Annotated in this window: 112 protein-coding genes and 1 other RNA gene (1 of these 113 running past the window's edge); 53 read left to right on the forward strand and 60 right to left on the reverse strand. The window is 50.2% G+C overall.

All coding sequences use genetic code 11. The features are described 5' to 3' along the window. Positions 1-415: 415 nt before the first annotated feature. Complete coding sequence (locus CSR04_RS19045; protein WP_102797923.1) at positions 416-1,423, forward strand: alpha/beta hydrolase family protein; 1,008 nt, start codon at positions 416-418, stop codon at positions 1,421-1,423. Between the two features lie 197 nt (positions 1,424-1,620). Then, positions 1,621-1,950: a hypothetical protein gene (locus CSR04_RS19050; RefSeq protein WP_102797924.1), complete on the forward strand. Its 330-nt coding sequence runs from the start codon at positions 1,621-1,623 to the stop codon at positions 1,948-1,950. Between the two features lie 28 nt (positions 1,951-1,978). On the opposite strand, the gene CSR04_RS19055 is transcribed toward CSR04_RS19050, so the two are convergent. Continuing rightward, positions 1,979-2,560 carry a TetR/AcrR family transcriptional regulator gene (locus tag CSR04_RS19055; protein ID WP_102797925.1) on the reverse strand — a complete coding sequence of 194 codons (582 nt, stop codon included), beginning with the start codon at positions 2,558-2,560 and terminating at the stop codon, positions 1,979-1,981. Positions 2,561-2,685: 125 nt separating this feature from the next. On the opposite strand from CSR04_RS19055, the gene CSR04_RS19060 reads away from it, so the two are divergent. Both CSR04_RS19060 and CSR04_RS19065 read left to right on the forward strand, forming a co-directional pair. Further along, complete coding sequence (locus CSR04_RS19060; RefSeq protein WP_102797926.1) at positions 2,686-3,729, forward strand: alkene reductase; 1,044 nt, start codon at positions 2,686-2,688, stop codon at positions 3,727-3,729. Between the two features lie 114 nt (positions 3,730-3,843). Continuing rightward, the gene (locus CSR04_RS19065; protein ID WP_102797927.1) at positions 3,844-4,329 is read left to right on the forward strand and encodes a TlpA family protein disulfide reductase; all 486 of its coding nucleotides are present in this window, start codon (positions 3,844-3,846) and stop codon (positions 4,327-4,329) included. Positions 4,330-4,956: 627 nt separating this feature from the next. Here the strand turns inward: CSR04_RS19065 and CSR04_RS25440 are convergent. Then, positions 4,957-5,082, reverse strand: a complete 126-nt coding sequence (locus CSR04_RS25440; protein WP_281259802.1) for a hypothetical protein — start codon at positions 5,080-5,082, stop codon at positions 4,957-4,959. A gap of 512 nt (positions 5,083-5,594) precedes the next feature. On the opposite strand from CSR04_RS25440, the gene CSR04_RS19070 reads away from it, so the two are divergent. The 3 genes from CSR04_RS19070 (at position 5,595) to CSR04_RS19080 (ending at position 7,297) form a co-directional block, all read left to right on the forward strand. Further along, positions 5,595-6,278 carry a hypothetical protein gene (locus CSR04_RS19070; RefSeq protein ID WP_102797928.1) on the forward strand — a complete coding sequence of 228 codons (684 nt, stop codon included), beginning with the start codon at positions 5,595-5,597 and terminating at the stop codon, positions 6,276-6,278. Continuing rightward, positions 6,279-6,707, forward strand: a complete 429-nt coding sequence (locus CSR04_RS19075) for a hypothetical protein (protein WP_102797929.1) — start codon at positions 6,279-6,281, stop codon at positions 6,705-6,707. It begins immediately after the preceding gene. Between the two features lie 131 nt (positions 6,708-6,838). Continuing rightward, positions 6,839-7,297: a hypothetical protein gene (locus tag CSR04_RS19080; RefSeq protein WP_146027207.1), complete on the forward strand. Its 459-nt coding sequence runs from the start codon at positions 6,839-6,841 to the stop codon at positions 7,295-7,297. 686 nt (positions 7,298-7,983) lie between these two features. Here CSR04_RS19080 and CSR04_RS19085 read toward each other — a convergent pair. Continuing rightward, on the reverse strand, positions 7,984-8,739 hold the full coding sequence (locus CSR04_RS19085) for a DUF4097 family beta strand repeat-containing protein (RefSeq protein WP_102797931.1): 756 nt from the start codon (positions 8,737-8,739) through the stop codon (positions 7,984-7,986). A gap of 88 nt (positions 8,740-8,827) precedes the next feature. Then, positions 8,828-9,325: a DUF1203 domain-containing protein gene (locus tag CSR04_RS19090; protein ID WP_102797932.1), complete on the reverse strand. Its 498-nt coding sequence runs from the start codon at positions 9,323-9,325 to the stop codon at positions 8,828-8,830. A 415-nt stretch (positions 9,326-9,740) separates the two neighbouring features. On the opposite strand from CSR04_RS19090, the gene CSR04_RS19095 reads away from it, so the two are divergent. Beyond that, a complete protein-coding gene (locus CSR04_RS19095; RefSeq protein WP_102797933.1) occupies positions 9,741-10,592 on the forward strand; it encodes a methylated-DNA--[protein]-cysteine S-methyltransferase in 852 nt (283 codons plus the stop codon). After that, a complete protein-coding gene (locus CSR04_RS19100) occupies positions 10,582-11,292 on the forward strand; it encodes a 2OG-Fe(II) oxygenase (RefSeq protein WP_216362597.1) in 711 nt (236 codons plus the stop codon). Before CSR04_RS19095 ends, CSR04_RS19100 begins: the two co-directional genes overlap by 11 nt. 67 nt (positions 11,293-11,359) lie before the next feature. Here CSR04_RS19100 and nspC read toward each other — a convergent pair whose 3' ends face one another. Both nspC and CSR04_RS19110 read right to left on the reverse strand, forming a co-directional pair. Continuing rightward, positions 11,360-12,496, reverse strand: coding sequence for a carboxynorspermidine decarboxylase (nspC, locus tag CSR04_RS19105; RefSeq protein WP_102797934.1), 1,137 nt, complete (start codon positions 12,494-12,496; stop codon positions 11,360-11,362). A 91-nt stretch (positions 12,497-12,587) separates the two neighbouring features. Beyond that, the gene (locus CSR04_RS19110) at positions 12,588-13,787 is read right to left on the reverse strand and encodes a saccharopine dehydrogenase family protein (RefSeq protein ID WP_102797935.1); all 1,200 of its coding nucleotides are present in this window, start codon (positions 13,785-13,787) and stop codon (positions 12,588-12,590) included. A 371-nt stretch (positions 13,788-14,158) separates the two neighbouring features. On the opposite strand from CSR04_RS19110, the gene CSR04_RS19115 reads away from it, so the two are divergent. Next, the gene (locus CSR04_RS19115) at positions 14,159-14,626 is read left to right on the forward strand and encodes a hypothetical protein (RefSeq protein ID WP_102797936.1); all 468 of its coding nucleotides are present in this window, start codon (positions 14,159-14,161) and stop codon (positions 14,624-14,626) included. After that, positions 14,623-15,540: a histone deacetylase family protein gene (locus CSR04_RS19120; RefSeq protein WP_102797937.1), complete on the forward strand. Its 918-nt coding sequence runs from the start codon at positions 14,623-14,625 to the stop codon at positions 15,538-15,540. Before CSR04_RS19115 ends, CSR04_RS19120 begins: the two co-directional genes overlap by 4 nt. Before the next feature lie 76 nt (positions 15,541-15,616). Here the strand turns inward: CSR04_RS19120 and CSR04_RS19125 are convergent, their stop codons facing one another. After that, positions 15,617-16,000 carry a YciI family protein gene (locus tag CSR04_RS19125; RefSeq protein WP_216362598.1) on the reverse strand — a complete coding sequence of 128 codons (384 nt, stop codon included), beginning with the start codon at positions 15,998-16,000 and terminating at the stop codon, positions 15,617-15,619. A gap of 235 nt (positions 16,001-16,235) precedes the next feature. On the opposite strand from CSR04_RS19125, the gene CSR04_RS19130 reads away from it, so the two are divergent. Beyond that, positions 16,236-16,889 carry a LiaF domain-containing protein gene (locus CSR04_RS19130; protein WP_102797939.1) on the forward strand — a complete coding sequence of 218 codons (654 nt, stop codon included), beginning with the start codon at positions 16,236-16,238 and terminating at the stop codon, positions 16,887-16,889. A gap of 93 nt (positions 16,890-16,982) precedes the next feature. On the opposite strand, the gene CSR04_RS19135 is transcribed toward CSR04_RS19130, so the two are convergent. The 3 genes from CSR04_RS19135 to CSR04_RS19145 all read right to left on the reverse strand — a co-directional run bounded on the left by CSR04_RS19135 (position 16,983) and on the right by CSR04_RS19145 (position 19,290). Continuing rightward, positions 16,983-17,219 (reverse strand): helix-turn-helix transcriptional regulator, encoded by a 237-nt coding sequence (locus tag CSR04_RS19135; RefSeq protein ID WP_245921756.1) that lies wholly within the window; start codon positions 17,217-17,219, stop codon positions 16,983-16,985. Continuing rightward, on the reverse strand, positions 17,216-17,689 hold the full coding sequence (locus CSR04_RS19140) for a hypothetical protein (protein WP_146027208.1): 474 nt from the start codon (positions 17,687-17,689) through the stop codon (positions 17,216-17,218). Before CSR04_RS19140 ends, CSR04_RS19135 begins: the two co-directional genes overlap by 4 nt. Before the next feature lie 146 nt (positions 17,690-17,835). Continuing rightward, positions 17,836-19,290, reverse strand: a complete 1,455-nt coding sequence (locus CSR04_RS19145; RefSeq protein ID WP_102797941.1) for a hypothetical protein — start codon at positions 19,288-19,290, stop codon at positions 17,836-17,838. A gap of 176 nt (positions 19,291-19,466) precedes the next feature. On the opposite strand from CSR04_RS19145, the gene rnpB reads away from it, so the two are divergent. Continuing rightward, positions 19,467-19,818, forward strand: an RNA gene (gene rnpB, locus CSR04_RS19150) — RNase P RNA component class A. 126 nt (positions 19,819-19,944) lie between these two features. Here rnpB and CSR04_RS19155 read toward each other — a convergent pair. Further along, complete coding sequence (locus CSR04_RS19155; protein WP_102797942.1) at positions 19,945-20,913, reverse strand: LysR family transcriptional regulator; 969 nt, start codon at positions 20,911-20,913, stop codon at positions 19,945-19,947. A 130-nt stretch (positions 20,914-21,043) separates the two neighbouring features. On the opposite strand from CSR04_RS19155, the gene CSR04_RS19160 reads away from it, so the two are divergent. The 4 genes from CSR04_RS19160 to CSR04_RS19175 all read left to right on the forward strand — a co-directional run bounded on the left by CSR04_RS19160 (position 21,044) and on the right by CSR04_RS19175 (position 23,858). Further along, entirely contained in the window at positions 21,044-22,198 is a 1,155-nt protein-coding gene (locus CSR04_RS19160) for an MFS transporter (RefSeq protein ID WP_102797943.1), read from the forward strand. A gap of 95 nt (positions 22,199-22,293) precedes the next feature. Further along, on the forward strand, positions 22,294-22,863 hold the full coding sequence (locus CSR04_RS19165) for a hypothetical protein (protein ID WP_102797944.1): 570 nt from the start codon (positions 22,294-22,296) through the stop codon (positions 22,861-22,863). Continuing rightward, complete coding sequence (locus CSR04_RS19170; protein ID WP_102797945.1) at positions 22,856-23,257, forward strand: hypothetical protein; 402 nt, start codon at positions 22,856-22,858, stop codon at positions 23,255-23,257. Before CSR04_RS19165 ends, CSR04_RS19170 begins: the two co-directional genes overlap by 8 nt. Continuing rightward, the gene (locus tag CSR04_RS19175) at positions 23,250-23,858 is read left to right on the forward strand and encodes an SCO family protein (protein WP_102797946.1); all 609 of its coding nucleotides are present in this window, start codon (positions 23,250-23,252) and stop codon (positions 23,856-23,858) included. Before CSR04_RS19170 ends, CSR04_RS19175 begins: the two co-directional genes overlap by 8 nt. 29 nt (positions 23,859-23,887) lie before the next feature. On the opposite strand, the gene CSR04_RS19180 is transcribed toward CSR04_RS19175, so the two are convergent. The 4 genes from CSR04_RS19180 to CSR04_RS19195 form a co-directional block, all read right to left on the reverse strand. Then, positions 23,888-25,072: an ABC transporter permease gene (locus CSR04_RS19180; RefSeq protein ID WP_102797947.1), complete on the reverse strand. Its 1,185-nt coding sequence runs from the start codon at positions 25,070-25,072 to the stop codon at positions 23,888-23,890. 1 nt (position 25,073) lies between these two features. Beyond that, positions 25,074-26,231 (reverse strand): ABC transporter permease, encoded by a 1,158-nt coding sequence (locus tag CSR04_RS19185; protein WP_102797948.1) that lies wholly within the window; start codon positions 26,229-26,231, stop codon positions 25,074-25,076. Beyond that, positions 26,228-26,941 carry an ABC transporter ATP-binding protein gene (locus CSR04_RS19190; RefSeq protein ID WP_102797949.1) on the reverse strand — a complete coding sequence of 238 codons (714 nt, stop codon included), beginning with the start codon at positions 26,939-26,941 and terminating at the stop codon, positions 26,228-26,230. The genes CSR04_RS19185 and CSR04_RS19190 overlap by 4 nt, the downstream gene beginning before the upstream one ends. Positions 26,942-27,009: 68 nt before the next feature. After that, positions 27,010-28,029, reverse strand: coding sequence for an efflux RND transporter periplasmic adaptor subunit (locus CSR04_RS19195; protein ID WP_102797950.1), 1,020 nt, complete (start codon positions 28,027-28,029; stop codon positions 27,010-27,012). 269 nt (positions 28,030-28,298) lie between these two features. Between CSR04_RS19195 and CSR04_RS19200 the strand changes: the two genes are divergently transcribed. Next, a complete protein-coding gene (locus CSR04_RS19200) occupies positions 28,299-29,501 on the forward strand; it encodes a M23 family metallopeptidase (protein ID WP_102797951.1) in 1,203 nt (400 codons plus the stop codon). A 32-nt stretch (positions 29,502-29,533) separates the two neighbouring features. Here CSR04_RS19200 and CSR04_RS19205 read toward each other — a convergent pair whose 3' ends face one another. The 4 genes from CSR04_RS19205 to CSR04_RS19220 form a co-directional block, all read right to left on the reverse strand. Further along, positions 29,534-31,597 (reverse strand): S9 family peptidase, encoded by a 2,064-nt coding sequence (locus CSR04_RS19205; protein WP_102798107.1) that lies wholly within the window; start codon positions 31,595-31,597, stop codon positions 29,534-29,536. A 143-nt stretch (positions 31,598-31,740) separates the two neighbouring features. Then, positions 31,741-33,693, reverse strand: coding sequence for a glucans biosynthesis glucosyltransferase MdoH (gene mdoH / locus CSR04_RS19210; protein WP_102797952.1), 1,953 nt, complete (start codon positions 33,691-33,693; stop codon positions 31,741-31,743). After that, positions 33,665-35,266, reverse strand: coding sequence for an OpgD/OpgG family glucan biosynthesis protein (locus CSR04_RS19215; RefSeq protein WP_102797953.1), 1,602 nt, complete (start codon positions 35,264-35,266; stop codon positions 33,665-33,667). Before CSR04_RS19215 ends, mdoH begins: the two co-directional genes overlap by 29 nt. 464 nt (positions 35,267-35,730) lie before the next feature. Further along, complete coding sequence (locus CSR04_RS19220) at positions 35,731-36,675, reverse strand: LysR family transcriptional regulator (RefSeq protein WP_102797954.1); 945 nt, start codon at positions 36,673-36,675, stop codon at positions 35,731-35,733. A 122-nt stretch (positions 36,676-36,797) separates the two neighbouring features. On the opposite strand from CSR04_RS19220, the gene CSR04_RS19225 reads away from it, so the two are divergent. The 3 genes from CSR04_RS19225 to CSR04_RS19235 are packed head-to-tail and all read left to right on the forward strand — an operon-like array spanning position 36,798 to position 41,796. Continuing rightward, on the forward strand, positions 36,798-39,512 hold the full coding sequence (locus CSR04_RS19225; protein ID WP_102797955.1) for a TonB-dependent receptor: 2,715 nt from the start codon (positions 36,798-36,800) through the stop codon (positions 39,510-39,512). A gap of 42 nt (positions 39,513-39,554) precedes the next feature. Next, positions 39,555-40,415, forward strand: coding sequence for an N-formylglutamate amidohydrolase (locus tag CSR04_RS19230; protein ID WP_102797956.1), 861 nt, complete (start codon positions 39,555-39,557; stop codon positions 40,413-40,415). Next, positions 40,408-41,796, forward strand: a complete 1,389-nt coding sequence (locus CSR04_RS19235) for a YfcC family protein (protein WP_102797957.1) — start codon at positions 40,408-40,410, stop codon at positions 41,794-41,796. Before CSR04_RS19230 ends, CSR04_RS19235 begins: the two co-directional genes overlap by 8 nt. A 476-nt stretch (positions 41,797-42,272) precedes the next feature. On the opposite strand, the gene CSR04_RS19240 is transcribed toward CSR04_RS19235, so the two are convergent. Further along, the gene (locus CSR04_RS19240) at positions 42,273-43,058 is read right to left on the reverse strand and encodes an alpha/beta fold hydrolase (RefSeq protein ID WP_172449431.1); all 786 of its coding nucleotides are present in this window, start codon (positions 43,056-43,058) and stop codon (positions 42,273-42,275) included. Between the two features lie 293 nt (positions 43,059-43,351). Here CSR04_RS19240 and CSR04_RS19245 point away from each other — a divergent pair, with 293 nt between their 5' ends. Next, complete coding sequence (locus CSR04_RS19245; protein ID WP_102797959.1) at positions 43,352-43,639, forward strand: hypothetical protein; 288 nt, start codon at positions 43,352-43,354, stop codon at positions 43,637-43,639. Here CSR04_RS19245 and CSR04_RS19250 read toward each other — a convergent pair. After that, entirely contained in the window at positions 43,636-45,750 is a 2,115-nt protein-coding gene (locus tag CSR04_RS19250; RefSeq protein WP_102797960.1) for a sensor histidine kinase, read from the reverse strand. The genes CSR04_RS19245 and CSR04_RS19250 overlap by 4 nt on opposite strands. 236 nt (positions 45,751-45,986) lie before the next feature. Here CSR04_RS19250 and CSR04_RS19255 point away from each other — a divergent pair, with 236 nt between their 5' ends. Then, entirely contained in the window at positions 45,987-46,253 is a 267-nt protein-coding gene (locus tag CSR04_RS19255) for a hypothetical protein (protein WP_102797961.1), read from the forward strand. 93 nt (positions 46,254-46,346) lie between these two features. On the opposite strand, the gene CSR04_RS19260 is transcribed toward CSR04_RS19255, so the two are convergent. Beyond that, positions 46,347-47,132 (reverse strand): DUF748 domain-containing protein, encoded by a 786-nt coding sequence (locus tag CSR04_RS19260; RefSeq protein ID WP_102797962.1) that lies wholly within the window; start codon positions 47,130-47,132, stop codon positions 46,347-46,349. A 100-nt stretch (positions 47,133-47,232) separates the two neighbouring features. Next, the gene (locus CSR04_RS19265) at positions 47,233-48,162 is read right to left on the reverse strand and encodes a 1-aminocyclopropane-1-carboxylate deaminase/D-cysteine desulfhydrase (protein WP_245921758.1); all 930 of its coding nucleotides are present in this window, start codon (positions 48,160-48,162) and stop codon (positions 47,233-47,235) included. Between the two features lie 30 nt (positions 48,163-48,192). Here CSR04_RS19265 and CSR04_RS19270 point away from each other — a divergent pair, with 30 nt between their 5' ends. Next, the gene (locus CSR04_RS19270; protein ID WP_102797963.1) at positions 48,193-48,597 is read left to right on the forward strand and encodes an MAPEG family protein; all 405 of its coding nucleotides are present in this window, start codon (positions 48,193-48,195) and stop codon (positions 48,595-48,597) included. Here CSR04_RS19270 and CSR04_RS19275 read toward each other — a convergent pair. The 3 genes from CSR04_RS19275 to aceK form a co-directional block, all read right to left on the reverse strand. Further along, the gene (locus tag CSR04_RS19275; protein ID WP_172449432.1) at positions 48,594-49,733 is read right to left on the reverse strand and encodes a DUF4785 domain-containing protein; all 1,140 of its coding nucleotides are present in this window, start codon (positions 49,731-49,733) and stop codon (positions 48,594-48,596) included. The genes CSR04_RS19270 and CSR04_RS19275 overlap by 4 nt on opposite strands. A 10-nt stretch (positions 49,734-49,743) precedes the next feature. Beyond that, the gene (locus CSR04_RS19280) at positions 49,744-50,595 is read right to left on the reverse strand and encodes an alpha/beta hydrolase family protein (protein ID WP_102797965.1); all 852 of its coding nucleotides are present in this window, start codon (positions 50,593-50,595) and stop codon (positions 49,744-49,746) included. Positions 50,596-50,780: 185 nt separating this feature from the next. Then, the gene (gene aceK / locus CSR04_RS19285; protein ID WP_102797966.1) at positions 50,781-52,508 is read right to left on the reverse strand and encodes a bifunctional isocitrate dehydrogenase kinase/phosphatase; all 1,728 of its coding nucleotides are present in this window, start codon (positions 52,506-52,508) and stop codon (positions 50,781-50,783) included. A gap of 81 nt (positions 52,509-52,589) precedes the next feature. Between aceK and CSR04_RS19290 the strand changes: the two genes are divergently transcribed. The 5 genes from CSR04_RS19290 (at position 52,590) to ung (ending at position 58,590) form a co-directional block, all read left to right on the forward strand. After that, a complete protein-coding gene (locus CSR04_RS19290) occupies positions 52,590-52,982 on the forward strand; it encodes a response regulator (RefSeq protein WP_102797967.1) in 393 nt (130 codons plus the stop codon). Between the two features lie 253 nt (positions 52,983-53,235). Beyond that, the gene (gene thrA, locus CSR04_RS19295; RefSeq protein ID WP_102797968.1) at positions 53,236-55,695 is read left to right on the forward strand and encodes a bifunctional aspartate kinase/homoserine dehydrogenase I; all 2,460 of its coding nucleotides are present in this window, start codon (positions 53,236-53,238) and stop codon (positions 55,693-55,695) included. Further along, a complete protein-coding gene (gene thrB / locus CSR04_RS19300) occupies positions 55,695-56,651 on the forward strand; it encodes a homoserine kinase (protein WP_102797969.1) in 957 nt (318 codons plus the stop codon). Before thrA ends, thrB begins: the two co-directional genes overlap by 1 nt. A gap of 2 nt (positions 56,652-56,653) precedes the next feature. Continuing rightward, entirely contained in the window at positions 56,654-57,934 is a 1,281-nt protein-coding gene (thrC, locus tag CSR04_RS19305; protein ID WP_102797970.1) for a threonine synthase, read from the forward strand. Beyond that, positions 57,931-58,590, forward strand: a complete 660-nt coding sequence (gene ung, locus CSR04_RS19310; RefSeq protein WP_102797971.1) for a uracil-DNA glycosylase — start codon at positions 57,931-57,933, stop codon at positions 58,588-58,590. The genes thrC and ung overlap by 4 nt, the downstream gene beginning before the upstream one ends. 88 nt (positions 58,591-58,678) lie before the next feature. On the opposite strand, the gene CSR04_RS19315 is transcribed toward ung, so the two are convergent. Further along, positions 58,679-58,855 carry a DUF3545 family protein gene (locus tag CSR04_RS19315; RefSeq protein ID WP_102797972.1) on the reverse strand — a complete coding sequence of 59 codons (177 nt, stop codon included), beginning with the start codon at positions 58,853-58,855 and terminating at the stop codon, positions 58,679-58,681. Between the two features lie 246 nt (positions 58,856-59,101). Here CSR04_RS19315 and CSR04_RS19320 point away from each other — a divergent pair, with 246 nt between their 5' ends. Continuing rightward, the gene (locus CSR04_RS19320; protein ID WP_102797973.1) at positions 59,102-60,472 is read left to right on the forward strand and encodes a sensor histidine kinase; all 1,371 of its coding nucleotides are present in this window, start codon (positions 59,102-59,104) and stop codon (positions 60,470-60,472) included. Between the two features lie 32 nt (positions 60,473-60,504). Here CSR04_RS19320 and CSR04_RS19325 read toward each other — a convergent pair whose 3' ends face one another. From CSR04_RS19325 to CSR04_RS19345, 5 genes are all read right to left on the reverse strand, one after another. Next, a complete protein-coding gene (locus tag CSR04_RS19325; protein WP_102797974.1) occupies positions 60,505-61,272 on the reverse strand; it encodes a ParA family protein in 768 nt (255 codons plus the stop codon). Positions 61,273-61,402: 130 nt separating this feature from the next. Next, positions 61,403-63,049, reverse strand: a complete 1,647-nt coding sequence (gene pgi / locus CSR04_RS19330; protein WP_102797975.1) for a glucose-6-phosphate isomerase — start codon at positions 63,047-63,049, stop codon at positions 61,403-61,405. 99 nt (positions 63,050-63,148) lie between these two features. Next, complete coding sequence (tal, locus tag CSR04_RS19335; protein ID WP_102797976.1) at positions 63,149-64,102, reverse strand: transaldolase; 954 nt, start codon at positions 64,100-64,102, stop codon at positions 63,149-63,151. Positions 64,103-64,350: 248 nt separating this feature from the next. Next, positions 64,351-64,671: a DUF2834 domain-containing protein gene (locus CSR04_RS19340; protein WP_216362599.1), complete on the reverse strand. Its 321-nt coding sequence runs from the start codon at positions 64,669-64,671 to the stop codon at positions 64,351-64,353. A 36-nt stretch (positions 64,672-64,707) separates the two neighbouring features. Next, positions 64,708-65,130, reverse strand: a complete 423-nt coding sequence (locus tag CSR04_RS19345; protein ID WP_245921760.1) for a hypothetical protein — start codon at positions 65,128-65,130, stop codon at positions 64,708-64,710. 501 nt (positions 65,131-65,631) lie between these two features. Between CSR04_RS19345 and yaaA the strand changes: the two genes are divergently transcribed. Both yaaA and CSR04_RS19360 read left to right on the forward strand, forming a co-directional pair. Next, on the forward strand, positions 65,632-66,405 hold the full coding sequence (gene yaaA / locus CSR04_RS19355) for a peroxide stress protein YaaA (protein WP_102797979.1): 774 nt from the start codon (positions 65,632-65,634) through the stop codon (positions 66,403-66,405). Between the two features lie 114 nt (positions 66,406-66,519). Then, positions 66,520-67,257, forward strand: a complete 738-nt coding sequence (locus CSR04_RS19360; protein WP_102797980.1) for a MipA/OmpV family protein — start codon at positions 66,520-66,522, stop codon at positions 67,255-67,257. Positions 67,258-67,320: 63 nt separating this feature from the next. Here CSR04_RS19360 and CSR04_RS19365 read toward each other — a convergent pair whose 3' ends face one another. The 4 genes from CSR04_RS19365 to CSR04_RS19380 form a co-directional block, all read right to left on the reverse strand. Then, the gene (locus CSR04_RS19365) at positions 67,321-67,746 is read right to left on the reverse strand and encodes a DUF4426 domain-containing protein (protein WP_172449433.1); all 426 of its coding nucleotides are present in this window, start codon (positions 67,744-67,746) and stop codon (positions 67,321-67,323) included. A 102-nt stretch (positions 67,747-67,848) separates the two neighbouring features. Then, positions 67,849-68,397, reverse strand: a complete 549-nt coding sequence (locus tag CSR04_RS19370) for a YggT family protein (RefSeq protein ID WP_102797982.1) — start codon at positions 68,395-68,397, stop codon at positions 67,849-67,851. Between the two features lie 21 nt (positions 68,398-68,418). Then, entirely contained in the window at positions 68,419-69,237 is an 819-nt protein-coding gene (gene proC / locus CSR04_RS19375) for a pyrroline-5-carboxylate reductase (RefSeq protein ID WP_102797983.1), read from the reverse strand. Positions 69,238-69,308: 71 nt separating this feature from the next. After that, positions 69,309-70,007, reverse strand: a complete 699-nt coding sequence (locus CSR04_RS19380) for a YggS family pyridoxal phosphate-dependent enzyme (RefSeq protein WP_102797984.1) — start codon at positions 70,005-70,007, stop codon at positions 69,309-69,311. A 118-nt stretch (positions 70,008-70,125) separates the two neighbouring features. On the opposite strand from CSR04_RS19380, the gene CSR04_RS19385 reads away from it, so the two are divergent. The 4 genes from CSR04_RS19385 to CSR04_RS19400 are packed head-to-tail and all read left to right on the forward strand — an operon-like array spanning position 70,126 to position 73,163. Continuing rightward, positions 70,126-71,163 carry a type IV pilus twitching motility protein PilT gene (locus tag CSR04_RS19385; protein ID WP_102797985.1) on the forward strand — a complete coding sequence of 346 codons (1,038 nt, stop codon included), beginning with the start codon at positions 70,126-70,128 and terminating at the stop codon, positions 71,161-71,163. 11 nt (positions 71,164-71,174) lie between these two features. Beyond that, positions 71,175-72,287, forward strand: a complete 1,113-nt coding sequence (locus CSR04_RS19390; RefSeq protein WP_102797986.1) for a PilT/PilU family type 4a pilus ATPase — start codon at positions 71,175-71,177, stop codon at positions 72,285-72,287. 15 nt (positions 72,288-72,302) lie between these two features. Then, the gene (locus tag CSR04_RS19395) at positions 72,303-72,626 is read left to right on the forward strand and encodes a putative signal transducing protein (protein WP_245921763.1); all 324 of its coding nucleotides are present in this window, start codon (positions 72,303-72,305) and stop codon (positions 72,624-72,626) included. Positions 72,627-72,683: 57 nt separating this feature from the next. Continuing rightward, positions 72,684-73,163, forward strand: coding sequence for an aminoacyl-tRNA deacylase (locus CSR04_RS19400; RefSeq protein ID WP_102797987.1), 480 nt, complete (start codon positions 72,684-72,686; stop codon positions 73,161-73,163). 30 nt (positions 73,164-73,193) lie between these two features. Here the strand turns inward: CSR04_RS19400 and CSR04_RS19405 are convergent, their stop codons facing one another. From CSR04_RS19405 to CSR04_RS25025, 6 genes are all read right to left on the reverse strand, one after another. Next, the gene (locus CSR04_RS19405) at positions 73,194-73,934 is read right to left on the reverse strand and encodes a substrate-binding periplasmic protein (protein ID WP_102797988.1); all 741 of its coding nucleotides are present in this window, start codon (positions 73,932-73,934) and stop codon (positions 73,194-73,196) included. Between the two features lie 87 nt (positions 73,935-74,021). Beyond that, positions 74,022-74,441, reverse strand: coding sequence for a Holliday junction resolvase RuvX (ruvX, locus tag CSR04_RS19410; protein WP_245921765.1), 420 nt, complete (start codon positions 74,439-74,441; stop codon positions 74,022-74,024). Between the two features lie 109 nt (positions 74,442-74,550). Next, positions 74,551-75,108, reverse strand: coding sequence for a YqgE/AlgH family protein (locus CSR04_RS19415; RefSeq protein WP_102797990.1), 558 nt, complete (start codon positions 75,106-75,108; stop codon positions 74,551-74,553). Positions 75,109-75,136: 28 nt separating this feature from the next. Next, positions 75,137-76,093 (reverse strand): glutathione synthase, encoded by a 957-nt coding sequence (gene gshB, locus CSR04_RS19420; RefSeq protein WP_102797991.1) that lies wholly within the window; start codon positions 76,091-76,093, stop codon positions 75,137-75,139. A gap of 85 nt (positions 76,094-76,178) precedes the next feature. Continuing rightward, on the reverse strand, positions 76,179-77,141 hold the full coding sequence (locus CSR04_RS19425; protein ID WP_172449434.1) for a tetratricopeptide repeat protein: 963 nt from the start codon (positions 77,139-77,141) through the stop codon (positions 76,179-76,181). Positions 77,142-77,143: 2 nt separating this feature from the next. Next, positions 77,144-77,872 carry a hypothetical protein gene (locus CSR04_RS25025; RefSeq protein WP_172449435.1) on the reverse strand — a complete coding sequence of 243 codons (729 nt, stop codon included), beginning with the start codon at positions 77,870-77,872 and terminating at the stop codon, positions 77,144-77,146. Positions 77,873-78,018: 146 nt separating this feature from the next. Here CSR04_RS25025 and CSR04_RS19430 point away from each other — a divergent pair, with 146 nt between their 5' ends. Together CSR04_RS19430 and CSR04_RS19435 are read left to right on the forward strand one after the other, a co-directional pair. After that, entirely contained in the window at positions 78,019-79,149 is a 1,131-nt protein-coding gene (locus CSR04_RS19430) for a sensor histidine kinase (protein ID WP_102797993.1), read from the forward strand. Further along, positions 79,146-79,784 carry a response regulator transcription factor gene (locus CSR04_RS19435; RefSeq protein WP_102797994.1) on the forward strand — a complete coding sequence of 213 codons (639 nt, stop codon included), beginning with the start codon at positions 79,146-79,148 and terminating at the stop codon, positions 79,782-79,784. The genes CSR04_RS19430 and CSR04_RS19435 overlap by 4 nt, the downstream gene beginning before the upstream one ends. Here CSR04_RS19435 and CSR04_RS19440 read toward each other — a convergent pair. Next, positions 79,781-80,668: a LysR family transcriptional regulator gene (locus CSR04_RS19440; protein ID WP_245921766.1), complete on the reverse strand. Its 888-nt coding sequence runs from the start codon at positions 80,666-80,668 to the stop codon at positions 79,781-79,783. The two genes, CSR04_RS19435 and CSR04_RS19440, sit on opposite strands and share 4 nt — an antisense overlap. A 133-nt stretch (positions 80,669-80,801) precedes the next feature. Between CSR04_RS19440 and CSR04_RS19445 the strand changes: the two genes are divergently transcribed. Continuing rightward, positions 80,802-81,566 carry an SDR family oxidoreductase gene (locus CSR04_RS19445; RefSeq protein WP_102797996.1) on the forward strand — a complete coding sequence of 255 codons (765 nt, stop codon included), beginning with the start codon at positions 80,802-80,804 and terminating at the stop codon, positions 81,564-81,566. 15 nt (positions 81,567-81,581) lie between these two features. Further along, a complete protein-coding gene (locus CSR04_RS19450) occupies positions 81,582-81,974 on the forward strand; it encodes a hypothetical protein (protein WP_102797997.1) in 393 nt (130 codons plus the stop codon). Between the two features lie 11 nt (positions 81,975-81,985). Here the strand turns inward: CSR04_RS19450 and CSR04_RS19455 are convergent, their stop codons facing one another. Both CSR04_RS19455 and CSR04_RS19460 read right to left on the reverse strand, forming a co-directional pair. After that, positions 81,986-83,428: a sensor histidine kinase gene (locus CSR04_RS19455; RefSeq protein WP_172449436.1), complete on the reverse strand. Its 1,443-nt coding sequence runs from the start codon at positions 83,426-83,428 to the stop codon at positions 81,986-81,988. 132 nt (positions 83,429-83,560) lie between these two features. Then, entirely contained in the window at positions 83,561-84,289 is a 729-nt protein-coding gene (locus CSR04_RS19460) for a 16S rRNA (uracil(1498)-N(3))-methyltransferase (protein ID WP_102797999.1), read from the reverse strand. A gap of 139 nt (positions 84,290-84,428) precedes the next feature. On the opposite strand from CSR04_RS19460, the gene CSR04_RS19465 reads away from it, so the two are divergent. Beyond that, entirely contained in the window at positions 84,429-84,797 is a 369-nt protein-coding gene (locus CSR04_RS19465) for a VOC family protein (protein WP_102798000.1), read from the forward strand. A 71-nt stretch (positions 84,798-84,868) separates the two neighbouring features. On the opposite strand, the gene CSR04_RS19470 is transcribed toward CSR04_RS19465, so the two are convergent. Both CSR04_RS19470 and CSR04_RS19475 read right to left on the reverse strand, forming a co-directional pair. Further along, the gene (locus CSR04_RS19470; RefSeq protein ID WP_102798001.1) at positions 84,869-88,660 is read right to left on the reverse strand and encodes a translocation/assembly module TamB domain-containing protein; all 3,792 of its coding nucleotides are present in this window, start codon (positions 88,658-88,660) and stop codon (positions 84,869-84,871) included. After that, positions 88,660-90,438: an autotransporter assembly complex protein TamA gene (locus CSR04_RS19475; protein ID WP_146027210.1), complete on the reverse strand. Its 1,779-nt coding sequence runs from the start codon at positions 90,436-90,438 to the stop codon at positions 88,660-88,662. The genes CSR04_RS19470 and CSR04_RS19475 overlap by 1 nt, the downstream gene beginning before the upstream one ends. Before the next feature lie 252 nt (positions 90,439-90,690). On the opposite strand from CSR04_RS19475, the gene CSR04_RS19480 reads away from it, so the two are divergent. After that, positions 90,691-91,509 carry a mechanosensitive ion channel family protein gene (locus CSR04_RS19480; protein ID WP_102798003.1) on the forward strand — a complete coding sequence of 273 codons (819 nt, stop codon included), beginning with the start codon at positions 90,691-90,693 and terminating at the stop codon, positions 91,507-91,509. A 69-nt stretch (positions 91,510-91,578) separates the two neighbouring features. Here the strand turns inward: CSR04_RS19480 and CSR04_RS19485 are convergent, their stop codons facing one another. Beyond that, positions 91,579-92,379, reverse strand: coding sequence for a M48 family metallopeptidase (locus CSR04_RS19485; RefSeq protein WP_102798004.1), 801 nt, complete (start codon positions 92,377-92,379; stop codon positions 91,579-91,581). A gap of 91 nt (positions 92,380-92,470) precedes the next feature. Here CSR04_RS19485 and CSR04_RS19490 point away from each other — a divergent pair, with 91 nt between their 5' ends. Both CSR04_RS19490 and CSR04_RS19495 read left to right on the forward strand, forming a co-directional pair. Beyond that, positions 92,471-93,076, forward strand: coding sequence for a LysE family translocator (locus CSR04_RS19490; protein WP_102798005.1), 606 nt, complete (start codon positions 92,471-92,473; stop codon positions 93,074-93,076). After that, positions 93,076-94,533, forward strand: coding sequence for an NAD(P)/FAD-dependent oxidoreductase (locus tag CSR04_RS19495; protein ID WP_102798006.1), 1,458 nt, complete (start codon positions 93,076-93,078; stop codon positions 94,531-94,533). The genes CSR04_RS19490 and CSR04_RS19495 overlap by 1 nt, the downstream gene beginning before the upstream one ends. A gap of 47 nt (positions 94,534-94,580) precedes the next feature. Here CSR04_RS19495 and metK read toward each other — a convergent pair whose 3' ends face one another. Then, the gene (metK, locus tag CSR04_RS19500; protein WP_102798007.1) at positions 94,581-95,726 is read right to left on the reverse strand and encodes a methionine adenosyltransferase; all 1,146 of its coding nucleotides are present in this window, start codon (positions 95,724-95,726) and stop codon (positions 94,581-94,583) included. 450 nt (positions 95,727-96,176) lie between these two features. Here metK and tkt point away from each other — a divergent pair, with 450 nt between their 5' ends. The 5 genes from tkt (at position 96,177) to CSR04_RS19525 (ending at position 102,585) form a co-directional block, all read left to right on the forward strand. Then, the gene (tkt, locus tag CSR04_RS19505; RefSeq protein ID WP_102798008.1) at positions 96,177-98,192 is read left to right on the forward strand and encodes a transketolase; all 2,016 of its coding nucleotides are present in this window, start codon (positions 96,177-96,179) and stop codon (positions 98,190-98,192) included. A gap of 120 nt (positions 98,193-98,312) precedes the next feature. After that, positions 98,313-99,332, forward strand: a complete 1,020-nt coding sequence (gene epd / locus CSR04_RS19510; protein ID WP_102798009.1) for an erythrose-4-phosphate dehydrogenase — start codon at positions 98,313-98,315, stop codon at positions 99,330-99,332. A 65-nt stretch (positions 99,333-99,397) separates the two neighbouring features. After that, positions 99,398-100,573, forward strand: coding sequence for a phosphoglycerate kinase (locus tag CSR04_RS19515; protein ID WP_102798010.1), 1,176 nt, complete (start codon positions 99,398-99,400; stop codon positions 100,571-100,573). A gap of 108 nt (positions 100,574-100,681) precedes the next feature. After that, positions 100,682-101,581 (forward strand): fructose bisphosphate aldolase, encoded by a 900-nt coding sequence (locus CSR04_RS19520; protein ID WP_102798011.1) that lies wholly within the window; start codon positions 100,682-100,684, stop codon positions 101,579-101,581. 254 nt (positions 101,582-101,835) lie between these two features. After that, positions 101,836-102,585, forward strand: coding sequence for a DUF481 domain-containing protein (locus tag CSR04_RS19525; RefSeq protein ID WP_425427711.1), 750 nt, complete (start codon positions 101,836-101,838; stop codon positions 102,583-102,585). Positions 102,586-102,949: 364 nt separating this feature from the next. On the opposite strand, the gene CSR04_RS19530 is transcribed toward CSR04_RS19525, so the two are convergent. After that, on the reverse strand, positions 102,950-105,106 hold the full coding sequence (locus CSR04_RS19530) for a M3 family metallopeptidase (protein WP_102798012.1): 2,157 nt from the start codon (positions 105,104-105,106) through the stop codon (positions 102,950-102,952). A gap of 154 nt (positions 105,107-105,260) precedes the next feature. Here CSR04_RS19530 and CSR04_RS19535 point away from each other — a divergent pair, with 154 nt between their 5' ends. Then, complete coding sequence (locus tag CSR04_RS19535) at positions 105,261-105,521, forward strand: hypothetical protein (RefSeq protein ID WP_102798013.1); 261 nt, start codon at positions 105,261-105,263, stop codon at positions 105,519-105,521. Positions 105,522-105,564: 43 nt separating this feature from the next. Here the strand turns inward: CSR04_RS19535 and CSR04_RS19540 are convergent, their stop codons facing one another. Then, positions 105,565-106,731 (reverse strand): MFS transporter, encoded by a 1,167-nt coding sequence (locus CSR04_RS19540; protein ID WP_102798014.1) that lies wholly within the window; start codon positions 106,729-106,731, stop codon positions 105,565-105,567. Next, complete coding sequence (locus CSR04_RS19545) at positions 106,724-107,488, reverse strand: DeoR/GlpR family DNA-binding transcription regulator (RefSeq protein WP_172449437.1); 765 nt, start codon at positions 107,486-107,488, stop codon at positions 106,724-106,726. Before CSR04_RS19545 ends, CSR04_RS19540 begins: the two co-directional genes overlap by 8 nt. Before the next feature lie 180 nt (positions 107,489-107,668). Between CSR04_RS19545 and CSR04_RS19550 the strand changes: the two genes are divergently transcribed. Together CSR04_RS19550 and CSR04_RS19555 are read left to right on the forward strand one after the other, a co-directional pair. Continuing rightward, the gene (locus tag CSR04_RS19550) at positions 107,669-108,433 is read left to right on the forward strand and encodes an SDR family oxidoreductase (protein ID WP_102798016.1); all 765 of its coding nucleotides are present in this window, start codon (positions 107,669-107,671) and stop codon (positions 108,431-108,433) included. A 37-nt stretch (positions 108,434-108,470) separates the two neighbouring features. Next, positions 108,471-109,415, forward strand: coding sequence for a diacylglycerol/lipid kinase family protein (locus tag CSR04_RS19555; RefSeq protein ID WP_102798017.1), 945 nt, complete (start codon positions 108,471-108,473; stop codon positions 109,413-109,415). Here CSR04_RS19555 and CSR04_RS19560 read toward each other — a convergent pair. From CSR04_RS19560 to CSR04_RS19590, 7 genes are all read right to left on the reverse strand, one after another. Continuing rightward, entirely contained in the window at positions 109,412-109,831 is a 420-nt protein-coding gene (locus CSR04_RS19560) for an organic hydroperoxide resistance protein (RefSeq protein ID WP_102798018.1), read from the reverse strand. The genes CSR04_RS19555 and CSR04_RS19560 overlap by 4 nt on opposite strands. 144 nt (positions 109,832-109,975) lie before the next feature. Beyond that, on the reverse strand, positions 109,976-110,428 hold the full coding sequence (locus CSR04_RS19565; protein ID WP_102798019.1) for a MarR family winged helix-turn-helix transcriptional regulator: 453 nt from the start codon (positions 110,426-110,428) through the stop codon (positions 109,976-109,978). An 88-nt stretch (positions 110,429-110,516) separates the two neighbouring features. Next, positions 110,517-110,975: a GyrI-like domain-containing protein gene (locus CSR04_RS19570; protein WP_172449438.1), complete on the reverse strand. Its 459-nt coding sequence runs from the start codon at positions 110,973-110,975 to the stop codon at positions 110,517-110,519. Between the two features lie 277 nt (positions 110,976-111,252). Next, positions 111,253-112,032 carry a CLCA_X family protein gene (locus tag CSR04_RS19575; RefSeq protein ID WP_102798021.1) on the reverse strand — a complete coding sequence of 260 codons (780 nt, stop codon included), beginning with the start codon at positions 112,030-112,032 and terminating at the stop codon, positions 111,253-111,255. Positions 112,033-112,035: 3 nt separating this feature from the next. Then, entirely contained in the window at positions 112,036-112,743 is a 708-nt protein-coding gene (gene folM, locus CSR04_RS19580; RefSeq protein WP_102798022.1) for a dihydromonapterin reductase, read from the reverse strand. Between the two features lie 3 nt (positions 112,744-112,746). Further along, positions 112,747-113,283, reverse strand: coding sequence for a flavodoxin FldB (gene fldB / locus CSR04_RS19585; RefSeq protein ID WP_102798023.1), 537 nt, complete (start codon positions 113,281-113,283; stop codon positions 112,747-112,749). Positions 113,284-113,346: 63 nt separating this feature from the next. Beyond that, entirely contained in the window at positions 113,347-113,835 is a 489-nt protein-coding gene (locus CSR04_RS19590; RefSeq protein ID WP_102798024.1) for an acyl-CoA thioesterase, read from the reverse strand. 179 nt (positions 113,836-114,014) lie between these two features. Here CSR04_RS19590 and xerD point away from each other — a divergent pair, with 179 nt between their 5' ends. Further along, on the forward strand, positions 114,015-114,917 hold the full coding sequence (gene xerD, locus CSR04_RS19595; RefSeq protein ID WP_102798025.1) for a site-specific tyrosine recombinase XerD: 903 nt from the start codon (positions 114,015-114,017) through the stop codon (positions 114,915-114,917). Positions 114,918-114,945: 28 nt separating this feature from the next. On the opposite strand, the gene CSR04_RS19600 is transcribed toward xerD, so the two are convergent. After that, a protein-coding gene (locus CSR04_RS19600; RefSeq protein ID WP_102798026.1) for a hypothetical protein crosses the window boundary here: on the reverse strand, positions 114,946-115,094 show its end. It continues 517 nt past the right edge of the window; the window shows 149 of its 666 coding nt (coding positions 518-666); the start codon falls outside the window, past its right edge; its stop codon occupies positions 114,946-114,948.

Below are 115,094 nucleotides of genomic sequence, written 5' to 3' on the forward strand. Positions count from 1 at the left end.
ACAGCATGATCAGCTCGTCAATTGGTCTGACAAATCAAGTCGAGGTTGCTCAAATAATGTTCGTGATCTCACCCTGAGCGCATTATTGTGTTACCTGAAAAATTATTATTAGAGACACAATAGCCAAGCCTGCATCCCTGTTTTTTATCCGCTCTTGTTATAAGAGCGGGCGACATTATGCTGCGGATTAACCGCTCGTCAATCCAAAGCCATTACATAGATAAAGTGTTTTGTTTAATACTTTGAAATTTATAAGGTTATTTTGGCTTGTGGGGACTTTTAATATTCAATTACAAATTTGCAAAGACTCCAATCTTGCTTTGTTCTGACTAGCTATAGACACTTAAGCATGTGCGACTGAACTGTATTCTGTGCAGTCAATATTGACGCTTGAAAAAAACGAAAGGGAATTAATGTGAATAAATATCTGCTGTCCATCGTATTTGCCTTCTGTTCCAGTATTGTTGACGCATCAGGTTTGATTCCTGACGATAGCGTAAAACATCAGAGCGATTGTTTTAGCGATAAGTTTTCCAGCTATGAATCCTGGCGTGGATTTATAGAACAGAAAAATAAAGCTCAGGGAAAGTCTGAAAAGCTGATAGATAAAGCCATGCAGTCCTTTGACAAAAGATTCAGTAAGACGGATTTTGATTTTTATCGGAACGAATTGATATGTAGCAGTTTTATCTATCAAGTAGACGGAGTTGATGTCTTCGGTTACGTCATTAAACCTCGAAATCATAATGGGAAATTGCCTGTATTAATTTATAACCGGGGAGGCAACGGCAATTTTGGTTCTGTGGTGTTTGCCTCAATGATGCACAATTTGTTTCCTATTGCTAATGAAGGTTTCGTGATTATCGGTAGTCAATATCGCGGCACGTTTAGCGAACAGGACAATGCAGATGAGTTCGGTGGCAAGGATGTTGACGATGTCGTAGCACTGCGGGATTTTATCGGCCAGATACCCGGTGCGGATCCACAGCGAGTTGGCATGTTTGGTGCCAGTCGGGGTGGCATGCAAACGTTTCTGGCCTTAAAACGAATGGAGGAAGTTAAGGCTATCGCTACTATTGCTGGTGTGTCAGATTTGTCCAGAGAAATAGCGCATCGCCCGGAAATGGAAAGGGTATTTAAACATCGAATTCCCGATTATCAACACAACAAAAAAGCGGAGTTGGAAAAACGCTCGACGTTAAATAACTTAGACGATTTATCTGCCAGCGTACCTATTTTGCTATTGCATGGTACTGATGATGAGCGCGTTCAGGTTGAACAATCAACGTTATTGGCAGAAGCGCTGAGTAGAAAACAGCTGCCTCATAAACTTGTGCTGTATCCTGGTGATAATCATTTCTTAAGTAACAACAAAGAGAAGGCGAATAAAGAGATAGTCGATTGGTTTAAAAGATACTTATAACCCCATAATTAAATGGCTGCCTGATTTATCCATTACAGTGGGATACAGATGACGTGCAATGCATTTTTATATGAACAGCACGCCTTTTATCCCATCATACCGGCATTTGACAGTGCCTTACCCTCCAGTGGCGTCTGCCAGCTTTGAAAAAATTGAGTAAATAATATGCTGATGCTTTGCTATTAAGGATGCAGGCTATGAACCTGATACAGGTTGGGATATTGGCACTTTGTTTGGGGTTGTCGGGTTGTGCAAGCAACAGAACGACAAACGCCAGTCAGCAAGATAAAGTCGAAGGTTTCCATTGTCTCAAGGAAAATCGCGGCAATGAGGACGCTTGCTTGAGTGAACAGCAAAAGCAAAGCGTTGGCCTGAAGTGTGAAGAGGTGGAAGTGACAGGGTCCAGGTTTAGAAAACGTGGTTGTACCACCCAGGCCCAGCGTGACGCTCGCAGCGGGAATGCCAAAGAGGCAGCTCAACGTATGCGTGATAGTGGTAAATCCAATATCACCAAAATGGGCAATTAGCGGCGTCTTACTAATTGCTCCTGATCAACTACTGACAAATACTCAGATAAAGCTGATCGGCCAACTGTTGCAGCACTTCACGCTGCGGATGGGTCTGCGCATAGGTACGCAGGCCATAAATACCCATCACCAGATAGCGGGCAAGGATCTCAGGGTCCTTGTCTGCTGTTAGTTCGCCCAAGTCTTTGGCTCGCTGTATTTGTGACTCCAAGTTAGCCTGCCAGGTTTCCAGGCTGGTGCTGAGTTCGGCTTGCAGCTCAGCATCCTGATCAGCCATTTCATTCAGTGCTTTGACCAGAAAACAGGCGCGACTGCTGTCGCAGCTATGGCATTCGGCAACCAAATCGTCCAGATAGCCTTTCAGACTGGGTAACACGGGGGCATTGGCGGGAAAGGTGGCGGCAAACTGCCTGTCTCTGTCCTGCTTATATTGCTCAACAGCGGCCACCAGTAACCCACGCTTATTGCCAAACGCACAATAGATGGAACCCGGATGCAAGCCGGTAGCTTTGGTCAGATCTTGCATACTGGTTTTGCCATAGCCTTTATGTAAGAACGCTTTTAACGCACTTCGCAGCACCTGTTCGCGGTCAAATTCAGCCTGTCGCATAGTATTCTCCTCGGGACTGCGAGGGATTATATCTCGATATTTGAATGTTTGTTCAAAAAAATTCTTGAGTGATTGCTCAAGAAAGACTATCTTGAGTGCTCATTCAAAAACTCTGGAGTCCACCGATGTCGGATATTCTTTTTCAACCTTATCGCCTTAATAAGGCGCTGGAACTAAACAACCGTATTCTGATGGCGCCGCTGACCCGCTGTATGGCAGATGACAATCTGGTGCCAACCGATGACATGGTGGCGTATTATGCCCGTCGTGCCGATGCCGGTTTGATTATCAGTGAGGCGACCATTATTCGCCCTGATGGTCAGGGTTACCCGAACACCCCAGGGTTATTTACCGACGCACAGATACAAGGCTGGAAAAAAGTCACTGCGGCAGTGCATCGTGCCGGCGGCAAAATATTCGCACAGCTTTGGCATACCGGCAGGGTGGCGCATCCGTATTTCTTTGGCGGTGAAGACGTATTGGCACCGTCGGCTGAGAAGGTGGAAGGCACGGTACCCCGTCGTCGTGAACTGACCTATGTTACGCCCAAACCCGCGACGCTGGATGATATTCAACAGCTGGTGCAGGACTACGCCCAGGCCGCAGCCAATGCCATTGAGGCAGGTTTTGATGGGGTGGAAATCCATGGTGCCAATGGCTATCTGATTGACCAGTTTTTGCATCACGACAGCAACAAGCGCAGCGATGAGTACGGTGGCAGCCCTGAGAATATGAGTCGCTTTGCTTTAGAGGTTACGGACGCTATTGCTGCAAGTATCGGCTGGGAAAAAACCGCGCTGCGCATTTCCCCTGGCGCCTATTTTAATATGCAGGGTGATGCCCGTGATCGTCAGGTATTTGATTACTTGCTGAATGAGCTGCAAAACCGCGATTTGGCATACCTGCATATTGGTATTTTTGATGACAGTATGGAGTTTGACTATCTGGGCGGCAGGGCCTCGCAATATGTGCGCAGTCGTTACCACAAAACCCTGGTGGGCGTAGGTGGTTTTACTGCCGATAGTGCAAGTCAGGCCATTGATGCCGGTGAATTCGATTTGGTTGCTATTGGTCGCCCCTTTATCGCCAACCCTGACTATATCAGTAAGGTACGTAACCAGCAGGATTTGGTGACTTACACCGATGATATGTTGGCGACCCTGGTTTGATTTAGGGCGCTTGGAGTACGAGGAGCGTGCGAAGCTGGCTGACTATGTGATGCGGGGCTTTTCCCAAACAGGGAAATTGTTTAAGGTAGGCGCCCCATTACCACAGGACTGATAATGAAAGCGCGATTCCTTGCTCCCATCTTATTGTTGCTGAATGGCTGTGCGCTGACCGATATGGATTTAGGCGCGGCGTTTACCACCAATGAGCAACAAGCCCTTACCGCCCCCCTGACTCGAGCTGAGTTGCTGCAGGACCCCGCCTTTAACGCCGAGTATCAGGCGTTTGTACCAAGCCGGGATGATTTACGCAAAATCGCCGCGCTGCGGGGCAAAGGGGTGATGGTGTTTTTTGGCACCTGGTGTCATGACAGTCAGCGTGAAGTGCCAAGGCTGTTGAAATTGCTGGATGAGGCCAGGGTTAACCCCGCCTGGTTGCAGTTAGTGGCGGTGGATCACAATAAGCAAGAGCCCAGCGGTTTGTACAAACAGTATAAACTGCGTTATACCCCCACCATCGTAGTATTGGATCAGGGCATCGAAACCCACCGTATGGTGGAGCGCCCCAAGCGCAGCATCGCCAGCGACCTCACCGGTCTTTAACAAAACCACGAAAATTTTCTCGCCGAGAGGCTATTAGTATCAGCCGAAGGCAGTTCGTGTCCTTTCGTGTAGTTCGTGGTCATTCTGAATTTGCAACCACGAAAGACACGAAAAACACGAAACTGTTTCTCGCCGAGACGCTGAGTTCGCAAAGAGATGGTGACCAAAAAACTTTGTGGTATCTCCGTGTCCTCTGTGCCTTTGTGGTGACAGTATGCCGGTGCATAGTATGAATAACCACAGAGGCACAGAGAACACAGAGTTGTGTTTAAGGGATGGCGATTCCGCGTGCTTTTCTTAGCGCACTTTGCGTCTCTGCGAGAGGTTATTAGTATCAGCCGAAGGCAGTTCGTGTCCTTTCGTGTAGTTCGTGGTCATTCTGAATTTGCAACCACGAAAGTCACGAAAACCACGAAACTGTTTCTCGCCGAGACGCTGAGTTGGCCAAGAGAATGCCCTGAAACTGCTTTGAAATCTCCGTGCTCTCCGTGCCTCTGTGGTGAAAATCTAACTGCGTAGAAGTATAAAAAACCACAGAGGCACAGAGAGCACAGAGTTGTTAAAGGGATGGTGACTCTGCGTGCTTTTCTCAGCGCCCCCGGCGTCTCTGCGGTGAAGATATCAAAACTATTGTTCACGGATATTACGTAAATCCACATCGCCAGAGCCGTCGCGCAGTAAGATAAAACGCTGAGCACCATCAACCCGGATATAGTGTGAACATTCACGGGTTTGGGAGTTGAACAGAGCCATAGCATCAAACTCGACCGACTGACGGTCTTAATGTTGCTGACCACACTGGCATCCCTATGATGTTGCTATTGGGCATGGTCATCTGGAAGAGCGGCAAACATCGACGTTTTCAAGCCAATACATCAACCAGCCCAACAATATAGTGGCATAGCCTCGGACTGCGGGGCATGGCAACAGCTTTCACCTTTACCCACAGTCAATGGCAACGAGCTATGGATTGGTTCTATACCTGTATTGACGAGGCTTAGCTTGGACAAAGTAAAGTATGAATTCGTGGGGATCTCTCAGGGGCAGAACCTAAACCTGTTTACCTATGTTCATACTCGTACCCAAGAACATACATTCGTTAAATAAAGGACCAAAATCTTTGCAAAAAATCACCCATTAAACTTGATTAATTTTTGCGCAGAACCATACTTTCTAGGAATTGTGAATTAGAAGTGATTTTAATCTTAGTGATAGCTGCACATTTTTAGTGTAGCTATTTCAACATAACGTAAGGGGTCAATGGAATGAAAAATCTATATCTATTTTTATTTCTCTGCAGTTTGTTTTCACTGAAATCCTTCTCACAAGAATTATTGAGATTCGAAGATGAAATTTTTAAGCAATACACAAAGGGTTTAGATGAGAACGCGAAAACTAGAATATCAGATAAAATAGGAAGAGTAAGAGATGCGTACAATTCCTGTCTTAAGGTAGAGAATGTATTGAATTTGAATGAGAAAGAGAAACTTTTCTTGGAAGCAAGGGACTTGTTAAACTTTCTTAGAAAAAATTCAAGTTCTTTATATTTAGATGAGAAAATATTGTTTGAAATATCTGGGTTTGATCAAAAAATGGCCGGCGAGATGGAGAAAATTGTTCTGGCATGTTCAATGCCTAATAAATCAGAAGCTGTTCTTGGTGCATTAAATGAACTTCATCGAAACGAACGATCCTTGACCATTAAAACTTATTATTTAGTAAATTCCAGCCTTGATGAGAGTGAGTTATTGTCTTGGGAAAAATTTAAGAATGACAGAATAACTCATCAAAGTTATACAGTACAAATAGATTTCGGGAAAATGGCAAATCTCTATCCTGATATTTTTAAAGAGAGAGTATCTCGAATTTGTAATAAAAGGTCACCCTCATTGAATTTTGATTTTTTTAGAGAAAAATCAAGTTTCTTAAACTACATGGAGAATAAGTAGATGAAATTTATTTCAGTTTTAATGTTTGCGTTTTTCGGTTCCATTGCGTCAACTTCAGTATATGCAAGACTTGATGCAATATGCTATGAGGGACCATTAGGGCCTCACTCTAATACAGCAATAAATCGTTATACATGGGATTTGTCTGATAAGCTATTTACAGACGGTATATTTATTGTTGCAAATGGCCATGATATTAATATGCCAACAAGAAAGTTCGATAAAGTAGGTGTAATTGACTTTGCTTCGTATAGTGAGTATGAGGTCACATATCTAGTTACATCTAGTTACGTGCCCGTCACAATTGAGTATACTTCGGGCGGTAAGATATTCGTTTATACATTCGTTTATGAAGTTGGATTCATACCTGTTCCTTTGGGGACTCCAGACAGTATGGATGGCTGCTTTGACATCGTGACGATAACTTGAAATGGAGACCAGCGCTTAGCTAATAGCGCTCTACTTTTTCCTTGAATAGCACTATGGTGAACAATAATAGGGTAGGTCTTGGTAATATCGATTTTTGTTTGAACGAACCTAGGGGGAATCTGATAGTCATATTGTCAGGTGATAAAAGAATTAGTTCTTTTGAGATTGCTGAAGAACTAGTTGAAGAAATTGCAGGGTTGGGATTCTCAAGTATGCACTTTAATAAAGAAGGAGTGTCAAACGTAGACTATGTTTTTGCTTCATTTACGAATGAAGATATAAGTGATAGAACGATTAAATTATTACTCGCTGCAAAACTCGTAATGCTAGTAATTAATGGTAATCTTGAGAGAAATTTAGTTGAAAATTTTAACTATCTCAAAAAGAATAGAGCTTATTTTGCAAGGTTGAGAAAGATTTTGACACTTTCTTTACCTATGGGATTGATTAAAGAGGGGGGTGATTTTTATTTATTTAGAAACCATGTCGCCAGTTACATTTCAATTCAATTGCAAGATATAAATGATACATTTAAGGATAAATTCGATAACTTTTCGCACTTAGCTTCGTTCATTGTTAAGTCAATATAGTTTCACTTGCATACATATGTTCAATATCTATGTCGGCGTTTTTCAAAATAGTTGAGGCCTAAGCTGTTAAGTTGCCTCTTTTTTACTCTCTGCTTTTAGCTTCACCTCTCCGATCTGAGCGTCGTTCTGGCCTCCCCATCCCAGTGCTTCGGATACGTCGCATGTTCACCGTGATTGGCCAACATTGCCAGATCTGGTAGCTAACGAATTTTATCCTGCTGTGGCGATGCTCAGTGTTGTACCAATGAACAAAGTTTCTGACCCAAGCTCTGCTTCGAGTGTTTTAAAGCCTTTATCCGGCCAGCAATGGCAGTGTTTTACCGTGCGAAGCGGGGATTCTAAGTAGAGCGTCATTACTACCTTTGGTCGGATATTTGAGCCTATGATTTGACCACTACAAAAAGGCCTTATTTACCGTCGAAATGAAGAGATTTCAACGGCAAATATCGAAGTATCTCCTGCCCTCCTTCGCATCTCTACGAAAGGTTTTAAGTATGAGTCGAAAGTTAGAGCTTGTTTCTGTGGTTTGCGGTCACATTTAATGCTTAACCACGGACGTCACACACAAAAAGAAACTCAATATTCACCGCAGAAGCGCAGGGAACGCGGAGGTTTCAACAGTATGTATTAAAACATCTCCTGCCTTCCTCCGCGCCCCCGGCGTCTCTGCGGTGAAGATATCAAAACTATTGTTCACGGATATTACGTAAATCCACATCGCCGGAGCCGTCGCGCAGCAATAAAAAACGCTGTGCACCGTCAACCCGGATATCTCCGCTGCTGTCTTCTACTTCCACCAGGCCGGATACGTCTTGCACTTCAATATCGCCTGAGCTGTCAAACAGGGTTAAATCACCTTGTATTTTCTGCACCCAGATATCGCCGGAGGCATCAACTAAATGAATATCGCCCTGAATATCCGCCATATGCACTTTGCCAGAGGCATCCTGTGCGCGTACCGGTCCTTTCACCTCGGTCAGGCTGAGATCGCCGGAACCATCGGTTATGTATACCTCGCCATTGATACGACTGACCCGCATATCTCCTGAACCATCCTGAATGTTCAGCAAGGCATTGATGCCACTGACATCCATATCCCCCGAACCATCTTTAATATCTAATAGCAGATTGGCCGGCATACGCACGGTGACATCAATATAGGCGTCATGAATGCGTGGGTTAGTATGTGCCATCAAAATGGCGTCGTCTTTTTCAGCTTCCAGAGTCAGTTGATAGTTTTCTGGTTCAAGCTCCTTACCAGACTGATATCTGGCTTTTGCCTCCACTTTGATGCTTGTTAGCCCTGCTTCACCGCGCACCTGTAATTCGCCGCTACCGGCTTCGATTTTAAACTGGCTCAGGCCCTGAGTGTCGAGTTCCAGTGTTTGTGCCAGACACATTGGGCTGATTAACGCTAAAGATACTAACCATTTATTGTTCATTGATATTCCATTGGCTGTCGTTTGAACCTTAGTCGACCAAAGAACTACAAAGGTTTAAATACCAGTTAAGAAATTTTTAAATTTTTTATTAGCCTCCGGAAAGTTCATCCGGCTGGCTAGACCGTGTAACTTTGGCAAGAAAGCAGCCGTGCGTTGGCGAGTGCAGGTGCAGGTACGATGTAGTGGGATTGTCCAGTAAGCGTTCGATGCACAATCTCAGTTCCTGCTGGCCCTGAGCCAGCTCCGCTGCCTGAATATGGTGCCGGGTTGATAAGGCCCTGACAGCAACGCGTTTTAAGTTAAACATGTCGGGGATGTGTGCTGGCGCAAAATAGCCAGAGGGATGGCCATCGCGAATATAAATAGCATGGCTGGAGCGATAGGGACTGTCTACATCCAGATGCGTGTAGTTAAGCAATAGCATCCGTTCACCCGGCTCGGGCAGGGCGAGGCTCACACGGCAGGGATAGCCGTTTGGTGTCTTGGCAATTTCAGTGATAACACCTTGTCTGGCCAGGGCTTCGTCGCTTAAGCCGTAGAGGTGGTTGAATTGCTGGTGATCCAGGGCAGTAAATTGAAAAGTCATAGGTATCCTGAGTAGGTTAAATCAGGACCTAAGACTAAACAGCCAAAACCCTGGTGCCGATCCGTTTCTTGCGCTGTTCAATGGCCGTTTCTTTCGACGTAAAAATCAAAAAGAATAATAGTATTCACCGAAGAGTCGCAGAGGACGCAGAGTTTTCAAAGAGCTATAGTCAGGTGTTTGGTTTTCTCTGTGACCTCTGTGTTTATTGATGTTTTTAAACTGAGACGATTTCACCACAGAGGCACAAAGAACACGGAGATTCCAGGGCTTGTTCTTAAGACACTCCGCGGCTCTGCGAGAAATACTTTCGTGCTTTTCGTGGTCAAAAGTCACTTCAATATACAGCAAGAAGCGGACAGCGATTTTTTTGTTGGTGCGATAGCCTTTAGACTGTGGTTATTCAGTGAGGTGGTATATGACAGACGCGACCGACAACCGGGTTTTACAGGTAGCTGACTATTTAGAGCAGCATGCAGAGCAAGCGTTGTCTCTGGCTGAGCTGGCGGAGCGTGCAGCCTTAAGCAGTTTCCATTTTCAGCGTAGCTTTAAAGCTCTGCTGGGAGTAACACCAAAACAGTTTCAGCATGCGGTGCGCTTACAGAAACTCCGGCAATCTCTGCAGCAGGGCGAAGCCGTGCTGGATGCAATTTATGCGGCGGGTTTTGGCTCAAGTAGCCGGGTGTACGAGAAGCTACCTGAAAATCTTGGTGTGACTCCTTCAGTATTGCGTCAGGGCGGTAAGGGGCTGGAAATATATTTTGCGCTGCGAGAAACCCGTTTTGGCCATTTACTTATGGCAGCAACTGAGCGCGGAGTTTGCTGTGTGCAGTTGGCTGACAGTTTCACAAAGTTACTCGAAGCCCTACATCAATCCTTTCCCAATGCCGAGCTATTGACCACGCCAGATACTATGGACACCGAGCTGGATAAATGGATGGCTGCCCTGGAAACTTTTTTGCAGCATGGTGGTCCCCAACCGCAGATCCCGGTGGAATTGTTTGGCACGGCCTTTCAAATTAAGGTGTGGCAGTTTCTGACCCGCATCGGTAGCGGGCAAAAATGCAGTTACAAGCAGGTGGCCGAAGGTATCGGTGCGCCCAGCGCGCATCGCGCCGTGGCTAACGCTTGTGGTGCAAACAAACTGGCAGTATTGATACCTTGCCATCGGGTACTGCGCGGCGATGGCAGTTTGGGTGGTTATCGCTGGGGTGAGCAACGCAAACGCGCCTTGCTGGCCATGGAAGAAGGACTGGCCTGTGAACATTGATGCCATCCTGCAAAACAGCAAGCCACTGGCTTTGTTGGATGCTGACTTGCTGGCGCATAACTATAGTGTGATGTCGGGATCTTTGGATGTGGCAACCTGCAAAACCTTATCCGCCTTGTTTGATGAACGGCAGTGGTTTCGCAATGAAGTGCGGATGGAAAAACATGGCTTTGGCCGTGGCCGTTATCGCTATTTTGCCTATCCGCTGCCAGCCGCAATTCGGCAACTACGGGAAGGCTTCTATACGCAACTGGCCCCCCTGGCCAACCTGTGGGCCGAACGATTGGGGTTGGCTACACGCTGGCCACCCACACTGGATGAATTCCTGGCCAGCAACCACAACGCGGGCCAAACCAAAGCCACACCCTTAATGCTGGATTATGGGCCAGGCGATTATAACTGCCTGCATCAGGACAAATACGGCGAGTGCTATTTCCCTTTTCAGGTGCTGATTTTACTTAGCCAGCCGGGACAAGATTTTGGGGGTGGTGAATTGATGCTGGTGGAGAATCAGCCCCGTAAGCAAAGCCGAGGTCAGGTAGTGCCGCTGACACAAGGTCAGGCGGTGATTTTTCTCAATAGTGCCGGCCTGGTCCCCTCGGCCAACGGCTTTCGGCGCAGTCAGTTGCGCCATGGTGTCAGTGAAATATTGACAGGGCACAGGCGCAGCCTGGGTTTGATATTCCATGATGCGCTATAAGCATATGTCAGCAAAAGTGTCGCTATAAAAAAGCCCCGCACTGCGGGGCCTCAAAAACGAAAAAAAATCAGGACAACTTATCGCGAAAATCTTCATACTCGAATTTTCGCACCAGCTTAAAGCTACCGTCTTTTAGCAAAATACCAATGGAAGGATGTTCCACCCCGTTAAAGAAGGTGGTTTTAACCATGGTGTAGTGAATCATATCTTCAAAGATAATGCGTTCACCGATTTGCAGCTCGTGGTCGAAGCTATACAGGTCAATCACATCACCAGCCAGACAGGAATTACCCCCCAGCTTATAAGTAAAGGCCTTTTCCTGAGGCAGACCTGCGCCACGAATCGCCGGGCGGTAGGGCATTTCCAGCACATCCGGCATATGCGCAGTGGCAGAGATATCCAAAATGGCGATAGGGCCATCGTTATGCACAATATCCACCACTTCGGCCACTAACGGACCGGTTTGCCAGGCGACTGCTGAGCCAGGCTCGAGAATGATTTCCAGGTCATACTTTTCACGGAAGGCTTTAAGTGTGGCAATTAAATGGTCCACATCATAACCCTGACGGGTCATCAGATGGCCTCCGCCAAGGTTCAACCATTTCAGTTGTGGCAGGTATTTAGCAAAGCGTTGTTCCACCGCTTTCAAGGTGCGTTCGGCAGCATAAGAGTCACATTCACATAAATTGTGCACGTGGAAACCTTCAATGCCGGACAGGTCCACTCCTTCCAGATCTTTGGCCATAATCCCTAAACGGGAACCAGGCGCGCTAGGATCGTACAGCTCAGTCTCTGCTTCACGGTGCTCCGGATTAATCCGGATACCCATAGAAATACCGGCTGCTGCCACCTGATCTTTGTAGCGTTGATACTGGCCCAGGCTGTTAAATGAAATATGATTAACCAGTTTAACCAGCTCATCGATATCGGCCTGCTTATAGGCAGGTGAGTAAGCATGCACTTCCTTACCCATCTCAAATTTGGCCAGCTTGGCTTCCCATACCGAGCTGGCAGTACAGCCTTGCAGGTACTGTCCCACCAATGGAAAGGTGGACCACATGGAGAAGCCTTTTAAAGCCAGGATGATATTGACGCCAGCTTCTTTCTGCACCCGCTGCATTAGCTGCAGATTGGCTTCCAGCCTGGCTTCCTCACACACATAGCATGGGGAGGGAATGTGGGGATTCATTATTGGATCGTTCAATCTGTCATCCTCAATGTAGCTGAATGTAGGTCGGACTTAAGTCCGACATATTCTGTCGGGATCAATCCCGACCTACAGATCAGGTGCACCGTTACTTCTTAAACGGGCTGTCGCACTCAATCACATGCCAGGGCAGGCCGTGTTTGTTGAGCATGTCCATAAATGGATCAGGATCGAACTGTTCCATATTCCATACGCCCGGCTTTTTCCAGGTGCCGTTTAGCATCAGGGCTGCGCCGATCATCGCCGGTACACCTGTGGTGTAAGACACCGCCTGTGCGCCAACTTCTTCGTGGCAGGCGTGGTGGTCACAGTTGTTATAGATAAAGATGGTCTTCTCTTTGCCATCTTTAATACCTGTGATGTAGGTACCGATACAGGTTTGACCTTCATAGCCTTCAGACAGCGAACCCGGGTTTGGCAGCACGGCTTTCAGGAATTCCAGCGGCACAATTTGTTGGCCCTGGAAGTCTATAGGCGCAATGCTGGTCATGCCGATCCCTTCCAATACGCGCAGGTGGGTCAGGTAGGCTTCACCGAAGGTCATCCAGAAGCGCGCACGTTTCAGGGTAGGGAAGTGCTTAACCAGTGATTCCAGCTCTTCGTGGAACATCAGGTAAGAAGCACGAACACCGATATTCTGGTAATCCAGATCTTCACGTACTGACAATGGATCGGTTTCTTTCCACTCACCATTTTCCCAGTAGCGGCCGCGTTGGGTGATTTCGCGGATATTGATTTCCGGGTTGAAGTTGGTAGCAAAGGCTTTACCGTGGTCGCCGCCGTTACAGTCAACGATATCCAGATAGTGGATTTCGTCGAAATAGTGTTTGGCCGCGTAGGCGGTGTAGACGTTGGTCACGCCTGGATCAAAACCGCTGCCCAGCAGTGCCATCAGGCCGGCTTTTTCAAAGCGCTCCTGGTACGCCCACTGCCAGGAATATTCAAACTTGGCTTCGTCTTTAGGTTCGTAGTTGGCAGTATCCAGATAATCCACGCCGGTTTCCAGACAGGCGTCCATAATCGGCAGATCCTGATAGGGCAGGGCCAGGTTAACCACCAAATCGGGTTGTACCTTGCGGATAAGTTCGGCTACCTGCTTGGCATCGTCGGCGTCGACGGCGAATACGCCCTTGACCCGGTCGGCGCCACATTCCTGCTGCAGCGCTTCACATTTCGACACAGTGCGGCTGGCCAGATAAATTTCATCAAAATGCTCAGGTAAACGGGCACATTTTTTGACTGTTACGGTACTGACACCACCGGCGCCAATGATCAAAACGCGAGACATAAGGCATAATCCTCTAAAGTTGTGTTCCGGCGCCCTTGTTAGACGCCATCCTGCCACTGGCAGAACCATTTTGAACAAGGTACGGGCCTGTTACCAGGCTAAAACCGCAGCATGCTATCAGCTATTTGCAAACAGGCAAGTATTACTGCGGTTAGCAGGGATCAACCTTAGAATATCAGCCTTGAGTCAGCAACTGATGACAGAAAGATGTCTGGTTTTTATTTGAGAGACAACAAAACCCACGAAGAAACGAAAATCTGCAATGAGCCTCTCTCCGATCTGGCATTCCTGGCGTGGTTAGCTATGTTTTCTAGTGTCGCTAACTGCGACTACGCACTCTATAAATTGAATTGTCTGGAAAAGGAGTTCCTATGCTTAAGGTGCATATCTGGTTACCTGAAGGCCCCTTGGTGGGTCATGCTTCACTTTCATTTGGTGATAACTACGTCAGTTTCTGGCCAGCGGAAGGGGCTGATAAAAAAGACCTTAAAATTAAACGAAGCCATCCTGGTGCTTTTGTTGAAGCACTGTTGGATGACATAAGGTCTGAGAATGGACGGCAGCCTAAAACCGTCATCATTCCTTTCGCAGATGAAGCTGCTTTACAATCCTTCGTTATTGCTTTGCAAAGAAACGTTCCAAGATATCAACTGGCGAGATATAACTGTTCGCATTTGGTCGCTGAATGTCTTAGGGTAGCATGCAATAAGGACGCAACTTTTATCCCTACGGCACAAGACTACGGTAGAATCGGAAAGCTTCTCGGCAGAGGAATTTGGACACCGCAAGAAATACTTCGGTATGCTCAGGAACTGGCAAGTGAGAGAGAAAACGGATGAAGCTAATTTATAGTGAGAACTTTAATATTGATCTGGGGTTGTTGAATTACCTTCATCCGTTTGATGGCACAAAATTTAGAAAGATCATCGCCGAACTTGCTAGTACTGAGGTTTTAACTCCCGAAACTGGCATAAGTATGGATGAGGTGGATGAGTTTCTTACCAGTATGATGCGAGTGAAGGTGCGTGACGAAGTGTTTGTTTTCCGAGCACTGGAAGTCCCTAAAATACCCTTTGTCAGCTTTAACTTTCTGGATAGAAAAATTCTCACCCCAATGCGCTGGGCAGTGGCTGGAACTAAACTCGGTGCCACCTTGGCTTTGCAACAGGGCGGTCTGTACTGGAACCTCGCCGGTGGTTACCATCATGCCCACAAAGCCAGTATGGAAGGTTTTTGTATCTATAACGATATTGGCATCAGCGTTGTGCAGCTGCTTAAGCAGGGCTTGCTGAGTGAACAGGACAAGATTCTGATAATTGATACCGATGCGCATCATGGCAATGGTAATGCGTTCACCTTTATGGAAAACCCCAATGTCACTCTTTTGGACGTATACAACGCCGATATATATCCCCGCAGTGACTTTACCCGAGAACGGGTAAATATCCCGGTACCCTTAGCTTCTGGTTGTCAGGGGCAGGAATATCTGTCCCGTTATCAGACTGCACTGAGTCAGTTAGAAAATGACTACAAACTTGCCTTTGTGGTGGCAGGCACAGATGTACTGAAGGAAGATAAGCTGGGCGGCCTGATGCTGAATAAGGATGATGTTGCCCAGCGCGAAGCCATTACGCTTACAGCGTTAAAAGAAAGAAATATTCCTGGCGTTATTCTGGGCGGAGGCGGCTATTCCAAACTAAGTGCGCCAACGGTAGCGAACGCGATTAAGCATTGCTTGTCGTTGGGTTTCTAATCATTGTTGGGGGAATTCCCAGCTCGCACCTGAGTCCGACATCTCTCTGCCATCTCAATTCTGCACACAGCCAACTTTATTCAGGCGTTTCATTACTTTTGACCAAAGCATTGGCTGGCGTGGCATCCAAAGGGCGAATTTCATATTCCAGTCCGCAGGCCATGCAGGGATTTTGCGCTGCCAATCTGGCTGCTTCGTCCAGGCTATTGGCCAGAATAAACCAATAACCGCCAATGACTTCTTTGGTTTCGGTAAAGGGACCGTCGGTAATGCCCTGACTGGACACCCGGCGAATTTCAGTGCTAAGTCTTGAGCCGGGACCAAAGTTGCCTTGCGCCAGATTGTCCTCATACCAAAGATAAAAGGCTTCAATGGCCTGTTGAATGTCCTCGGCTGGCAGATCTGCATGCCATTGTCCGCGGGAAAGCAGTAAATAGGTGTGCTTGGTTTGCGCTGTCACAGTTCGCACCTTCATTGTGGGTATATACTGCAACTATGCCCAAATCCGCTTGTACATAAAAGTGTCAACTGAATCCAAATATCTGGTTAATATCACTATTATTTGCGCTGGTCGGCGTTTCTTGTTAGTGATGAGAATTTTTAATTCATTGATTATTATATGTTTTTTATTTGGTGTGGAAATTGCTTAACAGCATGGCCACTTAAACTCTTTATGTGCTACAAGGATAATCAAAATGTCAGTACCCCTGCAGGACCAACCTATTGAGCAAGTACGTGAACAGGTGATTGACAAGCTTATTTACAACTACGGTCAGGGCGCACTGTCTCTTGATGCCTTTGAACGACGTTTGGATATTGCCATGGAAAGCAAGGATGTCATTGAAATCTCTGCACAGGCACAAGATCTTCCACATCAAATTTCCGAGCAATATCAACAGAGTCGCAATAGCGCATTCGATGTTGCGTACGATACGCAAAGACAGGCTGAGAGTGAAACCATACTCAGTGTGCTGGGTGGTACCAATCGCAGTGGCGCCTGGGTAGTGCCCAGTGAAATTCGCTGTGTCACTATTCTGGGCGGTTCGGATCTGGATTTCAGTCAGGCGGTATTTACCAGCCAGGAAGTGACTATCAAGGTGTTTTGCTTATTTGGTGGTGACAACATTTACGTCCCGGAAAACGTCAACGTGGTGTCGCGGGCATTTTGTATTTTAGGTGGCAATAACATTGATATTCCGCCGGTTATCCACAGACGCCAGGTACCCACCCTGATTATTGAGGGCTTGGTGCTGTTTGGCGGTATTGATGTCAAAATCAAACGCAGCATAAAGCAGCGACTGGTTAGCTTTGCACGACAGATGAAACAAATGCTTAATGCAGAAAAGTAGCGTTTGATGCATCTGAGCATAGAGTTAAACGCCCGAGGTTTTGCTATCGCAGGAATGGCTAAAGGTGCGCCCCAACCGTTTGGTTTTTGATGATTATTCGTCGGTTGAATGACACTGATACTGGAATACGGCTTCAAGTGGTTGGTTAAAGACCTCAGCAATACGAAAAGCCAGCTCTAACGACGGAGAATATTTGTTCGCTTCCAGAGACATAATGGTTTGTCTTGTCACCCCTGCCGCCTTAGCCAGCTCAGCCTGGGTCATTTCATTATGATCAAAGCGTAAGCGGCGAATCTGGTTGTATATTTTACCTTTATTGACGGCCATCATATCCCTCTTCGGTACATTACTAACTGGCTCAGGTGCTTAACGGTGGATGCTGCCAGCAGGCAGATCAGTAAAGCGTGGGCACATATGAGCGGCGTGGATAAAGCAACAGGCAGTGTATCGGAGCCAACCCCCAGTGCATCGGCGACCAGATGACCAATCATAAGCAATATGGCCCCCACTAATACACCGTAACCAATGCTATTGCCTTTGCCTTCTATAAGTCTGTCCCTTTCATCGGCCGGCTCCCGGTTACCGGTGCGCCAGTTAATCAGGCCGAACAGTAAAGCGGCGCCTATGCATGCAACAATAATCACTTGCACAATAATGCCAGCCAGCGCACTGCCTGGTGCCGCCAGGCCTTCTGGCAGCGACGCCAGCTTACTGAAGTACAATGCCGCAATGGCCAGATCCAACACCAGGGTTGCCATAAGATTCCACTCGCGATTGGAGAAAGTGCGTAATGTATCCATCACCTTACCTAAGTTACTAAGTTATCAGAGCATGAAAGGTAATCTAAATCAGACTTTAGGTAAAGTATTTTTTACCTTGAGTTTGTTTTATGTGTCTTCAAGTCTTGTTTTTTATACTCTGAATGCAAAACAGGTAACGGTTGGCTTTAATTGGCGATCCTGGTGGTTTTGTTCCACAGGTTTTGGTGTTTCGCGTAAGAAAAGAAGGTATAGGGATGCCAGCTATTGGGGATCAGATCCAGTTCTTTACGTTCCTCGAAGTTAGACACCAGCTTGCTGAGTATTTCCAGTAGTCTTTCCTTGCTCATCACTTCTAGCTTTTTTCTGGCTTTGGGGTAATACAGGTTGTTTTCCTGGCTGATTAACAGGTCCTGGCCAAATCCGGTAAAGGCCAGGTTCTTGGTGGCTGATCTGCAAATCGGCACACTGGGATTGGCAGGGTACAGTCCATTGACTATGGCGTATTCGTATCTGTCCAAATCGCGGCGATCTGAATCCTTGGGAATATAAGTTACGCCGAAGCCCTGTGGGAAATGCCCCACCACTTTAATAAAACACTGGACCGCCTTGGCGTTTAATGCATCTTTTTCGGCGGCCCTTTCCAGTACTAAGGTGGCTTTGGGTAAAGTATCGTAAGCTTGCCCTGGCTTAGTTGACATCACCACGGAGCTATATACCTGCGGGACTTTAAGTAAATTGCCTATGGACTGTTGGGGGTCCAGGGAGGATTTAATCATAGTCATCACAAACTTTAGTTTGTCTTTTTCTGTTTCATTAAACTGGTCCCGCTCCTGTCGCGAATTGCCCACATAGCTGCCACAGCCGATACCGTCTTTAAGGTAGTTAACCGTGTATTGGTAGCTGAGTTTAAGCATTTGTTGGCGTTCATCTTTTTCCAGGGTGCGAAATTCATCTTCATCACCATCAGGGCCTTTAAGAATGGCCTGCACATCATGATGATACTGGCCTATGTCCTGCAGCAGTGCTGTCATCAGTAGTGGAATTTTCACATACAGGCGAAAAGGGCAGCGGGCGGCGTCATCTTTATCTTTAGGTTGTTGAATGCGGTTGCTGTAATGCTGCAATACATAAGGGTTACTGATTTGCTTATCTTCCAGCATGGCGTCGAGCAGCAACAGACATAACACGGCCTTATACAGGTGCTTGGTTTTCTGATTAAACGCTGCCACCTTGCGGTGCTCTGTCTGCGTGGTTAAAAGCAGGGTACCCAGCAAACGGGCAAAGTTGCGGGCAGTTTCTTCTTTGTTTGCGCCATCGGTTAGTTCCAGTATCTGCTCGCAAACTTGCTGCAAATCTTTGTAGCGCTGCAACCGTGATTCTTCACTGTTTTTTTGAAAGGATTTAAGTTTGTCCTGTGCGTCCTTCAGACGTTTTTCGGCGCGACTATTTTTTAACTCTTTGCTGTCGCTGAGCTGCTGTTTGAGATTAGCTAACTGCTCTTTCTGCACATTAGCAGTGGCAAAGTAGTCGGCTGCCTGCTCATATAATGAGTCTTTGATCGGAGACTGGTCGTGTACCTTTTTAACCAGGTTACGCACACTTTTGGTGTAGTGACTCTCGCCAATCAAAGCCTTGTTCATAGATTAGAATATTTGCCAGGTTCCAGGACTTGCACTTTAGCAGATTTTGCAAGTGGTTGCTTAGTATAAGAATTCCTTAAATGGGCTAACCTAATGGTCTGGATTAAAGCGGCAAATGCAGATAATCCGCTATTGTCTGCTCGAATCACACCGTACTTTAGGGTAGACTGCGCGCCGGAGTCGGCCAGACAATCGCTGCCCGCTTAGGCGGGGGGAGGAAAGTCCGGGCTCCATAGGGCAGGGTGCCAGGTAACGCCTGGGCGGCGCAAGCCGACGACAAGTGCAGCAGAGAGTAGACCGCCAACCCCGAATTCGTTCGGGCGGTAAGGGTGAAAGGGTGCGGTAAGAGCGCACCGCGCAACTGGTAACAGTGTGTGGCAAGGTAAACTCCACCCGGAGCAAGACCAAATAGGGTTCCTTGGCGTGGCCCGCGTCGGAACCGGGTAGGTTGCTTGAGCCAGTGAGTAATTACTGGCCTAGATGAATGATTGTCCTCGACAGAACCCGGCTTACCGGCCGACTCCAACCTTCAATCAACCGCAGATTAATCAGGCGGTTGATTAAGGCTTATGCTTTTCCATAGCAGGCAATGTTTCACTGCCTGTGCCTTTCCGAGTTTAGGGCTGGTGTTTCAGCGCTGACTCCCCTTTGCTGTTAGCTGCCAGCGCGGAAGTCTATCAATGGTGGCCAGCTTTCCGCCCAGGTATGGTTTGTACTTTCACCTTTTGCTGCTAATGACCTAGTCAGAAAGTCGATAAATACCCTGACTTTGGCCGGTAAATAATCCCGTTTCGGATAGATAGCAAATACACCATTGTAAGCCTGAGGCGGTCGGAAATAGGGGTATAACGATACCAAAGCACCCTTGTTTAGTTCTTTTTGTGCCAGAAAATGCGGTAGTTGGGCAAATCCCAAGCCATCGGCACACATATGTGCCATCGCTTCACCGTCATCGGTAATATGTTTGCGCTGCAGCTCATACTGAATGTACTCGCCCTGCGCATTAGGCAGAAAGATTGGCTGCAATTGCTGCGTTTCTTTAATGCGAAAACCAATCCAACTGTGTTGTCTGAAATCTTCTGCCTGGCGCGGCGTGCCATAGGTTTGCAGATACTGTGGTGATGCACAAAGTAGGAAATCCATAGGGCTGAGACGGCGGGCTACCAGACGACTGTCTTTGACATGGCCGGTACGCAATGCCACATCAATGTTGTTATCAATAATATCCATATGCAGATCGTTGATTTCAAGTTCCAGCTTTATCCCGGGATAACGGCGACAGAATGACGGTAACAATGGGCGAAGATACAGATGCCCGTAGCAAACCGCTGCATTGATGCGTAGCGTGCCGCTTGGTGAGTCATTTAGCTGTTTAAGATCGCTTTCACAGGATCTCAATTCATGCAGCATCTTGCGCACGGTGAGAGCATAGTGCTGGCCAGCCTCAGTAATTCGCAATTGTCGGGTGGAGCGCTGAAATAAGGTCAAAGCCAATTGGCTTTCCAGGCGACCTATGGCCTTGCTCACCGTGGAAGGATCTGTATTACAGGCCCGCGCTGCGGCGGCAAAACTACCACCATCACAGGTGGCCAGAAACAGTTCTAATAAACGCAGTTTGTCCATTGCGGCATCCTGGCAGGAATATTCATGAATAGTATTCATGACTGAATGGGGGCGCCAGCTATTTTTCCGTTTCCACAGCAAGAATAAAGTCAGTTATCGACATTAAAACAGATGCATTGCTTGAGGAACCATGTTGAAAAAAATCTCTACTGAAAGTGCAGCCGGATACTTTTTGTTTGCTTTTATCGCGATGGCCGGACTGGCTTATGTCAACTTTCTACCCGGCGTTGTCAGTGCTTTGGCCGGTGGGATCGGATTTGATCAAACAGAAGCCGGGCAAATTGTGGCGGTCAATCTGTTTGGCGGCCTGTTGGGTTGTACCTGTGCTGTTTTCCTCGTGCGCAGGATCAACTGGAAACCAGCCATTATCATCCCTTTTGCTACCCTGGCGCTGATTGACCTGAGTTCGGTTTGGGTTGATGACTATAGTCTGATGCTCGGGATGCGCTTGCTGGCTGGTGTGTTGGGCGGGCTGGGTATGGGCGTGGCATTTTCTGTGCTGGCCCGCCTGAATAATCCTGATCGTGCTTTTGGTGCATTACTGTTTGTGCAGTTTGTTATCGGCGCTTTGGTTATATATCTGCTGCCATTACTGGAGAACATGCTAAGCACCTTTGCGGTTTTCTACGTGATGGCTGGCATTGTTTTGCTAAGTCTGATCTTTCTGATGTTGTTGTCCGATCTTCCTCAGCGCAATAGGTCAGCCATGCAAGCCATGGCATTGTCAGTTGGGTGGGGAAATGCCCTGTTGTTGATGCTGGCCATCATTTTCTACCTGTGCGCCGCCAATGCGATTTGGGCTTATGTGGAGCTGATGGGGCTGGGAGCAGGTATGGATTATAAGAGCGTCAGCAGCTATATCGCCATGACCGGCTTACTTGGTCTTGCCGGTGCTATGTTACCGATTCTCAGTGGTAATAAGTTCGGTCGTTTTTACTGGATTGCCGCCGGTGTTGCGTTGTCGATTGTCGCGGCCGTGATGTTAAGTGCATCAGAACTGACGCCGCTTATCTATATCAGTGCCATGGCCTTGCTGTTTTTCTGCTGGCCTGCGGTGAATTCCTATTTACTGGCTATTGCGGCTGATTTTGACAGCAGCGGCCGACTCTCATCGGTTGCCGCAGTGGTCTCGCTTGTCGGTTTAGCAGCCGGACCACTGATGGCATCGGGTTTGCTGGATGATGGCAGTTTCACAACCATGCTCCATGCTGCTGCCGGTATTTTCCTGGTTAGTTTCCTTATGTTGTTCAGGCCGGTGAAGGCACTGGAAAAGCAGCAATCCTAGCCAATGCCGGCCAACCCCGGACGCCTCTGATATTTACTAACTTTTTGTCATCAAGGTACCCGTCTCAGAATGCTGAAGCGGGTAAGGAGTATTCAATGTTTAGGTATATGTTCAACAAAATGTTGCTGACGCTAAAAAAGCGCTATGACTACGACATTCGCTATCAGCAGGATATTCTTAAAGCAGATTTGGGCGCCTACAGCAAGTTTATGGGATTTCAGATGATGGCATCCCATTCAGGCAACTTGCCGACAGAAGTGCTGTATGCCGCCAGAATTAGGGCCATTATCTGGGACGATTGCGGACCATGCACGCAACTGGTTGTGGATATGGCCTTAGAAGCAAAGGTTAAACCGGACATGGTACGCGCGATTATCGACAGAGACTTCAGCAATGTGCCTGACAATGTCGCCATGGTGATGCAATTCACTGAGTTTGTGCTGGCGCACAATCCTGAAGCGGACGATTTACGTGACAGGATATTGGCTCTGTGGGGCCAAAGAGGGCTGATTACTCTGGGTTTTGCTATCAGTTCATACCGGGTTTATCCGGCCCTTAAGTACTCTCTGGGGTATGGTACCGCCTGTAGCAAGGTACAGGTTAACGACGCTTCATTGGCACCAGGCCGTGGTCCTGATGCGGTCATAGGGGCCCAGCATGGTTAACAGACTAATCAGCGGATTCGCGGTGCTGATAGGCCTGGCAGGGGTGATTAATGGTGCCTTTATGAGCATTGCCCCCGAGCCCTGGTATTGGTTGGTACCCGGTGTGCCAGACCGTGGCCCGTTTAATCAGCATTTTCTGCGGGATATTGGTATAAATTACATGCTGATTGGTGCTGCCTTTATTGGTGGGGCGGTATACACCAAGTATAGATTTCAGCTTTGGCTGATGCCTGCATGCTGGTTGGCAGGGCACGCTATCTTTCATTTCTGGGAAGTGTTTGTTGGCATATGTGGGCCCGAATTTCTGGTGGTGGATTTTGCTGGTGTAACCTTGCCTGCCATATTGGCTGTGGGACTGGTTGTTATCAGTATCAGGAGGCGGGCTGATGACTAAAATGCTTATCGCTGCCGCAATGTTAAGTCTGGGAATGGCTGTGGCGCTGGCGCTAACATTCGTTGTACCCAAACCCCTTGAGTATCAGAGTATTGAATGGCTGGAAAGTCCTCGCCAGTTACAGAACTTCAGTCTGCAATCTGATACCGCGGCATTTAATAATCAGGCCCTACAAGGACGTTGGACGATTGTTGTGTTTGGCTTTATGCACTGTCCGGACATATGCCCAACCAGTTTAAACCAATTGGCAGACCTGGCGGCAAAATTGGTACGCATCACCGCTGACCATAATATGGCTTATGTTTTTGTGTCGGTTGACCCTGGCCGCGATGCTCTGGCAAAGGTTGGCGACTATGCCCGCTTTTTCAATCCAACTTTTGTCGGTCTGACCGGGTCAGAGGGGCAGTTGAAAGCGCTGGCTGGCAGCCTGGGAGTTCAATTTAGGGTTTCCCCTGAAAAGGATAACTACCAGGTATCCCATTCCGTCACTTTTTCGATTATTGGTCCTGAAGGAAATTTAGTTGGGCGTTTTTATCCGGGGTTTAACACAGCCAACCTGAGTGAGGAGCTTCTTTTCAGGCTCAGGATGGCTGCGGTTTAAATCCAGGATAGGAAGGGGCTGCCCTTTTTCTATCCCCTGGATTGAAATGCCACGGCCACTGGCACACTGGTGGCCCGCCAGGCGGGGAAGAAGCCGCTGATAAAGCCAATCACCAGTGCCAGCCAGATACCCTGCATCACCAATTGGCCGTTCATTTCAAAACTGAACACCACCTGGGTAAAGCTACCGCCTAAGGTGGACGCACTTAAGCCGTCAAATAGCAGGAAGGCCGCCAGTGCCCCCAACACACCGCCAAGCAAGGCCAGCACCAACGCTTCTGCCATAGTACCGATAAAGGCCGACAGATTAGAAAAACCAATGGCCCGTAAGGTGGCAATTTCCTTGGCCCGGTCCGATACCGAGGTGTACATGGTATTCAGTGCCCCAGCCATGGCACCCAATGCCATCACGGTGCTGATCACCCGGCCAAAGATGGCCATATAGCTTAAGCTTTCGCCCTGCACCGCGAAATACTTGGCTTCGCTTTGCACTTCCTGATTCAGGCGTGGTTCGTTTTTGATATAGGCTTCAATCGCTTCCAGACTGGCTCCGCTTTGCAGTTTGGCGCGTACCGACTGATAGCTGCTACCGCGGTTATACAGGGTCTGAATCACTTTAGCGTCGGCCCACAGTTCACTTTCAAACACGTTACCGCCGGTACTGAATACACCGACTACTGTCCAGCGGTTCTTGCCAAAACGCACCTCTTTGCCCAGTTCAAAGCCTTCAAACTGGCGTAATACCCCTTCTCCAACAATTAACTCATCGGTACCTGGGGTAAACAGCCGGCCCTGTACCAGTTTAAAGTTGTGACGCAGTGCCATGCCCTGCGGCTCCAGGCCACGTAACGGGATATTGGCGTCAGTACCGCTGCTTTTTTTGGTGCCATCGACAATCACATACAGCTCGGGTGAAACCAGTTTGCCATTTTCATCGCTGGCAATGCCGGGTGCTTCGCGCAGCAGGTCAACCTGCTCTTTCATCACTGAGCTGTTCAGTTCAGCGGCAGAACCGGTACGGATAAAAAACGCCACATCTTCCTGGCCGGCGCTTTGTAACGTGGCTTCAAAACCCTTGGCCATCGCCAGAAAGGCCAGCAGTACGGCAACCACCACCGCGCTGGCCAGGACCATGGCCAGTGACATCCATAAACGGCGCGGCAAACTCTTAATATTCATGCCAATTACGGCACTGGATTGTGCAATCAGGCTCATATTACCCCCTGGCAAATGCGGTGATGATGTTCAAACGAAGCGCCCGGTAGGCCGGTGCAATCCCAGTGATCAGACCCAGCAGCAGCATATAGCCCAGCGCCTGCAGGATAATATCTTCACCCAGCACCAGATTCGGAAGAAAACGCGCCATCATCTTAGACAAGGCGCCTACCGCCAGATAGGCCGCGCCCAATCCCAACAGGCCGCCAAGAAAGGCCAGCAGGCAGGATTCGGTCAGGATCATGCGAAAGATACGGGGTGAGGAAAAGCCCAGGGTTTTTAGCACTGCAATTTCGCTGGTACGCTCACGAATCGCCAGTACCATAGTGTTGCCAACCAGCACCAAAATGGTAAAGAACGCCATAAACACCACACCAAAGATAATCAGGCCGATATTGCCGATTTGCTCGATAAAGGCCTTGTTAAAGGCTTTCTCGGTACTGGTGTCGGTTTCCGCCTGGGAGTTGGCAAAGTTCTCGTCAATGGCCTTGGCCACCTGTTCGTTGATGGCCGGGTCGTCTGTGGTCAGCACTATCCAGCCCACGTAATCACCGCCCCAACTCTGGGTTTCCATAAAGTACTTGTAGTGAAACACCATATAGCCGGTGTCCACCTGCGGGTCCTTGCCGGTGAAAATGCCCTCCACCACTAAATCCCAGGTTTGGCCGCCATCTTTGTTGGAAAAAATATTCGAAGAAATAGGAATGCGGTCACCAATCTTCCAGTTGTTGACTGTCGCCAGACGTTCCCCCACCATCACCCCGGCCTGGTTCTGTAACCAGTTGGCTTTCTGTTGTGTATCGACTTGCAGTTCTTCATACACATCAAAGTAGGTGTCAGGATCTACCGCCATGGTAACCACCTGATTGGCTGGTTCCTGATAATAGCCACCAAACCAGTTGGCAAAGGTCACATCTTTTACCCCGTCAATGCCGCTGACCTTATTGACATAGGCATAGGGCAGGGACTGGGTAAAATTGATTTTGTTGAAGACCACCAGACGGTTATCTGCCGACATTTCCACCCCTGAATTCAATGCCCCCTGCAATGCAGTGACGGCACCGAAAATCAGAAAGGCGATAAAGATGGCGAAACTGGTGAGAAACAGCCGCAATTTTTTGCGGGTCAGGTTTTTGTACACCAGATAGAGGTCCTTCATGCGGATTTCTCCTGCAGTACTGGCTCGTCTTTATCGACAAACTGGCCTTTATCCAGATGCAGGGTATGAGTTGCATAACGGGCGGCAGCCGGGTCGTGGGTAACCATCACAATGGTTTTGCCAAACTCACGATTGAGCAATTGCAGCATCTCGAGAATTTCGTCGGCGGTGTTGCGATCCAAATCCCCTGTTGGTTCGTCACACAGCAGCAATTTAGGATCGGACACCACTGCCCGTGCAATCGCCACGCGCTGCAACTGCCCACCGGACATTTCGCTGGGCATATGTTTGGCTCTGTCCGCCAGGCCTACCAATTTAAGGGCGGTTTCTACGCGCTGCTGGCGTTCTTTGCCGCTGAGGTTGGTTAACAGCAGTGGCAACTCAACATTTTTCGCGGCATTGAGCATCGGCATCAAATTGTAGAATTGGAAGATAAAACCAATGTTGTTGGCCCGCCAGGTGGCCAGTTGCCCCTCGCTTAAACTGTCGATGCGGGCTCCATCAAAGCTGACCTCGCCGCTGGTGGGCTGGTCCACACCGCCCAGCAGGTTAAGCAGGGTGGTTTTTCCCGAACCTGAAGGCCCCATTATCGCCAGGAAATCCCCGCGTTTTATATGCATATTCAGGTCGTCAAAAATACTGATGGTTTCCTTACCTTTTTTGAAACGCTTGGCGACCGCTTTCAGTTCAAATAAATTGTCGTCACTCATGCTGTTTTCCCGTTTTGTGTTGTGATGTTGGTTAGTCGTTTGGCAACCGGCAAAATCGACAGCTGCTATCAGGCCTTCATAAAGGCCACTTTGACACCCATGTCCGGTAGGATCCTGGGGTCTTTTACTTCAATTCGAATACGGACTTGTACTGTGGCCTTGGCCCTGTCGGCGGTGGGGATAATGGCAATAACTGATGCCGGAATACGCCAGTCGGGATAAGCGTCCAGTGTCGCCTCTACCTGCTGACCGGGGCTGACCCTGCCGATAAAGGCTTCGTTAACATCCACTTCAATTTCCAGCGAATCCATATCCACTATGGTGCAGATACCAGTGCGGGTGAAACCACCACCGGCAGAGGTGGGGGCGACAATTTCACCCGGCTGGGCATTTTTTACCGTCACGACACCGGAAAACGGGGCACGAATCGTGTGATCGTCCAGCCGCTCGCGCTGGCTCTGGGCCTGTAATCTGGCCACTTCAATTTCGGCGCTGGCACTTTGCAGGCTGGCCGCCAGGTTTTGCACCCGGCTGGCAGCGCCAGTGCGTTCGGCTTCGCTGGAAAAACTGTTGTTGTTAACCCGGCTCAGGTTACGTCTGGCTTCTTCCAGATCGGCATCCAGCGCAGTACGCCTGGCCGACAAGGCTTTAACCTGGGCTTCGGAAAGTTGCAGGGCGGTTTTTGCCAGTGCACTATCCAGTCTTGCTAACACATCGCCCTGTTGCACCTGCATCCCTTCTTCCACATTAACTTCGGTGATCAGCCCCATCACTTCCGCGGAAACTGTTGCCATGCGTCGGGCAGTGATATAGCCAGATGAGTTAAGGATGCTGTTATTTTCTACCGGTGCTTTGGTGGTCACTGGTTTTGCCGCCGTGGTGTCTGCATTGCTGGTTTGCTGTGCGGAACTTATCTGTGGAGCCGGGCCGGTCTTATCCTGGTTGACAAAGCTGGTCAGCCAGAACGTCAGGGCGGCACTTGCCAGCACCGCGAACAGCAAATGCCAGAGACTCAGGCCCTTTTGTTCATGCTTTTGCTCAGGGTTAATCTGCAGTTGTTTTAGTAGCGCGCTTTTATCGTTCACCATTTATTCCCGGTGTTTTTGTGGACATCCTGGTGGCTAATGATTGCACAGTTAAAAACAAAGAAAAAATAGGCCACAAGTCACAAATTTGAATTTTTTTGCTTTGGCGCGGCTGATAAGCAGCCCTTATGTATAGATTTGAAGTTTAAATTATTTGTTTGTGGCCACCTGCTATACCTGATCCTGATACATGTATTTATGCGGTTCGTGTTGATAGCGGCCGCTCCGGAGAGTGGCCGGATTGGAAACCATGTTCATAAGGAAATTTCAGGATGAACAAAAAACTCATAGTGGTTGCCCTGGCCGGGCTAATGGCCGCTCCCGTCGTTGCAGAAGAGCAACTTTTTCCCGGTGGTGATGTGCAGGTAGAGACAATACTGGCGATGCAGTTGGCCGGATTGCCAGCCATTGAGCTGGATGACGCGCAGTATGTGTTGTCTGGTGCATTGCTCAATGAAGACTGGTCTGCATTCTTTACCCAGCGCGTGCCTGCACTGGTGGATTACCAGGATGTGATTATGCATTGGAGTGGGATTGCCAGTATTAATCCCAAACTGTTGGTGGCATTGATAGAGCACCAAAGTCAGATGCTCAGTACACCGGAAAAAGCCGACTTGCAGCGGCCTTTCGGTAATTTGTCTGATGCGCTTGGTTTTTCTGAACAGGTACGGGATATTGCCGGTCAGCTAAGCCGCAGATTCTATGCTTATCAGCACCTGCAGGCAGAAACAGACAAGGTGTCTTTGCCTGTGAGTTCAGCTACCTTAGCCCTGGCCAGTTTGTTGCAAAACGCTGTAAAGCCTGGCGGTAAGGGCAAAGCCAGATTGTCAGCAGATCACGCGCAGCCCTTGAGAGACTTTCTTGCCACTTACAACCGGCTGTTTGATGCCCCTCAAGAGAGTTTGTTGTTAACCGATGCAGAGGTTAAAGCCGGGGCAGGGGACCAACAGATTCAGGCGTTTTCGATGAACCTGCCCTGGTCTTCAGGTTATGCCTGGTACAGTGGTGGTGCGCATTCCAACACAGGTTCGGGGTATCCCTATTCGTCATTGGATTTCAACAATGGCTCAGGTGGCTGGGGCAGCAATACGCCCTGGGTGCAGGCAGCCCATGCGGGTACGGTAAGCCGTTATTCTTCCTGCAATATCCGTATTACTCATGCCAGCGGTTACGCCACTAATTATTACCATATGTCTAGCCTGCAATATCAAAGCGGCGACTATGTTGCGGCGGGGGCCTACATCGGTCGGTATGCCAGTAATTACAATCAGGCCTTATGCCAAGGCGGGCAATCCAGTGGGCCACATGTGCATTTTTCCTTGTTGTATAACGGTCAGTATGTGTCCCTGCATAACCGATATATCAGTGGCTATCGCATTGATGTGGGTAACTACAACTACGACACCAATTGTTATAACTTCTACTTTGAGCGTAATGGCCAGAAAACCTGTGCCTGGTACCCCTTGTATCGTTAAATAAGTTAAAGGCGCCAATTGGCGCCTTTGCTTTACATTTTGTCTGATGATTTATGTTGGTCTTTTATTGCTTTAAGTCTGGCGGCGTGATCAATTTCATAATCCGGCATATTGGTATTGCCTGCAATCAGATAGTTGTCCATCCAGCGCATCAGGCGCAAACTGTAATCATACTGGGCAGCCACTTTACGATTGCCATGCCCTTCGCCGGGGTAGTAAACCAGGCGCACGTCTTTGCCCTGCACTTTCATATAGCGATACAGCTCCATGGACTGAGCGGGGTGTACCCTGGGATCGTCCTTGCCGTGCATAATCAACAGCGGGGTTTTAGACTGCCCTGCCCAGTATATGGGGCTGCGTTCAAGATAGTATTGCCACTTATCCCATGGGTAAGAGCGGGCGTGTACCAGATGCATTTCATTGGAAATATCCGTGGTGCCAAATTTAGACAACTGATTGGTAACGCCGACAAACATAACGCTGGTGGCAAAGTGTTCGGTGAGCTTGGTGGCGGCCCAGGCCGATGCGTAACCACCGTAAGAGCCGCCGGTGATACCAACCCGCTTACTGTCTACCAGACCCATGTTAACCAGATGCTGCTTAAAGCGGACTAAATCATTAAATTCCTCACCGGCATAATCGTTCTGGCCCAGTTTGGAATAGGCCACTCCTTTGCCGGTGGAACCCCGGTAGTTGGGGTATAACACGGCATAACCGCGAGCTGCGGCCATCTGGCCGGGGCGCGAATAGTTGGTCAACCAGCCGTCCTTATCATGGCTTTCCGGGCCACCGTGCACCGACATAATGAGCGGATAACGCTGACCCGCCTGGTAATCCAGTGGATAGATCAGTACACCGTCCAGTTCCACACCGTCTTCAGCCTTGAAGCGGATGGTTTCTTGTTTGGCCAACCGCTTGCTGCTAAGCCAGGGATTGGAGTCTGACAGGCGGCGGACGTTACCGCTTTGCAACATAAATACTTCGTTGGGATGTGCCGCACTATGGGCGCGCAGCGCGATGCGCTTGCCACTATCATCGATGCTCAGACCGGAAGCAATAAACTGCCCTTCCTTAACCAGTTTTTTGTATTTGCTGGAGCCTGGCTTCAGGCTGGCGATAAAGTTCTGGGTGCCAACTTCGGCAATAAAATTCAGCTCATGGCCTTTGGCAGACCACTGGATATCACTGATGTGGCCCTTAAAGCCAGGCAACCAGTCCTTGACCTCACCGCTGTCAGCATCGGCCAGATACAAACGACCGGCGGCCGGGTCATGTTTGTCTTCGGCGCCGATAATGGCGATGTAACGGCCATCGGCAGACAATTCGGCTTCGTCCAGCTTGCCTTCTGTGGCCAGTGACAGCCTGACCTGTTGTTTGGTCAGATCAAACAGATGCCATTGTGACTTCATATACTTGTCATCAATCAGGGCGCTGGGCTGGGTTTTGATCAATAACGATGCGCTGTCGGGTGCCCAGTTGACATCACTGACATAGTCCTTGATGTCCAAGGCTTGTGGCGTCAGATCTTTACCAGCCTGGTCGAGCCCCAGTACAAACAACTGCTGTGACTTCAGACCGAGCTCATAGACTTCCGCCATAAAACCAAGCTTTTTCAGTTCTTTCTCGGATTTGTCGGCGGCCGGTTTGGCCAGCAATGCCAGTTGCTTGCCGTTGGGGGCCAGTTGGTAAGAGCCAATGCTGCGGTCTTTCAGACTGAGTGCCAATTGCGCCTGACCGCCATCTACCGGGATGCGATACAGGTTGGTGTACATGTCATCACCCAGTTTGGCCAGGAAATAGATGTGCGTGCCATCTGCTGACCATTGCAACTGACTTATATTGACCTTGCCCGTGATATAAGGGCGCTCCACGCCTTTATCATCAACCAGATAAAGTTCGGCATAGTTGTTGCCGTTGTCATCCACATAGAGGGCCCGGGGCACCGAGCGGGTAAAGGCTATCCATTTGCCGTTTGGGCTGATACTGCTCTGGATCACAGCTTGAATAGTGGGAATATCGTCGATGCTCAGGCGGTCTTGTGCAAAAGTGCAGGTACTTGTCAGGCCAAGTGTCAGGGCCAGTAGGGTCTGTTTTATCTTCATTGTTGTCCTTTTCTGTCTTTAGCATTAGCCGCGTGGATTCTACTTAGATGGGCTTATCGACGCTACCTTTGACAAGACAAAGCAGACCAATGACAGGGTAAAACCCATGCCATCTGAGCATGGCATGGGTTTAGGTTTTAGTTGCGGACTTCAGCCAGGACTGACGGTGGAACATCATCAAAGCTTTGCAGGGGCATTTCCCGCCACTGCTCTGCGGGTAATGCTGGTACACAATCCACTCGCGCTGGCTTGGCGGGCAGATTTGCCAGGCGGATACGCAGTAGTTTGAGTTCATCAGGTTCAATGGCTTCGCTGGGGCTGATAAACAGACCGTTCAGCCTGGCCCAGCGCCCCAGTCCGAGACTGCTGGAATAACGCACTATAGGTGCAGCCAGAATCACACCGGTAAACACCGGCACCATCCACCAGAACATCAATGGCGTTAATACAAAAGTCACGGCGGCCCAAAGGGCTGCGATGGCGCTGGGTAAGGCGGTGCGGTGTAGGGCTTCCCGCCAGCTTAACATGCGTCCTTCACGCTCCTGAGCATTCCAGCTCACCTGATACCCCAAAAACACGCTAAGAACAAAAAAGGCGTGATAAACCATCATGATTGGGGCGATTAGCAGGGCAAATAAGGCTTCTGCTATGGCCCCTTTAAGTAAGGTGGCGGCACCACCAAATTCGTTGCGTCGCTGTTTCAACGCCAGTATTACCCCCAATGCTTTGGGGAACATCAGCAACACCACGGTACACATCAATAACGCATTAATCAGACCGGTTTCTGCCACCTGCCAGTTGGGGAATAACTGATAGGTGTGATGAAAATAGTCATTGTCGCTGGTGGCGCGCAGCAGGGCATCGGCTGAACTCAACGCCAGCATCAGCATCCACAACAGCGAGGATATATAGGCCAGAGCACCAAACAGAAAATGCAAACGGCTGGTCAGATGCAAACCCCGGCTACCCAGTAACGCCAGATGCTGAATATTGCCCTGTACCCAGCGACGGTCGCGGGTGGCGTAGTCAAGAATATTGCAGGGCACCTCTTCAAAACTGCCACGCATATCGGTCAGCAGGAATACATCCCATCCGGCACGCCTTAACAACGCGGCTTCAACAAAGTCATGGCTGAGGATATCGCCACCAAACGGCGCAGGTCCATCCAGTTTGGGTAAGCCGCAACTTTGCATAAAGGCTTGCATGCGGACAATGGCATTGTGGCCCCAGTAGTTGGCACTGTCGGTTTGCCAGAATGACAAGCCGGTGGCCAGCATTGGGCAGTACAATTCTGAGGCAAATTGCAAGAAGCGACCAAACAAGGTGGTTTGTCGTACCGGAATGGGGACCGTCTGGATCAGACCCGTATTGGGGTTCTGCTCCATGGCGTGCACCAACTGTAACATGGTCTGGCCGCTCATTATGCTGTCTGCATCCAGCACTATCATCTGTTCATAGCGGTAACCAAATCGTTGGCAGAATTCCTTAAGGTTACCGACCTTACGTTCGCCGTTTTTTTCGCGGCGACGATAAAATGCATGGTGACGCAAGTTACCCAGACGTTGCTGCAGTGCTTGCCAGTGGTCCAGCTCAGCCTGTGCCAGTTCTGGGTTGCGGGTATCACTGAGCATATAAAAGTCAAATTGGGCCAGATGACCGCTGTCCGCCAAACTACGCAGGCAACTTTCAAAGCCCGCCATAATGCGCCGGGTATCTTCGTTATACACCGGCATCACCACGGCAGTGCGACTGAGCGGTGCTGTGTCTGGCGCAGGTATTGTCAGTTTAGGCTTAAGACTAAGTGGATCGATGTTCAGCCATTGCAGTACAAAGCCAATAACAGCACTCCAAAAAGCACAGACAATCCAACTGAACACAATGGCAAACAGGCCCAGAAGTGTTATCTCCAGACCGGTCAGGCCATTGGCTTTGAGGATCTGCGTCATCATACCAATACCGGCCACCGCACTGGTGCTGACCAGCAGGAAAAACAGCCACTGACGCAGTGCCTTATGGTTCAGAATGATCTGCCAAGTCGGATTAGATTGCGCCGCTGCGCTGTTATTTGAGGTCGCTTGGATTCCAGACATAGTTCCATACCTCGCTTAATGTTTCGTTGCGTAATGTCAATTGCAGACGCATGTCTACAGGCTTTTGGTCGGCGGGGTTAAGCTTGAAGGAGACCCGCCAGTCTCCGTTTGGCAGCTTGCTGGTGGTCAAATCGCGGATTGCACCCCAAGACAATTGCAAGTCTGCCTGAAGGGGCTGGGCTGCATTGAGTTTGGCCAGTTTGTCGGCGCTGAAATCCACCATAAACTGGCGCTCGGCCTTGGGTGGCGGATTCTGCTCACCCGGTAAAGCTGACCAGCCGATGCGGGTTCGGCTGACCTGGGCCAGGGTTTGCTCGGGGCGTTTACTGTCAAAGGTCGATAGCTGGTAGCTGATTTCCAGTTGTTGTCCGGCCTGCAGCGGAGCGTCAGGTACCCAATAACTGACGATGTTATCGTTGGTCTCGTTGTTGGTAGGAATTTCCACTATTTCCAGACGGCCTTTCCCCCAATTGCCCTGCGGGGTGATCCAAATGCTGGGACGCTGATGATATTTCGCTTCGGTGTCCTGATAGTTCACAAAGCTTCGATCGCGCTGCACCAGACCAAATCCCTTGGGATTTTCATCGGCCAGACTGGTGACCTGCAAATGACGTGGGTTTTTCAACGGACGCCAGATCCATTCATCATGGGAGGTGTGCATCAACACACCGTCTGAGTCGTGAATCTCCGGGCGAAAATCATCTACAAAACGGACCCGGTTCTCACCATAGAAGAACATACTGGTCAGCGGTGCAATCCCCAGTTTCTTAACATCCTGACGGGCAAACAGGCGTGCGGTAACCTGCATATGAGTGTCGCTTTCTGGCGTCAGTTCAAAACGATAGGCCCCGGTTACCGAGGGGCTGTCCAATAAGGCGAAGAACACTAATGTTGTGTCATTGGGCTGCGGCCTGACCAACCAGAAGCGCTTAAAATGTGGGAATTGTTCACCGCTGCTCTCTGCAGTATCAATCGCCAGGCCTCTGGCAGACAGGCCGTAAATCTGCTCTGGCCCTACCAGACGGAAATACGATGCCCCCTGAAATACCGCTACCTCGTCTTTATAATCAGGGCGATTTAGCGGGTAATGCACACGAAAACCTGAGTACCCTTTACTATTGGCAGGTTGTCCGGCCAGGGGCGCCGCCTCTGCGTCATAACTAAACTGACTGGCATCAAAAGGCAGCAGTTTGTTCATACCATCCTTGTTGATCTCTTCAATTTCCACTGGCTGCTGATATAAGAAGCCAGGATGAAAAAACTGGATTTCAAACAACGACTGCTGATGCCATAGTGCCTGTTCAGGTTTAAAGCGAATCGCCCGGTACTGCGAATAGCTCATCGACTTCCAACTGTCTGGCAGGGCTTCGCTGTCGGCGCTGTAACTCTGAGCGGCCAGGGCTTTGGCCCGGCTGGCCATCAGGTCAAAAAGTACCTGCTGTTTATTTTTGCCCTGATTAGCGGGTAATTGCTGGGCCTTGACACTGGTTGTCAGGATCAGCAATACCGCCACCAGCAGGCCGACACTTAAAAAGGCCCTGGTCTTTAATTGATGAAATTTAGACTTACTCAAGCTTACTACCCCCGAGTCTGAAAATACTGTCCCCTGATTGGAACAAAGTAGAGAAATGCTGGAATGATCTGTGTATCGCAAAAAAGAGGCCAACTAGCGGGGAAAAATATTTTTTCTGACTTCTGAATCACTTCATTTGTCGAGAAGTTCCTGTAACTAATTGAATATACTGCGTTTATATTCTGTGTGCTTTTGCCATTTATGGTCGCAGGGAACGGTGTAAGAAGGACAAGCAGCGAAGTCGAGTCAGCAAAAACTTATAATTCTGTCTCTTTATGGCGACAAATTTGTTGGGGTGGAAGGGGTATCACAAACTTTGGAAGCGGTTTGGCTCGCAAAATTTCTGGCACCTCTGCGCGGGCCTGGCCTGGCGGACCGAAGGCGGTATTTTCTAAATGGTGGCTATGCTGTCGCCTCATTGAGACAGTGTCTGTAGAAGCCCCTGTTTGACCTGAAGCCTATCATTAAGCTTTGGGTATCAGCTCGTCCTGCATACGGCCAAAGCTTTGGCGGCAGTGATTAAAAAATGCCGTGGTCAGTCTGCTCATCGGCGCATGGGCAGAGGTGATAAAGCCATACTCATAAATCAAGGCCGGGGCGAAAGGTATCAGCAGCAAGTTGTTATCAGCATATTGTCTGGCCAGCATGCCGTTGACGATAGCAACCCCAAGGTTACGCCTGGCAAAAGTACAGGCAATGGCCACGGTGTGAGTTTCCAGCTTTACCTTCATGGGCACCCCGGCCTGCTGGAAGATACTGTCAATTTGCATACGGGAGTAGCGCCCCTTCCCTAACAGGATCAGGTTTTGTCCAAGCAGATCCTGAACTTCGATTCGCCCCTTACTGGCCAGCGGGTGGGCGGGCGATAACGCACATACAGTATGGCTTTGCAGCATGGATTCTACCTGCAGGCCCGGATGATTTTCCGGTAACTGGATAAAGCCACAATCAGCACTACGATGGGCTACCAGCTCCCTGGCGGTGGCCGGGCTATGGGTATCCAGAGAGATATTTACCCTGGGATGCTGGCGCATAAAGTCGGCGACGACATCGGCCAGCGGGCCGGCGATAAAAGAATTTGGCGCCACGATCTTGAGTAATCCCAAGTCTGAGTTAAAGATATTTCTGGCCAACAGGCTGATGCGCTCTGCGCCCTGCAGGGTTAGCTCCACTTCCTTAAACAAAGCCAATGCTTCTTCGGTGGGAAACAGGCGGCTTTTTTCCCGGTAAAACAGGGCGAATCCCACGTGCTGTTCAAAGCTGGCCAGCAAGCGACTGACTGCTGGTTGCGTGATGCCTAAACTGGTAGCAGCTGCTGTGGCTGAACCGGATTGAATAATGGCGCGAAAGGCTTCCAGGCTCTTTAAACTCAGGCCTTCTAAGCCTTTTGGCGAAGTTGCTGTACCCATATCAATAACAAAATGTAATGAAATGATTAGTTATTTCCATAATATTGCATGACTTTGGCGGGTTAATAAACTGTTAATCAAAAGGCACTTGTAGATGCCTATCAACAGCCGGAGACCAGTTTATGCGTATCTTTCGTCCTTCCATATTGACCCTGGCCGTGAGTGCGGCCTTTTCACCCCTGACCTGGGCACAACAAACTTCGGTGGCCGACACACCAGCCGATACCGAGATTATCGCGGTAACGGGCTCAAGAATTAAGCGCCAGGGAGATACCCCCAGTCCGGTGCAGGAGTTGGATCTGGAAGCTTTAAACCAGACCGGGGCGGTGTCATTGGGCGAGGTATTGCAGGAATTACCTTCGGTCGGAGCCAGTTTAAACAGCAATGGTTCAGCGGGCACCAGCCACGGTAGCAGCAGTATGAATCTGCGTAATCTGGGTGAAAACCGCTCGCTTGTATTGGTTAACGGTCATCGCTGGGTAAATGGTGCCGGCACACGCGGCTTTCGCGATTTTGTTGACCTCAATACTATTCCTCAGGCCATCGTTAAAAGAGTGGAAGTGTTGCAGGATGGTGCGACTGCCATCTACGGCGCCGATGCAATTGCCGGGGTGGTGAACATCTATACCCATAACGATTTTGTCGGTACCAGTGCCAAAGCCTATTATGGCCAGAGCAGTGAAGGAGACAGAGAGACGCTGAATCTGGATGTGCTGTTTGGTAAAGATATTGGCGACAGTAATCTGATGGTGGCTGCCAGCTATTCAGACCAGAAGCCCATTTATACTCAGGACCGTGAACTGACGGCAATCCCGTTGAACGGCTTGTCGGAAGGCACGCCAGAAGGTTTGTTCAGAGAAAGCAGTCTGGCTTCGGTTCTGGACTTCAGCATTCCGACCGCCGGCATTACCCGCAACCCCGACAGCAATGGTAACAATCTCGGCAGTTGGCGTGCCGCCACGGCTGACGATCAGTTTAATCGCTACTACAACAATTATGTGGTGGGGCCCAGTCAGCGCATGTCTTTATATGCCCAGGCCCTGGTGCCCTTTGATGCGGTTAATTTGCGCGTCGAGGCACTGTACAACAGTCGTGAGTCGGATCAGCAGTTTTCCTCGGCTTTATCCTCGGTGCGGGGCGGTAGTCGGGGTTTTGTGATTGCCAATGATGCGCAGGTAAACCCCTTTGGTGTGGAATTCAGCGGCAGTGACTTTCGCCATACATCCTTTATGCAGGAAAATGGTTACCGGATCAATGCACAGCAGGTGGAAACCACCCGACTGGGTGTTGGCCTGGATGGTGAACTGAATATCGGCCATGGCTGGAGCTGGGATGGTTTCCTATCCTGGGCCAAAAATGAAGGGACCTTTAAGTCCAATAATCAGGTGCATCTGGATAAACTGGCCCTGGGGTTACGGGCTTGTGACAGCAGCGGCATTAGCGCCGATGTGTCGGATCTGGCGGCCGGTTGTGTGCCGGTTAATCTGTTTGACACCCTTAGCGCTGAGATGGTGGATTATATTAATTTCACCGGCAAAGATAAAAACCAGGCCAGTCAGGTGGACTTTACCCTGAACATCACCGGCAGCCTGTTTGAATTGCCAGCCGGTGACCTGGCCATGGCAGCGGGTATTGAGTACCGGCGAGAGCGTGGCCTGGATGTGCCTGACGATATTATTAATTCCGCCCCCAGGGTGAACACTTACCAGACCACCAGTTCCGCGCCCCGCACCGGCACAGACGGCGAATACGACCTGAAAGAAGCCTATATAGAGCTGAGTATTCCGCTGTTGGATGAGGCACCGCTGGCCCACCGGCTGGAGATGAGTCTGGCTAGCCGTTACTCAGATTACAGTACCTTTGGCAGCACCACGAACAGCAAGGTGGGATTACTTTATTCGCCGCTGCAAGGTTTGTCATTGCGCGCTACCTGGGCAGAAGGCTTCCGTGCTCCTTCTATTCTGGAATTATATGAAGGCCAGCGGCAAAGCTTTGCGCCGGTGCTCGACCCTTGTTCGGCGAATAAATCTCTGCCTGGATGTACAGGGGTGCCTTCCGATTACAGTCAGGGAGAAAGCAATGTGCAGTTAACCACTGGTGGCAACGGCCTGCTGCAACCGGAAACCTCGGAAAACCTATCGTTTGGTTTGGTACTGATCCCTACCTTTATGGATGACTTCAGCCTGACCCTGGATTGGTACGATATTGAAATTGATAACACCATCAGTACTTTTGGCGCACAAAATCTGTTGGACTTGTGTGCCAGCCAGGCGCGTAACTGCGAGGTCATCAGCCGTGCCGCCAGTGGCGAGATAGACAATATCCTGGATGGCCCGGTGAATCTCAACAGCACTAAAACCGCGGGTATGGATATGCTGATGCGCTATGGCCTGGCCACCGACAGCGGCGACGTTGATTTCAGCCTGAATATGTCGCGGCTGCGCGAGTTTGAAACCAGTACCACCTTGTCAGATGGTACTGTGCAGGTGGAAGACAAAGTGGGCAACGCCTATTTACGTGAAGCCTTTCCTAAATGGCGTGGCAGTTTCTCTGCTAAATGGCAACAGGGCCCCTGGGCACTGAATTACAACCTGCGCCATATTGGCGACAGCACCGAGACCTTCCAGGATGAACAGCGTCATATTGGTACGGTGGTCTACCACAATGTGTCGGTCAGCTACGATATTGACGAGGCTATGCGGGTGAAGTTTGGCATTAATAATCTGGCTGACAAGCAACCGCCCATTTCCCTGAGTAACCCCAATATCAATTTCGATCAGAACACCTATAACCCGGTAGGACGCTTTTTCTACCTGCAGTTAAGCTACGATATGTAAACCACTGGCCCCGTACGGGGCCAAAGACGACGCGGATGATTTATGACCAATGTCTATACTTTGGCTGAACCTGATTGTATTGAAGCCCTGCCATTGGTGTTGGATTCACCTCACAGCGGTAGCCTGTTTCCAGATGACTTTCGCTGTCTGGCCAGTGAAGCGCAACTTAAAAGCGGCTGGGATGCCTATGTGGATGACTTATGGGCGCCGGTGCTGGCCGTAGGAGGAAGCCTGCTCAGTGCTCATTATTCCCGCATGTATATTGATTTAAACCGGGCGCCTGATGATGTTGATCCTGCCATGTTGAAACGCCCCTGGGCGGGATGTAATCCCAGCAAATACAGTGAGCGGGGAATGGGCCTGATTCGCCGTTATGCCCTGCCCGATGTGCCGATGTACGATGCGCCACTGAATATCGAAGACATTGTCAGGCGCATTGAGCAATTCCACCGGCCTTACCACCAGGCGTTGCAAACCAAATTGGACACCCTGCAGCAACAGTTCTCTGCGGTCTGGCATGTGGATTGTCATTCAATGAAATCCACCGGTAACCGCATGAATATTGACAGTGGCGCAGCCCGCCCGGATGTGGTGCTGGGGGATAACGATGGTCTGTGCAGTGATCCTGGTTTTGTGCAGATAGTGGAAGATGCCTTTGTGAGTCTGGGTTATAAAGTCGTGCGCAATCAGCCCTACAAAGGTGGGTATCTGGTTACCCATTATGGCAATCCGGCTAAGCGCCGTTTCAGTATGCAGATAGAGCTGAATCGCGCCCTGTATATGGATGAACAGGCCTTTGTGCCAAATCGCAAATTCGATGATTTTCGTCGTGATCTGGGCCGGGTCGCCGGGGCAATGGCTGATTATATTGTCGACAACCTTGGGGGGCAGGATAATGTCTGAAAACCCATCTGAGCGTAAAACCCTTAATCCCCTGATTATTCTGCTGGGCATTTTGTTGCTGGCTGGTGCCATGACCTACTTTATTGAGTCGGGGCGCTATGCGCGGGATGGTCGTCTGGTGGTGCCTGGCTCCTATCAGGTGCTGGACAAAGATACCAGTCTGGCCAACTTGCTGCGTTCCGATATACCTGAGGCAGACAGGGCCTATCCGGTCAGCATCACCGAGCTGTTGATGAGTATTCCCGAAGGCCTGGAACGCGGTGGTGGGCTGATTTTTATGGTACTGATTATCGGTGGTATGTTTGGCATTCTGACTCGCGCCGGAGCCGTGGACGCAGGCCTGGAGCGATTGCTGAGCCTGGTCAAAGGTAATATTTATGTGCTGGTGATTACGCTGATGCTGGTGTTTTCCGCTGGCAGCACCTTCTTGGGGCTGGCATCGGAATATTTATTGGTTATTCCATTGATGGTGGCGATGGCCACACGTTTGGGCATGGCCCCCATTATCGGCTTTGCCATTGTCACTATTTCGGTCAAGGTGGGGTATTTGTCATCGGTGTCTAATCCGCTGCCGTTGACCATTGCCCAGCCTCTGGTCGGTTTGCAGATTTTCAGTGGTGCTGGTTTTCGCCTGGCCTGTTACCTGGTGTTTTTGCTGATTGGCATTGGCTTTATGCTATGGGTGATCCGCCGCCAGGCAAAAGCCGAGCAAGTTGTGCTGGAACTTAATCATGCCAGGTTGTCCTGGCGTCACAGTCTGATGCTGATGGTGCTTGTTAGCAGCATTGGCTTTCTGGTCTATGCCTCGAATCAATGGCATTGGAAGCATGAAGCCTTATCCGCCTACTATATTGGTGTCAGTTTACTGTTGGCTGCGCTTAGCGGACTGGGGGCCAATGGCGCGGCGGATGCTTTTGTCGGCGGGATGAAAAAAGTGTTGCTGGCCAGCTTTCTGATTGGCGTGGCATCGGCTGTGGCCGTGACATTGGAAAAAGGTCAGATCCTGGATTCAGTGGTGCATTCTCTGGTGCGTTTGATTGGCGAAGGTAGCCCGACACTGGCGGCCAGCGGCATGTTCTTTGCCCAGTTGCTGCTGGATTTTCTGATCCCTTCCACCTCAGGGCAGGCAGCTGTGAGTATGCCGATTATGGGGCCTATCGGGCAATTATCCGGGGTGTCGGCACAAACCACCGTACTGGCGTTTTTATTTGGTAACGGTATCACCAATATGCTGACGCCCACTTCGGGCACCCTACTGGCTTATCTGGCTACCGCCAATGTGGGCTGGGCGCAATGGGCCAGATTTGTTTTACCGCTGTGGGCCATTTTTATTGTTACTGCGTTGGTGTTGTTGGCGGTGGCTGTGCAGGTTGGGTTTTGATTCGCCGGCAGTTGGCTGAAAAGCTCTGCTTCAGAGCAATGTTAGGCTCTGGTTTGTATTGTATGAGTTTTTGTCGGAATAAATTCCGACCTACTAACAGTACTGAGCGGCGAGGTTGGTGTGCCGCTCAGGTCTTTTTACTAGAGCGTGTTGACCTTTTGTGTATGATTTTGCAGCAGTTTGTGGGCCCTTTATACAAGGCAGAGTGAACGTGGTGTAGTTATTCTACATGAGTGAAGGATAACGCCGTAGGAAGGGCCCACAAGCGCTGCCCGAAGGGTTCAACCCAGCCCCTCCTGCCCGGTATGACAGGCTCCTGCCTGTCACCGCAAGCGGCCAGCTAAAGCTGTTCAATGACGTTCCCTACGTCATTGTGTTGCCGGGCTTTGACTTAGGCCCGCTAGGCCAGCAGCCCGGCGTCGTGACCAAAAGGGGCTGGATTTGAACAAAATCTATACTCAAAAGGTCAACACGCTCTAGCGTCCCAGGGCAGTCAGGATAGTTTGGCTGAGCTGTTGCGGCATACTGAGCATGGGTAAATGGCCGCTTGGTAAGGTAAATTGTTGGTCCGGCTGAATGGATGCGGCGATTTTTTTCTGGCTGGCAAAAGAGATAATCTTGTCCTGCTCGGCAAAGATATAGCTGGTGCGGATGTTTTGCAGCTGCGCCGCTGGCAGATTCACCTGACCATCGCCGGTGGCGGCGGGTTCATCTACAGCCTGGGAAATCACCTGGGCATAATGGGCAGAGTCTGCGGTAAAGGTTTCGGCAAAGGCTTGCGGGTTGGTGATCTTCATCCAGCCGTCCTGATAGGTAATGCCGCGAAAATAGTGCTGCTCGTCTGCTTCATTTAGCAAGGCAAACGGCTTAGCACCATCAATGGGGGCGACCGCCGAGATATACACAATGTCGGATACCTCAACGGCAGGGCACAAGTTCAGCGCCTGATGCGCTATGGCTCCGCCCTGACTGTGCACCACCAGGGCAATAGGGCCAGAAATCGCGGTCAGGCTTTGGCAAAGGGCGGTAGCTGAGCTATCCAGTGTGGCACCGGCAGGAGCCGGGTCACTGCCTCTTCCCGGCAGTTCAACCGCCTGGCTGTGTATTCCGGCTTTCTGCAGTTCATTTTGCAGTGGTTGCCAGGCTGCGGCGTTAAAATGGGCGCCGTGTACTAACACTAAGGTAGGCGCAGGTGCTGAAGGGGGTTGTGCAGCGCAGCCCAATAATGTGACAGGCAGCAGGGCCAGGATGTGTTTTCTCATGTTATGTCCTTGATATGAGAGGGTTGTTGGCGCGGATTCTATCTGCTGCGATGCGATAAAAATCATTTTTAACAAATGGTTACAGAAATAAGTTGGCCCTGAGCCAGGCCCCCGCCATGTGCATTGTATGGTTAACAGGCCAGGTGAACGAACACTGGTCTGGCATGACGTGCCTTTCCCCAGCAAAACCCTTGGCAAGGAATAGCAAAAAGTCAGACAATGATGCAGGGATATTTAATCCGTTTTAATGGACAAAAAGATAGCGCTACGAGTGTTTCAGTAAAGGAGGACAAATGCCGGGTAAATTCGAGTTGATCGCTGCGTTTCTGTTGCTGGCAGTGGGCCTGTTGATATTAGTGTATTTCCCCGATTTTTCGGCGACAGCTTGGTTTTTAGTGTCTTTCTCTATTGTTTTTTTCGTATTTCCAGGGCCCCAACTCAGGTTGAAGTGGCACAGTAACGAAGTGAACTTAGCGTGGCGAGAAAAGGTAAAAAAAGCCAGTGCCAACGGAACGGATTGGTGGACATCACCTTTCCCCTGGATATTTTTGACTATTGTGTTTCTTGCTTTCTTTGTTTAAGCCAACCGGCCAGGTTCAGGCGTTTTGGGGATGATGATGATAAATTTTGTACCCACGCCCAGTTGTGATTGGCATTCAATACGGCCGTTTAGTTGCTGCACAACAATATTGTAAACCACATGCAAACCCAAACCGTTACTGAGCTGCTCAAGCTTGGTGGTAAAGAAGGGATCAAACACCCGCTCTCTGATTTCCTCTGACATACCTTTACCATTATCAGCGACCAGCATTTGAATATGATCGCTTTGCTCGCTGATATTGATTTCAATTTTGCCTGGCTTCTCAACCGAAAAGGCATGGGTCAGAGCATTGTCTATCAGGTTCGCGAGGATCTGCGTCAGGGCGCCAGGGTGCGAATACAGATTAAGATCTGGCGGGCAGTTCAATGTGATCTGGTGAGCTGTCTGTTCAAACTTACTGCGCATGGACAGCAGGATCTTATTGATATAATCGCCGACATTGAACAGGCGTTGATTTTCATTGGACTGATCCACTGCCACCAGTTTAAAGCTGGAGATTAAATTAGAAGCCCGATCCAGATTGAGTTGCAGCAGCTCAGTGCTCTCAACAATCTTATCCATAGCCTGCTCAAAGGCCCGTTTGCCTATTTGTCCGTTCATGGCTTTTTCAAAGGTCGCCCTAACTTCCACTGACAGAAATGAAGCCGCGGTGACACAAACACCCAGTGGTGTATTGATATGGTGCGCCACACCAGCCACCAGCCTGCCCAGGGCTGCGTGTTTTTCATTTTCAATCAGTTGTTGCTGGGTGCGCTTAAGCCGTTCCAAGGATTCGGTTAACTTGAGGTTTTTCTGTTGTACCTCTGCAGTTCTGGTTTCGACCTTCTGTTCCAGTTCGGCATTCAACTGCACGATTTTCTGCTTTGACGCGATCAGCCGTAGGTTGGTTTCTTCCACCTGTTGTACGTGTTCCTGTACTTGCAGGTAGATATCATTCATGGCCTTCACGATAGGGGAAAACTCATTGTGGCTGCGATATTCAATTTGCTTCAATCTCACCTTGTTTTCATTGCCACAGTAAGTGACGGATTCCCGTATGGTTTTAAGCACGGCATCAAAAGGCCTGAACAGCCAATGCAATACCAGAAACATCAACAGAATAAAGGCCAGCCCCGCCAAGGTGCCATACAGCAAAATCATGCGCGAAATACTGTTGATATCCCGTCTAAGGTCTGTGCCAGGCACCAGCGAGCCAAACAAAAAGCCATCTTCGGTATAGAAGTAATACAGCTCGTAACTGGTATTGCCGAGTTGCAGGTCACTGATTTGCTTAATCAGGCTTGTTTGCCGGTCTTGTAAAACGGTATTCAGTTCAGGCAGCAAGTGGGCTTGAGTCATGACCTTAGCCGGCTCCCTGGGATAACTGAGTAACAGGCCTGAATCCCGGTGAACGAAAAAAGGAAAGGCATTGGGTGTCACTTTTACCGCATCTAAGAAATGGGTGAGTTCGTCCAAAGACCAATCCACGGTAGACATGCCAATAGGGCGACGCTGATCGTCAAACATTACACAATCCACTGTCATCATGGGCGACAAGGAACCGGCGTCGTCCACATAAGGTGATGTCCATAACAGAGGGCGAAAGCGTTGTTGCCTGGCCCCCCAGTGGCTGTTGACGGCAAGACGATACCAATCTTGCTGATGATAATCGTATTCCGCTGTGCTTAATTCCCAGGAAAACGCCACAGCTCCCAGCTTTCGAAACACATAAGGGCCGTAATAGCGCTCATTCTCATCAAATACGAAAGGTTCATACCAGATACCTCCGCCCAGCGCCTGTTCAAAGCTGGTAAAACTATCGGTAAGCAGTTTCTTTGCATATGCGGTGGCGGCTTGAGTAGACAACAGCTGTTGTTGCTTAAGGCGGTATAACTGTTCACCGGCTATAGCTAGTTCTGTGGCCTTTTGCTCCATACGTCGCAGCACATTGTCGACCTTGACGACGCTGGATTGTAAAACCGATTGGATCTGGCTGTTGCGCAAGGTGTCCATTTCGCGCACATAAAGATAATGATTAACCAACTGCAATGTTGAATAAGCGATAATTTCGAACAGCACAATAAAGACCAGAATTCTGGTTTTAATATTCATGTGCCAGTAGCGCTTTTCTCTCAAACCTGAACTGCCTTTCGTACGTTTTGCCTAATCAGCTTGCTATGTATTTATAGCAGTGATGGGAATACGCAATCTATAAACCGATGAATTAATCCTAACTCTATTGTGTGAACATTAAATTTTTCTTAATTTTGCGGGCGCTTATTCCTGCTCCCGCATTGACATTAAGTAATTTTCACCAACACTTATTATTAACTCGCAAGGGAATGCCTATGGAAAAGCAAGCAAGCAAACTTTTAGCTCAGCGTCTGGCATATCATCCCGCACTTTCGTTGGTTGCTCTGCAGGTGGTCGCCGAGGTTGAAAAGGAGTTAGGTCGGCAGGCCAGCATTAGTGACATCAGGGATGTGCTTAAAAATCGCAATAAACTGGTCAAGCTAGCCAGGGAAAGCTGTAATCTGGAATTACAGACCGCACTGTCTGAGTCTTCAGAAAAACTCCAGCAACTATTGCGCACTTGTGCTGAAATGCTGGACTAACCAGAGCTATGCTCAAAGGGTTAACAGGCTCCAATAAAAAAGGATGGCAATTGCCATCCTTAAAACGGAGCAGTGACAGCAAGTTTTGGCTGTTTATTTATTGCCCAAAAGATTTTTAAGCTTTTCCTTGGCTTTCTCTTCCAGCTTTTGCTTTTCTTCTTCGATTTTCTCTTTGGCTTTTTCTTTGGCCTTGTCTTCGAAGATATCTTTTACTTTTTTCTTGGCCTGTTTAATCAGATTGTCCAGCATACTGTTCATAATGGCCCCGCCAACCTGATCGGCTGGCAAACCATTGGGTACGCCAACAGGTTCTGACTGGAAGGTGGGGAGCGTCAATTCATACTGCTTTTTATCCAGTTTCAACTCACCGGTGTCCATCGCCTCAAAGTTGATGCGTAGCTTGGCGTCTTTAATGGTCACCTTTTGTACCGATACTAAGGGGGAAGGACCGGTATTTTGTTGAGGCTGACTTTCGCCACCTTTAGGCAACATGGCTTGCAGGTTGTCTTTCAATACCACCAGATTAGCCTTACCCGATGCGTCCACTTCATACAGCACAGTGGGCGCATCAATCAGTACTTCTTCCACGATATAAGGTTCCTGGGTGGAGGTGCCCAGGTCCAGCTTCACTTCTCCCAGACTAAATGCCTGATCGTTGGAATAGCCGGAGGGGTTTTGCACATTAAAACCGCCAATACTCATACGTGCTTCGGCGAAGGAAAGCTCAACCTTGCTGACCCTCACTTCAGTTTGCAGGGCTTTGCTGCCTTGCGTTTCCATTTGTGAGCGAATTAGTTCGTCTATGCCTGATGCCAGGTAAAACACCACGCCAATAAAGGCCGCCAGCAATACCAGTACAATAACCAGTATCTTTTTCATGTTTAAATCCTTCTTAATGTGAATGCCTGATAAGTGGGCAGGAACGCCGCGCACTTATTTATCCTACTGAATCGCCATCGGAATCGCCAGTTGATAGCGACTATTGTGTGCGGGCGCCCTGCAAGCCACCGGTATGTAACAGTAATATCTGACTGCCCGGCGGGAAGTAGCCCTCAGCCAAACGCTGTTTAAGCGCCCAGGCGGCTTTACCACTGTATACGGGTTCAATGGGGACCTGCGTTTGCTGATAAAAGGTGCGACAAAATGCCAGCAACGCTTGGTTTTGTTTGGCGTAGCCACCAAAGTGAAAGTGATGGTCTATTAGCCAGTTATCAAAGCTGTGTTGCGGTAACAATGCGCTCACTTGTTGTTCCAGGTAGTCCTGACCTTTGAGCACGGCAATCCCTATCAATCTGGTATCCGCTGCGTTGGTCGACGCCGCGGCAATCAACCCGGCCAACGTCCCGCCGCTGCCCACCGGCAAAACGATATGGCTGAAATGTTGCGTCTGCTCGTTCAGAAGTTCGGCTACACCAGCTAATGCCTGAGTCTGACTGCCCCCTTCAGGAATAATCAGGGCTTGGGGATGAGCGGCTTGCCATTTGGCAATAAAATCGGTCTGGCTACGCAACTGATAAGTGGCTTTATCAAGGTAAACAATTTGCGCCTGCCAGTCGGCCAGATCCTTCAGCATGGGAGTAGGGGTGGCGCGATAGTTGCCACGCACCAGAGCCATAAATTGTATGCTCAGCTTATTACAGCAGTAACCTAAGGCGTGCAGATGGTTTGAATAACCGCCGCCAAAGCTGATGATTTCGGTAACCCCCTTTTGCCGGGCTTCCACCAGCGCATATTTAAGCTTGCGCCATTTATTACCTGAGATGACCGGATGTATCAAATCGTCGCGTTTGATATACAGCCTCACCTGTTCAGCGCCTTGCCAGTGAGTGACCAACGGCTGCACCGGGGAGGGAGAATGGACAGACAACTGGCTGGCAATTTCTGCTGCGATTTTGGTGGAATCTGGCACTATACAGTCAATCAACAAAAGGAATGCACAATGTACATGATTCTGCTGTGTTTGTTTATCGCTACGATATTGCCCATTTTGTCCAAAGCGCCGCTGGCTTTTGCCCAGGCCAAAGCGGGGGGCTATGACAATCGTAACCCGCGCGCTCAGCAGGCAGCATTAACCGGCTTTGGTGCCAGAGCCAAAGCCGGTCATGAAAATGCCTTTGAAGCCTTATTAATGTTTATTCCTGGTGCGCTGGCGGTGCTAGTCACTGGTCAAGTTGATACTTATGCTCAATATCTGGCTCAGGGCTTTATTGTTGCCAGAGTGCTGTATCACTTCTTCTACCTGTTTGACTGGCACCTGCCGCGCAGCCTGGTCTGGACAGCAGGTTTTGCTTGCTCGGTACTGCTGCTTCTGCATGCTGTCCAGGGAGCCTCTGCGAACCTTTAATTTAAAGTGGCAGCGTCCAGCTTGGTATCTAACAGGCCAAGCTGGTGTTGGTCAAACAACTTGACCGAGGCCAGTTTAAACGGCGCTGTAACACCCGCTTTATCCAGAATCGCCTGTTCGAAGGGCACAAGGATACTGTCAGCACCGGATGTCAGGGTCTGTGCGGCGTGGCTTTCCATCACAGGTACCAGTTGGCCATCGGCATTGGTGCCGTACAGCATGGCTCTGATTTCAAAACGACTGTCTTGTTCTGCCAGCAATCCTACTTTGGCATATAAAATTTTCTCTTGTAGCAAGAATACATCAGCCAAGGTGGCGGTTTTATTCGTCAGTGCCACCGCCAGTTTTGCATCTCGCGGAATTGTCGCCTGATCTTCCTGCGCCACCGACTGCAACCGAATTTCATACAGTCCCTGTTTGGGACTCAGTACTTTTTGTGGCGCAGAGGCCCGGATATACATATCCCCTGAGCGGGAAATTTTGACGCTGGCAGGAAGCAACTCACCATCCGGTGCAACCAGGGTTGCCTCAGCACGTTGGATCTGCAGTGATTGCCCGAGTTTTTCCAGACTGGCCCGTGCCAGAATACGCTGCTGTGCAAGCAGATTCTGGTTATCCACACTGAGATTCAGGATGTAGGCAGAGCCTTTTTCTTTCACTGTAATGCGGTAGGAAGCGTCTGCAGGCAGAGGCTGTGAGGTGCTGAGAAGTATAGCGCCGGGATGGCTGTCTGCTGTTGTTTGCAACGCCATACTGTTGTCCAGCACACCGGTTTGGGCCAGCAGTTGCTGGGAGACACGTCTGGCAATTTGTGGGTGACCTTGCTGGTTTTTGTAGCGCAGCTGTAACAGCTCTACATCCAGTGGACTTTGCTGCTTGCTGCCGAGTGGGGTGAGCAGAAATAAAGCTTCGGCTTGAGTGGTATGTAGTGTCACTCCCTGGTGCAGGTCATGTCCATTCACCTGAATGCTGTATTCGTTACTTTGTACTTGCTCTGCCACCGGACCCACCTGCAGTTGCGCGTTGGTATCCAAGGCAAAGCTGTAGTGGGCGTAGTCACCTGTGGTCGGCAATGACTGCCCATGGGCTAACAAACTGCATAGCGTCAGGCAAAGAAAATTAAAAATGGCTCTCATCGCTATCTCCTTATATGTCGTTACGCAGAATGACATCCAGATTAAAGCACTTACGTCTGGATTGATGATGACTCAGGGGTTCACGACCACGAGTGCGACTTTTATCGTTAAACCACAAGCTGCCGGCGCCCGATTGTGAACTGCATTCAAGAAAGCCGTCTGAACAACTGTTCAGCCAGTTTTGTGTCACTTCTAAGGCCACCTGATATTGGTAACCACCACAGTAGCTATCACTGTCCCAAATGGCTGAGTCGACATCTGTGCCAACAATATTGACGAAAGGCTTAGGTAAGGCTGGTCTTCCTGCGGTGCCATAAAGGTTGGTGTTATTGTATTGATGCATCCAGCTTAGTTGTTGCTGTTTTACTGCATCTGAATCATATCCGAGGATCCAGCCCAGAATTTGTTCAAAGCTGTTGCCATCAACCACCGCGTCGGCTAACGGCGTGCCCTTACTGGATGGCGCTATTGCGACTACTTTACTTATCTTATTGATAATATTGGGATAGCGGCTGTCCAGGGTGGGGTTGGACATTAACCAGCGCAACATATTGCCACCGTGGGAATGGGTGATGACATAGAGAGATGTAATACCCTGGTTTTGAATAAACTGACTGAGTTGATCGGCCAAACAGCCGGTGGCGGCGCTATCCCACATGTATTTTTCAAAGTTGCAGTTAATCACGATATAGCGGTTACCGTTTCCCGACATCACAGAATTAACAAAACTGCCGGTCCAGTAATCGTTGTAAGCATCACTTTGTTTGCCCGTACCATGTACAAAGGCGACACCCTGATGAGCTTGCACAAATTGAGCTGTGCCAAGCAGGCAGGCAAGCAGCAGGTATTTGCATAGACGCATGTTGATCTCCATTTTTGAGCAGTACGGCAGATAACTGACCAACTGCTGCCATGAAGATCCACCGTCCGGATTGGTATCGTTGTCCTCTGGCCTGAGGGAGGATTCCGTCAGGTCAAAAAAAGCCTAGACGTGGTTTTTGTGGCTGTAAAGTCAGCAAGTGTGAGGATTTTTCGAACATAATTCGTTTAACTTTCTTTACCACCGTATCTGCTTTTAAAACGCTGCTGCTGGGGATAGGGCAATACATCTTTAATCAGGCCACCGGCCATTTCGTGCTGAATGGTTCGCCACCATGCCGGATCCATCAATTCAGGATGCTTTTGTTTCAGAAGCGCTTTCAGGTGACGTTTACCAACGATAAAGTGCTCAAACTGTTCGGGAAACACATCGTCCGGGGCGACAGATAAAGTGTCCAGTGCGTAGGGATCATCTGATTTTGGCAGGGCCCGGAAAATGCGCTGATGCATATAACAGACTTCATCATAATCGTAGAAGATCACCCGGCCATGACGGGTAATACCGAAATTTTTATGTAGCATATCGCCGGGAAAAATATTGGCAGCAGCAATTTGTTTAATGCACTGGCCCAGGTCTTCTATGGCATCGGCGACCTTTTGTGGATCGGTTTCTGTGTCCAGATAGATGTTCAATGGCGTCATCTTGCGCTCGATATACAAGTGCTTGATGATCACCTCTGTGTCGGTGAGCTCGATACTGCTATTGGCCACATCCAGCAGTTCGTCCAGCAACGCCGGACTGACCCTGGTGCGTGGCAGGCGAAAATTCACATATTCGTGGGTGTCAGCCATACGGCCAACCCTGTCGCTCATTTTCACCAACCGATAACAGTCCTTAACATGCTGGCGGGTAATTTTCTTACTTTCGGCAAATTCGTCTTTGATGACCTTAAATACCACCCCATAAGAGGGCAGGTGGAATACCGCCATCACCAGGCCTTTGATACCCGGGGCCGCTTCAAACAAATCGTCGCTGTGCTGAAGGTGTTGTAAAAAGTTGCGATAAAACACCGTCTTGCCGTGCTTGTAATAGCCCAGGGAAATATACAGCTCAAAATGCTTCTTGTTGGGCAATAATTCCTGCAGAAAAGCCACTACCTCTGCCGGGTGCTGGGTATCTACCATAAAATAGGAGCGGGCAAAGCCAAATAAAACACTCAAGTCGCGCCGCTCGGTTAACAAGGTATCTACCACTAACTGCCCTTGTTTGTTATGCATCAGCGCCATCACGAAGGGGATGGGGTTGCCCTCGGTGCACATACGGCCAATCAGATAGGCGGCCTTATTGCGATAAAACACGCTTTGTAATATCTCGACTTTATTAATGCTGGCTAACTGTTCGCGACTGAAACTGTCCCGCAGGTATCGCTCCAGATGCTGCAGATCCCGCTCCAGATTGGCATAGGGAATGCGAAAGCTGTAACGCTCGAGTATTGCTTCCAGCGTATCTCGGATGCGCCCGCGGGCATCGAAGCTGTTGATAACGGACGTTCTTACCTGACCTGGCAAATAGCAACGACTGGGTAACACAAACATCATGTCATCATCAATTTTCTGGTGACGGAATAGTCGCCCAATAACGGAGTTGAAGAAAGTTTCGGCTAATTCGAATTGCCCGTGATGATCAAGTTGTTTAAGGTAGTGCTGCTTAAGTGAGCGCCAGAAGTCCTGGTCCTGCTTATGTGGGTGACAACTCTGGTAAATTTCGGCGACCACTTCAGCCAGACTTTGGTCGTAAATGGCGATGCGCTCGCGGGCCGCAGTCTGTACTGCGCGCCAGTCGGCCTGCTCGAAACGTTCACGGGCGGCACTGGTAATGCGGCTGTACCAGCGAAAGCTTTTTTCAAAGCCTTTGAGGATTTGATACGCAATTTTGCTGGCAGATGGTGATGGCAATAGGTGTTCCTCCGATAAATGGGGCTGCAGCACAAAGTATGCGTTACATCAGGAATTGATAACGAGAATAACGGAACAAAGATGGGTTTTCCTGTATTGATTTGCGATGACTCCATGCTGGCACGAAAGTCGGCACAGCGAGCGTTACCCATTGACTGGGATGCCGAAGTGAGTTTTGCGGCCAATGGCCGTGAAGCCATTGTGGCCCTGCAGCGTCAGCACTACGGATTGTTATTGTTGGATTTAACCATGCCGGAGATGGACGGTGTCGAAGTGCTGGAGCAAATTAAAGCGCTGGGCATTGAGGTCTTTGTAGTGGTAATCTCGGGCGATATACAGCCACAAATGCAGCAAAGAGTAAGAGAGCTGGGGGCATTGGACTTTATTGCCAAACCCGTGGACAGCCAGAGATTGCAGGCTATTTTGCAGGGGTTTGGCTTGTACCGGCCAACAGCACAAAGCGCCCATGCCTAAATACTCAATGATATTGGTATAAGAACCAATCGATATAAGCTACGGGCGCTGCCTGTAGCAATTGGATGGAATTACGTCTTGACATATAGACGTCTATACGGCAAATTGAAACGCATGAAATTTATTCGTCGCACCACTACCACCATGATGATTACCACCACAAGACTGGTGGTCGCTGGCTAGTGCGCAACAGAATATCAACAAGCCCGCGACCCCACCAGGAAGCGGGTTTTTTTTTATCCAGGAGCAGCAAATGAAGGTAATGAAATTCGGGGGATCCTCGCTCGCAGATGCCGAGCGCTATCTGATGGTCAAAGATATCGTGCTGCCAACCCACCAGGACACCGGCGCGGCAGTGGTACTGTCGGCCCCTAAGGGCGTCACCAATGCCTTGTCGTCTCTGGTTGATATGGCAGTGGCCGGACAGGACTACCAGGAACTGTTTGACAAACTGACCACCACCCTGACCGGGATTGTGCGCGAGCTGACCGAACATATCAGCGGTTTCGACGGCACCACCCTGCTTACCTACATTGATGAGCTGCTCAGCGAGTTGCATCAGAACCTGGATGGCATCAAGCTTATTCACTGCAGTCCGGATGCGGTGACGGCCAAGATTCTGAGTCTGGGCGAGTATGTCAGCGTCAACATTTTCAGTAAGCTGATGACTGCGCTGGGCCATACCAACCTGATTATTGATCCGGTGCAGTATGTGTTGGCCGAAGGGGATTATCTGGACAGCATTGCTGATGTGGCAGAAAGTCGCAGCCGTTTTGGTGATATTCCTAAAGACGGTTCGGTGCTATTGATCATGCCGGGTTTTGTGGCGGCCAATGACAAGGGCGAGAAAGTTACCCTGGGACGTAACGGTTCGGATTATTCCGGCGCCATACTGGCGGCTTGTATTGATGCCGAGTGTTGTGAAATCTGGACCGATGTGGACGGGGTGTACAATGCCGATCCTAACCAGGTGGAAGGGGCGGTACTGCTGGATAAGCTGACCTATCAGGAGGCCATGGAGCTATCCTACTTCGGTGCTAAGGTTTTACACCCTAAAACCATCGGCCCGATTGCGCAGCATCATATTCCCTGTCTGATCCGTAATACCCTCAATCCTGTGGCCCCAGGTACCCTGATCAGCAATGAGCCCAGCACGGTCTGGACCAGCGTCAAAGGTATTTCGCACCTGTCGGATGTGACCATGTTTAATGTGGCAGGTCCTGGCATGAAGGGTATGGTGGGGATGGCCAGCCGGGTCTTTGAGGTCATCTCTAATGCCAATATTTCCATCAGTTTGATCACCCAGTCGTCCAGTGAATACAGCATCAGTTTCTGTATTCACAGTAAGGACGCTGCCCGCGCGCTGGCGCTACTCGAAGATGCGTTTCGCCTGGAGCTGGAAAATCAGTTGCTGGAGCCCATTGAGATGCGCCAGGAACTGGGCATTGTCACCCTGGTTGGTGATGGTATGCGCCGGGTTAAAGGCCTGGCGGCCAAGTTCTTCAGTTCCCTGGCACAAGCCAGGGTCAATATTGTTGCTATTGCGCAGGGCTCCTCAGAACGTTCTATTTCTGCCGTGATTGAAAGCCGCAAAGCCAAGGAGGCCGTGAAGGTCGTGCATCAGAATTTTTTCTCTAATCTCCATACCATTGACGCCTTTTTGATTGGCTGCGGCACAGTGGGTGGAGAGTTGCTAAGCCAAATCGCCCGCCAGCAGCGCCAATTGCTGGAGCGTAATATCAGTTTAAAAGTGTACGGTATTGCCAATAGTCGCACACTGTTGCTGCAGCCAGGTGGCATTGACCTTGAAAATGGCTGGCGCGACAGCCTGGGGCAAAGTCAGCAGGCATTCTCTTTGTCGGCGTTAGAAGCCTTTGTACAAGACAACAGTCTGGTGAATCCGGTGGTTATCGACTGTACCACCAGTGACGATGTGGCCGATTTGTACCTGGAAATGCTGCAGGCTGGTTTCCATGTGGTCACACCGAATAAAAAGGCCAACACCAAAGACATGGCGTTTTATCATTTGCTGCGCGACACGGCGCAGAAAACCAGACGCCAGTTTTTGTATGAAACCACTGTCGGGGCAGGGCTGCCGGTGATTGATAACCTGCAGAAACTGATTTATGCCGGTGACGAACTGACCCGCTTTGAAGGGATTTTATCTGGTTCCTTGTCTTTTATTTTTGGTAAGCTCGAGGAAGGGCTGAGTCTGTCTGACGCTACCCGCATTGCCAGAGATAAAGGCTATACCGAACCTGATCCGCGCGACGACCTCAGTGGCATGGATGTGGCGCGTAAACTGCTGATTATGGCCCGAGAATCCGGTTTGCAACTGGAGTTGGCGGATATTGAGATTGAGTCCATTTTACCGGCCGATTTTGATGCTTCAGGCACGGTAAGTGAATTTCTGGATAAGCTGGCGGGATTAGATGATTTATACCGGCAACTGCAGGCCAGTGCCGAGGCCAAGGGCCAGGTACTGCGTTATGTGGGCACTATCGAGAAAGGCCAGTGCAAAGTAGGTATTCAGGCCGTGGATGCTAAACATCCCCTTTATGTGGTTAAAGACGGCGAAAATGCCCTGGCTATCCATAGTCATTATTATCAGCCGATTCCCTTTGTGATTCGTGGTTATGGTGCGGGCGCGGCTGTAACTGCCGCTGGCGTGTTTGCCGATGTACTGCGCACTATGCCGTGGAAGCAAGAATAATGAGTGGTGAGATGGTACGGGCCTATGCGCCCGCTTCGACTGGCAATGTCAGTCTGGGCTTTGATCTTTTGGGGGCAGCCTTAAAACCCATTGATGGCAGTTTGTTGGGGGATGAAGTTGAAGTGTTTGCCAGCGAGCACTTCGATATCCAGGTCAAAGGACGCTTTGCCCACAAGCTGCCCAGCGATCCCAAAGACAATATTTTGTATCACTGCCATCAGCACTTTATCGCTAAGTTGACCGAGCGGCAAAAGGAGCTTGTACCCTGTGCTATGGTGCTGTATAAAAATCTGCCCATCGGCAGTGGTCTGGGCTCAAGCGCCAGTTCTGTGGTAGCCGCCCTGCACGCTCTGAACAGCTTTTACCATGAGCCGTTTAATCGTGATGAGATGCTGTTGATGATGGGTGAGCTGGAAGGCCAGATTAGCGGCAGCGTGCATTATGATAATGTCGCGCCCTGCTATTTGGGTGGACTGGTGCTGATGGCTGAACAGTCAGAGCGAATTGCCGTCCAACTACCGGTATTTGAAGAATGGTACTGGGTGGTATGCTACTCGGGTATCAAAGTGTCGACCTCGGAAGCTCGTAAGATCCTGCCTCAGCAGGTCAGCCTGAAAAATACCCTGACCTTTGGCAGGCAACTGGGCGTATTTGTGCACGCCTTGCATTGTGGCGACCGGAAGCTGGCGGCCAGCGTCATGCACGATGTGATTGCCGAGCCCTATCGTAAAGCGCTATTGCCGGGGTTCGATGCGGCCAGACAGTTTGCCAACGATAATCAGGCGCTGGCATTTGGCATCTCTGGTTCAGGTCCAACGGTATTCGCCGTTTGTGATAATCTGGACGCCGCCCAGCGAATCAATCAGTGGCTGAGTCAACACTATATCCAGAATGCCGATGGATTCAGTCATATTTGTCAATTGGATCCGCAAGGATCAACAGCAACAAGGGTATAAGTTTGGAATTGTTCAACTTAAAGGAAACCACTGAAAGGGTGAGTTTCAGTCAGGCAGTAAAACAAGGGCTGGGCAAGAACCAGGGATTGTTTTTTCCTGCCGAGCTACCCACCTTTGATGATATTGATGCACTGCTGGCGATGCCGCTGGCTGAGCGCAGCAGCGAAATTCTGCATCGTCTGATTGGCGATGAGATTCCTAAGGCCCGTCTGGCCGAGCTGGTCACCAATGCCTTTAACTTTCCGGCTCCGCTGGCCGAGGTGGAAGACAATGTCTATTGTCTGGAGTTGTTTCATGGCCCCACTCTGGCCTTTAAAGACTTCGGTGGCCGTTTTATGGCCCAGTGCCTGTCCGAGCTGGCCAAGGGCGAAAAGATTACCATACTGACTGCCACATCCGGCGATACCGGAGCGGCGGTGGCTCATGCTTTCTATGGCCTGGATGATATCCAGGTGGTGATCCTCTATCCCAAGGGCAAAATCAGCCTGCTACAGGAAAAACTCTTCACCACTTTGGGCGGCAATATTCACACCATCGCCATTGAAGGAGATTTTGACCAGTGTCAGCAACTGGTTAAAACCACCTTTGATGACGAACAGGCCAGAACCGGCTTACATCTGAATTCTGCCAACTCCATCAATATCAGTCGCTTGCTGGCGCAGATTTGCTACTACTTTGAGGCGGTGGCACAACTGCAAAATCGCGAAAACCTGGTGGTGTCGGTACCATCAGGTAATTTCGGCAACCTGACGGCCGGCATGTTTGCCAAGGTGCTGGGATTACCGATCCAGGGCTTTGTGGCATCTACTAATCTGAATGACACCGTGCCGCGTTATTTGCGCAGTGGTCAATGGCAACCAAAGCCCACTGTGGCAACCTTGTCTAATGCCATGGATGTCAGCCAGCCCAATAACTGGCCGCGTATCGAAGCCTTATTTGAGCAGGGTTATCTGGATAGGGCAATATTGCAATCCGATGCCATTGATGAGGAATACACTCAGGTAGCCATGCGCCAGTTGGCGCAGTTGGGCTATGTGAGCGAACCGCACGCGGCGGTAGCATACAAAGCCTTGAAACGTCATCTTGAGCCGGGGCAAACCGGTATTTTCCTGGGCACCGCTCACCCTGCCAAATTCCGTGATACGGTGGAAAATGTGTTGGGGCAGCCTATCAGTTTGCCGCAGGAACTGGCTGAATGTGCTGGTAAGGAAGGACTGTCGCTGACCCTGGCCAACGATTATCAACAACTTAAAGCCACGCTGTTTGAATTGGTGGGTAAGTGACAAGTTGGCAGGAAGTACTGGGTCAGGAAAAGCAGCAGGACTACTTCAAGCAGATCCTGGCCTTTGTAAAAGCTGAGCGGCAGGCGGGCAAAACCATTTATCCGCCGCAGGCTGATGTATTTAATGCCTTTAAGCTTACCCCCTTTGACCAGGTCAAGGTGGTGATTCTGGGTCAGGATCCTTATCACGGTCCTGGCCAGGCTCATGGCTTGTGTTTCTCGGTTCAGCCGGGTATTGCGCCGCCGCCATCATTGCTAAATATGTTTAAGGAACTGGAGCAGGATATATCCGGCTTTCAGCGTCCTGAACACGGATTTTTGCAGAGCTGGGCTGAGCAAGGTGTACTGCTATTAAACACTGTGCTGACAGTGCAGCAGAGCCAAGCGCATTCTCATGCCAAAATTGGTTGGGAACGTTTTACCGATATGGTCATCGCACAGTTGAATCAGCACCGGGACGGGCTGATCTTCCTGTTATGGGGCAGTCATGCACAAAAAAAGGGCGCCATTATCGACAGACAGCGTCACCATGTGCTGATGGCACCGCACCCCAGTCCCTTATCTGCGCATCGTGGTTTTTTCGGCTGTGGGCATTTTTCCCAGGCCAACCTGTTGTTGCAGCAGCAAGGACAAAGCCCCATTAACTGGCAAGTATAACGCGGACAATGTGATTGCCCCACGCCAAACCTGCCAGTGTCAATGGCCCGTATAAAAGCAAAAAGCCCTGCATGGCAGGGCTTCACTTTTAGATCTCGGATTCGTTCAGTTCTTCATCCAGATACAGGTCCAATTCAGCCAGTTCCCGGCGTAACCGATACTGATCCTGAATGGCTTCGATCTCTCTCCACTTGCGTTTCTTGCTTTTGTTCTTGGCGGGACGGGACTCTAAGTCGAGCATAGACATCAAATCAGACTGATCCACTGGAGATCTCCTTTTTTAGTTACCGCGAGATAGGGTATATCACAACCTCTGATAAACTAGAACACCTTTCGTTACTTTTTATTAACATATTTTGAAATTTTTATGACACTGCGCAGCTCCTTGAATATGTTGAAAAAACGTCCAAATGGCTAACGCAAGAAACTTACCAATCTCGCCTAACTGAACTAGGATTAGCAAAAAGCTATTGCTTCAGCTTCCGGCTGTTGCCAAACCCCAGGGATTTGCATGCTGGCCACACTGGAAAATCTGCTTTTGGAGGTATCCAAGTCCGACCGCATTGATATGGGGGATATGCGCGAGGCCGAAGAAATGATTTTGCAGTCATTGCTTAAAGGGCTGAATATCAAGCGGGCAGGGATCTGGATGCGTGATGATGCGCTGGACGGTATTCGATGTTCCCTGCTGATTGATTTGCATCATCAAAGCCGCCTGGAAGATATCTTATTAACCCGTCAGCAATACCCTGATTACTTTGCCGCCCTGGACGAAGAGCGGCGTATTTCTGCGGACAATGCCCTGAGTCATCCGGCCACCAAAGAGTTCGCCGAGTCTTATTTAAAGCCTTTGGGAATTACATCTATGCTGGACCTACCCATACGCCACCGCGGGCGTGTGGTAGGGATTGTGTGCTGCGAGCATATTGGTGCGGCGAAAGTCTGGACAGCGGATGAAAAAACCTTTGCCGGGGTTCTGGCTGATATGGTGGGGCGAGCGATATCAGCCAAGGAACGTAATGAATATGCCAGACAACTGGAGGTGTCCAACGAGTCGCTGGAAGCCCTGGTGCAAAAGCGTACCGCCAGTCTGGAGCAAACGCTGGACAGCCTTAAAGTGGCTCAGCAACAATTGGTGGAAAACGAAAAAATGGCCAGTTTGGGAAGTCTGGTGGCCGGTGTGGCGCATGAGGTCAATACTCCCCTTGGCATTGCCGTGACCGCCGCCAGCCATTGTCAGTTGGTATTGGGTGAACTAAAAGCTGCCGCACAAGATAATCAACTAACTCGTAGTCTGCTGAATAGCACGCTGGAAAATATGGATGACTCGCTGAATCTGATTAACCATAATCTGGCCAGAGCGGCGGAACTGGTGCAGAATTTTAAAAAAACCGCAGTAGATCAGCATAATCTGGCCCTGACCGAGTTTGAACTGGGCGATTACATTCAAGTCGTAATGTCCAGTTTATTGCCCATTCTGAAAAGCAAAAAAATCCACTTCGAATTGCTTAATCCGGTCGCAATCTCCATGTACAGCTATCCCGGTGCACTGGCCCAGATTTTGACAAATCTGGTGAACAATGCAGCCCACCATGCATTTGAACAGGACGCTGACAATCAAATTTGTATTCAATTGAAACCTGATAACAGTGACAAGGTTGAATTATTGTTTCGCGACAACGGCTCAGGTATGCCTGCAGAGATAAGAAGACGCATCTTTGAGCCGTTCTACACTACTAAGCGTGGTCAGGGAGGTTCAGGCTTGGGATTGTCTATTTCTTATAATCTGGCGACTGCCAAACTGAAGGGCAAGATGTCGGTGGAATCCTCGCCAGGACAGGGCACAGAGTTCAGGCTGGTGCTACCCAGAAAAGTCTCTTAGCCGGTGACCTGTCTGGCGGCATGCTAGATGGGCTAGTCAACCTGGCCTTCGAGTAAGTTATGCAAAGACAACAGAGACTGGCTGAGCTTGTGCCGTGGAGACAGATGGATAAGCGGCTGTCTGGCCTGATGTGACTCGCGCATTTTAACCGATTGGCCTAAGTACACGGGCAGAACCGGCAACTGTTCCTGCTGCAAATCACGGATGATCTGATTGGGCAGTTTGGCGTTAGCCATATATTGGTTGGCAATCACCCCTTCAATCTGCAAATCGGGATTGTGGTCTTCACGGATTTCTTCAATGCGCTGGCACAGATTGTACAAACCCTGACGCGAAAAGTCGTCGCAATCGATGGGAATAAGACAGCGCTGCGCACCAATCAGCGCGGAGAGGCTGTAGAAGTTCAGTGCGGGCGCCGTGTCGATGTAAATGCGTTGATAATGCCCGGTAAGATTGGCAAGTGATTCTTTGAGCTTAAAAATTTTATGCCGACTGTGCAGTTCACTTTCAATATTGGCCAGTCGCGCAGAGCCGGGTAGCAGGTCCAAATTGGTAAAGGCGGTGGCGTGGCAAAACTCGCTGGCTGGACGGCGGTGCAAATGAAAGGTGATAAATTGTTCAAATAAGTCGGCAATGTTGTCCTTTGGCTGCTCGGCATTGAGATACTGGCTGGCGTTACATTGAGTATCCAGGTCGATGACCAGGGTTTTCAGACCCTGAGCGGCGGAAATAGCCGCCAGATTTACCGCAATACTGGATTTTCCTACCCCACCTTTTTGATTAAACAGTACCCGAATCATTGCCTTCGCTCCTTGTTATGTTGCAAGTCTGGTCAACCCAACTATGCAATAATGGCTCCAGTTGCGGCACAAATAATAGCGGTAACCCATAAAAAAGGGCGGAAATTTCCGCCCTGTGATTGTGTACTGGCTAGTTTGGGTTAGCCTCACGGAAACGACTAATCAATGCGTTGGTTGAGGCATCGAAGTCCAGCGCGGCGCTACTGTCGGTAAGCTTGGCCAGAATGTTGTTGCCCAAAACCTTGCCGAGTTCCACGCCCCATTGGTCAAAAGAGTTCACACCCCAGATGGCTCCTTGTACAAACACCTTATGCTCGTACAACGCCACCAGCGAGCCTAAGGTTTTTGGATCCAACTGCTGAAACAGTAGCGTGTTGCTGGGTTTGTTGCCGGGCATGGTTTTGTGGCTGGCCAGCGAATGACATTTTTGTTCGCTAAGTCCTTTGCCTTCCAGCTCAGCATAAGCTTCTTCGTAAGTTTTGCCCTGCATCAGCGCCTGGGTTTGACCGAAACAGTTGGACGCCAGCATGGCATGATGGGTGTCATCCTGATTCGGCACATGCAGTGGCAGCATAAAATCTGCCGGGATCAGCACCTGCCCCTGGTGAATCAGCTGATGGAAAGAGTGCTGGCCGTTGGTGCCTTCGCTGCCCCAGATAACCGGACCAGTGGCATAATTGACCTGCTCAGCATCACCTGCCACAGACTTGCCGTTGCTTTCCATATCCAACTGCTGCACATAGGCAGGGAAACCCCGCAGGTAATGATAATAGGGCAGCAGCACATGGCTTTGCGCAGCAAAGAAATTAGCGTACCACACCCCCAGTAGCGCCATCAGCATGGGTAAGTTTTGCTCTGGTGGTGCCTCGTTAAAGTGCTGGTCCATGGCAAATGCGCCTTCCAGCAACTGCCGATAATTCTCATAGCCCAGGCCCAGTGCGATAGGCAGTCCTATGGCCGACCACAGTGAATAACGGCCGCCTACCCAATCCCACATGGGGAAAATATTATTTTCATCCATACCAAAGTCTACTGCGGCTTTAATATTGGACGACACACAAATAAAGTGTTTGGCAATATCCTGTTGGCTGCCGCCGGCATTCAGGAACCAGGCCTTGGCGGTCAGGGTATTTTGCAGGGTTTCCTGGGTAGTAAAGGACTTGGACGACATCACTATCAGGGTGTCTTCATGGTCAAGATTTGCCAGCACATCCTGGATATGACAGCCGTCTACGTTGGCGACAAAATGTAGCTTAATGCCTTGATGCCAATAGGGCTTTAAGGCCTCAAACATAATTTTCGGGCCGAGGAAGGACCCACCAATACCAATACTGACAATATGCTTGATGGCTTTGCCGGTGTAGCCTTTGTGTTCGCCGCTGTGAATTTGTTTCACAAAGCGCTGGATTTTATCCTGCGTAGCCAATACCTCGGGCATCACATCCTGGCCGTCTACCATAACCGGCGAGCCGGAAAAATTTCGCAGCGCGGTATGCAGTACTGCACGTCCTTCTGTGTGGTTGATGATATCACCGGCAAACATGGCGTCACGTTTGGTACTAACCTGACGCGCTTGTGCGAGGCTAAACAAAGCCTTCAGGATCTCGTCATTGATTAGGTTCTTAGAGTAATCTAACTCAATACCGCACGCCTTGGCGGTGTAACGTGCGGCCCGGTTCGTATCCTGCTTGAACCAGTCGCGCATATGCTGGCCGTCCAGGCTTTGTGCAAGGGATTGCAGGTGTTGCCATTGGCTGGTTTGGGTCAGGCTGGTCATCTTCTCTCCATTGTTGTACTGGCCGCCAATTACCTTGGTTGGCCTGAATCTTAAAACACCAACGCCCGCATTGGGCGGGCGCTTATTCGATGGATTGTGTTAGAAAAACGCTTTGAGCATGGTTTCCAGTTTTACCTGGTCGGCGGCGAAACTACGAATGCCTTGTGCCAGCTTTTCTGTCGCCATAGCGTCTTCATTCATCTGCCAGCGGAAGTCGGCTTCGCCGAGGCGTTCACCTGGTTGTTTGCTCTGCCCGTTATCCTGCAATTTGACTTCCAGTGGAGCGTCGCTTTGGGCAAGTTGTTCCAGTAAGTCCGGGCTGATGGTTAAGCGGTCGCAACCGGCCAGTTCGGTGATTTCACCGGTATTACGGAAGCTCGCGCCCATCACTACGGTTTTATAACCATGTTCTTTGTAGTATTGATAAATCTGCGTAACAGACTGTACACCGGGATCTTCAGCAGGGGTGTAGTCTTTTTTATCGGTATTGGCTTTGTACCAGTCCAGTATGCGGCCCACAAAAGGTGAAATCAGGAACACACCCGCTTCGGCACAGGCGCGGGCCTGGGCAAAACTGAACAAAAGGGTCAGGTTGCAGTTAATGCCCTCTTTTTCCAGTTGCTCTGCTGCACGAATGCCCTCCCAGGTGGAGGCAATCTTAATCAGGATGCGCTCTTTTTCCACCCCAACCTGTTTGTAAAGGTCAATCAGCCGATGGGCCTTTTCAATAGTCGCCTGTGTATCGAAAGACAAACGCGCATCCACTTCGGTGGAGATGCGGCCGGGAATAATATCCAGAATTTCCCTGCCGATACGCACCGCCAGTTTGTCGCCTGCATCAATAATCTGCTGCGTTGGATCATTGGACTGTTGCTTGGCCCACGCAACAGACTTTTCAATCAGTTCCTGATAGTGGGGCAAAGATGCCGCTTTGAGCAGCAGGGACGGATTGGTTGTGGCATCAACGGGGTGATACTTGCGAATGGCTTCGATGTCGCCCGTATCTGCGACCACAGTGGTAATTTTCTTTAAAGATTCCAGTTGATTTGCCATGTGATCCTCTTTTGTGAAAGTTAATTTCGTAAATTTACAACAATCTTGGTGTCGTCTCTATTACGAATTATGACTGAAACCGTGACTTTTGTGATAAGCCCGGAATACATAGTGACTTGCGTTAGTATCTAAGCGTGTCGATAAGTGTACCGTTTTCAGCCCGGCAAACACAGTTGAGAGAGGTAAAAAACGTTGGAAAATGGACACCCTCGCAGGCTGTGAACGTTTGGTTTGTCAGGCTGGTGAAATTAGTGCTTGTCGCTGCTTGCTGCACCGCTCTGGCGTCTCTCTAATCCGTACCGGTCCCTGAGCAGCAAATAGAGGGGCAGACCCTGCGATACACCTACACAGAAGGTTGCCACAACGGCCGTCCAGGCCGAGGCAATTTTTTGTTTTCGTCCATCCACAAGGATAAATACACTGAGGACTAAGGCTGACAATGCTACGTCCAACCAGGCAAACAGACTTAGCGACGAGGCACTTATCTCGCTGACAAGCATTGGCAGATTAAGGCCCTGCTGGCTTAACCAGGACCAGACTGCTGCCAGCGGCAGCAGGGTCCCCAGCACGCACATCAGGGCTTAAAAATACGTGATGCGCAGCATTTAAAATTGATAGCTGATGGTGGCGTTGCCGCCGGCATAATTGTTATCGTCAGCCGACACCCGGCCATAACCGGCTTCCAGGCGGAACCGCCAGCCTGACTGGTTTAAACCATTGACGCTGTAGCTGTATGACAGAGCGGCCCCCTGAATTGAGTGTTCATCGAAGATGCTGCCGATTGCACAGGCCAGACCACTTAAACCGTCATCTTTATCGCAATCATCTATGTCCCGCACACCCACCGCGCCGGCCAGCAGGCCGATACTGTGCTGCTGGTTTGGGTCCAGCGCATATTCAAAGCCTACCGAGAAGCCATCGTCCAGCCCTAAGTTGTACTTGGCGTACCATCGTTGATTATCGGTGTTTGACCAGGATACTTCCGGTACAACGAAATAGGGGTATCCCGCACCCAATGAAAAGTTCACATCGTTGGCAAAGGCAGTAGGGGCTGTTTATCTTTCGAGTATGATTTTGCAGCAGTTTGTGGGCCCTTTATACAAGGCAGCGCGAACGTGGTGTAGTGATTCTACATGAGTGAGTAATAACGCCGTAGAAAGGGCCCACAAGCGCTGCCCGAAGGGTTCAACCCAGCCCCTCCTGCTCGGTGTTGCCGGGCTTTGACTTAGGCCCACTAGGCCAGCAGCCCGGCGTCGTGATCAGAAGGGGCTGGATTTGAACAAAATCTATACTTGAAAGATAAACAGCCCCTAGCAAAGCACAGACTAAGTAAAATCAGTCCTTTTTTCATGGTGTTATATCCTTAGTGTTGATTTGGCAGGATAGTAAACAGCAAGAAAGACATTTGATAGGTGGGCATGTGGTTATTTTGTAAAACTTTGCAAAAAACAATCCGTCCCTGAGTCCTGCATTGAACCTTAAAGACGGGCTGGTATAGTAACGGCCTTTTTGCTGTTTCGAATCTTGTTATGCTGATTGTATTGTCCCCCGCCAAAAATCTCGATTATGACACTCAGGCCCATATCCAGGCCTATAGCCAACCTATGATGCTGGACCAGGCTGAAGCCCTTATTCAGGTCTGCCGGGATCTGTCGCCAGCCCAGGTTGGTAGTTTGATGCATATCAGTGACAAGCTTGCGCATCTGAATGTTGAGCGCTATCACAACTGGTCCCTGCCATTTAACCAGCATAATGCTAAGCAGGCCGTGCTGGCCTTTAATGGCGACGTGTACACCGGCCTTGAAGCCGCCAACCTGAGCGAAGCTGACCTGAACTATGCCCAGCAGCATTTGCGCATTCTGTCCGGGCTGTATGGTTTGCTCAGGCCTTTGGATTTGATGCAGCCTTACCGCCTGGAGATGGGCACCAAGCTGGCAAACCCAAGGGGCAAAGATCTTTATCAATTCTGGGGTGAACGTATTACCAGCGGATTAAATCAGGCGTTAAGTGAACAGGGGGATAATGTTCTGGTGAACCTGGCCTCGAATGAGTACTTCAAGGCAGTTAAGCCTAAAACACTGGATGGAATGATTGTTACCCCGACTTTTAAAGATAAGAAAAACGGCCAATACAAGGTCATCAGCTTCTTCGCCAAGAAAGCCAGAGGCATGATGGCACGCTTCATTCTGACCAACAGGTTGACGGAACTGGAACAGCTAAAAGACTTTGACCTGGGGGGCTACCGTTTTGACTCATCTCAATCCTCCCCGCGGGAACTCACCTTTATTCGTGATGAACAATAGATCGGATCGCTGACTTTCTCTGTATAAAAGCTGGCAACAACTTTAATACAGTTCTTAACACTTCTGTCTTGATTGGGTTGCTAAGATTCAGGCTTGAAAAAACAGGAGAACAGAATGCAACTACGGACGATTTGTTTATGTGTGGCACTGGCTGCGGCCGGACATGCCCAGGCAGAAGGCAAGTGGGGGCTGGGCCTGGGGGCTATTACTGCTACTTCCCCCTATTTGGGGGAATCCCGGGATTTTCTGGTGGTCCCCCTGGTAAGTTATGAAGGGGAAGACTTTCATTTTAGCGGTGTATCCGCCACCTATGATTTGTATGAAAATGAGACGCTGGCACTGAAGGCCTATATCAGCCCCGGCTTTGATTTTTTTGATCCGGATGATGCTGACTGGCAGAGCATGAAAAGCCTCAAGGAACGTAAATTTTCTGTAATGGCTGGCTTTGAGCTTGAAGCCGATTTGGGCTTTGCCACCAGTACCTTGTCTGCAGGCCATGATGTTACCGGCAATGCCAGTGGCTACAGCCTGAGCTGGGGAATTAGCCAACATTATGCACTGGCAAAAGGTTTAATGCTGATCCCCGAAATCGGTGTGGTGTATGCTGATGCCAAGGTGGTGGATTATTATTACGGAGTGGATAGCGGGGAAAGCCCGTATTTTGGTGCTTATGAAGCCGACTCTGCACTAAATCCTTACGCCTCGTTAACGCTGATGTATCAGATTGATAAAAACTGGCAAGTGTTCAGCAATCTGGAATATACAAAGTACGATAGCGAAATTAAAGACTCGCCCATCGTGGGACGAGACGGCGATTTGCAATTCCTGGCGGCGTTTAGTTATACCTTCTGAACAATAAGGGGCTAATCAGCCCCTTAACCCTTTGGATATCAACTACGTTCATCTGAGACAAGGCTATTCGGCGTAGAGCTTCTGATTAAATCGCAACGTTTGCCGCTGGTTGCCGTTAGAAATGTTGATTTCGAAACGCATATCCTCTTCATAGCGAAACCCCATGGTCGCTATATAGTAGATGGCCTTGCCTTCGTTGATTTCCTTAAATTCCAAAGGCTTGGCGCGGCCCATCAGGTCGGTTGCTGAACCGGTTACCAATACCTTTTGCGCTTCTTTTGTGGCGCTGTCCAGGACCGAGATATTGACCAGGGCACTGTATTTACTGCGCTGAATACCATAGGCACGTGCTACTTCCGGGGTAAGAAAACTGCTGGTCAGGGCAATGTAATGCACATCCCAGTCTCCAAGTTGTTTCATCTGTTCGGCCTGTGCCGGCGTCAATGCGCCAAGCAGCCAGGCAAAGCAGAGCGCTTTCAGTAATTTCATGATGTTACTCACCTTGTTGGCGGTGTGATAAGTATAGTACCCGAGCTATTCTGCATTGTGTTGAACTTGTCTGGCGGCACCCTGGGGTGCCGCAATCCATCTTCAGGCCAGGCCCAAATCTCGCAGCAGATAGGTTAAAAACTGAATCGCAATAATGGCTACCAGTACCGACAGATCCAGCCCGCCCATGGGCGGTAAAATACGCCGGATAGGTGCCAGTAAAGGTTCAGTCAGTTGATAAAGCACTAACTCCATAGGGTTACGCCCCTGGCTAAACCAACTGAGAATGGCGCGAATAATCAGGATCCAGAAAATTAACGACAAGGTTTGGCTGACTAACACGGCCAACGAGTAAAGCAGCACGGCGAGGGGATTAAACATTTGCCAGCCTGCGCCACCTAAGACAAAGTTCAGCACCGTTAGCTTAGCAAAGGCTACCAGCAGGGCTAATACCAGCGTGGCAGTATCCAGATTACCCAAGGAAGGCAGAACCCGGCGCATTGGGCCAACCAGCGGATGGGTAGCCTTAACCACAAACTGGCTGAATGGATTGTAAAAATCAGCGCGGGCTAATTGCAGCCACAAGCGCAGGATAACGACCATCAGATAGAGGTCAAACAAGGTGCCAATCAGAAAATGCATGGAACTCATGGTGCTTCCCTAAAGTACAAATTAAAAAACCTTACTCATTTCACCAGCACGGTTGACCGCGGCTTGCATGGCGTTGTTAACCAGCTCGCGTAGCCCCTGTTGCTCAAACTGCTCGATGGCCGCTGCCGTCGTGCCGCCTTTGGAGGTAACCTGGGCGCGCAAGGTGGATAACTCAAGATCTGAATTGTGACAAACCATGTGTGCCGCGCCCAGCATCGCCTGCTCTACCAGCAAGCGTGCAGTATCTTTGTCAAATCCCATCTGCATGGCAGTATCCTGCATGGCTTCTAAAAATAAGAAAAAATAGGCCGGACTGCTGCCTGCGGCGGCGGTGACGGCATCCAGCATGGATTCTTTTTCCACCCAGGCGGTTTTACCTACCTGGCCGAGTAAATCCCCGGCAAAATTACGGTCTGGCGCATTTACCTGACTATTGGCATACAAGCCAGTCATTCCCAGCCCCAATGCACTAGGGGTATTGGGCATGGTGCGCACCAGTGGATATTGTCCGCCCAGCATAGCCTGCAATCTGCTGACCGGCAGCCCGGCGGCGATTGAGATAAATAATTTACCGTCCAAATTGGTTTGTTGCAGTTGTTCACCCACTTGGGCCATTAACTGTGGTTTCACCGCCAGTACCACGACTTCGGCATTGGCCACTGCCTGCAGGTTGTCCTGAGTGATTTGTATGGCAAAATCGTGCTGCAATGCCTCCAGCTTTGGCATGGATGGATTGCTGGCGGTAATCAGTTCAGCCGGATAGCCGCTTTTAACCATACCACTGATAATACTGCGGCTCATATTGCCAGCACCGACAAAAGTAATTTTTCTGTGTTGCATGTTTCTCCCGTTGTGGGTCGGAAGGTATTCCGACACCTTTATCATGTGTTTTACAGCGGTTGGCCAGATCTTTAGGTATTTTTTTGTCTTTCCCCAAATATGGCCGTGCCTAATCTTACCATAGTCGAACCGGCCTGAATGGCTGCCTGCATATCCCCTGACATGCCCATGGACAAGGTATCCACCTGAGGGTAACGAGCTCTGAGTAACTCAAACAACTGATGTAACTGTTTAAACACCTGACGTTGCGCCTCTTCATGCTGTTGCGGTGCCGGAATAGCCATCAAGCCGCGCAGGGTCAGATTGGGTAAGGCATTAACCTCTTCTGCCAGGGCCAGCAACCCGGCACTGTCTGTGACGCCAGACTTGCTGTCCTCGCCACTGATATTCATTTGCAGCAGCACTTGTAGCGGCGCTTTTTTAGGCGGACGCTGTGCGCTTAAACGCTGGGCTATTTTTAGTCTGTCAACCGACTGTACCCAATCAAAATGCTCGGCTACGGCTTTGCTTTTGTTCGATTGCAGAGGGCCGATAAAATGCCACTGAATATCCTTAAGGTGTTGCAGAGAGTGGATTTTTTCTATCCCTTCCTGTACATAATTCTCACCAAACAAGCGTTGTCCGGCAGCATAGGCCTGCTCAATCGCCTCAACGGGTTTAGTTTTGCTTACCGCCAGCAAGGCCACCTGCTGTGGTGATTTATTCAGCGCAGTGCAGTGCTGAGCTATGCTTTCCAATGCGCTTTGTAGTCGTTCTGCTATGGTTTTCATGAGTGGATCTTGTGATTGTATCGGGTCAACGACATAAGGTTATGCCAGGGCATACCGAACATACCAGGTTTCTATGGTACACCTTGGCTTTTCAAACAGTTAACAGACGGAGTAGGCTGTGGATATTACCGAACTTTTAGCCTTTAGTGTCAAGAATAAGGCCTCGGACCTGCATTTGTCCGCCGGTTTACCGCCCATCATCCGGGTGGACGGCGAAATGCGTCGCCTGAATGTGCCAGAGCTCGATCATAAACAGGTGCATGCGTTGGTGTATGAAATCATGAATGATAAACAGCGCAAGGAATACGAGGAAAATCTGGAAACTGACTTTTCCTTTGAAGTGAAGGGGCTGTCGAGGTTTCGGGTGAATGCCTTTATTCAGAACCGCGGGGCCGCAGCCGTGCTGCGTACTATTCCCAGTGACGTACTGACGCTTGATCAGTTAGGTGCGCCGCAGATATTTAAAGAAATCATTAATCAGCCGACAGGGATAGTATTGGTCACCGGGGCAACCGGTTCGGGTAAAAGTACCACGCTGGCTGCCATGATTGACCATATTAATACCAACAAGCGTGAGCACATCCTGACCATTGAGGATCCCATCGAGTTTGTGCATGAAAACAAGATGAGTCTGATAAACCAACGGGAAGTGCATCGCGACACACACAGTTTTAATAATGCCCTGCGAAGTGCCCTGCGTGAGGACCCGGATGTGATTCTGGTGGGGGAGCTGCGTGACCTGGAAACCATTCGTCTGGCGATTTCCGCGGCGGAAACCGGCCACCTGGTGTTTGGCACCTTGCATACTAACTCTGCCCCCAAAACCATCGACCGGATTATTGACGTATTTCCTGCTGAAGAAAAAGCCATGGTGCGTTCCATGTTGTCAGAATCTTTACGGGCGGTGATTTCGCAGACCCTGCTCAAACGTATTGGTGGCGGTCGTATTGCCGCGCATGAAATCATGCTGGGTATTCCGGCTATACGTAACCTGATCCGTGAAGACAAAGTGCCGCAAATGTATTCAGTGATCCAAACCGGGCAGGCCCATGGTATGCAAACCATGGATCAATGTCTGCAACGTCTGGTGGCGATGGGGCAAATCAGTGCGCAGGATGCCGCGGCTAAATCCATTGATAAGCAACCTAAGTTTTAGGAGTTAAGCCTATGATGATGCAACCTTATTTGCAGGGCATGGTGGATTGTGGCGCATCGGATCTGTTTATTACTGTGGGCTTTCCGGTCAGTGTCAAAGTGAATGGTAAAATGACACCGTTGGACGAACAGCGCCTTAGCACAGATATGTCGCTGGCACTGGTGGAAAGTCTGATGAGTGACAAACAGAAGCACGAGTTTGAACAGACTAAGGAATGTAACTTTGCCGTCGCCCTGGACGGGGTCGGACGTTTTCGTTGCAGTGCTTTCTGGCAACGGGATATGGCGGGCATGGTGATTCGTCGTATTGTCACGCAAATTCCCAAAGTGGACGATTTGGGTCTGCCGCAGGTGCTCAAAGACATCATTATGGCAAAGCGTGGTTTAGTGCTGTTTGTGGGGGCCACGGGCACGGGTAAATCCACCTCACTGGCAGCACTGATGGGACATAGAAATCAACACTCCCACGGGCATATTCTGACCATAGAAGACCCCATTGAATTTGTGCATGAACACGCCAATTGCGTGGTGACCCAGCGTGAGGTGGGAATTGATACCCAGTCGTTTGACGATGCCCTGAAAAGCTCTTTGCGTCAGGCTCCAGACGTGATTTTAATCGGCGAAATCCGTTCCATGGAAATTATGGAGTACGCTATGTCTTTTGCCGACACCGGCCACTTATGTGTGGCAACCTTGCACGCCAATAATGCTAACCAGGCGATAGAGCGGATTATGCATTTGGCCCCCCCCGACCAGCATGACAAACTGCGTTTTGACCTAAGCCTGAATATGCGGGCCATTGTAGCCCAGCAACTTGTGCCAACAGTGGATGGTAAAGGCCGGGTGGCGGCCATTGAAGTGCTGTTGAACTCACCTTTTGTCAGGGATTTGATACAGCGTAATGAAATTGGCGGGCTCAAAGAAGCAATGCAAAAGGGCCGCGAAATGGGCATGCAAACCTTTGATATGGCGCTGTACGATTTGTATAAAGCTGGCCGCATCAATCTTGATCAGGCCTTGCACCATGCCGATTCACCCAATGACCTGCGCCTGATGATCAAGCTGGATAAAGACGAAGGTCCCGGACTGGGTTCATTGTCCAATGTGTCTATTGATATGGACTAGCATGAAGGATTGGCGTTGATCCGACTGTATTGCAGCGAAGACCGATTCCAGATCTGGCAGGTAAAAGAATTGCTGGAAAGTCGCGGTATTCCTTGTTTTGTGAAGAATGAATTTGCCATTGGCGCGATGGGGGACTTAGCCCCTTTTGACTGCGCACCGGAAGTGTGGCTGACCGACGATGAATGGCAACCCAGAGCGAAACGACTGCTTGATGACTGGTTGAGTGAGCAGCGGCAATGCACACAAGAGTGGCGTTGTGCGCATTGCCAGGAAGATAACGGCGGGGGCTTTGAAATTTGTTGGCAATGCGGTGAAGAGCGCCCTGCGGAAACAGAATAAACAGCCTAGGTAAACTATACTCTTGGATGGACAACCAACTGTCTCCAGGAGGTGCCTATGAGTTTGTCCCAACGTGTTATGTCGTATCTGAATGAGCTGGATGTAAGCTACGAAGTGATATCCCATCACCCATCACACAGTTCACTGGGCTCGGCTATTGCCGCGCAGATCCCGTCGAATAAGATTGCCAAGGCAGTGATGCTGGAGGATAGCAAAGGTCATCGAGTGATGGCGGTGTTGCCAGCTGACAGCAAATTAAGCCTCAGTGCACTGAACGAGTCGCTTAATGGGCAGTATCATTTGATGAAGGAACAGCAGGTGTATCAGTGCTTTGACGACTGTGCACATGGTGCTGTGCCACCGATTCCGCAGGCGTTTAATCTGGATTGTATTATTGACGAAAGCCTGGGCGATCTTTCAGATCTGTATATTGAAGGAGGGGATCACCGTTCGCTGGTGCATTTGTCACAGCAAGAGTTTTGCCGATTGATGGGGCAAAATCGCAGCGGCCATTTCAGCCATCAGTTGTATCATTAAGGTCTGCATGTGGGCTTAGGCCCACATGCGTTATCTTTGCTCGGGTAATGTGCCGACATAAGTTCTGACCACTTTACGCAATGCGCCATTTTGTTTCTTACTGGCGATATATTGGTTGAGGCCGGGGAGCATGTCTGCCTTGTTTGGACTGAGTGCCAGTCTTAAGCTGTCTACCGCTTTATGCTGCTCTACCGGCGCAATTTGCAGATCGGGAAAATGCTCTTGCACCAACCAGTAGGCAATCAGTTCATTGACATAAGCAAAATCACAACGCCCACTGGCCAGCATGCGCAGTTGGGCCTCTTCACTGCTGGCATCCACCCTTAACAGGCTGGCAGTGGCGAACAGCTCGTTAAGTGTTGGGTAAACATAGTATTGTCGGGTGCAAACACTTTGGCCTGCCCGCCAATGCAAAATATCGTTTCCCTTATTCAATCTGAATAGATAATCCGTGTAGGGCAGTATTTCTTCACTAAAAAGTAATTGCTCCGGATGTTTGGTCCAGGCAGGGCTGAGGACCATAGTGTCCACCTGCCCTGCATACAAGCGGGACTCACCCCCCTGGCGATTGTCCAGAACATAATCAATGACAATGCCGTACTCAAGCGCATAATCCGCCATCAAATCTGCCAGTATGCCACTGACGTTTTGTTGTTCGTCAACAAAGATGTAGGGGGGAAAGCCTGGATCGTAGACGGCAAATTTAAGTTGCTCAGTTGCACCGCTCTGGCAACTGAACAAACAGAGCATAGAGGCTCTCAACAACATCATTGGCCTTGCGCGATTGATTGTCAGATAACTAACAGAATAGACGCAAATTCCGGTGGCGACGACCTGAAGGCCAAAATGCAACGCAGATCAACAATGGTCAGCCATCCAGCTTTCCAGAATCAAACAGGCCGCAACGCTGTCGACCTTTTGTTTGTCGAGCTTCTTGTAGCCGCCCAACTCAAACAATCTGGCCCTGGCATCGGCGGTGGTTAGACGTTCGTCGCAGGTTTCCACCTGCACTTTGAATCTGGCATGCAGGCGGTTGGCAAACTTACGGGCGCCATGGGTTACCTGCTGTTCGGTACCATCCATATTGAGCGGCAGACCTACCACCACAAGATGTGGTTGCCACTCGTTAAACAGCGCCTCTACTTTTTGCCAGTCGGGTATACCGTCCACGGCTTTTAGCGCGGCTAATGGCGCTGCTGTGCCAGTCACTTCCTGGCCTGCGGCCACACCAATGCTTTTTGTGCCGAAGTCAAAACCGAGTAAGGTACGTGCGGTCAATTTGCTTAGTGCCTCAGATAATTGAAAATGTATGACGAGCTACGAGCTACGAGCTACGAGCTACGAGCTACGAGCTACGAGCTACGAGCTACGAGCTACGAGCTACGAGCTACGCATGACCGACATCTGGTGCCAGTTGCCAGATATCCACACCAAGCTTTTGCACTGCGGCCTGCCATTTCTTGTGAATCGGCACATCAAACAACAACTCGGTATCGGCTTCAATCAGCAACCAGGAATTACGCTGAATTTCCTCTTCCAACTGACCGGCGCTCCAACCGGCGTAACCCAGCGCCACCAGACATTTATCTGGCGCTTTGCTGTTACCCAGCACATTAAGAATGTCTTTGGAGGTGGTGACCATTATTTCCGAGGTTAGCTCCAGGCTGGAGGCCCAGCCTGGCTGGGTGCTGTGCAGTATAAATCCACGATCCGGGCTGACCGGACCACCGGCCAGCACGATTTGCTCGGCTTTGTCTTCATCCACCTTGATGGACTCATCTACCTGCATCAGCATTTCTTTCAGATGCAAACCGGTGGGCTGATTAATCACTATTCCCATGGCGCCCTGTTCATTGTGTTCACAGATATAGGTCAGGGAGCGAGAGAAGTAAGGATCTTCCAGGCTGGGCATGGCAATCAGGAAATGATTTTCAAAGCTCTGCATATGACTCTCTGTGCAACGAATTCAGGATTTATATTGGGCCATTAAGGCGTTTTTCAATTGCGTCAAACAGCATGCCGACAATACTGATGGGGTAGGCTGCCTCGATTTCCCTGACGCAGGTTGGACTGGTGACATTAATTTCGGTGAGTTTGTCACCAATAATATCCAGCCCCACAAAGAATAGCCCTTTCTCCACCAAAGTGGGGGCAATGGCTTCGGCAATACGACGATCTGTGTCTGATATGGGTTGAGGACGCCCTGTACCGCCTGCCGCCAGATTACCGCGGGTTTCGCCCTGGCTTGGCAAACGCGCCAAACAATAAGGCACCACCTGACCGTTTACTACCAGCACGCGTTTGTCACCTTCGCTGATGGCCGGTAAATACTCTTGTACCATACACAAACGTTTGCCGTGATTGGTCAGTGTTTCAATCACTACCCCCAGGTTATTGCCGTCTTCCTTGATACGGAAAATCGATGCACCGCCCATACCATCCAGGGGTTTACAGATAATGTCTTTATGCTGTTGGTGGAATTGACGAATCAAACCGGCCTGACGGGTGACTAGTGTGGCAGGGCAATGTTCAGCAAACCAGGCGGCAAACAACTTTTCATTGCAATCGCGCAGGCTTTGCGGATTATTCACCACCAGCAGCCCTTGTTGCTCAGCTAACTCAAACAATTGGGTGGCATACAGGAATTCACTGTCAAAAGGCGGATCTTTGCGCATCAGCAGCACATCCAGTTCTGCCAGTTGCTGATGTTGGACATCTCCCAGTTCATACCAACCGGTCTGATTTTCTTGTACTTTAAGGGAGCGCATACTGGCTTTCGCTATCCCATGATCAAGATACAAATCGGCCATTTCCATGTAGTGAATTTCATAGCCGCGTTGCTGAGCTTCCAAAAGCATGGCAAAGCTGGTGTCTTTCTTGATGTTGATAGAATGGATGGGATCCATCACGATACCGAGTTTAAGGCGCACAGAAATTCCTTGGTTGGCGGGCAGAGTGACTTAAATAGGCATTCTGCCCGGTAAATTCAATAGGACCTGAGATTTATTGCCGGTATCACAGGGTCTTCAGCTTTTTCTTTACGTCTTTAGCCAGTTTTTTGTCCCTGCTTGATTGTATGCTCTGGTACAGCTGTTTGGCCTCAGCCTTATTGCCTTGCAGTTCATACAGGTTGGCGAGTCGAAACGAAGCCCATGCATGACTGGGTAACTTTCTTGTTAAAGGCGCCTGTTTTAAATAGGTCTGTAATGCGGCTACCCCCTGTTCAACCTGGGTTTTACCCATCACGCTGGCCCGGCCTAATTGATACATGGCGATATAACGGCCGGTCAGGCTCTCCTCATCGGCTGCCGGTTGGTTGATGGCTAGCGTGAACTCGGCAATGGCCTGCGGATACTTTTCTTCTCTGACCAGATCCATGCCGGCCTGAACATAGAAATCCGGTATGCCTGGAAGGGCTTGTTTGGCACTACTAAGCAATTGCTGGTAGCCTTGCTGGTCTTCTTCGGCGTTAAGATAGCTAAGACGGGCAGCCATACCGGCTCTTTGATCCAGATTTTCTATTTCTTTGACCTGGGCCAGAGCCAAATCCATATCTCCGCCAGCTATACCCGGTGCTTGCAGATAAAAATTCATCAAGCCTTGCCGGTACTCCGTGTTGTCTGGCGCCAGCTCTACCGCGCGATTAAAGCTATACAAAGACTTTTCAGCGTAGCTCAGTGCTGAAAACACACTGTTACCGGCCTGCTGACCCATAATGATGCCGCGGGTGTAATGGGCTTCGCTATTTTGCGGCGCCTGGGTAACGGCCTGCTCAATCCACTGTTCAGCTTCATCAGCATCCTGAGCGAGCCATAAGCGACCGAGGTAGATCTTGGCTTCAACCTGTTCGGAAGATGCTTCGAACAGGCTCTGGGCACGCTCATCGTCCCCTTGCTCGAAGGCTTCTACGGCTTGTTTAAGATTGGCCTGAACAGATGCACTGCTTATCAGTAGTGCCAGCGCGATAATTTTTTTCATGTTCATTTCCCTTGAAATTCTAGTTGGTACTTGCGTGACAGATGGGCTATCACCACGGCACCGATAATGCCGGGAGCGGCCCAGAAAAATAGCTGCCAATAACCGGCAGCGGCCAGCACTTGTCTGGCACCAAAGGTTAAAAAAGCAGTGTATGCGCCGATTCCCGAGCCAATCATGGCACCAAGGTGTTCTATCCACCATTGGCGTGGACCAATGCGGCGACGCCAGCAATAAATTAGCATCTGGCTGCCGATGATGGTGCCTAAAATACCAAAAATAATATGTAAAACTTTGTTGAACCACAGACCCAGGCCAAACAAACTGACACCGCCAATCGTCAGCAGGCTGAGCAAGGCCAGATGTGAGACGCTACGCAGTAAAATACGGTTCTGCTTGACGCGAAGTACCAGCATACCATGACGAACACTGGCCAGTGTTAGCCAGCTCAGATACAACAGAAACAAGGCAAACAAACGTATATTCAGGCGTGCCTGCTCTGGGCTGAGCCTCTCCAGATCATGGCCATGTATTGCCAGAGGGGCAATCAGTACCAGAACACAGATGAGCATGCCGCTACCTGCCACCATATACATGGTATTGGCGTAATAGCGACCAAACTTTATATGGTCCAGGCTACCTTTTCGGTTGATCGCAGGTATCCAGAATAACAGCAGTGCTGCACTGCCAACCATGATATGACACATCAATACAATAGAATAAAGCAGGTTCATAGGCCTTCCTCCGATTAATGCGGCTAGTCTATCCTTGCGTGAAATTGGGTATCAGTGCCGAAGGTCACGGAATTAAAAATGACTTATGGCCTATTGGCCGCTCAGGTTTGTAAGGGTATGTTGAGCCTGCAATTGGAGAGATAAATATGATTAAACTCGGCTCATACAGACTGAGTGTGGAAACCATCAGTGGTTTGATAAGTTGGGCGATGGTAGCGGGCTCATCGCTGTATTTTATGCAGCAACGCTTGGGGGTGCTGCACTGGCGTGTGGGTTTATTGGCGGGTTTATATCTGGGCTTTGTGGTGTTTTTTGCCCTCGCGACCCGGGAGCAATGCTATTCCAGAGACAGGCAGGTCAGGTTTGCCTTATTGTTTATCCTGTTTTTATTGGTAGTTGGCATCTACTTCACCAGCCCCTATTTTTACAATGCCATCCTTATGGTGATGTGGTCGGCATTGTTACCCTACTTTATGCCGTTCCGGCTGGCGTTATTGCTCTCGCCACTGTGGTCCGCCGTGCCCTACTTTGTTGGGGAATTTTATTGGCAGGACGATATGTCAGCACTCAGTGCGATGCTGTTCTGGACCTTTAATGTGTTTGCTTTGGTGATGGTTAATGTGTCGCTTAAAGAAAAGAGTGCCAAGGAAGCGGCCAATCAGCTAAACCGCGAATTAATGGCCGCACAGGCTTTACTGAGCGAAGCCAACAAACAGGCCGAACGTACCCGTATTGCCCGCAATATCCATGACTTGCTTGGTCATCATCTGACTGCTTTATCTATTAATTTACAGGTGGCATCACGTAAGGCAGACGGTGAGGTCAAATTGGCGGTGGATAAATGCCATGCTATCGCCGGCTTGCTGCTCAGCGATGTGCGCGAGGCTGTTTCAGAGATACGTGAAAAATCCGCAATTCAGTTGCGCAGTGCCCTGGAAGTGCTGACCAGGGAAGTCCCAAGGCTGAAGGTGCAACTGGACTGCCAGGTGGAACCGGAAGATATCGAGCAGGCCCATGCTCTGCTGATGTGTGTACAGGAAAGCCTGACCAATAGCTTGCGCCATTCGCTGGCCAATCAGATGCATATCTGTTTGTATCAGACCGAACAGCAGGTCATGCTGGAGGTGCAGGACAATGGCGGTGGCAAGGGGCTATTGGTGCCAGGCAACGGCCTCAAAGGTATTCGGGAGCGAATCGAAGCGGTGGGAGGAAAAGTGGAATTCAGGTTTAACCCGCAAGGCATGTTTACCCGTGCCAGTATTCCGGTGGCAGCATGAAGGTATTATTGGTAGACGACCAGACCCTGGTCAGAGAAGGCATTAAGAGCTTGCTGTCATTGTCGGATAACTTGCAGGTGGTGGGGGAGGCCACTGATGGCGATGAGGTGTGTCAGGCCGTTATTGACCTGAAGCCTGATGTGATTCTGATGGATATTCGCATGCCCAGAATGTCTGGGGTGGAAGCCCTGCGGGCCATGCAAAAGTCTGGTCTGACTCAGCCTGTGATTATGCTGACCACCTTTGACGATCATAAGTTAGTACTGGAAGCCGTGCAGGCAGGTGCCAGAGGATATTTGCTTAAAGATGTGTCACTGGAAACATTGGTGGCGGCCATCGAAACTGTATACCAGGGCAAAACCCTGATTCAGCCTGCGGTGACTGAAAAGATCCTGCAGGGATTGCAAGGTATGCAGCAGCAGTTTGAAAGTTATGAGGCGCCAGAGCCGCTGACCGATGCGGAACGCAAAATACTGCGGCTGATGGCAGCAGGCTGCAGCAACAAAGAGATTGCCGAAGCTTTGTTTAAATCCGAAGGGACGATAAAAAACCAGGTGTCCAGCCTGTTAGCTAAGTTGGGGGTCAGGGACCGGACCCGGGCTGTGCTCAAGGCCATTGAGGCGGGGCTGATTTAAAACGTTCTGGAAGGGAACTTTTCTGCCAGGCTCTGAACAAAAAGGCGTATTTTGGCTGGCACAAATTGCCTCGACTGATACAGGGCATGCAGTGGGTAGCTGGCCTGCGGATATTGAGGCAACACCCTTAACAATGCGCCTTGTTTAATGGCGTCCTTGAACGCCCAAAGTGGGCCAAGGTGCATACCCTGACCGGCAAGGGCAAGCTCTCGTATGGCAGTGACGCTGTTCACAATGTATCTACCCCGTACAGTGAGTTGCCTGCTGTCTTTGCCGAGGCCAAATGGCAGTGGCTTGGCAGCCTGTGCCCGGGTATAAAAGATAAAGTCGTGCTGTGCCAGGTCTTCAGGCTTTTGCGGTGAACCTCGCTTGGCTAGGTACTCTGGAGACGCCACAATCACCCTTGGTACGTCACCCAAATGGCGACCAATCAGGCTGGAGTCCTGTAACTGACCAATACGGATCGCCACATCAATACCCTGGCTGCGTAAATCTTCAAATTGACTGCCCAATATCAATTCGACATTAAGATCCGGCGCGTTAAGCACCATGTCCTGCAATACTGGGGCAATAAACTGGCTGCCAAAATCGTGGGGTGCGGCTACTTTCAGTAATCCGGTCGGAATCTCCATGCTGTCTCGAAGTTTATGCTCCAGTGCTAATTGCTCGTCAAGCAGTTGTCTCAGTCCCTGATAATAAAGTTGTCCTGCTTCGGTGGCAGTGGAGCGACGTGTAGAGCGCTGGATGAGTTTAACCTGTAAACGTTGTTCCAGCGTAGCGATGCGCCGACTTACATTGGACGGATCCAATCCCAATTGTTCTGCTGCGGCCTTGAGACTGCCAGCCTCTATGACACGTAGAAACAGCTGCTCATGACTATCCAATATTACGCTTCCAGTTAATTGCGAATATCACACTTTTAAAATGCAAAATACCACTCTACTGGAGATATTCGCAAGAGGCTATTCTGCAATGGTCGAAAAGACAGCATCTTAACTCAACAAACGGAGAGCATTTATGCAACAGTCTCTTAAGGGCAATCAACCTAAAGTTGCCCTAATAACCGGCGCAGCCAGGAATATGGGACGGGCTTTTGCCCTTGGTCTGGCGGAAGATGGGGTAGATATTCTGGTGCACTATCACAGTGACAGTTCAAAGATTCAGGCTTTGGAAACGGCCGAGAAGGTTCAGAATCTAGGGCGTCGGGCACTGACTTATCAGGCAGATTTAACCGATAGTGCCCAGGTGAATGGGTTATTCAGCGCCATCCATCAGGAGTTTGGTCGCCTGGATATTGTGGTGAATAACGCCGGAACAGTTATAAAGAAGCCATTTGTAGATTACACAGAAGCTGATTTTGATAAGGCATTTAATACCAACAGCAAAGCCGTATTTCTGGTGATGCAACAGGCCGCTCGCTATCTACAGGATCAGGGACGGGTGATCAATATGGGCACGTCATTACTGGCGGCTTTTACAGGGCACTATGGTTTGTATGCCGGTTCAAAAGCGCCACTGGAAGATTTCTCCCGGGCTTTGGCCAAGGAAATTGGACATCGGGGTATTACCGTTAACACTGTGGCACCCGGGCCAATTGACACGGCGTTTTTTCATGGCGAAGAGGACGAGCAGAGTACTGCCTATCTGAAAGCTGCCAGTGTTCAGGGAAGACTGGGCAAGGTTGAAGATATCGTGCCGGTTATCCGTTTCCTTGCTTCTCCTCAGGCGGCCTGGGTTACCGGCCAGACCTTATTTGTCAATGGCGGTTTTGTGACCCGCTAACTCAGGAGATACAACATGTCCCCATTATTCCGGCCTCATGGCCATCACCAGATTGAAGTGAAAGAAAACGTACTGATTTGTCGGGTAATGGGGGCATGGAATGCCGAACAGGCAGAGCAGTTTTGTGCATCGTTCACCTGGCAGGTCAAACAGTTGGCCAGGCAAAGATGGATGAGAGTTATGGATATGCAGGACTGGGAGCTTTGTTGTCCAGAAGTGGCAGGCATTATTCAGCAAATGGCAGTTTGGGAAATTAAACATGGTTGTGCAGGACGATGGTTTTGCCACACCAGTGCTATGCACCGCCAATTACTGGTAAAAAAGTACGCGGGCTTAGGCTTTATGGAGTTAGCTGATTCAGTGCCCGATGCCCTTCAACTTGCAACCAGGCAACTTGAGAACGCTTAGTCAACGAACTATCAGATAAGCGGAAAGCGAACAACAAATTGGCATCCTTGACCCGGAGCGGATTGGCAACGGATGCTGCCATGCAGAATTTTCTCCACCAGGTCCTTGCAGATATGCAGGCCCAAACCGCTACCACCTCGCTGCTTGGCCGAGGTGAAAAAGGGCTCGAATATATGGCTGAGGGTTTCACTGGTCATGCCCTTACCGTCGTCCTGATAACGCAACTCAAGGTGATTGTCCTGGATTTGTACGGCGACACTGATGTGGCCTGCCTGACCGGGTTCAAATGCATGCATCGCTGAATTCATGATCAGATTAATCAGAATCTGACTAAGTGCGCCGGGGTGGCTGAGTATTTCCAGATCCGGATCCAGTTCAAGGCAAAACTGCAACTTGTAGTTCTTCAGTTTTGGTTTGAGTGACAGGAGTATCTCGCACACATAGCTACTGAGATTGAATGTGCGCGGTTGCTGATTATGCTGATCCAAAGATAACTGCTTAAAGGTACTGACCAGCTCCGCACTGCGTTGCAGATTTCGCTCAATTATCAGCATTGCCTCAGCGGATTCATCATAAAAAGCTTTCAGAGCGGAACGGGTAAGCTGGTTTTGCTCAAACAAAAGCCGGGACTTTTGCAATTGTGTCTGCAAGTGGCTGGCGGCCGTGACAGCCACACCAATGGGGGTGTTTACCTCGTGGGTCAGGCTGGACATCATACTGCCCATCGACGCCAGGTTTTCAATCTCCAGTAAATGTTGCTGAACTTCGTAGCGCTGTTCCAACGCCTGGCGCAACTGCTTGTTTGACTTGTCTAACTCACGGTTACGCTGTTGAACCTGCTTCTCAAGCGCAGTTTTAGCCTGACTTAGCTGCTCTGACGCCTGCATTTTTTCAATGATCAGTGCGGCGATGCTGGCTTCGGTTCGAATGAGCTCAAGATCCTGCTCGCTGGGTTCACGGACAGTTGAATAATACATGCCAAAGGTGCCCAATACTTTACCGTCTGTGGCCAGGATGGGATAAGACCAACAGGCACGTAAGTTTGCTTGTTGGCACAGTTCACGAAAAGGTTCCCAATAAGGATGAGTGTGTATATCGGCAGCCACCACAGGTTTGCCAGAATAGGCGCTGGCCCCACAAGAGCCCACCGATGGGCCAATATCCAGGCCGTCGATAGCGTTCAAAAAAAATTCCGGCAAACTGGGGCCGACCAATGCACACATGCTTTTGCCATCTGCATTCATCAGCATAATCGAACAATGCAGATCGTCGCAGGCAGATTCAATGGCGCTGACCAGCGCACACAGCACTTGGTCAATAGGGGCACCCATTACCCATAGATTGAGGGCATTATTTCGGCCAGTTTCCACCGCCTTTTGGCTGATAGCGCTGATCTCCAGGTTTTTAAACGGCGTCTGTGCTTTGACTGAGCTTGGCATAGCTTGCATTCGCATATACAACATCTATCCGGACACCAGAATGCACGCTGTATGCAAAACAAACAACTGTTTTATTGCCTAATGCGACAGCCTTCAGACACCAAATGGTTCTGACTCTGTTGCTCGGCCCGCTGATTGACAAACTACTTATAAATCGCCAAAGCGCCCTTGCAGATTGGCAATGGCGGTGAGCGCGGCCGTCTCGGTGCGAAGCACTCTGGGTCCCAGCAACACTGATTGGAATCCACCTTGCTCGGTCAGGTAAACCTCCTGCTCGCTTAATCCGCCTTCCGGTCCAATTAACAGTCGTACGCCATTATCCGGCTTTGACAGATCGGCCATGCGTTTATCTGCTCGTGGATCCAGGGTCAGGCGTAATTGATTGGTGGATTGTTGTAGCCAAGGGGCCAACGGCATAACGGGGTGTAAAACCGGTAAAACATTGCGTCCGCATTGCTCACAGGCACTTTGAATGATTTTCTGCCACTGCTGATGTTTTTTCTGCCAGCGCTGTTCATCTAGGCGCACGACACAACGTTCAGTGATAAGTGGAGTGATCTCCGTGACTCCCAGTTCAACAGACTTTTGCAGCACAAAGTCCATACGATCTCCTTTGGAAATACCCTGGCCAAGGTGAATGGCAAAGGGAGACTCGCAGTTAATCTGCAGTTTAGCGTCAATTTGTACCCAAACCGCACGACGCTCTACTTTATGCAAAGTGGCTGGATATTCGTTGCCATCGCCATTAAACAGCACCAGGGGATGACCTTCTCTTAACCTCAACACATTGCCTATATGGTTGGCTGCATCCTGTTCAAGCTGAAGTTGTTGGTCGACGGCCAGAATGCCGGGAAAAAAGATTCTTGGAATTTGCATAAGTAATACCCGCTAGCGTTGTGCAGGTACGGAAGTCTAAGGCATAGCCTGGCATGGTGCACTCACAATTGTAAGACTGGCGAAATCCACACCGGCAGGCATACTTATAGCCTTCTAGAGCAGGACCGAAGGAAATTCTATGAACAACGCAGTGGGCTGGTTTGAAATTTACGTACAAGATATACAACGCGCCAAAGACTTCTATGAGAATGTGTTGGCGGTAACATTGGAGAAGCTGGGCGGGCCGGACTTCGATATGTGGGCATTTCCCAACGATATGCAGCATTACGGCGCGGGTGGCGCGTTGGTCAGTATGTCTGGCGTTGCATCAGGTGGTAACAGTACCCTGGTGTATTTCAGTTGTCAGGACTGTGCGGTAGAAGAGGCACGGGTAGAAGGTGCGGGCGGGAAAGTACAACGGCCGAAGATGTCAATTGGAGAATATGGTTTTATCAGTCTGGTTCTGGATACCGAAGGGAATATTTTTGGTCTGCATTCGTTAACCTGAACCAGGGCAAATACACACTCCTTCGCCTCATAAACCGGCAGATTGCGCAGAAGCAGCTGTTACTGCTTGTGCTAATCGAGATCAAAACTGTAGTAGAGATCCATGGAGCGCTCCAGGCTGCTGACAGCTTCAAGCCATAGCTGATTGAGCAGGTAAAAACGCACGGTGATCTGCGTGACCGGCTCCAGAATGCCCACCCCATACTTCAGATAGATGCGCTCGCCGATATAGCCGCTGACGGTGGCCAAACTGTCACCGCTGACGGCATCCGTTTCTGTGTCCAGAGTAATATCACTGACCAGTGGAATATTGTTCAGTGCATCGGTTAAGCCGCTGGCGCCGGTAATGCCGATACCCTGATTGGCCGCCATCAGAATAGCCATGGAACGGCCGTCTGATTCTCCGCCCGCACCAGGCGGCTTGCCGCGTAATATGTACGACAGAATGGCGCTTTGTTCCATGCCAGGATTAGAAAACAGCTCAACCTGCAGCCCGCTGACCGGACCGCTGACCTGAATACCGGCTTCCACCCCGGTGCCTTTCAGTGGGCGGATCGCCTGCAGTTGAACCACAGGGTTATCAGCCTGGCCAAGAAACTGTAACCGGCCTGACTTCACTTCAAGATTCTGGCCATAGGCTTTGTATAAGCCCTCGGTAAAGGTCAGGGCACCAAATACTTCTAAGGGTTCGGGACTTTTTTGTCTGGCACTTAAAGTGCCGTCAATTTTACCATTGAAGCCAAAGCCGCTGACGGCAAAGGGATCCACCAGTTCTATATCGAGCTGCAGATTAACCGGAAGCAGAGCCTTTTTCTGTTTTTCCTGCTGATTAACCAGCACCATATCCTCAGAGACATCCACTGCGGAGGCAGGCAGCTCCTGTAACTGCAACTGACCCTTATCTATATTGACGCGGCCTTGCAGCAGCAGTCCCTGCTCAAATCGAATATTCAGATTGGGGCTGACGCTGGCTTGTAGTTCGGGTAAGGCATGCACTTGTAACCCTTGCCCCGCCAGTGTCGCTTGTAATGACAAGGCTTTTTGCCAGTCTGTCTGGCTGGTATCCCAATTACCCGAGCCCTGAATCTGCCCTTTGCCGCTGCCCATATGAAACAAACCATCAAAATCGACACTGGTATCGCGAAAACGGGCGCTGAGTTCCAGGTTATCCAATGCGGTCTGCGTTCTGGCTACAATCAGGGAGGCTTGCCTGAGCTGAACCTCGCCACTGACGGCCGGATTGTCCAGTTTTCCTTTGATGCTGATATCCGCTGACAACTGGCCATCCAGTTTGCTTAGTTGCGGTGTCAGCGCCATCAGACTGGCCAGCGAAAGTGGTGTCAGTTGCAAACGGGCGTCAATGTCTGCATCGGCCTTGCTGCCTAATTGACTGGTAAGCTTCAGCAACGCTTGTCCGTCTTCGCCGGTCAGCTCACCATTTAATTGCAGCTTGCCATCTGACTGGGATTGCAAAACAAACTGACCGCCCTGCCATTCCAATAAAGATAAGCTTTGCTCCTGAACCTGTTGGCGGATGTAACCTGGACTGCTATGCAGCCTAACATCCAATTGCGGTTGTCCCTGCTCGGGCAGCACAATATTGGCATCCAGATTAATGGCGCCTGAAATTTGCTGGCCATTTAACTGGCCTGCGCTCCAGGCGCCGTAGTCTACACTGGCACTCAGCACAATAGCTTGCTGACCGGGTTGCGTCAGGGGGTCCTTCAGGCAAAGTTGTGAAAACAAGCCCTGCCAACAATGGGCGGCAAGTGAAAACTGACCATCTGTGACCGCTATTGCCAAAGGAGCGGCAAGCTGCCAGTGCTCACCATACATTTTACTTTCAGCCTTGTTCAGTTGTCCCTGCCAGCTTGCTTTGGCCAGATCGGCGCTGCCCTGTAATTCAATCGCAGCATTTAGGTCGCCGTCTATCACCAGTTGCAACTGATGCTGTGGCGCATTACCGCTCAGGTTCAGGCTGCCATGAAAATGCTGGCTGTTATCCACCACCAAGTGGGGAAAACTCAGGGTAAGTTCACCGCTATGTTGTTGCATTGGGTGGTAGCGGGCAGCAATGCTAAGATCCTGCCAATCCATTTGTTGCAAGTTGAGTTGCTTAACCAGTCCATTCAGTTCAATTAGCGGGTCGGCCAGGGCTCCGCTTACCCGAAAATTTGCTTCTGCTTTACCGCTTCCTTCATTTAGCACAGCGCTTAAGTCATCACTGAACGCCGTGCCCTGCAACTGCCATTGCTGATCCGCCTGGCCAGTGATCTTTACCGTGCTGTTAAAGGCCTGTAAGCGCAAATCAATATTACTGACCCTGAGCAGTTCATCCTGGTTAATATCAGCCACCGCGCTTAGTCGCAGCGGCAGATTATTTAAACTGCCATTTAACTGAGTATCATCCAGGCGTACATGCCACTTTTGTTCCGACCAACTGCCCTGGTGATCCAATTGCCCGTGGATATCCCCTTGCACAGGAATAACCGGGCTGTTTAGCACCAACTTTTGTATCTGACTTTGTAGTTGCCATTGCAGCAGCTCGCCATACGCCAGGCTGCCGCTCAGCTGCAGCGCAGACTGACTGGCACTGTCTTCAAACTGAAGCTGCAACTGTTGAACATGACCAGGACTGTGCACGGCGTTAAGGGCCAGGTTCGCGGGTTGGGTCTGACCAAAGCCGAAGCCACTGAAAGCAAAATTCACCCTGGCGTTTTGGCTATGCATATCTCCATTGGCAGATAATGTCATGGCGCCAGGCCTGAAATCGGCTTCAGCAGGCAGCTTAACCAAGGTGTTAAGCGGGGCGGTATCCAGGGCCACATCAGCAGAAAAAGGTAAATCAGGATGGGTTAAGTCGGTTTGCGCCTTGGCAAGTAGTTTAAGGGTGGTGGGTTCACTTATTTGTACATTAAGGGCATTTATGGCGCCAGCCAGCCCCAGTTGCACCGGCTGATTGCCTAATGCTTCTGGCCACCATGCCTTACCTGGTATCAAGCTGGCGTTAATAGCTATTTGATAAGGGCTTTTCAGTGTGGCTGAACCTTGCAGATCCAGCTGACCAAAATCCTCAGTCGCAAGCTGTAATCTGTCTACCCCAAGCTTCTTGTCAATCCACTGCAACTGCAGCATGGCATGCTGGATATGTATAGGGCTGGTGGAATGAATTAGGTGAAAATCTTCAACTTGCACATCCTTGATACGCATATCCAGCGGCGCGGGTAGATCAGTCAGGTTAGCCAGTGGCCAGGGGGACGAAGGGGGTTCAGGCGCATCGATGCTGGGCAGCAAGGTCAATTCAGTTTGCTGCAACAACAGATTGTTTAAGGTAAACAGCTTATTTTTGAGCTGGGCATTGAGGCTCAGATGCTGCCAGGCCAATTCCAATGTGGGCAGATTCAACTGACTGTGGTTAATTTCCAGTTGTTGGATCCGCGCTGTAGGCAACCAGTCGGGAATGGGCAGTTGTATATCGGTTGGTGCGTCAGTACCTTGGGGAGGGGCAGTGTCGTGCGAAGTACTGATATCTATCCGCAGCTCGTTGACCTTGAGTTTTTGCACCACCAGATGGGGTAATAACAATGCCCGGGCGGATATATCCAGCTCCAGCTGCCTGGCATTAACGTCAAGGTTAGTCTGTTGATAATGCAGATCGCTTAAGGTTAAGCCGAACAACAGACTGCCCTGATGCTGACCAACTTTCAGTCCAGGCACATTTGCTTGCGCCTGCGTTAACAACCAGCCGGTCCCGCTTTGGGTTGCCAATAACCAGTAACCACCCAGCAACAGCAAGGTCAATAGTAACGCCAGACCCAGCAGCAAAGCGCGTAGCAGGGGTTTCAATGATATGTATCTGGCCATCAGAGTTCCGCCCCCATGCTAATATGCACACGCCATGGTGGATCATCCTCGCTGACTCCATAAGCCAGTTCAAGTCGCACCGCCCCCACGGGTGATAACCAGTGAACGCCAGCGCCAACCGATTGCACCGGATTGAAGTTATTGCGATTAAAGGCGTTACCGGCGTCGGTAAAAATCGCCATGCGCCAGTCCGGGGTCAGGTAGTATTGATATTCTGCCGACCCTACGGCCAACATCTTTCCTCCCACTACCTTGGTTTGCAGACCTTCGCTGGTTTGCACTTCGGCGGTGGGGCCTAAGCTGTTGTAATCAAAACCGCGAATGCTCTGATCGCCGCCAGCGAAAAAACGCAGTGAGGGAGCCAGGTCTTCCACCGTATCGATACCCGTGATATTGATACCTGCTTGTCCTTTGAGGACCAGTCTGTGGTTGCCAAAACGATGTAACCATTTCCAGAACGCGCTGACCCGCAATAGTCGGCCATCTGAGCCCAACAGCTTATCTGTCGCCTCAATCTGGTAATTCTGTAAGAAGCCTTCTTCCGGGTCGCGGATTGGGCCCTGACGCCGGGTCCGCGACAAGGTCAGACCGGGTAGCAGATAACCAGCCTGAAAATCCAGACCGTCCAGGCTCCACTTTTCGTCCAGCCAGCGCAGTTGTGCGGCCCAAATCCATTTGTGTGCGGTTGACTGGCTGACCACGGCGGCATGCTTTTGGGTGCTGCTCAAATCGCCAAAGTCATTTTGTTCCAATCCCAGCTTGAGTTGATAGCTGTGGGTCAGTGGATCATCGCCAGGGATCTGGTACAAAAAGCTGGCATAAGGGTTGACGGTGGAGTAACGCAGGGTGGTTTCCTGGCTATGTCCATAACGATTAACTCTGGGGGTGCGCCAGTTTATCTGTGCTCTGGGGCCTGTGTCGGTGACATAGCCAAGGCCCACCTTAAAACTGTGACCTGGTGCATCGGTCAGGGCCACATTCACTGGTACATGATAATCTTCAATGGCGTTCAGGTCAGGGGTCACCAATACGTCGGCGAAATAACCAGAGCGGCGCAGTGCTGATTCCAGCGCACTTAAATGACTGCTTTGATAATACTCTCCGCTGGTGAGCGGTGACAGACGGGACAGCAGCTCGGGGGTCATATCAGAGCCCTGAAAATTAACCTCACCCAGTTTGTGTCTGATACCGGAATCGTAGGCCAGATACACATCGGCTTGCTGCGTTTCTGAATTAACTTTCAACTCATGTTGTTGCCACTTGCCGGACAGATAGCCATGACTGCGAGCATAGTTTTGCAGTTCACTCTTCCAGGCTTCATAGCGGCCGTGATTAAGCACTTGCCCTTTATGAGTCTGCATACTTTGGATGAAGGCCTGAAAGTCCTTATCCTGACTGGCATCGCCTGGTACCTCAATATTCATCTGTCTGATATGCGTGGCAGGGCCGGACTCAATCTGGATCAGCAGCCGCAGCGGCGTCAGTTCCCGTTGTACCTTAGTGTTGATGTTGGCGTTGTTGTAGCCAAGTGCAACCAGTGCCTTTTGGGTCTTGTCCCGGGCCTTGGCGATATAACTGTTCAGTTGCGCCGATGCTTCAGGCACCGGCCCCAGGTGGGCAAGGATATTCTGCTGTTGTTGGTCGTCAGCACCTTCTATCTTGACCTCAAGCAAGGCCTGAGCGCTGACAGACAGGCTGATAATGTATAAACAAAAGAACAAACACCAATAAAGCATCAGGTTAGAAACAAGTTGGCGGTTAAAACTGAAGATTTGCAAGCGGGCCGGCTCCGATAAAACGAGCTTGAAAAAATGCACTGAAGAACGCCTAAGTTAGCACTGACCGGCCATATAACCAAGGGCAGACAGGGCCAAGCTGACAATATCCGGGGTGAAGGTATATGAAATAATGCTGGCCTGCCAGCTTTTGCATACACTATGCTAGCGTGAACGTGATGCATGCATCATGTCAGCAAGTCGCCAGTACGGCGCAACAATAACAAGTTCAAATCGTTTTGATGGAGAGTATCCATGTTTCATCCGGATAAAGTGGCCGAAATGGTCGACACCTATGTGATCCCATGGGGTATTAACATAGCCCTGGCACTGCTGATTTTTATTATTGGTCGCATTGTGGTTGGCGTCCTGATAGGGCTGTTTGGCAAAGTGATGGCCCGCTCTAAGTACGACAATATGTTGGTGGAGTTTGTTAAATCCATCCTTAATGCCGTATTGATGTTGTTTGTGGTGGTCGCTTCATTGGATCAACTGGGCGTTGATACCACGTCATTGGTGGCGTTGTTGGGTGCCGCTGGCCTGGCGATTGGCTTGTCCATGAAGGATTCTCTGGCGAACTTTGCCGCCGGAGTGATGCTGTTAGTATTCCGCCCCTTCAAAGCCGGAGATTATGTGGAAGCAGGGGGTACCGCCGGCTCGGTAAAAACCATAGGGATTTTCACCAGCACATTCAATACACCGGATAACAAGTTAGTGATTGTACCCAATGGCGCCATTTATGGTGGCAATATCACCAATTTTTCCGCCCAGGAGACCCGTCGGGTGGACATGGTGTTCGGTATCAGTTACGACAGCGATTTGCGTAAGGCCAAGCAAATTCTTATCGACATGCTGGATGCTGAACCTCGTGTGCTGAAAGATCCGGCACCGCAGGTTGCGGTATCTGAACTGGCGGACAGTAGTGTGAACTTCGTGGTCAGGCCCTGGGTGAAATCTGCGGATTTCTGGGCAGTAAAATTCGACCTGACCGAAGCGATTAAATTACGTTTCGATCAGGAAGGAATCAGCATTCCTTTCCCGCAAATGGATGTTCATTTGCATAAGGAAGACTAGCGTATTTCGCGCTTCCACCGCCCCTGGTGGTCGTATGTCGGTGTGACAGGGTGCTCACACCGACCTTTGTCAGGCTTTGCCACAATCGGGGCGATTAGGGCTGGCCTGATAATCCTTACTGGCAGCAGGCAGGTTTTTGCTTAGTAGCTGGATACGGGTTTGCGGCGCCGGGTGAGTGGACAAAAACTCCGGTTGACGCTGGCCACCATTAGCTTTTTCCATGTTTTCCCATAGCTTAACCGATTCTGCTGGATCAAAACCGGCCCTGGCCATTAATTGCAGCCCAATCAAGTCGGCTTCTGACTCATGCGTGCGGCTGAAAGGCAATTGAATCCCAACCTGGGTGGCCAGCCCTAATCCGGCCATAATCATATTGCTTTGCGCAACCTGCTGCGATTGTAAGATCTGATTGGTGGCCTCCATGCCCATGCCGATTAAGGCACTGTTGGACATGCGCTCGTTGCCATGTTCGGCAATCACATGACCGACTTCATGACCCAGCACGGCGGCAAGCTGGTGCTGATTCTGTGCGACTTTTAGCAGGCCAGTGTAAACACCAATCTTGCCACCGGGCAGGGCAAAAGCGTTGACCTGGTCATCCTCAAACACCACCACTTCCCACTGGCCATTAAATACGCCATCAGGCACCTGATGAACAATGTTCTCCGCCACACATTTCACAAAACGATTTTCCACCGGTTTAGCCGAGACTTTCTGCTCGCTTTTCATCCCGTCAAATGCCTGTGCGCCCATTTCCGATAATTGACTGGACGAATACAGTTTCAATTGGTTGCGGCCGGTGGGCGACTTTGCGCAGGAAGCCAGAAGTGCGGTGGCACAGATGGCCAGAGTAATATGCTTGAGTTTCATCCGTATTCTCTTGATGATGGAATGCCTGAGGCTATTTTTGCCCAGCCGCACAACAATTACCAGAATCCCATGGGAATTCTAAGGAAGCCTTATGACCTGGCTGCAAATGCTGATGTTGTTTTTATCTATGGCGGGCCTCGCTGCGCTACCCAGTGCCAGTGTGGCCTTAGTCATCACCCGCAGTATCAGCCAAGGGCCCAGGCAGGGTATATGGGTAGCCTTGGGGATCCTTTGTGGCGACCTGCTTTTTGCCTGGTTGGCCATTGTGGGGATGTCGTCACTGTCACACTGGCTTGGTGACGTGTTTCAGGTCGTTCGCTGGTTAGCGGGCGGCTACTTGCTGTGGCTGGGCTGGCAATTGCTACGCTCGGGCCCCGGACAGTGGCAGGGTGAAAGCCAAAGGGGAGGGAGCAGCTTTGTCAGCGGGTTATTGCTGACCCTGGCCGATGTTAAGGCCATATTCTTTTATGCCAGTTTGTTTCCGGTTTTTGTCGACCTGGACCGTTTAACCCTGATGGACATGGCCAGCCTGGTATGGATTACCATATGTGCGGTTGGCGGCGTCAAAGTGACTTATGCATTGCTGGCAGCACGCTTGGCCGAGCGGCTTTCGCAAAAATCTGCGATACCGCTTTTAACTAAGCTGAGCGGTGCAATGATGCTGGGTTTTGGTGGTTATCTGTTGAGTAAGCATTAATGGTCATTCAAGCCAACAACGGATGGACAGAAGGATTACAAGCCAGCCTTTGGTACGACACATTGGGCCAAGCTATTCAACCTGGCGCACCTTTGCAAGGGCAGCAAGAGGCGGATGTGGTCATTATCGGCGCCGGGTATTCAGGCTTATGGACGGCCTGGTATCTGCGCCAATTGGACCCTGGCCTTAAGGTAGTGATACTGGAGGCCGGTGTAGCAGGATTAGGAGCGTCGGGACGCAACGGTGGTTGGCTAATCGGTGGGTTCGGTGGTGACGTACACTATCTGCAGCAACTTGATGGCGAACGTCAAAGCCGAGCCAGAAAGTTAGTCACCGGCATTGTTGCGGAGGCTGTGGTTGAACTTAAGAACATGGGAATTGAATGTGATTTTCAGCACGGTGGTAACTTGCAACTTGCTTGTCGATACCCAGAGCAAATCCATCGTTTGCGTCAGGAACTGGCACATTATCAGGCCGTGGGCTTTGACGAGCAAGATGTAACATGGCTCAGCGCACAAGAAGCACAACGACAATTGCACCTGCCCAATGTGCAAGGTGGGCTGTTTTTCCGCCACTGTGCAAGGGTGCATCCTCTTAAGCTTGTACGTGGACTGGCTAAGGCGGTAATGGCATGCGGCGTGTTGGTCTTTGAACAAAGCCCGGTTTGTCGTGTAAGCAAAAATCGGGTGACAACCCCCTTGGGACAAGTGCGTGCACCGGTGATAGTGTCTGCTTTGGAAGCATATCAGCGTTTGTTGGGATTGGATAACCACGCCACCCTCGCCGTGCAAAGCATGCTGATTGCTACTCAGCCTCTGAACCCGCATCAATGGCGCAGTATCGGTCTTGACAGCAGTCAGACCTTTGCTGACGCCTCGCGTTTAATTACCTATGGACAGCGAACGGCCGACGGGCGCCTGGTGTTTGGCGCGCGCGGCGGGTACGGGTTTGGCGCAAAAGTGCGGACCGAATTTGATTTTACACCAAGAGCATTGGATGCCTTGCCGCAAGGCGATGAATTTGATCTGCGGGTCAGATTGTTACATGCCTTTTTTCCACAGTTGACCGATGTACAAGTTACCCATGGCTGGGGGGGCTCACTGGCGCTGTCACGCCAGTTTCGTCCCCACGCAATTTATGATCCTGACAGTGGTGTGGGCCTAATCGGTGGCTATGGTGGTGAAGGGGTGGGGGCCAGTAAGTTACTGGCTAAAACCCTGGCCGAACTTATTTTGGCACCTGCCGGCGAACTGTGCACAATGCCCTGGGCGCACCGGGGCAAAGCATCGGATATTTTGCGACGTTGGGAATCTGAGCCCTGGCCGTATTTAAGCTATCAGTGCAGTAAATGGCTGTTTGAATGGGAAGATCGCTTATTAAGTACATCAGCCCGTGCCTGGCAAAAACGCGGTGTCACTAAGCTGGCCGATGGTCTTGAGTGGCTGATGAGCGGATAATAAAACGCCGGGGAATCCCGGCGTTTGATTTGAACGCGTTCTGAGTTTTATAGCGCGCTGCGCAGGGCCTCTGCCTTGTCGGTGGCTTCCCAGGGAAACTCTTCGCGACCAAAGTGACCGTAAGCGGCGGTGGCCTGATAGATAGGTCGTTCCAGATCCAGCATTTTAATCAGGCCGTAAGGGCGCAGATCAAAATGCTCACGTACCAGTGCAATCAGAGTATCTTCATCCACCTTGCCAGTGCCGAAGGTATCAATACTGATAGAAGTGGGCTCTGCCACACCTATGGCGTAAGAGACCTGAATTTCACATTTATCCGCCAATCCCGCTGCGACAATGTTCTTGGCCACATAACGGCCAGCGTAGGCGGCAGAACGATCCACCTTGGATGGGTCCTTACCGGAAAACGCGCCGCCGCCATGACGGGCCATACCGCCGTATGTATCAACAATAATCTTACGGCCGGTCAGTCCGCAATCCCCCATTGGGCCACCAATCACAAAGCGACCTGTGGGGTTAATAAAGAATTTAGTCTGACTGGTCAGCCACTCACCAGGCAGCACGGGTTTGATGATTTCTTCCATCACCGCTTCCTGCAGGTCTTTGGTGCTGATGGAATCGCAATGCTGGGTGGATAACACCACCGCATCGATACCCACTGGCTTACCATCGGCATACACAAAGGTCACCTGACTCTTGGCATCGGGGCGCAGCCAGTTCAGCGTGCCGTTTTTACGCACTTCGGCCTGGCGTTTAACCAGCAGATGCGAGTAGGTGATAGGCGCAGGCATTAATACGTCGGTTTCATTGGTGGCATAGCCAAACATCAGGCCCTGATCGCCGGCACCCTGTTCTTCAGGGCGGGTTCTGTCTACACCCTGATTGATATCCGGGCTTTGCTTGCCGATAGCGTTAAGAATGGCGCAGGAGTCAGCATCAAAACCCATATCTGAATGCACATAGCCGATTTCCCGCACCGTTTTGCGGGTCAGCTCTTCAATATCCACCCAGGCTGACGTAGTGATTTCGCCACCGACCAGTACCATACCTGTCTTAACATAGGTTTCACAGGCGACACGGGCCTTCGGGTCCTGGGTCAGAATGGCATCCAGAACCGCATCAGAAATCTGATCGGCAATTTTATCCGGATGACCTTCGGATACAGACTCTGAGGTAAACAGATGCTTGGCCATAATTCTTCCTCATTCACAAATTCATTACTGACCGATAGGTTAACGGCCACATTACCGCGCATTTTACCCAAGTGATTTAAAAAAACCAGTCTTTACTTCTAGACGTCTAAATGTCTGTGTCAGTTTTGCTTGCCACAAGCCGCACTCCCGGAATAGATACAACGGCCTCGTTCGCAGGGGAGGAATCTGCAGGGAAAATTGCGCCGTTACTGCAAGGTACTCACAGCCCCTTGTGAGCAGACATTGATTGTCTTCATGGTGTGTTACGACCTTTTCGAATATCAGCCATGACATTTCTTAGTAATAACATTGAGGCAATAACATATTCACCTTTGGCATTGCGTAATCTGCCAAGGGCGTTGCAGTTGAGCCGGGGCTGGGTAAGAATAGGTGCCCGTTTTTGCCAAGAACAGTCCAGGCCGCGTAGAGGGCCTGTTAGCAGGAGTCAGTATGCCCCAATCGTCACAAGTCGCTCGTCGCGAATTAGCCAATGCCATTCGTGCCTTATCCATGGATGCGGTGCAAAAAGCCAAGTCTGGCCACCCAGGTGCCCCAATGGGCATGGCAGATATTGCCCAGGTCCTGTGGTGTGATTTTTTAAATCACAACCCGGCCAATCCCGATTGGACCAACCGTGACCGCTTTGTGCTATCTAACGGCCATGGCTCGATGCTGATTTATTCGCTGTTGCATCTGACCGGCTATGCCCTGCCAATGGAAGAGTTGAAAAACTTCCGCCAGTTGCATTCCAAAACCCCAGGTCACCCTGAATATGGCTATGCTCCAGGGGTAGAAACCACCACCGGACCATTGGGGCAAGGTATCAGCAATGCGGTGGGTATGGCTATCGCTGAGAAAGCCCTGGCGGCACAATTTAACCGTGATGGTCATGACATTATTGACCATTTTACTTACTGCTTCTTGGGCGATGGCTGCCTGATGGAAGGGGTGTCACACGAAACCTGTTCACTGGCTGGCACCCTGGGTCTTGGCAAATTGATCGCATTTTGGGACGACAACGGTATTTCCATTGACGGGCACGTGGAAGGCTGGTTTACCGACAATACACCAGAGCGCTTCCGCGCCTATGGCTGGCATGTGATTGAAAGCGTCGACGGGCATGACCCTGAACAGGTAAAAGCCGCTATCGAAGCGGCCAGGGCAGAAACCAACAAACCGACGCTGATTTGTACTAAAACCATTATTGGCTTTGGTTCGCCGAATAAATCCGGCAGCCATGATTGTCATGGTGCGCCTTTGGGCGACGATGAAATTGCCGCGGCCCGTGAATTTCTTAATTGGCCCCATGCACCTTTTGATATTCCGGCCGAGGTTTACGCCGGTTGGGATGCCAAAGATAAAGGTGCCAGATTGGAGCAGGACTGGAACGCCAAGTTTGACGCTTATGCCAGTGCCTATCCGGAGCTGGCGGCTGAACTGAAACGCCGTCTGGCTGGCGAACTACCTGCCGATTTCAGCGATAAGGCCAATGCCTTTATTCGCCAGTGCCAGGACAAGGCCGAGAATATTGCCAGCCGCAAGGCTTCGCAAAACGCCATTGAAGCCTTTGCCGCATTGTTACCAGAAGTGATTGGCGGCTCTGCCGATCTGGCCGGTTCCAATCTGACGCTATGGTCCGGCTCCAAAGGCCTGACGGCGGATGATGCCAGCGGCAACTACATCTACTACGGTGTGCGCGAGTTTGGTATGAGTGCGATTATGAACGGCATTGGTCTGCACGGCGGTTTCAGACCCTACGGCGCCACCTTCCTGATGTTTATGGAATATGCCCGTAATGCCGTGCGTATGTCGGCTTTGATGAAAGTGCCGAATATCTTCGTGTATACCCATGACAGCATTGGTCAGGGCGAAGACGGCCCCACCCATCAGCCGGTGGAGCAAGTGGCTAACCTGCGCCTGACTCCGAATATGGATACCTGGCGTCCTTGTGATGCCGCCGAAACTGCGGTGGCCTGGAAAGCAGCCCTGGAACGCCGTGACGGGCCAAGCTCACTGGTCTTCAGCCGCCAGAACCTTAACGCTCAGGCGCGTAGCGATGAACAGCTTGCCAATGTTGCCCGTGGTGGTTATATCCTTAAAGACTGTGATGGTCAGCCAGATTTGCTGTTGATTGCCACAGGTTCCGAAGTGGATATCACCGTGCAAGCTGCGGCGCAGTTAAGCGAGCAGGGTCATAAGGTTCGCGTGGTGTCTTTGCCCAGCACCTCGGTATTTGAGCGCCAGGACGCGGCCTATAAAGAAGCCGTCTTGCCTGCCGCCGTCACCCGCCGGGTGGCCGTAGAAGCCGCGCATGTGGATTACTGGTACAAATATGTGGGCCTGAACGGCAAAGTGGTGGGCATGTCCAGCTTTGGTGAGTCGGCTCCGGGTGGTGCGCTGCTGAAATACTTCGGCTTTACAACGGAAAATGTGGTGGCAACCGCCTTGTCCTTGCTTGGCGAATAAACAAAAACGTACAATACGGGCGCTTTGATGGCGCCGAATGTGCTCATTCTGCGCTCGAGCCCTTTGTTTTCTCTGTCTCGCCGGTGTGATGCCGGCGTGAACAACACTGAGTCGTCCTGAATGTTACGTATTGCTATCAATGGTTTCGGACGCATAGGCCGCAATGTACTGCGGGCCTTATATGAAACCGGTCGCAACGACCAAGTGCGGATTGTGGCTATTAATGAGCTGGCCAAACCTGAAGGTATTGCGCATCTGCTCAAGTACGATACCTCCCATGGTCGTTTTCCCTTCGCGGTCTCTCTTGAGGGCGATAAGCTGTGTGTGGCTGGTGATAGTATTCAACTATTGAATAAGGCCGACATTAGCGAGCTGCCCTGGTCTGAACTTGACGTTGATCTGGTGTTGGAATGCACCGGTGTATTTGGTGAGCGCGCATCCGGTCAGGCTCATCTTGATCAAGGCGCTGGCAAGGTACTGTTTTCGCAGCCCTGCAGCGGCGATACCGATGTAGACGCCACAGTGATTTACGGCATCAATGACCACTTGCTCAACCCTGAGCATCGCATTGTGTCTAATGGTTCCTGTACCACCAACTGTATCGTGCCGGTGATCCAGGCGTTGGATCAGGCCTTTGGTGTGGACAGCGGGACTATTACCACTATTCATGCCTCTATGCACGATCAGCAGGTTATCGATGCCTATCATGCCGACCTGCGCCGCACCAGAGCCGCCAGCCAGTCGATTATTCCGGTGGACACCAAACTGGCACGGGGTATTGAGCGTATTTTGCCAAAATTCGCAGGGCGGTTTGAAGCCATTGCCGTGCGAGTGCCTACTATCAATGTCACGGCCATGGATCTCAGTGTCACTCTGGATACCGATGTGAATATCCAGTTAGTCAACCAGGCCCTGATGCAGGCGCGTGAAGGGCGGTTGGCCGGTATTCTGGGCTATACCGAGGAACCTCTGGTGTCGGTGGATTTTAACCATGATCCGCACTCGGCCATAGTGGATGGCACTCAGACCAGAGTGAGTCATAAACGTCTGGTAAAAACCCTGGTGTGGTGTGATAACGAGTGGGGCTTTGCGAATCGTATGTTAGATACCGCATTAGCGATGGCCAGGGGCTGTCGCTAGGCACAAAGAATCCTGCGGTGGACAGGCAGTCCGCCGTGCAATATTGCAAAATGTGGAGAAATGCCATGAAGGTTTTGAAAATGTCAGATCTGGATCTGGCTGGTCAGCGCGTGTTGATTCGCCAGGATCTGAATGTACCGGTGAAAGACGGCAAGGTGACTTCAGATGCCCGTATTAGAGCGTCCCTGCCAACATTAGAACTGGCGCTGAAAGCCGGAGCCAGAGTGATGGTGATGTCGCATCTTGGTCGTCCCACGGAGGGCCTGGTGGAAGAAGAGTATTCCCTGGCACCGGTGGTGGAGTACCTGGCATCCGCATTGGACTGCCCGGTACGCCTGGCCAAAGACTACCTTGACGGTCTGCAAGTTGAGGCGGGTGAGCTGGTGGTGCTGGAAAACGTGCGTTTCAATAAGGGCGAAGGCAAAGACGATGAACAGTTGTCCCGTCAATATGCCGCCCTGTGTGATATCTATGTCATGGATGCCTTTGGTACCGCCCATCGCGCGCAGGCTTCAACCCATGGCGTTGGTTTATATGCCCCTGTGGCCTGTGCCGGTCCGCTGCTGGCGGCTGAGCTTGATGCCTTGGGTAAAGCACTGGACAACCCAGCCCGGCCGCTGTTGGCCATTGTTGGTGGCTCTAAGGTATCCACCAAACTGACTGTACTGGAGACCTTATCAGATAAGGTAGACCAGTTGATTGTCGGCGGTGGTATTGCTAATACCTTTATTGCTGCTACCGGCAAGCCTGTAGGTAAATCTCTGTATGAAGCTGATCTGATCCCTGAGGCACAGCGACTGTTGGCTAAAGCACAGGCCAGTGGTGGCGATATTCCGGTGCCGGTAGATGTGATTGTCGGCCAGGAATTTTCCGAATCCGCTCTGGCTACCCATAAGCAGGTGGACGACGTCAGTGAGTCGGATATGATCTTTGATATTGGCCCACAGACCGCCGAGATTCTGGCTAAGCTGATTAAGCAGGCTGGCACTATTGTCTGGAATGGTCCGGTGGGCGTATTCGAGTTCGATCAATTTGGTGGTGGCACCAAGGCCTTGTCGCTGGCCATTGCTGAAAGTCAGGCATTTTCTATTGCCGGTGGTGGCGACACCCTGGCGGCGGTAGATAAATACGCCATCGCCGATAAGATATCCTATATCTCTACCGGCGGTGGTGCTTTCCTGGAATTCCTGGAAGGCAAGGTATTACCAGCCGTGGCCATGCTGGAAAAACGCGCTTTGTAGGTTCGAATTTATTCGAATAAAGATGATAAGAAGGGCTTCAGCCCTCACTGAGATAGAACATCAATAGTACCCAGGCCTTTGGGCCGAAACCAAAAAGGAGTGTTGCCGATGGCAGCCGAAGCCAAGACAGAAATGCTGAACAAAGTACTTAACCAGGACGGTTTTATCGCTGCACTGGATCAAAGTGGCGGCAGTACCCCGAAAGCCCTGAAACTTTACGGTTTGAGCGAATCAGACTGGTCAGGGGATGAACAGATGTTTGACATGGTTCACCAGATGCGTACCCGTATTGTTACCAGCCGTGCTTTTGCCGGTAACCGGGTATTAGGTGCCATCCTGTTTGAAAACACTCTGGACCGCGAAATCGAAGGTAAACCCTCTTCGCGTTACCTTTGGCAAGAAAAGCAAGTTGTGCCCTTCCTGAAAGTGGACAAAGGCTTGCTGGATGAGACTGACGGCGTGCAATTGATGAAGCCAATGCCAGGTTTGGATGCGTTGCTGAGTAAAGCCGTGGCCCAGGGAGTGTTTGGCACCAAAATGCGTTCGGTCATTAAGCAGGCCAATGCGGCGGGTATCAGTGCCGTGGTGGCTCAGCAGTTTGAAGTGGGTAAGCAAATTCTGGCGGCCGGCCTGACACCCATTATTGAACCTGAAGTGGATATTCACTGCCCGGATAAAGCCGAAGCCGAAGCCTTGTTAAAGCAGGCGTTGCTGGCCGAGCTGGATAAACTGGAAGCCGAGCAGAAAGTCATGCTGAAACTGACCCTGCCAAACGAAGACAATTTCTACCGCGAGTGCATTGAACATCCCAATGTAATTCGTGTTGTGGCGCTGTCTGGCGGCTACAGCCGTGATGATGCGAATCTTAAGCTGAGTCATAATCAGGGCATGATCGCCAGCTTTTCCCGCGCCCTGACTGAGGGCTTGTCGGCTAAGCAGTCTCAGGAAGAATTCGATTCTGCCTTGGACAAGGCTATCGAAAGCATTTATCAGGCATCGAAAGCCTGAGTCGCAGTAACATGATAAGGGCGCACAAGCGCCCTTTTTATTGCGCTAATGAGAGCATATGGTGTTTGGTGAGGCATTTGTTGCGCACCCTGAATTCGTATGTATCTGGTAAATACGGGAATAATTTACCATTCGATTAAAAAACATACGAAAAAAGCTGAGACAAAATCCGTGATTTAGTTACAATTGCCGCCTGAGAGCTTATGAGGACCCGCCTGATGATGAAAAAATCCGCTTTAACTGTATTTGCCGCTATGTTTGTCGCATCTGCCGCCCAGGCCGATGCATTGGATAATTTATTTGCTGCGGATGTCAGCGTACCTGAAGAAGCGGAAAAGCCCTTTAGTCTGGATGGGGAGTTGGGACTGATTTCAACCACGGGTAATACCAAAGCGACCAGTTTTAAAGGGCGTTTGAATGCGCATCAGGAGCTGGAATCCTGGAGCAACGATTACATAGTCGAAGGTTTCTATAAGAAAGACGAGAAAACCATCGACGAAGATAAAGTGTCTGAAACCACGGCACAGAAAATCTTTGGTTCTGCACAGGGTAACTACAAGTTAGAAAACCCTGACCACCGGGTCTTCGCCTTTGGTTCCTACGAAGATGACCGCTTCAGTGGCTTTGAATATCAGGCCACAGTGGCTGGTGGTTGGGCCCATCAGCTGTGGAAAAACGATGTTTCGGCGTTTAGCTACAGCATAGGTCCGGGTTATTCTTTTGCTGAGCGGGATACCGGTGAAAGTGCCAATGGTGCCATTGTGCGTGGTGCGTTGGATTACAAGTGGAAGATTTCCGACACCGCTAATTTCCGCCAGTTGTTCAGTACGGAAGTGGGTAGTGACAACACCAAGTCCAAGTCAGAAACCTCTTTATCGGCACAAATCAATGGCTCGCTGGCCATGAAGGTTGCACTGATACTGAACCACAACACCGATGTGGCGGACGATGTGGAAGAACTGGACACCCAGACATCGGTGACTCTGGTTTACAGCTTTTTCTAAGCGACTTAAGACAGAACGATTTAAAAGTATAAAACCGCCAAAGACGCTTTTATATCCAGGGATGGATGGTATGCCGACGTTGCAGGAGCATTCGTCGGCGATATCCAGAGATGGATGGGCAAATAACTGCTCCTGCGTAATTTGCACTTCCACCGTCCGTGGTGGTCGTATGCCGACGTTGCAGGAGCATTCGTCGGCGATATCCAGGGATGGATGGGAAAATGACTGCTCCTGCGTAATTTGCACTTCCACCTTCCATGGTGGTCGGCAAATAACTGCTCCTGCGTAATTTGCACTTCCACCTTCCATGGTGGTCGCTTGTCGGCGTAGCACGGAGCACTCGCCGACAACTGCAGAGATCGACTCAGTCAATCTGCGCTTTTAAGCCACGACGAATCAGCAGTGCATCTGTCGTGGGTTCCTGACCGCGGAATTGGATATAAGACTCCATTGGCGGGCGGGAATTGCCCACTTCCAGTATATGTTTACGATACAACTCGCCATTTTCGCGGGTTAAGCCGCCGCGTTCACGCAGATAAGCGAAAGCATCGGCCGCCAGAATTTCACTCCACATATAGGCATAGTAACCAGCAGAATAACCGCCTCCGATGGAATGTGAGAAATAGGTGGATTTATAACGCGGTGGCACTGCAGGCAGGTTTACTCCATGTTTTGCCAGTGCCTTGGCCTCAAACGCTTGCACATCCTGAAGTGGTGCATCGGCTGCCAGCGAATGCCATTCCATATCCAGCAAGGCCGAAGCCATATATTCGAGGGTGTCAAAGCCCATGTTAAAATTCTTGGCCTTCATTACTTTCTCCAGTAACTCGGCAGGAATCGGCTGGTCGGTTTGGTAATGACGGGCATAGTTGGCCAGTACTTCAGGCAGGGCGGCCCAGTCTTCTTCAAAGGTAGATGGGAATTCCACAAAGTCGCGGGATACCGCCGTACCGGCCAGTGACGGATACTTCACTTTGGAGAACATACCGTGAATACCGTGCCCAAGTTCATGGAACATGGTGGTGACATGGTCAAAACTCACCAAGGTAGGTTCACCTTCAGGTGCTTTGGGAATATTCATCACGTTGACCACAACCGGCGTCTGTCCAAGCAGGTTGGATTGCCCGACAAAGGAACTCATCCAGGCACCACCGCGTTTACCTTCTCGGGCAAAATAATCCGCATAGAAGATCGCCAGGCTTTTACCGCCATGATCAAAAACTTCAAAGGCCTGAACATCTGGATGGTAAACCGGTAAGTCAGGTCTGGGCTCAAAGCGAATGCCATACAGACGGTTCATGGTGTAGAACAAGCCGTCATGCAAAACCCGGTTGAATTCAAAATACTGACGTACCTCGTTTTCATCTAAGTCGTATTTTTCCTGGCGAACTTTTTCAGCGTAATAGGCCCAGTCCCAGGGCTGCACCTCGAAATTGCCGCCCTCACGTTGGATCATGGCCTGGATATCCGCTTGCTCTGCCTGGGTATTGGCCACTACCGCTGGTACCATGGAATTGAGCATGTTAAAGACATTGGCTGGCGTTTCAGCCATGGTGTTTTCAAGCTGATATTCGGCCCAGTTGTTGTAGCCCAGCAAGGCTGCCTTTTGAGCGCGGATCTGGGTGAGTCTGGCTACCAGCGGGCGATTGTCCAGTTCGCCGTCAGTGCCCCGATACGCTGATGCTTCCCACACCTGCTGACGCAATGCCCGGTTGTTTAGTGATGCCAGAATAGGCTGGCGCGTGGTATTGGTGATACTCAGCAGATATTTACCACTGTGACCTGCTGCTTCGGCCGCTGTCGCCGCGGCTTTGAGTTGACTGTCTGACAATCCGTCCAGATCTTGTTTGTCTTCCACCACTACCGCAATAGCCTTACTGAGTTTCAGCAGGTTCTGGCTAAATTGGGTAGTCAGCTTGGAATGCTCTTCATTCAGGGCACGTACGGCAAGTTTCTGTTGTTCGGTCAGCTTGGCGCCAGCTTTAATAAAGCGTTGGTAATAAACTTCCAGCAAGCGCGCAGATTCTGCATCCAATTTCAATGCGTCCCGCTGTTGATAAACACTTTCCACCCGGGCAAACAGTGCCGCATTTAAGTTGATATTGTCCGAGTGGGCGGCCAATCTGGGGGCCAGCTCACTTTGCAGAGCACGTCGTGCTTCATTGCTGTCGGTGCCAACCAGATTAAAGAAAATACGTGAGACGCGGGTTAACAGGGGGCCGGCTTTTTCCATCGCCACAATGGTATTGTCGAAACTGGCGGGCTCTGGGCTATCAATAATCGCCTGAATATCCTGAAGGTGCTCTGCCATTCCTTGTTCAAAGGCGGGCAAAAAGTGCGCATCTTTAATCTGGCTGAAGTCAGGCGCCTGATATTGCAGGGGGCTGGCACTCAGCAGCGGATTGATTTGCTGCGCAGCGGCGGTTTGTGATGTGCTTTGCGTATGGTTTGTCGGTGGCTCTGAACAGGCGGTCAGGAATAAACTGGTGCTGATGGCAACCGCGAGCATGGAATAACGCATGTGCTTCTCCGTTATCTTTATTGTTAGGGGGGCGTTAATTTGAGGGGGGATTATGTAGCTATGAAATGTTATGTTGTAACAGTTTTCTGTCAATCGTTGAAGTAATACGACAAATAGCCGATGATGGGCGGCTATTTAGTCTGGAGTTGTTAAAATGAGAGTATTGTTTGTCCTGACTGGTCTGATTTTACTCAGTGCCTGCGTGAGTCAGACAGAACGGGAAAAAATGCAGCAAATGGGAATGGAAGTGAATCCTTGCAATGGCAATCTTGAGCAACAATATGAAGCCAGTATTCGCCTGGATGAAGATGCCAAAGTGGAATCGTCAATTAAAACCCATTGTGAACCTCAGCAGATAGAAACGCAGACCGAGTTTGAAAAAGACAATCGCGATCCCGCCCAACGTCGCTGGTAAACAAAAAGTTGACTTTGGCAAAGCAAAAAACGTCTGGTCAGTGTTAACCATTGGTTTGGTTGGCACATGCCAGCGTTTTTTCCTGATTGAATGCCCAGGCACCAGCCACAACCGCCAGGGCAAGTAAAACAAACAGTGCAAAGGTCTGACGTAATCCAATCCACTCAGCGATAAAGCCAATCAATGGCGGACCGAGTAACATACCGCCATAGCCAAAGGTGGCGACACTGGCAAGTCCGGCGCCGGCTTTCATTTGTGTATTGTTCGCTGCATTGGCGTATACCAATGGCATTACAATAGAATAGCCAACCCCCAGCAATAGCAGTCCGGCATAAGCCTGATAAAGAGTCTGGGATGTCAACAGCAGTAAACTACCGAGCAGCGCGGCACCACCACAAAATCTGACCGTATGGCTTGCCCCAATTTTATTTACCAACCCGTCTCCCATCAGCCGGGTTGCAACCATAGCGACAGAAAATAATGCATAGCCCATGGCGGCCTGGCCATGATCGCTATTGAGTACATCAGTCAAAAAAACCGCACTCCAATCCGCCATAGCGCCTTCTCCTATGGCACAACACAAGGCGACCAAAGCAATTACCAGGAGACTACCTCTGGGGAGCTGAAAACCACCTTTACTGGCTTGAGGATCTGTTTTGTGGAATTGCCATGGGATCCAACACAATCTCAGCAGTGGCAGGAGTATCAGAACGATAAGAATAAAAAACTCCAGGTAGGGCAATACCAGCCAGGCTGAAAGTGAGCCCAAGCCAGCCCCTATACCGGCCCCAACACTGAACATGGCATGGAAGAATGACATGGTTGAACGACCCAGTGATTTCTCTACCTCACTGGCCCAGCTATTCATGGCGATGTCCAACGCACCATGTAAGGCGCCAAACAGAAAGAGTGCAGTTGCCAGGTAAAGAACATTGCTGGCCATGCCCACCATTACCAATGCCGGGCAAACCATAAGGGCTAGCACTTTACTGAGTCTTGCTGCGCCCAGGCGGTCAGACAGATAACCAGCCAGAGGAAAGGCCAAAATAGCCCCCAGAGCCAATAGCAACAACAACATGCCCAGTTCGCTTGCGGACAGATGTAAACCTTGTTTAAGGGAAGGGATCCTGGATGCCCAGGCCCCAAATAATGCGCCATTAAATAAAAATACAACGGACACCGCGAGCTTGGGGCTGTGCCGCTCAGACATAAACAACCTCCACGCCTTTGGATAAGAATGTCTGGCACTGTTCCTGGGTTGCGTCGGTTAGCAACACATCCAACTCTTCGCAGCTTAGTACTTTGTGCCTGGCCCGGCTGTGCAGTTTTTCGACGCCCGACAGAGCTATCACTTTGCTGGCATTGAGCGCCATTTGTCGTTTGACACTGGCTTCGGCAAGATCATCGGCTGACAGACCAAATTGCGGATCCAGCCCGCAGGTGCCCAATATGCACAGATCAGCGGCGCAGGTCTGTAATTGCGCTACCGTATCGGCACCACATGCTATCCCTCCCAGTCCATGCAGTTTTCCGCCAATCAGCATAGTGTCGATAGCTTTGCTCTGTAGCTCAATGGCCACATATGGTGATGGGGTAATAGCCAATCCGCAAAAATCCCGTGGTAGTGCTTTGGCAAAATGCAGTACCGACACACCGCCGTCCAGAAACAGGGTATCTGCTTTATGGACCAGATCATCTATCACTTCGGGGAGCCTTTGTAACCAGCTTTCAGGTTGAGTAATGCGTTGGTGCATTGGCACCGCTGGAAGATTTACCGGTAACGCGCCGCCTTTTACTCTTTTCAGTAAGCCTATGGATTCCAGGGCGATTAAATCCCGGCGTATGGTGTCCGGTGAGACGCCAAACTCCTCAGCCAGGGCCTTTGCCACCAATGGTCCCTGTCCTAGTTTTTCCGTTAGCAGGGCCTGACGGGTATCAGGATTATTCAGGTCAAGATGAGATGGCATAGAGAGCCTCAGCAGCAATACATGCATCACATGGTGCATTGTTGTGCAATATGTTGCAAGTATTTGCGATTTTTTGCATTTTTAATTTATTAGCAATGCGCAAGAAGCGGATCGAAGCCGTTTTGTGGCCAACCTATTATCTGTGCCTGATTCCCATGTTTATCTACTAAGGCGTTAGTCATGCAATTATTGAAAAACAAGACGTTTATCATTACCGGTGCCAGCTCCGGTATCGGCCGGGCTGCTGCCCTGTTATTTGCTCATCAGGGTGCCAATTTGGTGCTTGGTGCCAGGCGGGAGTCTCTGTTACAAGAATTGAAAGACGAAATTCGTCAGGCGGGAGGCAATGCGCAATACCTGGCCGGTGATATCAGTGAGAATGAGGTCGCCGAAGCTTTGGTGGCACTGGCTGAAGAAAAATTCGGTGGATTGGATGGGGCCTTTAACAATGCGGCAATGCTGGGAGAGATGCAGCCAACGGAGGTCATGTCATTGGAAAACTGGCAGCGGGTGATTGCGGTAAACCTTACCAGTGCCTTTCTGGCCGCTCGTTGTCAAATTCCCGCGTTACGTAAACGGCGTGGTGGATCTTTGATTTTTACTTCCACTTTTGTTGGCTACACTGCTGGCATGCCAGGAATGGCAGCCTATGCAGCCAGTAAGGCGGGCCTGATTGGGCTTACTCAGGTACTTGCCTGTGAACAGGGAAATCACAATATCAGGGTGAATGCACTATTACCTGGCGGCACTGATACCCCCGCTGGTCGGGAGTTTGCGGATACGCCCGAGGCGTTAGATTTTGTCGCCGGATTGCATGCGCTTAAACGTATGGCCAGACCCGAAGAAATCGCCCAGGCAGCATTATATCTGGCGTCAGACATGGCGAGTTTTGTCACTGGCAGTGCCATGTTGGTGGATGGTGGCGTGTCAATCAACAAGCTCTGACCCAAGTCTTGACTGATTATCTTAATGGCGCAAACTGGTGGCCGATGTTGTTTTTGCTAAGACCTACATGCCACCCAGTTTGCGCCATTTTCTGATTATTCTTAACCCGCTGGCCAATGGTAATGCCAATCGCTATTTACGGACTTTGCTCAGCGCCTTGCAGCAACTTGGCGATACCTATGATATTTGGCAAACCACAGCCAATGAGCAAGCTAACCTACGCCATCTGCAACAATGCCGTGAGCAATATACTGACTGGGTGGTATTGGGCGGCGACGGCACCCTGAATCTGGTGGTGAATGTTCTGGCGCACAGTGATATACCACTGGGCTTAATACCCTGTGGCAGTGGGAATGATTTTGCCCGAAATTTGTATGCTGGGCAGGACGACCCTGTGGCTGTGGTGGTGGGGGAATACTGCAAAAAAGTCGATCTTGGCCTGTGCAATGAACGTTATTTTGCTAATGTGCTTGGAGTGGGATTTGATGGTGCGGTGGTAGCCAGTCTCTATAATGACCAACCAAGACGATTTCGTCGCTGGCGCTATTTGCAAGCTGCGCTGATTAAGCTTTTTACTTACCCCGAGCAGGAGCTTCATCTGACCAGCAGCAAGATTAAAAGAGAACCCGCATTTATCGCTGCCTTTGCCAATGGGCGTTATTTTGGCGGTGGTATGCAGATAGCCCCGCAGGCGCATTTAGACGACAATATGCTGGATTGCGTCTGGGTAGGTCACACTTCTTTACCCAAAAAACTTTACTACCTGAGTCGAATATTCAGTGGCTCTCATATTCGTGCATCGGCCGTGGACTACTGGCAGGACAGTGCCTTTGAAATACACACTGCAGGATTACCTATCGAGGGGGACGGTGAGTTCTTTGGCGTAACACCTGCCCAAGTTTGTGTTGTACCTGGGGCTTTATGTCTGAAAGTGCCTTGCGTGGGGGACAGGGTCAATACCGACCCTGTCTGTCAGGATTAGACTTCCACATGCAGGCGTACATCAACGTTACCGCGAGTGGCATTGGAATAAGGGCAAACCTTATGCGCTGCAGCCACTAACGCCTCGGCCACTGCTTGCTCCAACCCTGGCAACTGGATAAACAAGTCAATATCCAAACCGAATCCGCCTTCAATCTGGCCGATGCCTACTTCGGCACGAATAATCAGATTGGTTGGTAGTGCCTGTTTTTTACCAGCGGCAACAAACTTTAAGGCGCCAATAAAACAGGCAGAGTAACCCGCTGCGAATAACTGTTCCGGGTTAGTGGCATTACCACCGGCACCACCTAATTCTTTTGGGGTCGTGAGTTTCAGATCCAAAATGCCGTCGCTGGATTTGGCTTGGCCATCACGGCCACCGGTTGAAGTAACGCTGGCTTTGTATAGTACTTGCATAATGATTTCCTCGTATAACTGAACAGGGGTTGTTGGTCTACGAGAAATAAGTTATCGTAGTAATAATTATCGCGATAACATTAAAAAGCGATGAAACTAATCAATAAATTAGATTCAGGTTTATCCAGTTGAAATATAAATATTTTATCCACTTGAAGCTTGGCTGAGATTGGCGCGCAGACTATCCAGTTGCTGTTTCAGACTGGCCAGTTGTTCAAGCTGCAAGCCACTGGCGCAGAGCACTTCACCCGGTAACTGCTGCGCCTGGTCACGCATGGCCTTGCCTTGGTCGGTTAAATACAACTGCACCCGGCGTTCATCTTCAGCACTGCGACGCCTTTCCAGCAGGCCCTGATTCTCCAGGCGTTTGATGACCGGGCTCAGTGCGCCCAGATCTTGCTGAAGGCGTTTACCCATATCGGTGGATGTCAGACCGTCTTCCTCCCATAGCACCAGCATCATCAAGTACTGCGGATAGGTCAGTCCCAGACGGTTGAGCAGTGGTTTATAGAGTTTTCCCATCGCCAGGGAGGTAGAGTACAAGGCAAAACAGAGTTGATTGTCCAGTCGCAGGGCTTCGCAGGGCGTGCTGTTCATGTGAACTCCTAAGGGTAGCAATACCCTGAATATCCTGCCTTGGCAGACTTTTTTCAAGTAGTTTGCTGAGTTACCAGCTGACCTGATATTAAACCCATCGCCACTCTGGGGTTGGTTGTAAAGCAATATATAGCTCATGAGCGGGTTCATCAGCGCCTTGGCTATAACCGAAATCCAGTTTCAGGTCTGACACTGGCATATGCTGAGCTCTGGCCCAATTCAACATAGCGGCAAAAGAATCGGCGATAGCGGTCGCAGGGCCGCTATGAGTGTAATGTATATAACTGGCGGGAGGAATGCAGACGGCAGCCATACCTGTGGGTACCGCTGCAGATGCCGTGACCTGGCAGCTGACCAATTGCTGATAAAGTCCCTTCTGACATTGCAGTGATGCATCGACCAGAATAGGGTCTGGATCCTGATCAATTTCCCACAGTCGGCCAAACAACTGTTGCCAGGCTTGTGGCATCTGTAGCCACAATGCGTCCCAGGGGGCTTTAACACTAATCCCCAACAACATAATCTGTGGCTGTGTAACAATGTCCATCTTTGCTCCTTGCTTGTCAGTGCTACCACTGGGCAACCAGTAGGACATTACTGAATATCTGAGATTTTTACAAAAAAATAACAAGTGTTGCGTGGGATTTCTGTCAAAAAATGTAATCTGGGGTGCGAGATGCGAGATGCGAGATGCGAGATGCGAGATGCGAGATGCGAGTTGCAAGGTTGATCCGCCCCTTTTAGTCGCAAAGGGCGATTGTTGGACTTAAGTCCAACCTACGTTGGGTAAGCCTGAGCCAGGCAGTTCTGTGTAACAGGTCAGCTTATGGTTTTGAGTCCAATGCCAGACCCAGCAGGTGGAAGTACTCTGCTAGTTGTTGTGCAAGCTGGTGGCGTAAGGGCTGCACTGGATACAGCCCTATTTCAGCTTCACGACTTTGTTTTGTGCCCTGCACCAGAAAAGCATTCTTCAGGCTGTGATCCTGAATCATGGCTTCAAACGCTCTGGCCGCCAGCTCTTGTGGCTGCGCGTAATAGAAAATATTTAACTTCTTGTCGATGGCCACGGCGCGCTTAAGGTACTCACTGCCCTGACCATTCTGCAGGAAGCATATCTGGAAATATTGGCAGAGGCGCTGATTTAGTGGATGAGGGATGAGTTTACGGCCTTTCAGCCAGCAATCCGAGGCAAAGTCATGTGGGCTGGCATCGGCAAAAAGTTTGCGGCAGATGTAATGATCAAAGGCATGAAACCATTCGTGGGCCAGTGCACCACCTCCAGCATTTTTAGCCAGTGCCAGGGTGCGGCTGGTGGATTCGTAATGTGCACTGCTGTGTTTGTTGCCGCCGGTGCCAAAAGCCAGCGACAAGGTACCGTTTAAGGAGATCACCTGTTCCGGTACCGCCAGAATAGTCAACAAATCGCAAAACGCATCGAAAAATAAATTGGCTGCCAGTTGCTGTTCTTGTTTGCTGACCCATTTACCAATGCTGACAGTGCGAAAGCCAAAAGTCCGCACAATATCAGCAAATCCAACATCCTGACCTTCCCTGTGATCCGCCCCGTTACGAAAATACGGGCGATGCAGTCTGGACTCTGTCATTAATCAGGGCAGGTTCAGGTGACGGCCACCATCCAGCGGTATGACACGGCCTGTCACGTAGTCGGATGACAACAGCCAGTCAATAGTTTTAAGCACTTCCTGTTCGCCAGGCTCAATACCCAGCAGCGACTTTTGCAGGGTTTTTTGCCGATATGCGGCATCGTCCCATTCATTGAAGCAAATCAGGGCCGGGGCAATGGCATTGACCTTTATGCCTGGCGCCAGTTTGCGGGCAAAGGACAGGGTCAGATTTTCCAGTGCCGCCTTGGATGCAGCATAAGCCATATGTTTGGCACTGCCGGTTTGGGCGACAAAATCGGTCATATGAATAATATCGGCTTTTTCAGCACAGAGCAGGGGCGACAGGGCTTGGTTGATTAGAAACGGGGCTTTGGCATGGATGGTCATCATGGCATCAAACACCCCGTCAGGATCGCTGTCATTATCGGCATGCCAGTCTGAGGCATTATGGATAATCGCGCGCAGTTCGCTGTAGCGCCCCTGCACCTGCTCGATAAACGTCTGCACCCCTTTTGCACTGGCAAAATCGGCCTGGATACAGTCTATGCCACTATTTTGCAGTTCGTCTATCAGGGGGCGATAGCGGCGGTAACTGATGACTACCTGGTGCCCTTGTTGATGCAGGGCCTTGGCGCAATACAGACCAATACGCTGGGCAGCGCCGGTTATCAGAATGGGGGCTTGCTTCATTGCTTATTCATTCACTTGTTGCAGTTCATCCAACAGTTGGTTGACCCACTGATGGATGCGGGCATCGGTTTGCTCAAATTGGTTTTCATCGTCCAGCGACAAGCCGACAAAATAACTGCCATCTTCTGTTAGCGCTTTAGATGCGCTGAATTCATAGCCCTGATTGGGCCAGTAGCCAATAACCTGGCAACCCAGCAGCAGAAGCTCGTCATGTAACATACCCAGAGCGTCCTGGAACCAGTCGGCGTAACCCAGTTGGTCGCCAAGCCCATACAAGGCAACGGTTTTACCATTTAAGTCCAGTTGGCGGATATCCTGCCAATGTGACTCCCAGTCTTCCTGCAGCTCACCAAAGTCCCAGGTGGAAATACCAAAAATCAGAATGTCATAGTGCTGAGTTTCTGTCAGCGGAACATCTTTGATGTTGTGCAAGTCCACCCATTCCTCACCCAATGCGGCACGGATTTTTTCACCTGCCATCTCGGTATAACAGGTGGTGGAGCCATAAAAAAGTCCAATCTTTATACTGCTGTCTGTCATTGCCTGGAGTTTCTGTAAAACCGGGCCGCTATTGTGCCAGAGAAAGCCTTTGTCTGCATGGCCCTACAAGCCCAATTGCTTAATATGGGCTTCCATTTCTGCACCGATTTTTTCACGCATCTGCACCAGACGCAGCGCAGACTCGCGTAAATACTTGTCTTCTTCGGTTTGTGGCAACCATTCCGGGACGGCGGTGGGCTTACCTTGCTCATCAACCGCCACCATAATCACAATGCAGTGGGTAGTAAGCAGGCGCTCACTCAGCTTGGGATCCCCCGCCATAACATCCAGCGCCAGATGCATGGACGTGCGGCCTGTATAGATTATCCGCGCTCTGACTTCCACCAGGCTGCCCACCTGAATCGGCCTCACAAAACGAATGCCACCTGCATAAGCGGTGATACAATACTTACCACTCCAGCCAGCCGCACAAGCGTAAGCGGCCAGGTCTATCCATTTCATCACCGCCCCGCCATGTACTTTGCCACCAAAGTTGACATCGGCCGGTTCGGCCAGAAATCTTAACGTTAGTTCTCGTTGTTCGCCTGCCATTTAGCACCTCCAGTAGCACGGTGAGTTAGCCTTGTCTCCGGCAAATAAAGCGGCTGAAATTTATATGCAAAAGATAAGCAGCCGGACTCAATTCAGCCAGATTTTATAACTAGATATAGGCTAAGATAGCGCGGCAAATAAGTCGTGGGATACAGATATTGGCTATAAAAAAGCAAGCAATGGAAATATCTGCCGGAGATCAGACGCAGATTGACGGTTTTATTGATGCATTGTGGTTAGAAAAAGGCCTGAGTGACAATACCTTGTCTGCCTATCGCACTGATTTGGTCAAGTTCTGTCAGTTCCTTGCAACGCAATCGGTAGAGCTGGCCCTGGTTCAGAGTGAGCATATTCAGGCTTATCTTGCCTGGCGCTATGACCAGCAGTTGTCGGAGCGTAGCAACGCCCGTTTCTTATCCAGCCTGAGGGCTTACTTCGCCTATCTGTTGCGGGAAAAACAGCGCCAGGATGACCCAACCGCCATTCTGCAGAATCCCAAGTTGGGTAAACCACTGCCGAAAACCTTATCGGAACGCCAGGTTGAGCGCTTACTTGAAGCGCCGAATATTGATGATGCGGTGCAGCTCAGAGACAAGGCCATGTTGGAACTCTTGTATGCCACCGGGCTGAGGGTTAGCGAACTGGTCGGGCTCAAACTTGGACAGATAAGCACGGTGCAGGGTGTTATCCGGGTGACAGGTAAAGGCAATAAAGACAGATTAGTGCCGATGGGGGAGGTGGCACTGGAGTGGTTACAAACTTACCTGAAACAGGGGCGTGCATTGCTGCTGAAACAGCAAACCGATGTACTGTTTCCTTCCAGTCGCGGTCAGCAGATGACGCGTCAGACTTTCTGGCACCGGATTAAATACTATGCGCCCCAGGCCGGAATTGCGCTGCAGAACCTATCTCCTCACACCCTGCGCCATGCCTTTGCCACCCATTTACTTAATCACGGCGCAGATCTGCGCGTGGTGCAAATGTTATTAGGGCATTCCGATTTATCCACCACCCAGATTTATACTCATGTAGCCACCGAGCGTTTGCAAAGCCTTATCGACGAACATCATCCCAGAGGCTGATTGGTTCTCAAGAAGGGCGAAGATATCGCTAAGGGTAGCGGGAAGCCCGGCGCGCTATCGGCAATAAAGCGGTTAGCATGATAATGGGCAAGCCGATAAGACTTAGGCTGGCGATCTGCTCTGGTACACCTAACAGGATAAGCCCTTGTACAGGTTCGGCAGTATAACCACCCCAGA

This window comes from Bowmanella denitrificans (genome assembly GCF_002887595.1).
In the GTDB taxonomy this organism is placed as follows: Bacteria; Pseudomonadota; Gammaproteobacteria; order Enterobacterales; family Alteromonadaceae; genus Bowmanella; species Bowmanella denitrificans.

Coding starts and splice junctions, on each gene's coding strand:
- CSR04_RS19050 (WP_102797924.1), top strand. CDS start 1,621: ATGAACCTGATACAGGTTGGGATATTGGCACTTTGTTTGGGGTTGTCG.
- CSR04_RS19055 (WP_102797925.1), bottom strand. CDS start 2,560: ATGCGACAGGCTGAATTTGACCGCGAACAGGTGCTGCGAAGTGCGTTA.
- CSR04_RS19060 (WP_102797926.1), top strand. CDS start 2,686: ATGTCGGATATTCTTTTTCAACCTTATCGCCTTAATAAGGCGCTGGAA.
- CSR04_RS19065 (WP_102797927.1), top strand. CDS start 3,844: ATGAAAGCGCGATTCCTTGCTCCCATCTTATTGTTGCTGAATGGCTGT.
- CSR04_RS25440 (WP_281259802.1), bottom strand. CDS start 5,082: ATGGCTCTGTTCAACTCCCAAACCCGTGAATGTTCACACTATATCCGG.
- CSR04_RS19070 (WP_102797928.1), top strand. CDS start 5,595: ATGAAAAATCTATATCTATTTTTATTTCTCTGCAGTTTGTTTTCACTG.
- CSR04_RS19075 (WP_102797929.1), top strand. CDS start 6,279: ATGAAATTTATTTCAGTTTTAATGTTTGCGTTTTTCGGTTCCATTGCG.
- CSR04_RS19085 (WP_102797931.1), bottom strand. CDS start 8,739: ATGAACAATAAATGGTTAGTATCTTTAGCGTTAATCAGCCCAATGTGT.
- CSR04_RS19090 (WP_102797932.1), bottom strand. CDS start 9,325: ATGACTTTTCAATTTACTGCCCTGGATCACCAGCAATTCAACCACCTC.
- CSR04_RS19095 (WP_102797933.1), top strand. CDS start 9,741: ATGACAGACGCGACCGACAACCGGGTTTTACAGGTAGCTGACTATTTA.
- CSR04_RS19110 (WP_102797935.1), bottom strand. CDS start 13,787: ATGTCTCGCGTTTTGATCATTGGCGCCGGTGGTGTCAGTACCGTAACA.
- CSR04_RS19115 (WP_102797936.1), top strand. CDS start 14,159: ATGCTTAAGGTGCATATCTGGTTACCTGAAGGCCCCTTGGTGGGTCAT.
- CSR04_RS19120 (WP_102797937.1), top strand. CDS start 14,623: ATGAAGCTAATTTATAGTGAGAACTTTAATATTGATCTGGGGTTGTTG.
- CSR04_RS19130 (WP_102797939.1), top strand. CDS start 16,236: ATGTCAGTACCCCTGCAGGACCAACCTATTGAGCAAGTACGTGAACAG.
- CSR04_RS19135 (WP_245921756.1), bottom strand. CDS start 17,219: ATGATGGCCGTCAATAAAGGTAAAATATACAACCAGATTCGCCGCTTA.
- CSR04_RS19140 (WP_146027208.1), bottom strand. CDS start 17,689: ATGGATACATTACGCACTTTCTCCAATCGCGAGTGGAATCTTATGGCA.
- CSR04_RS19145 (WP_102797941.1), bottom strand. CDS start 19,290: ATGAACAAGGCTTTGATTGGCGAGAGTCACTACACCAAAAGTGTGCGT.
- CSR04_RS19155 (WP_102797942.1), bottom strand. CDS start 20,913: ATGGACAAACTGCGTTTATTAGAACTGTTTCTGGCCACCTGTGATGGT.
- CSR04_RS19160 (WP_102797943.1), top strand. CDS start 21,044: ATGTTGAAAAAAATCTCTACTGAAAGTGCAGCCGGATACTTTTTGTTT.
- CSR04_RS19165 (WP_102797944.1), top strand. CDS start 22,294: ATGTTTAGGTATATGTTCAACAAAATGTTGCTGACGCTAAAAAAGCGC.
- CSR04_RS19170 (WP_102797945.1), top strand. CDS start 22,856: ATGGTTAACAGACTAATCAGCGGATTCGCGGTGCTGATAGGCCTGGCA.
- CSR04_RS19175 (WP_102797946.1), top strand. CDS start 23,250: ATGACTAAAATGCTTATCGCTGCCGCAATGTTAAGTCTGGGAATGGCT.
- CSR04_RS19180 (WP_102797947.1), bottom strand. CDS start 25,072: ATGAGCCTGATTGCACAATCCAGTGCCGTAATTGGCATGAATATTAAG.
- CSR04_RS19185 (WP_102797948.1), bottom strand. CDS start 26,231: ATGAAGGACCTCTATCTGGTGTACAAAAACCTGACCCGCAAAAAATTG.
- CSR04_RS19190 (WP_102797949.1), bottom strand. CDS start 26,941: ATGAGTGACGACAATTTATTTGAACTGAAAGCGGTCGCCAAGCGTTTC.
- CSR04_RS19195 (WP_102797950.1), bottom strand. CDS start 28,029: ATGGTGAACGATAAAAGCGCGCTACTAAAACAACTGCAGATTAACCCT.
- CSR04_RS19200 (WP_102797951.1), top strand. CDS start 28,299: ATGAACAAAAAACTCATAGTGGTTGCCCTGGCCGGGCTAATGGCCGCT.
- mdoH (WP_102797952.1), bottom strand. CDS start 33,693: ATGTCTGGAATCCAAGCGACCTCAAATAACAGCGCAGCGGCGCAATCT.
- CSR04_RS19220 (WP_102797954.1), bottom strand. CDS start 36,675: ATGGGTACAGCAACTTCGCCAAAAGGCTTAGAAGGCCTGAGTTTAAAG.
- CSR04_RS19225 (WP_102797955.1), top strand. CDS start 36,798: ATGCGTATCTTTCGTCCTTCCATATTGACCCTGGCCGTGAGTGCGGCC.
- CSR04_RS19230 (WP_102797956.1), top strand. CDS start 39,555: ATGACCAATGTCTATACTTTGGCTGAACCTGATTGTATTGAAGCCCTG.
- CSR04_RS19235 (WP_102797957.1), top strand. CDS start 40,408: ATGTCTGAAAACCCATCTGAGCGTAAAACCCTTAATCCCCTGATTATT.
- CSR04_RS19240 (WP_172449431.1), bottom strand. CDS start 43,058: ATGAGAAAACACATCCTGGCCCTGCTGCCTGTCACATTATTGGGCTGC.
- CSR04_RS19245 (WP_102797959.1), top strand. CDS start 43,352: ATGCCGGGTAAATTCGAGTTGATCGCTGCGTTTCTGTTGCTGGCAGTG.
- CSR04_RS19250 (WP_102797960.1), bottom strand. CDS start 45,750: ATGAATATTAAAACCAGAATTCTGGTCTTTATTGTGCTGTTCGAAATT.
- CSR04_RS19255 (WP_102797961.1), top strand. CDS start 45,987: ATGGAAAAGCAAGCAAGCAAACTTTTAGCTCAGCGTCTGGCATATCAT.
- CSR04_RS19260 (WP_102797962.1), bottom strand. CDS start 47,132: ATGAAAAAGATACTGGTTATTGTACTGGTATTGCTGGCGGCCTTTATT.
- CSR04_RS19270 (WP_102797963.1), top strand. CDS start 48,193: ATGTACATGATTCTGCTGTGTTTGTTTATCGCTACGATATTGCCCATT.
- CSR04_RS19275 (WP_172449432.1), bottom strand. CDS start 49,733: ATGAGAGCCATTTTTAATTTTCTTTGCCTGACGCTATGCAGTTTGTTA.
- CSR04_RS19280 (WP_102797965.1), bottom strand. CDS start 50,595: ATGCGTCTATGCAAATACCTGCTGCTTGCCTGCCTGCTTGGCACAGCT.
- CSR04_RS19290 (WP_102797967.1), top strand. CDS start 52,590: ATGGGTTTTCCTGTATTGATTTGCGATGACTCCATGCTGGCACGAAAG.
- thrA (WP_102797968.1), top strand. CDS start 53,236: ATGAAGGTAATGAAATTCGGGGGATCCTCGCTCGCAGATGCCGAGCGC.
- thrB (WP_102797969.1), top strand. CDS start 55,695: ATGAGTGGTGAGATGGTACGGGCCTATGCGCCCGCTTCGACTGGCAAT.
- CSR04_RS19320 (WP_102797973.1), top strand. CDS start 59,102: ATGCTGGCCACACTGGAAAATCTGCTTTTGGAGGTATCCAAGTCCGAC.
- CSR04_RS19325 (WP_102797974.1), bottom strand. CDS start 61,272: ATGATTCGGGTACTGTTTAATCAAAAAGGTGGGGTAGGAAAATCCAGT.
- pgi (WP_102797975.1), bottom strand. CDS start 63,049: ATGACCAGCCTGACCCAAACCAGCCAATGGCAACACCTGCAATCCCTT.
- tal (WP_102797976.1), bottom strand. CDS start 64,102: ATGGCAAATCAACTGGAATCTTTAAAGAAAATTACCACTGTGGTCGCA.
- yaaA (WP_102797979.1), top strand. CDS start 65,632: ATGCTGATTGTATTGTCCCCCGCCAAAAATCTCGATTATGACACTCAG.
- CSR04_RS19360 (WP_102797980.1), top strand. CDS start 66,520: ATGCAACTACGGACGATTTGTTTATGTGTGGCACTGGCTGCGGCCGGA.
- CSR04_RS19365 (WP_172449433.1), bottom strand. CDS start 67,746: ATGAAATTACTGAAAGCGCTCTGCTTTGCCTGGCTGCTTGGCGCATTG.
- CSR04_RS19370 (WP_102797982.1), bottom strand. CDS start 68,397: ATGAGTTCCATGCATTTTCTGATTGGCACCTTGTTTGACCTCTATCTG.
- proC (WP_102797983.1), bottom strand. CDS start 69,237: ATGCAACACAGAAAAATTACTTTTGTCGGTGCTGGCAATATGAGCCGC.
- CSR04_RS19380 (WP_102797984.1), bottom strand. CDS start 70,007: ATGAAAACCATAGCAGAACGACTACAAAGCGCATTGGAAAGCATAGCT.
- CSR04_RS19390 (WP_102797986.1), top strand. CDS start 71,175: ATGATGATGCAACCTTATTTGCAGGGCATGGTGGATTGTGGCGCATCG.
- CSR04_RS19400 (WP_102797987.1), top strand. CDS start 72,684: ATGAGTTTGTCCCAACGTGTTATGTCGTATCTGAATGAGCTGGATGTA.
- CSR04_RS19405 (WP_102797988.1), bottom strand. CDS start 73,934: ATGATGTTGTTGAGAGCCTCTATGCTCTGTTTGTTCAGTTGCCAGAGC.
- CSR04_RS19415 (WP_102797990.1), bottom strand. CDS start 75,108: ATGCAGAGCTTTGAAAATCATTTCCTGATTGCCATGCCCAGCCTGGAA.
- CSR04_RS19425 (WP_172449434.1), bottom strand. CDS start 77,141: ATGAAAAAAATTATCGCGCTGGCACTACTGATAAGCAGTGCATCTGTT.
- CSR04_RS25025 (WP_172449435.1), bottom strand. CDS start 77,872: ATGAACCTGCTTTATTCTATTGTATTGATGTGTCATATCATGGTTGGC.
- CSR04_RS19430 (WP_102797993.1), top strand. CDS start 78,019: ATGATTAAACTCGGCTCATACAGACTGAGTGTGGAAACCATCAGTGGT.
- CSR04_RS19435 (WP_102797994.1), top strand. CDS start 79,146: ATGAAGGTATTATTGGTAGACGACCAGACCCTGGTCAGAGAAGGCATT.
- CSR04_RS19445 (WP_102797996.1), top strand. CDS start 80,802: ATGCAACAGTCTCTTAAGGGCAATCAACCTAAAGTTGCCCTAATAACC.
- CSR04_RS19450 (WP_102797997.1), top strand. CDS start 81,582: ATGTCCCCATTATTCCGGCCTCATGGCCATCACCAGATTGAAGTGAAA.
- CSR04_RS19455 (WP_172449436.1), bottom strand. CDS start 83,428: ATGCGAATGCAAGCTATGCCAAGCTCAGTCAAAGCACAGACGCCGTTT.
- CSR04_RS19460 (WP_102797999.1), bottom strand. CDS start 84,289: ATGCAAATTCCAAGAATCTTTTTTCCCGGCATTCTGGCCGTCGACCAA.
- CSR04_RS19465 (WP_102798000.1), top strand. CDS start 84,429: ATGAACAACGCAGTGGGCTGGTTTGAAATTTACGTACAAGATATACAA.
- CSR04_RS19470 (WP_102798001.1), bottom strand. CDS start 88,660: ATGGCCAGATACATATCATTGAAACCCCTGCTACGCGCTTTGCTGCTG.
- CSR04_RS19480 (WP_102798003.1), top strand. CDS start 90,691: ATGTTTCATCCGGATAAAGTGGCCGAAATGGTCGACACCTATGTGATC.
- CSR04_RS19485 (WP_102798004.1), bottom strand. CDS start 92,379: ATGAAACTCAAGCATATTACTCTGGCCATCTGTGCCACCGCACTTCTG.
- CSR04_RS19490 (WP_102798005.1), top strand. CDS start 92,471: ATGACCTGGCTGCAAATGCTGATGTTGTTTTTATCTATGGCGGGCCTC.
- CSR04_RS19495 (WP_102798006.1), top strand. CDS start 93,076: ATGGTCATTCAAGCCAACAACGGATGGACAGAAGGATTACAAGCCAGC.
- metK (WP_102798007.1), bottom strand. CDS start 95,726: ATGGCCAAGCATCTGTTTACCTCAGAGTCTGTATCCGAAGGTCATCCG.
- tkt (WP_102798008.1), top strand. CDS start 96,177: ATGCCCCAATCGTCACAAGTCGCTCGTCGCGAATTAGCCAATGCCATT.
- epd (WP_102798009.1), top strand. CDS start 98,313: ATGTTACGTATTGCTATCAATGGTTTCGGACGCATAGGCCGCAATGTA.
- CSR04_RS19515 (WP_102798010.1), top strand. CDS start 99,398: ATGAAGGTTTTGAAAATGTCAGATCTGGATCTGGCTGGTCAGCGCGTG.
- CSR04_RS19520 (WP_102798011.1), top strand. CDS start 100,682: ATGGCAGCCGAAGCCAAGACAGAAATGCTGAACAAAGTACTTAACCAG.
- CSR04_RS19525 (WP_425427711.1), top strand. CDS start 101,836: ATGTTTGTCGCATCTGCCGCCCAGGCCGATGCATTGGATAATTTATTT.
- CSR04_RS19530 (WP_102798012.1), bottom strand. CDS start 105,106: ATGCGTTATTCCATGCTCGCGGTTGCCATCAGCACCAGTTTATTCCTG.
- CSR04_RS19535 (WP_102798013.1), top strand. CDS start 105,261: ATGAGAGTATTGTTTGTCCTGACTGGTCTGATTTTACTCAGTGCCTGC.
- CSR04_RS19540 (WP_102798014.1), bottom strand. CDS start 106,731: ATGTCTGAGCGGCACAGCCCCAAGCTCGCGGTGTCCGTTGTATTTTTA.
- CSR04_RS19545 (WP_172449437.1), bottom strand. CDS start 107,488: ATGCCATCTCATCTTGACCTGAATAATCCTGATACCCGTCAGGCCCTG.
- CSR04_RS19550 (WP_102798016.1), top strand. CDS start 107,669: ATGCAATTATTGAAAAACAAGACGTTTATCATTACCGGTGCCAGCTCC.
- CSR04_RS19560 (WP_102798018.1), bottom strand. CDS start 109,831: ATGCAAGTACTATACAAAGCCAGCGTTACTTCAACCGGTGGCCGTGAT.
- CSR04_RS19565 (WP_102798019.1), bottom strand. CDS start 110,428: ATGAACAGCACGCCCTGCGAAGCCCTGCGACTGGACAATCAACTCTGT.
- CSR04_RS19570 (WP_172449438.1), bottom strand. CDS start 110,975: ATGGACATTGTTACACAGCCACAGATTATGTTGTTGGGGATTAGTGTT.
- CSR04_RS19575 (WP_102798021.1), bottom strand. CDS start 112,032: ATGACAGAGTCCAGACTGCATCGCCCGTATTTTCGTAACGGGGCGGAT.
- folM (WP_102798022.1), bottom strand. CDS start 112,743: ATGAAGCAAGCCCCCATTCTGATAACCGGCGCTGCCCAGCGTATTGGT.
- fldB (WP_102798023.1), bottom strand. CDS start 113,283: ATGACAGACAGCAGTATAAAGATTGGACTTTTTTATGGCTCCACCACC.
- CSR04_RS19590 (WP_102798024.1), bottom strand. CDS start 113,835: ATGGCAGGCGAACAACGAGAACTAACGTTAAGATTTCTGGCCGAACCG.
- xerD (WP_102798025.1), top strand. CDS start 114,015: ATGGAAATATCTGCCGGAGATCAGACGCAGATTGACGGTTTTATTGAT.